This is a genomic window from Exercitatus varius (assembly GCF_029577735.1).
GTDB lineage: Bacteria > Pseudomonadota > Gammaproteobacteria > Enterobacterales > Pasteurellaceae > Exercitatus > Exercitatus varius.
On record NZ_JARQTO010000012.1, the window covers coordinates 1 to 114,923 of the forward strand.

119 protein-coding genes, 3 tRNA genes, 1 other RNA gene, 2 pseudogenes and 1 other annotated feature (1 of these 126 running past the window's edge) are annotated in these 114,923 nt (G+C 47.3%); of the genes and pseudogenes, 57 read left to right on the forward strand and 68 right to left on the reverse strand.

Features of this window, described 5'->3' with window-relative positions; genetic code table 11:
- Positions 1-209 precede the first annotated feature (209 nt).
- The 6 genes from P7M01_RS08440 to P7M01_RS08465 all read right to left on the reverse strand — a co-directional run bounded on the left by P7M01_RS08440 (position 210) and on the right by P7M01_RS08465 (position 3,103).
- Positions 210-286 (reverse strand) — tRNA-Arg (locus P7M01_RS08440).
- 61 nt (positions 287-347) lie between these two features.
- Positions 348-424, reverse strand: a tRNA-Arg gene (locus P7M01_RS08445).
- Positions 425-466: 42 nt separating this feature from the next.
- Positions 467-560, reverse strand: a tRNA-Ser gene (locus P7M01_RS08450).
- An 86-nt stretch (positions 561-646) separates the two neighbouring features.
- Positions 647-2,674 (reverse strand): DNA helicase Rep, encoded by a 2,028-nt coding sequence (gene rep, locus P7M01_RS08455; RefSeq protein ID WP_317483280.1) that lies wholly within the window; start codon positions 2,672-2,674, stop codon positions 647-649.
- Complete coding sequence (locus tag P7M01_RS08460; RefSeq protein WP_317475967.1) at positions 2,671-2,889, reverse strand: YceK/YidQ family lipoprotein; 219 nt, start codon at positions 2,887-2,889, stop codon at positions 2,671-2,673. Before P7M01_RS08460 ends, rep begins: the two co-directional genes overlap by 4 nt.
- Before the next feature lies 1 nt (position 2,890).
- A complete protein-coding gene (locus P7M01_RS08465; RefSeq protein ID WP_202936096.1) occupies positions 2,891-3,103 on the reverse strand; it encodes a SlyX family protein in 213 nt (70 codons plus the stop codon).
- Between the two features lie 94 nt (positions 3,104-3,197).
- Here P7M01_RS08465 and fkpA point away from each other — a divergent pair, with 94 nt between their 5' ends.
- The gene (gene fkpA / locus P7M01_RS08470; RefSeq protein WP_317475968.1) at positions 3,198-3,986 is read left to right on the forward strand and encodes an FKBP-type peptidyl-prolyl cis-trans isomerase; all 789 of its coding nucleotides are present in this window, start codon (positions 3,198-3,200) and stop codon (positions 3,984-3,986) included.
- Between the two features lie 53 nt (positions 3,987-4,039).
- On the opposite strand, the gene P7M01_RS08475 is transcribed toward fkpA, so the two are convergent.
- Positions 4,040-4,474 carry a GNAT family N-acetyltransferase gene (locus tag P7M01_RS08475; RefSeq protein ID WP_202936098.1) on the reverse strand — a complete coding sequence of 145 codons (435 nt, stop codon included), beginning with the start codon at positions 4,472-4,474 and terminating at the stop codon, positions 4,040-4,042.
- 180 nt (positions 4,475-4,654) lie between these two features.
- Between P7M01_RS08475 and tpiA the strand changes: the two genes are divergently transcribed.
- The 3 genes from tpiA (at position 4,655) to coaD (ending at position 7,274) form a co-directional block, all read left to right on the forward strand.
- On the forward strand, positions 4,655-5,425 hold the full coding sequence (gene tpiA / locus P7M01_RS08480; protein WP_317475969.1) for a triose-phosphate isomerase: 771 nt from the start codon (positions 4,655-4,657) through the stop codon (positions 5,423-5,425).
- Positions 5,426-5,515: 90 nt separating this feature from the next.
- Positions 5,516-6,787, forward strand: a complete 1,272-nt coding sequence (gene waaA / locus P7M01_RS08485; protein ID WP_317483303.1) for a lipid IV(A) 3-deoxy-D-manno-octulosonic acid transferase — start codon at positions 5,516-5,518, stop codon at positions 6,785-6,787.
- A gap of 1 nt (position 6,788) precedes the next feature.
- A complete protein-coding gene (coaD, locus tag P7M01_RS08490) occupies positions 6,789-7,274 on the forward strand; it encodes a pantetheine-phosphate adenylyltransferase (protein WP_202936100.1) in 486 nt (161 codons plus the stop codon).
- Between the two features lie 82 nt (positions 7,275-7,356).
- On the opposite strand, the gene P7M01_RS08495 is transcribed toward coaD, so the two are convergent.
- The 3 genes from P7M01_RS08495 to rsuA are packed head-to-tail and all read right to left on the reverse strand — an operon-like array spanning position 7,357 to position 9,488.
- Positions 7,357-7,587, reverse strand: a complete 231-nt coding sequence (locus P7M01_RS08495; RefSeq protein WP_317483281.1) for a zinc ribbon domain-containing protein — start codon at positions 7,585-7,587, stop codon at positions 7,357-7,359.
- A 15-nt stretch (positions 7,588-7,602) separates the two neighbouring features.
- Complete coding sequence (locus P7M01_RS08500) at positions 7,603-8,796, reverse strand: Bcr/CflA family multidrug efflux MFS transporter (RefSeq protein ID WP_202936102.1); 1,194 nt, start codon at positions 8,794-8,796, stop codon at positions 7,603-7,605.
- On the reverse strand, positions 8,793-9,488 hold the full coding sequence (gene rsuA / locus P7M01_RS08505) for a 16S rRNA pseudouridine(516) synthase RsuA (protein ID WP_317482218.1): 696 nt from the start codon (positions 9,486-9,488) through the stop codon (positions 8,793-8,795). The genes P7M01_RS08500 and rsuA overlap by 4 nt, the downstream gene beginning before the upstream one ends.
- Positions 9,489-9,628: 140 nt before the next feature.
- On the opposite strand from rsuA, the pseudogene P7M01_RS08510 reads away from it, so the two are divergent.
- A pseudogene (locus P7M01_RS08510) lies at positions 9,629-10,897 on the forward strand (malic enzyme-like NAD(P)-binding protein); the annotation flags it as partial.
- A gap of 155 nt (positions 10,898-11,052) precedes the next feature.
- Entirely contained in the window at positions 11,053-11,694 is a 642-nt protein-coding gene (gene sodA, locus P7M01_RS08515) for a superoxide dismutase [Mn] (protein ID WP_317475973.1), read from the forward strand.
- A gap of 118 nt (positions 11,695-11,812) precedes the next feature.
- Here the strand turns inward: sodA and hemB are convergent, their stop codons facing one another.
- The 4 genes from hemB to tatA all read right to left on the reverse strand — a co-directional run bounded on the left by hemB (position 11,813) and on the right by tatA (position 14,454).
- Positions 11,813-12,835: a porphobilinogen synthase gene (hemB, locus tag P7M01_RS08520; RefSeq protein ID WP_317475974.1), complete on the reverse strand. Its 1,023-nt coding sequence runs from the start codon at positions 12,833-12,835 to the stop codon at positions 11,813-11,815.
- 66 nt (positions 12,836-12,901) lie between these two features.
- The gene (gene tatC, locus P7M01_RS08525) at positions 12,902-13,657 is read right to left on the reverse strand and encodes a twin-arginine translocase subunit TatC (protein ID WP_317476963.1); all 756 of its coding nucleotides are present in this window, start codon (positions 13,655-13,657) and stop codon (positions 12,902-12,904) included.
- Positions 13,654-14,223 (reverse strand): Sec-independent protein translocase protein TatB, encoded by a 570-nt coding sequence (gene tatB / locus P7M01_RS08530; RefSeq protein ID WP_317475976.1) that lies wholly within the window; start codon positions 14,221-14,223, stop codon positions 13,654-13,656. Before tatB ends, tatC begins: the two co-directional genes overlap by 4 nt.
- A gap of 3 nt (positions 14,224-14,226) precedes the next feature.
- A complete protein-coding gene (tatA, locus tag P7M01_RS08535) occupies positions 14,227-14,454 on the reverse strand; it encodes a Sec-independent protein translocase subunit TatA (protein ID WP_317475977.1) in 228 nt (75 codons plus the stop codon).
- A 192-nt stretch (positions 14,455-14,646) separates the two neighbouring features.
- On the opposite strand from tatA, the gene P7M01_RS08540 reads away from it, so the two are divergent.
- Complete coding sequence (locus P7M01_RS08540; protein ID WP_012072416.1) at positions 14,647-14,937, forward strand: co-chaperone GroES; 291 nt, start codon at positions 14,647-14,649, stop codon at positions 14,935-14,937.
- Between the two features lie 86 nt (positions 14,938-15,023).
- On the forward strand, positions 15,024-16,667 hold the full coding sequence (gene groL, locus P7M01_RS08545) for a chaperonin GroEL (RefSeq protein ID WP_317483282.1): 1,644 nt from the start codon (positions 15,024-15,026) through the stop codon (positions 16,665-16,667).
- Positions 16,668-16,796: 129 nt separating this feature from the next.
- Here groL and pepP read toward each other — a convergent pair whose 3' ends face one another.
- Both pepP and P7M01_RS08555 read right to left on the reverse strand, forming a co-directional pair.
- On the reverse strand, positions 16,797-18,122 hold the full coding sequence (pepP, locus tag P7M01_RS08550) for a Xaa-Pro aminopeptidase (RefSeq protein ID WP_317483304.1): 1,326 nt from the start codon (positions 18,120-18,122) through the stop codon (positions 16,797-16,799).
- Positions 18,123-18,142: 20 nt separating this feature from the next.
- The gene (locus P7M01_RS08555; protein WP_317475978.1) at positions 18,143-18,676 is read right to left on the reverse strand and encodes a UPF0149 family protein; all 534 of its coding nucleotides are present in this window, start codon (positions 18,674-18,676) and stop codon (positions 18,143-18,145) included.
- Positions 18,677-18,782: 106 nt separating this feature from the next.
- Here P7M01_RS08555 and P7M01_RS08560 point away from each other — a divergent pair, with 106 nt between their 5' ends.
- From P7M01_RS08560 to P7M01_RS08570, 3 genes are all read left to right on the forward strand, one after another.
- A complete protein-coding gene (locus P7M01_RS08560; RefSeq protein ID WP_202936113.1) occupies positions 18,783-19,106 on the forward strand; it encodes a cell division protein ZapA in 324 nt (107 codons plus the stop codon).
- A gap of 64 nt (positions 19,107-19,170) precedes the next feature.
- A non-coding RNA gene (gene ssrS / locus P7M01_RS08565) (6S RNA) lies at positions 19,171-19,355 on the forward strand.
- A gap of 7 nt (positions 19,356-19,362) precedes the next feature.
- Positions 19,363-19,932 (forward strand): 5-formyltetrahydrofolate cyclo-ligase, encoded by a 570-nt coding sequence (locus P7M01_RS08570; RefSeq protein WP_317475979.1) that lies wholly within the window; start codon positions 19,363-19,365, stop codon positions 19,930-19,932.
- Positions 19,933-20,014: 82 nt separating this feature from the next.
- Here the strand turns inward: P7M01_RS08570 and ispC are convergent, their stop codons facing one another.
- From ispC to pyrH, 3 genes are all read right to left on the reverse strand, one after another.
- A complete protein-coding gene (gene ispC, locus P7M01_RS08575) occupies positions 20,015-21,202 on the reverse strand; it encodes a 1-deoxy-D-xylulose-5-phosphate reductoisomerase (RefSeq protein ID WP_317483283.1) in 1,188 nt (395 codons plus the stop codon).
- A gap of 104 nt (positions 21,203-21,306) precedes the next feature.
- Positions 21,307-21,864 carry a ribosome recycling factor gene (frr, locus tag P7M01_RS08580; protein ID WP_202936116.1) on the reverse strand — a complete coding sequence of 186 codons (558 nt, stop codon included), beginning with the start codon at positions 21,862-21,864 and terminating at the stop codon, positions 21,307-21,309.
- 30 nt (positions 21,865-21,894) lie between these two features.
- Complete coding sequence (pyrH, locus tag P7M01_RS08585) at positions 21,895-22,608, reverse strand: UMP kinase (RefSeq protein WP_202936117.1); 714 nt, start codon at positions 22,606-22,608, stop codon at positions 21,895-21,897.
- 132 nt (positions 22,609-22,740) lie between these two features.
- Here pyrH and P7M01_RS08590 point away from each other — a divergent pair, with 132 nt between their 5' ends.
- The 5 genes from P7M01_RS08590 (at position 22,741) to menC (ending at position 27,830) form a co-directional block, all read left to right on the forward strand.
- On the forward strand, positions 22,741-24,327 hold the full coding sequence (locus P7M01_RS08590) for a phosphoethanolamine transferase (protein WP_317483284.1): 1,587 nt from the start codon (positions 22,741-22,743) through the stop codon (positions 24,325-24,327).
- The gene (gene menH, locus P7M01_RS08595; RefSeq protein ID WP_317483285.1) at positions 24,324-25,064 is read left to right on the forward strand and encodes a 2-succinyl-6-hydroxy-2,4-cyclohexadiene-1-carboxylate synthase; all 741 of its coding nucleotides are present in this window, start codon (positions 24,324-24,326) and stop codon (positions 25,062-25,064) included. The genes P7M01_RS08590 and menH overlap by 4 nt, the downstream gene beginning before the upstream one ends.
- Positions 25,065-25,139: 75 nt before the next feature.
- The gene (locus tag P7M01_RS08600; RefSeq protein ID WP_202936119.1) at positions 25,140-25,685 is read left to right on the forward strand and encodes a carboxymuconolactone decarboxylase family protein; all 546 of its coding nucleotides are present in this window, start codon (positions 25,140-25,142) and stop codon (positions 25,683-25,685) included.
- A gap of 133 nt (positions 25,686-25,818) precedes the next feature.
- Positions 25,819-26,676, forward strand: a complete 858-nt coding sequence (menB, locus tag P7M01_RS08605) for a 1,4-dihydroxy-2-naphthoyl-CoA synthase (RefSeq protein WP_317475983.1) — start codon at positions 25,819-25,821, stop codon at positions 26,674-26,676.
- 161 nt (positions 26,677-26,837) lie between these two features.
- A complete protein-coding gene (gene menC / locus P7M01_RS08610) occupies positions 26,838-27,830 on the forward strand; it encodes an o-succinylbenzoate synthase (RefSeq protein WP_317483286.1) in 993 nt (330 codons plus the stop codon).
- An 81-nt stretch (positions 27,831-27,911) separates the two neighbouring features.
- Here menC and fis read toward each other — a convergent pair whose 3' ends face one another.
- The 13 genes from fis to hisC form a co-directional block, all read right to left on the reverse strand.
- Positions 27,912-28,211, reverse strand: a complete 300-nt coding sequence (gene fis, locus P7M01_RS08615) for a DNA-binding transcriptional regulator Fis (protein ID WP_012072401.1) — start codon at positions 28,209-28,211, stop codon at positions 27,912-27,914.
- On the reverse strand, positions 28,192-29,187 hold the full coding sequence (dusB, locus tag P7M01_RS08620) for a tRNA dihydrouridine synthase DusB (RefSeq protein WP_317483287.1): 996 nt from the start codon (positions 29,185-29,187) through the stop codon (positions 28,192-28,194). Before dusB ends, fis begins: the two co-directional genes overlap by 20 nt.
- A gap of 190 nt (positions 29,188-29,377) precedes the next feature.
- Positions 29,378-30,259: a 50S ribosomal protein L11 methyltransferase gene (gene prmA / locus P7M01_RS08625; RefSeq protein ID WP_317483288.1), complete on the reverse strand. Its 882-nt coding sequence runs from the start codon at positions 30,257-30,259 to the stop codon at positions 29,378-29,380.
- Between the two features lie 183 nt (positions 30,260-30,442).
- Positions 30,443-31,921 (reverse strand): sodium/pantothenate symporter, encoded by a 1,479-nt coding sequence (gene panF / locus P7M01_RS08630; protein ID WP_317483289.1) that lies wholly within the window; start codon positions 31,919-31,921, stop codon positions 30,443-30,445.
- Positions 31,918-32,229: a YhdT family protein gene (locus tag P7M01_RS08635; RefSeq protein WP_317483305.1), complete on the reverse strand. Its 312-nt coding sequence runs from the start codon at positions 32,227-32,229 to the stop codon at positions 31,918-31,920. Before P7M01_RS08635 ends, panF begins: the two co-directional genes overlap by 4 nt.
- 51 nt (positions 32,230-32,280) lie before the next feature.
- Positions 32,281-33,627 carry an acetyl-CoA carboxylase biotin carboxylase subunit gene (gene accC / locus P7M01_RS08640; protein WP_202936125.1) on the reverse strand — a complete coding sequence of 449 codons (1,347 nt, stop codon included), beginning with the start codon at positions 33,625-33,627 and terminating at the stop codon, positions 32,281-32,283.
- A gap of 64 nt (positions 33,628-33,691) precedes the next feature.
- Positions 33,692-34,153, reverse strand: a complete 462-nt coding sequence (accB, locus tag P7M01_RS08645) for an acetyl-CoA carboxylase biotin carboxyl carrier protein (RefSeq protein WP_317480835.1) — start codon at positions 34,151-34,153, stop codon at positions 33,692-33,694.
- 171 nt (positions 34,154-34,324) lie between these two features.
- Positions 34,325-34,774 carry a type II 3-dehydroquinate dehydratase gene (gene aroQ / locus P7M01_RS08650; protein WP_317483290.1) on the reverse strand — a complete coding sequence of 150 codons (450 nt, stop codon included), beginning with the start codon at positions 34,772-34,774 and terminating at the stop codon, positions 34,325-34,327.
- Between the two features lie 60 nt (positions 34,775-34,834).
- A complete protein-coding gene (gene nadE, locus P7M01_RS08655) occupies positions 34,835-35,584 on the reverse strand; it encodes an NAD(+) synthase (protein ID WP_317483291.1) in 750 nt (249 codons plus the stop codon).
- A complete protein-coding gene (locus tag P7M01_RS08660) occupies positions 35,581-37,020 on the reverse strand; it encodes a nicotinate phosphoribosyltransferase (protein WP_317483292.1) in 1,440 nt (479 codons plus the stop codon). The genes nadE and P7M01_RS08660 overlap by 4 nt, the downstream gene beginning before the upstream one ends.
- Before the next feature lie 193 nt (positions 37,021-37,213).
- Positions 37,214-38,053 (reverse strand): hypothetical protein, encoded by an 840-nt coding sequence (locus tag P7M01_RS08665; protein WP_202936129.1) that lies wholly within the window; start codon positions 38,051-38,053, stop codon positions 37,214-37,216.
- Positions 38,054-38,208: 155 nt separating this feature from the next.
- The gene (gene hisB / locus P7M01_RS08670; RefSeq protein WP_317476290.1) at positions 38,209-39,306 is read right to left on the reverse strand and encodes a bifunctional histidinol-phosphatase/imidazoleglycerol-phosphate dehydratase HisB; all 1,098 of its coding nucleotides are present in this window, start codon (positions 39,304-39,306) and stop codon (positions 38,209-38,211) included.
- Positions 39,307-39,482: 176 nt separating this feature from the next.
- Entirely contained in the window at positions 39,483-40,535 is a 1,053-nt protein-coding gene (hisC, locus tag P7M01_RS08675; protein ID WP_317483293.1) for a histidinol-phosphate transaminase, read from the reverse strand.
- Here hisC and P7M01_RS08680 point away from each other — a divergent pair.
- Entirely contained in the window at positions 40,528-40,782 is a 255-nt protein-coding gene (locus P7M01_RS08680) for a hypothetical protein (protein WP_317486338.1), read from the forward strand. The genes hisC and P7M01_RS08680 overlap by 8 nt on opposite strands.
- Positions 40,783-40,790: 8 nt before the next feature.
- Here the strand turns inward: P7M01_RS08680 and hisD are convergent, their stop codons facing one another.
- From hisD to yczE, 6 genes are all read right to left on the reverse strand, one after another.
- Positions 40,791-42,077, reverse strand: a complete 1,287-nt coding sequence (gene hisD, locus P7M01_RS08685) for a histidinol dehydrogenase (RefSeq protein WP_317483294.1) — start codon at positions 42,075-42,077, stop codon at positions 40,791-40,793.
- Between the two features lie 277 nt (positions 42,078-42,354).
- Positions 42,355-43,014 (reverse strand): LysE family translocator, encoded by a 660-nt coding sequence (locus tag P7M01_RS08690; RefSeq protein WP_317482233.1) that lies wholly within the window; start codon positions 43,012-43,014, stop codon positions 42,355-42,357.
- An 83-nt stretch (positions 43,015-43,097) separates the two neighbouring features.
- Positions 43,098-44,000 carry an ATP phosphoribosyltransferase gene (gene hisG, locus P7M01_RS08695; RefSeq protein WP_202936136.1) on the reverse strand — a complete coding sequence of 301 codons (903 nt, stop codon included), beginning with the start codon at positions 43,998-44,000 and terminating at the stop codon, positions 43,098-43,100.
- Positions 44,001-44,033: 33 nt separating this feature from the next.
- Positions 44,034-44,165, reverse strand: a sequence feature (His leader region).
- A gap of 72 nt (positions 44,166-44,237) precedes the next feature.
- Positions 44,238-45,026: a class I SAM-dependent methyltransferase gene (locus tag P7M01_RS08700; protein ID WP_317483306.1), complete on the reverse strand. Its 789-nt coding sequence runs from the start codon at positions 45,024-45,026 to the stop codon at positions 44,238-44,240.
- Positions 45,027-45,039: 13 nt separating this feature from the next.
- A complete protein-coding gene (locus P7M01_RS08705) occupies positions 45,040-46,293 on the reverse strand; it encodes an aromatic amino acid transporter (protein WP_317483295.1) in 1,254 nt (417 codons plus the stop codon).
- 192 nt (positions 46,294-46,485) lie between these two features.
- Positions 46,486-47,124 (reverse strand): membrane protein YczE, encoded by a 639-nt coding sequence (gene yczE, locus P7M01_RS08710; protein WP_317483296.1) that lies wholly within the window; start codon positions 47,122-47,124, stop codon positions 46,486-46,488.
- A gap of 139 nt (positions 47,125-47,263) precedes the next feature.
- Here yczE and P7M01_RS08715 point away from each other — a divergent pair, with 139 nt between their 5' ends.
- The 12 genes from P7M01_RS08715 (at position 47,264) to P7M01_RS08770 (ending at position 57,692) form a co-directional block, all read left to right on the forward strand.
- Complete coding sequence (locus tag P7M01_RS08715; RefSeq protein WP_317480735.1) at positions 47,264-48,529, forward strand: NupC/NupG family nucleoside CNT transporter; 1,266 nt, start codon at positions 47,264-47,266, stop codon at positions 48,527-48,529.
- A 149-nt stretch (positions 48,530-48,678) separates the two neighbouring features.
- The gene (locus P7M01_RS08720; protein WP_317480734.1) at positions 48,679-49,866 is read left to right on the forward strand and encodes a phosphopentomutase; all 1,188 of its coding nucleotides are present in this window, start codon (positions 48,679-48,681) and stop codon (positions 49,864-49,866) included.
- 54 nt (positions 49,867-49,920) lie between these two features.
- On the forward strand, positions 49,921-50,637 hold the full coding sequence (deoD, locus tag P7M01_RS08725; protein WP_202936142.1) for a purine-nucleoside phosphorylase: 717 nt from the start codon (positions 49,921-49,923) through the stop codon (positions 50,635-50,637).
- A 202-nt stretch (positions 50,638-50,839) separates the two neighbouring features.
- Positions 50,840-51,724 carry a co-chaperone DjlA gene (djlA, locus tag P7M01_RS08730; RefSeq protein WP_202936143.1) on the forward strand — a complete coding sequence of 295 codons (885 nt, stop codon included), beginning with the start codon at positions 50,840-50,842 and terminating at the stop codon, positions 51,722-51,724.
- 11 nt (positions 51,725-51,735) lie between these two features.
- A complete protein-coding gene (locus tag P7M01_RS08735; protein WP_394853439.1) occupies positions 51,736-52,338 on the forward strand; it encodes a DUF2238 domain-containing protein in 603 nt (200 codons plus the stop codon).
- Complete coding sequence (gene dusC / locus P7M01_RS08740; RefSeq protein WP_317483297.1) at positions 52,338-53,285, forward strand: tRNA dihydrouridine(16) synthase DusC; 948 nt, start codon at positions 52,338-52,340, stop codon at positions 53,283-53,285. Before P7M01_RS08735 ends, dusC begins: the two co-directional genes overlap by 1 nt.
- 141 nt (positions 53,286-53,426) lie before the next feature.
- Entirely contained in the window at positions 53,427-54,161 is a 735-nt protein-coding gene (gene artP / locus P7M01_RS08745; RefSeq protein ID WP_317476936.1) for an arginine ABC transporter ATP-binding protein ArtP, read from the forward strand.
- A gap of 8 nt (positions 54,162-54,169) precedes the next feature.
- The gene (locus P7M01_RS08750) at positions 54,170-54,892 is read left to right on the forward strand and encodes a lysine/arginine/ornithine ABC transporter substrate-binding protein (RefSeq protein ID WP_317480732.1); all 723 of its coding nucleotides are present in this window, start codon (positions 54,170-54,172) and stop codon (positions 54,890-54,892) included.
- A gap of 3 nt (positions 54,893-54,895) precedes the next feature.
- The gene (artQ, locus tag P7M01_RS08755) at positions 54,896-55,567 is read left to right on the forward strand and encodes an arginine ABC transporter permease ArtQ (protein WP_202936147.1); all 672 of its coding nucleotides are present in this window, start codon (positions 54,896-54,898) and stop codon (positions 55,565-55,567) included.
- Complete coding sequence (gene artM / locus P7M01_RS08760; RefSeq protein ID WP_317483298.1) at positions 55,567-56,253, forward strand: arginine ABC transporter permease ArtM; 687 nt, start codon at positions 55,567-55,569, stop codon at positions 56,251-56,253. The genes artQ and artM overlap by 1 nt, the downstream gene beginning before the upstream one ends.
- A gap of 222 nt (positions 56,254-56,475) precedes the next feature.
- A complete protein-coding gene (locus P7M01_RS08765; protein ID WP_202936149.1) occupies positions 56,476-57,126 on the forward strand; it encodes an HAD family hydrolase in 651 nt (216 codons plus the stop codon).
- Between the two features lie 107 nt (positions 57,127-57,233).
- Positions 57,234-57,692, forward strand: coding sequence for a surface-adhesin E family protein (locus P7M01_RS08770; RefSeq protein WP_317476931.1), 459 nt, complete (start codon positions 57,234-57,236; stop codon positions 57,690-57,692).
- Positions 57,693-57,752: 60 nt separating this feature from the next.
- On the opposite strand, the gene ampD is transcribed toward P7M01_RS08770, so the two are convergent.
- Positions 57,753-58,310 carry a 1,6-anhydro-N-acetylmuramyl-L-alanine amidase AmpD gene (gene ampD / locus P7M01_RS08775; RefSeq protein WP_317475646.1) on the reverse strand — a complete coding sequence of 186 codons (558 nt, stop codon included), beginning with the start codon at positions 58,308-58,310 and terminating at the stop codon, positions 57,753-57,755.
- A gap of 114 nt (positions 58,311-58,424) precedes the next feature.
- Between ampD and ppdD the strand changes: the two genes are divergently transcribed.
- The 7 genes from ppdD to P7M01_RS08810 are packed head-to-tail and all read left to right on the forward strand — an operon-like array spanning position 58,425 to position 63,349.
- Positions 58,425-58,880: a prepilin peptidase-dependent pilin gene (gene ppdD, locus P7M01_RS08780; protein WP_202936152.1), complete on the forward strand. Its 456-nt coding sequence runs from the start codon at positions 58,425-58,427 to the stop codon at positions 58,878-58,880.
- Positions 58,881-58,890: 10 nt separating this feature from the next.
- A complete protein-coding gene (locus P7M01_RS08785; protein ID WP_317483087.1) occupies positions 58,891-60,333 on the forward strand; it encodes a GspE/PulE family protein in 1,443 nt (480 codons plus the stop codon).
- A complete protein-coding gene (locus P7M01_RS08790; protein WP_317483088.1) occupies positions 60,323-61,534 on the forward strand; it encodes a type II secretion system F family protein in 1,212 nt (403 codons plus the stop codon). Before P7M01_RS08785 ends, P7M01_RS08790 begins: the two co-directional genes overlap by 11 nt.
- Positions 61,531-62,223 carry a prepilin peptidase gene (locus P7M01_RS08795; RefSeq protein ID WP_317483089.1) on the forward strand — a complete coding sequence of 231 codons (693 nt, stop codon included), beginning with the start codon at positions 61,531-61,533 and terminating at the stop codon, positions 62,221-62,223. Before P7M01_RS08790 ends, P7M01_RS08795 begins: the two co-directional genes overlap by 4 nt.
- A gap of 30 nt (positions 62,224-62,253) precedes the next feature.
- Positions 62,254-62,886 (forward strand): dephospho-CoA kinase, encoded by a 633-nt coding sequence (coaE, locus tag P7M01_RS08800; protein WP_317483090.1) that lies wholly within the window; start codon positions 62,254-62,256, stop codon positions 62,884-62,886.
- Positions 62,867-63,073: a DNA gyrase inhibitor YacG gene (yacG, locus tag P7M01_RS08805; RefSeq protein WP_317475741.1), complete on the forward strand. Its 207-nt coding sequence runs from the start codon at positions 62,867-62,869 to the stop codon at positions 63,071-63,073. Before coaE ends, yacG begins: the two co-directional genes overlap by 20 nt.
- Positions 63,074-63,082: 9 nt before the next feature.
- On the forward strand, positions 63,083-63,349 hold the full coding sequence (locus P7M01_RS08810; protein ID WP_317475651.1) for a GNAT family N-acetyltransferase: 267 nt from the start codon (positions 63,083-63,085) through the stop codon (positions 63,347-63,349).
- A 50-nt stretch (positions 63,350-63,399) separates the two neighbouring features.
- Here the strand turns inward: P7M01_RS08810 and mnmA are convergent, their stop codons facing one another.
- The 10 genes from mnmA to P7M01_RS08860 form a co-directional block, all read right to left on the reverse strand.
- A complete protein-coding gene (gene mnmA / locus P7M01_RS08815) occupies positions 63,400-64,569 on the reverse strand; it encodes a tRNA 2-thiouridine(34) synthase MnmA (RefSeq protein ID WP_317476923.1) in 1,170 nt (389 codons plus the stop codon).
- Between the two features lie 87 nt (positions 64,570-64,656).
- Positions 64,657-64,902 (reverse strand): (Na+)-NQR maturation NqrM, encoded by a 246-nt coding sequence (gene nqrM, locus P7M01_RS08820; RefSeq protein WP_202936160.1) that lies wholly within the window; start codon positions 64,900-64,902, stop codon positions 64,657-64,659.
- 8 nt (positions 64,903-64,910) lie between these two features.
- Positions 64,911-65,960 carry an FAD:protein FMN transferase gene (locus P7M01_RS08825; protein ID WP_317486339.1) on the reverse strand — a complete coding sequence of 350 codons (1,050 nt, stop codon included), beginning with the start codon at positions 65,958-65,960 and terminating at the stop codon, positions 64,911-64,913.
- 224 nt (positions 65,961-66,184) lie between these two features.
- Positions 66,185-67,414 carry an NADH:ubiquinone reductase (Na(+)-transporting) subunit F gene (gene nqrF / locus P7M01_RS08830; protein ID WP_202936162.1) on the reverse strand — a complete coding sequence of 410 codons (1,230 nt, stop codon included), beginning with the start codon at positions 67,412-67,414 and terminating at the stop codon, positions 66,185-66,187.
- A gap of 10 nt (positions 67,415-67,424) precedes the next feature.
- The gene (nqrE, locus tag P7M01_RS08835) at positions 67,425-68,021 is read right to left on the reverse strand and encodes an NADH:ubiquinone reductase (Na(+)-transporting) subunit E (protein ID WP_317483092.1); all 597 of its coding nucleotides are present in this window, start codon (positions 68,019-68,021) and stop codon (positions 67,425-67,427) included.
- Between the two features lie 3 nt (positions 68,022-68,024).
- On the reverse strand, positions 68,025-68,648 hold the full coding sequence (locus P7M01_RS08840; RefSeq protein ID WP_202936164.1) for an NADH:ubiquinone reductase (Na(+)-transporting) subunit D: 624 nt from the start codon (positions 68,646-68,648) through the stop codon (positions 68,025-68,027).
- Complete coding sequence (locus P7M01_RS08845) at positions 68,648-69,418, reverse strand: Na(+)-translocating NADH-quinone reductase subunit C (protein WP_202936165.1); 771 nt, start codon at positions 69,416-69,418, stop codon at positions 68,648-68,650. The genes P7M01_RS08840 and P7M01_RS08845 overlap by 1 nt, the downstream gene beginning before the upstream one ends.
- On the reverse strand, positions 69,411-70,640 hold the full coding sequence (locus tag P7M01_RS08850) for an NADH:ubiquinone reductase (Na(+)-transporting) subunit B (protein ID WP_202936166.1): 1,230 nt from the start codon (positions 70,638-70,640) through the stop codon (positions 69,411-69,413). Before P7M01_RS08850 ends, P7M01_RS08845 begins: the two co-directional genes overlap by 8 nt.
- Before the next feature lie 2 nt (positions 70,641-70,642).
- The gene (locus P7M01_RS08855; protein WP_202936167.1) at positions 70,643-71,974 is read right to left on the reverse strand and encodes a Na(+)-translocating NADH-quinone reductase subunit A; all 1,332 of its coding nucleotides are present in this window, start codon (positions 71,972-71,974) and stop codon (positions 70,643-70,645) included.
- A 262-nt stretch (positions 71,975-72,236) separates the two neighbouring features.
- Entirely contained in the window at positions 72,237-72,548 is a 312-nt protein-coding gene (locus P7M01_RS08860; RefSeq protein WP_317483093.1) for a BolA family protein, read from the reverse strand.
- Positions 72,549-72,656: 108 nt separating this feature from the next.
- On the opposite strand from P7M01_RS08860, the gene P7M01_RS08865 reads away from it, so the two are divergent.
- A complete protein-coding gene (locus P7M01_RS08865) occupies positions 72,657-73,250 on the forward strand; it encodes a YajG family lipoprotein (RefSeq protein ID WP_317475654.1) in 594 nt (197 codons plus the stop codon).
- A gap of 35 nt (positions 73,251-73,285) precedes the next feature.
- On the opposite strand, the gene P7M01_RS08870 is transcribed toward P7M01_RS08865, so the two are convergent.
- Together P7M01_RS08870 and P7M01_RS08875 are read right to left on the reverse strand one after the other, a co-directional pair.
- The gene (locus tag P7M01_RS08870; RefSeq protein WP_202936170.1) at positions 73,286-73,615 is read right to left on the reverse strand and encodes a DMT family transporter; all 330 of its coding nucleotides are present in this window, start codon (positions 73,613-73,615) and stop codon (positions 73,286-73,288) included.
- A gap of 27 nt (positions 73,616-73,642) precedes the next feature.
- Positions 73,643-75,574 (reverse strand): ABC transporter ATP-binding protein, encoded by a 1,932-nt coding sequence (locus tag P7M01_RS08875; protein WP_317475656.1) that lies wholly within the window; start codon positions 75,572-75,574, stop codon positions 73,643-73,645.
- A 60-nt stretch (positions 75,575-75,634) separates the two neighbouring features.
- Between P7M01_RS08875 and P7M01_RS08880 the strand changes: the two genes are divergently transcribed.
- From P7M01_RS08880 to adhE, 4 genes are all read left to right on the forward strand, one after another.
- Positions 75,635-76,255, forward strand: coding sequence for a MarC family protein (locus tag P7M01_RS08880; protein ID WP_317475657.1), 621 nt, complete (start codon positions 75,635-75,637; stop codon positions 76,253-76,255).
- A gap of 207 nt (positions 76,256-76,462) precedes the next feature.
- Positions 76,463-77,908 carry a glycerol-3-phosphate transporter gene (gene glpT / locus P7M01_RS08885; RefSeq protein WP_317483094.1) on the forward strand — a complete coding sequence of 482 codons (1,446 nt, stop codon included), beginning with the start codon at positions 76,463-76,465 and terminating at the stop codon, positions 77,906-77,908.
- Positions 77,909-78,043: 135 nt separating this feature from the next.
- The gene (gene glpQ, locus P7M01_RS08890; protein WP_202936174.1) at positions 78,044-79,129 is read left to right on the forward strand and encodes a glycerophosphodiester phosphodiesterase; all 1,086 of its coding nucleotides are present in this window, start codon (positions 78,044-78,046) and stop codon (positions 79,127-79,129) included.
- A 228-nt stretch (positions 79,130-79,357) separates the two neighbouring features.
- A complete protein-coding gene (gene adhE, locus P7M01_RS08895; protein ID WP_317483095.1) occupies positions 79,358-81,982 on the forward strand; it encodes a bifunctional acetaldehyde-CoA/alcohol dehydrogenase in 2,625 nt (874 codons plus the stop codon).
- Between the two features lie 104 nt (positions 81,983-82,086).
- Here adhE and P7M01_RS08900 read toward each other — a convergent pair whose 3' ends face one another.
- The gene (locus P7M01_RS08900; protein WP_317483096.1) at positions 82,087-83,415 is read right to left on the reverse strand and encodes a cation:proton antiporter; all 1,329 of its coding nucleotides are present in this window, start codon (positions 83,413-83,415) and stop codon (positions 82,087-82,089) included.
- Positions 83,415-85,647 (reverse strand): annotated as a pseudogene (locus P7M01_RS08905) (Tex family protein). Before P7M01_RS08905 ends, P7M01_RS08900 begins: the two are co-directional and overlap by 1 nt.
- 173 nt (positions 85,648-85,820) lie before the next feature.
- Between P7M01_RS08905 and tal the strand changes: the two are divergent.
- Entirely contained in the window at positions 85,821-86,774 is a 954-nt protein-coding gene (tal, locus tag P7M01_RS08910; protein WP_202936178.1) for a transaldolase, read from the forward strand.
- A gap of 203 nt (positions 86,775-86,977) precedes the next feature.
- On the opposite strand, the gene era is transcribed toward tal, so the two are convergent.
- From era to grcA, 5 genes are all read right to left on the reverse strand, one after another.
- Positions 86,978-87,907, reverse strand: coding sequence for a GTPase Era (gene era / locus P7M01_RS08915; RefSeq protein ID WP_317476912.1), 930 nt, complete (start codon positions 87,905-87,907; stop codon positions 86,978-86,980).
- Positions 87,904-88,578, reverse strand: a complete 675-nt coding sequence (gene rnc / locus P7M01_RS08920; RefSeq protein ID WP_317476911.1) for a ribonuclease III — start codon at positions 88,576-88,578, stop codon at positions 87,904-87,906. Before rnc ends, era begins: the two co-directional genes overlap by 4 nt.
- 5 nt (positions 88,579-88,583) lie before the next feature.
- Positions 88,584-89,606 carry a signal peptidase I gene (gene lepB, locus P7M01_RS08925; protein ID WP_317482255.1) on the reverse strand — a complete coding sequence of 341 codons (1,023 nt, stop codon included), beginning with the start codon at positions 89,604-89,606 and terminating at the stop codon, positions 88,584-88,586.
- A gap of 8 nt (positions 89,607-89,614) precedes the next feature.
- Positions 89,615-91,408 carry a translation elongation factor 4 gene (gene lepA / locus P7M01_RS08930; RefSeq protein WP_202936182.1) on the reverse strand — a complete coding sequence of 598 codons (1,794 nt, stop codon included), beginning with the start codon at positions 91,406-91,408 and terminating at the stop codon, positions 89,615-89,617.
- Positions 91,409-91,573: 165 nt separating this feature from the next.
- Complete coding sequence (gene grcA / locus P7M01_RS08935; protein WP_202936183.1) at positions 91,574-91,957, reverse strand: autonomous glycyl radical cofactor GrcA; 384 nt, start codon at positions 91,955-91,957, stop codon at positions 91,574-91,576.
- Positions 91,958-92,220: 263 nt separating this feature from the next.
- Between grcA and ung the strand changes: the two genes are divergently transcribed.
- From ung to P7M01_RS08950, 3 genes are read left to right on the forward strand one after another with little or no spacing between them, the layout of a single operon-like run.
- Positions 92,221-92,889, forward strand: a complete 669-nt coding sequence (gene ung, locus P7M01_RS08940; protein ID WP_317482256.1) for a uracil-DNA glycosylase — start codon at positions 92,221-92,223, stop codon at positions 92,887-92,889.
- 6 nt (positions 92,890-92,895) lie between these two features.
- Positions 92,896-93,672, forward strand: coding sequence for a peroxide stress protein YaaA (gene yaaA / locus P7M01_RS08945; RefSeq protein WP_202936185.1), 777 nt, complete (start codon positions 92,896-92,898; stop codon positions 93,670-93,672).
- A gap of 3 nt (positions 93,673-93,675) precedes the next feature.
- Entirely contained in the window at positions 93,676-94,266 is a 591-nt protein-coding gene (locus P7M01_RS08950; RefSeq protein ID WP_202936186.1) for a 6-phosphofructokinase, read from the forward strand.
- A gap of 72 nt (positions 94,267-94,338) precedes the next feature.
- On the opposite strand, the gene psiE is transcribed toward P7M01_RS08950, so the two are convergent.
- From psiE to P7M01_RS08965, 3 genes are all read right to left on the reverse strand, one after another.
- Positions 94,339-94,749 carry a phosphate-starvation-inducible protein PsiE gene (gene psiE, locus P7M01_RS08955; protein ID WP_202936187.1) on the reverse strand — a complete coding sequence of 137 codons (411 nt, stop codon included), beginning with the start codon at positions 94,747-94,749 and terminating at the stop codon, positions 94,339-94,341.
- A gap of 16 nt (positions 94,750-94,765) precedes the next feature.
- Positions 94,766-95,812 (reverse strand): lipopolysaccharide heptosyltransferase II, encoded by a 1,047-nt coding sequence (waaF, locus tag P7M01_RS08960; protein WP_317476909.1) that lies wholly within the window; start codon positions 95,810-95,812, stop codon positions 94,766-94,768.
- A gap of 107 nt (positions 95,813-95,919) precedes the next feature.
- A complete protein-coding gene (locus P7M01_RS08965; RefSeq protein ID WP_317475673.1) occupies positions 95,920-96,603 on the reverse strand; it encodes a 2,3-diphosphoglycerate-dependent phosphoglycerate mutase in 684 nt (227 codons plus the stop codon).
- A 153-nt stretch (positions 96,604-96,756) separates the two neighbouring features.
- Between P7M01_RS08965 and envC the strand changes: the two genes are divergently transcribed.
- The 3 genes from envC to P7M01_RS08980 are packed head-to-tail and all read left to right on the forward strand — an operon-like array spanning position 96,757 to position 99,397.
- Complete coding sequence (gene envC, locus P7M01_RS08970) at positions 96,757-97,977, forward strand: murein hydrolase activator EnvC (protein ID WP_317476908.1); 1,221 nt, start codon at positions 96,757-96,759, stop codon at positions 97,975-97,977.
- The gene (locus tag P7M01_RS08975; RefSeq protein ID WP_394853438.1) at positions 97,977-98,861 is read left to right on the forward strand and encodes a divergent polysaccharide deacetylase family protein; all 885 of its coding nucleotides are present in this window, start codon (positions 97,977-97,979) and stop codon (positions 98,859-98,861) included. The genes envC and P7M01_RS08975 overlap by 1 nt, the downstream gene beginning before the upstream one ends.
- A 29-nt stretch (positions 98,862-98,890) precedes the next feature.
- A complete protein-coding gene (locus P7M01_RS08980; protein WP_317483098.1) occupies positions 98,891-99,397 on the forward strand; it encodes a DUF2301 domain-containing membrane protein in 507 nt (168 codons plus the stop codon).
- A gap of 90 nt (positions 99,398-99,487) precedes the next feature.
- On the opposite strand, the gene P7M01_RS08985 is transcribed toward P7M01_RS08980, so the two are convergent.
- From P7M01_RS08985 to gloA2, 5 genes are all read right to left on the reverse strand, one after another.
- Entirely contained in the window at positions 99,488-100,117 is a 630-nt protein-coding gene (locus P7M01_RS08985; RefSeq protein WP_317483099.1) for a tellurite resistance TerB family protein, read from the reverse strand.
- 205 nt (positions 100,118-100,322) lie between these two features.
- Entirely contained in the window at positions 100,323-101,060 is a 738-nt protein-coding gene (gene pflA / locus P7M01_RS08990) for a pyruvate formate lyase 1-activating protein (RefSeq protein ID WP_317476904.1), read from the reverse strand.
- 78 nt (positions 101,061-101,138) lie between these two features.
- Entirely contained in the window at positions 101,139-102,269 is a 1,131-nt protein-coding gene (gene dprA / locus P7M01_RS08995; RefSeq protein WP_317483100.1) for a DNA-processing protein DprA, read from the reverse strand.
- 122 nt (positions 102,270-102,391) lie between these two features.
- The gene (ilvY, locus tag P7M01_RS09000) at positions 102,392-103,273 is read right to left on the reverse strand and encodes an HTH-type transcriptional activator IlvY (RefSeq protein ID WP_317476902.1); all 882 of its coding nucleotides are present in this window, start codon (positions 103,271-103,273) and stop codon (positions 102,392-102,394) included.
- Positions 103,274-103,282: 9 nt separating this feature from the next.
- Complete coding sequence (gloA2, locus tag P7M01_RS09005) at positions 103,283-103,675, reverse strand: SMU1112c/YaeR family gloxylase I-like metalloprotein (RefSeq protein WP_317483101.1); 393 nt, start codon at positions 103,673-103,675, stop codon at positions 103,283-103,285.
- A 117-nt stretch (positions 103,676-103,792) separates the two neighbouring features.
- On the opposite strand from gloA2, the gene ilvC reads away from it, so the two are divergent.
- The 5 genes from ilvC (at position 103,793) to P7M01_RS09030 (ending at position 108,213) form a co-directional block, all read left to right on the forward strand.
- Positions 103,793-105,274 (forward strand): ketol-acid reductoisomerase, encoded by a 1,482-nt coding sequence (gene ilvC / locus P7M01_RS09010; protein WP_202936196.1) that lies wholly within the window; start codon positions 103,793-103,795, stop codon positions 105,272-105,274.
- A gap of 96 nt (positions 105,275-105,370) precedes the next feature.
- Positions 105,371-106,111: a 5'/3'-nucleotidase SurE gene (gene surE, locus P7M01_RS09015; protein ID WP_202936197.1), complete on the forward strand. Its 741-nt coding sequence runs from the start codon at positions 105,371-105,373 to the stop codon at positions 106,109-106,111.
- A 35-nt stretch (positions 106,112-106,146) separates the two neighbouring features.
- Positions 106,147-106,722, forward strand: a complete 576-nt coding sequence (locus tag P7M01_RS09020; protein WP_317482263.1) for a YqaA family protein — start codon at positions 106,147-106,149, stop codon at positions 106,720-106,722.
- A gap of 10 nt (positions 106,723-106,732) precedes the next feature.
- Positions 106,733-106,921 (forward strand): membrane lipoprotein lipid attachment site-containing protein, encoded by a 189-nt coding sequence (locus tag P7M01_RS09025; protein ID WP_202936199.1) that lies wholly within the window; start codon positions 106,733-106,735, stop codon positions 106,919-106,921.
- A 17-nt stretch (positions 106,922-106,938) separates the two neighbouring features.
- Positions 106,939-108,213: a peptidoglycan DD-metalloendopeptidase family protein gene (locus tag P7M01_RS09030; protein WP_317483102.1), complete on the forward strand. Its 1,275-nt coding sequence runs from the start codon at positions 106,939-106,941 to the stop codon at positions 108,211-108,213.
- Between the two features lie 121 nt (positions 108,214-108,334).
- On the opposite strand, the gene P7M01_RS09035 is transcribed toward P7M01_RS09030, so the two are convergent.
- Positions 108,335-110,371 carry a BCCT family transporter gene (locus P7M01_RS09035; RefSeq protein ID WP_317479865.1) on the reverse strand — a complete coding sequence of 679 codons (2,037 nt, stop codon included), beginning with the start codon at positions 110,369-110,371 and terminating at the stop codon, positions 108,335-108,337.
- 431 nt (positions 110,372-110,802) lie between these two features.
- Between P7M01_RS09035 and P7M01_RS09040 the strand changes: the two genes are divergently transcribed.
- The gene (locus P7M01_RS09040; RefSeq protein ID WP_317483103.1) at positions 110,803-111,843 is read left to right on the forward strand and encodes a Gfo/Idh/MocA family oxidoreductase; all 1,041 of its coding nucleotides are present in this window, start codon (positions 110,803-110,805) and stop codon (positions 111,841-111,843) included.
- Positions 111,844-111,958: 115 nt separating this feature from the next.
- Here the strand turns inward: P7M01_RS09040 and P7M01_RS09045 are convergent, their stop codons facing one another.
- Positions 111,959-112,861 (reverse strand): urea transporter, encoded by a 903-nt coding sequence (locus P7M01_RS09045; RefSeq protein WP_317483104.1) that lies wholly within the window; start codon positions 112,859-112,861, stop codon positions 111,959-111,961.
- Between the two features lie 242 nt (positions 112,862-113,103).
- Here P7M01_RS09045 and ureA point away from each other — a divergent pair, with 242 nt between their 5' ends.
- The 3 genes from ureA to ureC all read left to right on the forward strand — a co-directional run.
- Positions 113,104-113,406, forward strand: coding sequence for an urease subunit gamma (gene ureA / locus P7M01_RS09050; protein WP_202936204.1), 303 nt, complete (start codon positions 113,104-113,106; stop codon positions 113,404-113,406).
- Positions 113,407-113,503: 97 nt separating this feature from the next.
- Positions 113,504-113,809: an urease subunit beta gene (gene ureB / locus P7M01_RS09055; protein ID WP_317483105.1), complete on the forward strand. Its 306-nt coding sequence runs from the start codon at positions 113,504-113,506 to the stop codon at positions 113,807-113,809.
- Positions 113,810-113,821: 12 nt separating this feature from the next.
- Positions 113,822-114,923, forward strand: partial view of an urease subunit alpha gene (gene ureC / locus P7M01_RS09060; protein ID WP_317483106.1) — the 5' portion only. The gene runs 617 nt beyond the window's last position; the window shows 1,102 of its 1,719 coding nt (coding positions 1-1,102); its start codon is at positions 113,822-113,824; the stop codon falls past the right edge of the window.

Genomic DNA, 114,923 nt, shown 5'->3' on the forward strand with positions numbered 1-114,923 from the left:
TTTGAACGTTGGCTTTGCCAACGGTGGCGAAGCCATAAGTAATCGCACCGGCGATTACGCATAAAAAACGTGATATTTTTTCAACCCTGAAAATGACCTACAAACAACACGTTCAATTATAAGGCATAATTTTGCTATGCAGGCTAAAAATTTGCAAACAAGCGGAATAAAAATGAATTGAGAAAGGAAGTTCAGATGAAAAATTAAGATGGCGCACCCGAAAGGATTCGAACCTTTGACCGCTCGGTTCGTAGCCGAGTACTCTATCCAGCTGAGCTACGGGTGCGTATGGATTTTAATTCGTTATTTTAAATTCTCGACCATTTAACTTATAGAGTAAAGCTAAATGGCGCACCCGAGAGGATTCGAACCTCTGACCGCTCGGTTCGTAGCCGAGTACTCTATCCAGCTGAGCTACGGGTGCAGAATCAAATTAATCAAATTAAATCGTAACAGACAAACAAAATGGCGGTGAAAGAGGGATTCGAACCCTCGATGGAGTTTTTGACCCCATACTCCCTTAGCAGGGGAGCGCCTTCAGCCAGCTCGGCCATCTCACCGCAATCGGTTTGTGGGCCGTATGATACGGATTTCTGAGATGAAGTCAAACGCTTTTTACAAAAAAATACCCGTTTGACTAAATCCTCTACAATTTCGCTTTGGATTGCGCCAGGATAGCGCGCAGATTGGCAATATTGGCGGATGCCTTTTGCTGCTTTTGCTGTTCCGTCATCGGCGGTTTATCCCTTTCCCACAATACGTCGTCCTGCGGCAACTCCAGCAAGAAACGGCTAGGTTCGGGTTTAATCAGTTCGCCGTATTGACGACGTTCTTTGCATAAAGTAAAACGCAACGTCCGTTGCGCGCGGGTAATGCCTACATATGCCAAACGACGTTCTTCCTCGATATTATCTTCATCAATGCTGGTTTGGTGCGGCAGCAATCCTTCCTCCATGCCGACTAAAAACACGTGGGGAAATTCCAAACCTTTAGACGCATGCAAAGTCATCAACTGGACCTGATCGCTTTCGTCTTCATCTTCAGCGCGTTCCAGCATATCGCGTAAGGTCAGACGCGTTACCACCTGATCCAGCGTCATCGGCTCATTATTATCGTCGCCTTGCAGCATGCCGCTCACCCATTCGAACAGCGTGGCGACGTTTTTACTTTGCATTTCCGCCGCTTTCGGGCTAACGGCATTTTCATACAAATATTCTTCGTAATGAATTTGCGTCAGCATGCGTTTTACCGCCCGTTCGGGTTCGGAACGCAGTAATTCGTCATTCAATTCCACCATCCAGCGGGCAAAATTCTGCAACGCATTATAAGCCTTCGGCGTCACACGATGAATTAAATCAAAGTCAAAAACGGCTTCAAACAGGCTGATATGCTTCTCATGCGCCAACATACCCAGTTTTTCCAGTGTCGCCGTGCCGATTTCCCGTTTCGGCGTATTGATAATGCGAAGCAGCGCCGCATCGTCGTCCTGATTCACCAATACGCGCAAATACGCCATCATATCTTTAATTTCCGTACGGCTGAAAAAAGACGTTCCGCCGGAAATTCTATAAGGAATGCGGTTTTGTATCAGTACTTTTTCCAGCAAACGGGATTGATGGTTACCGCGATACAAAACGGCATAATCCTTATATTTGGTTTTATGAGAAAAACGGTGGGCAATCAGTTCCGCCGCCACGCGTTCCGCTTCGTGCTCTTCATTGTTCGCTTCAATAACCTGCAGCGGCTCGCCTTCACCCAGATTCGAGAACAATTTCTTCTCGAACACATGAACGTTATTATCAATCAGAATGTTGGCGCAATGCAAAATCCGTTGCGTAGAGCGATAATTCTGTTCTAATTTGATCACCTTCAAATCGGGGAAATCATCGCGCAGACGCACCATATTCTGCGGTCGCGCTCCGCGCCAGGAATAAATGGACTGATCGTCATCCCCTACCACGGTAAAATGTGCCCGCTTACCCACCAGCAGTTTGATCAATTCGTACTGGCTGGTGTTTGTGTCCTGATATTCGTCCACCAGCAAATATTTAATTTTCGTTTGCCATTTCGACCGCACTTCTTCGTTTTGTTTAAACAATAACGTAGGCAACATGATTAAATCGTCAAAATCCAAAGCGTTATAAGCGCGAATCTGATTGGCATAACGGGCATAACAACGGGCAAAAACCTGCTGTTTTTGATCTTTCGCCAACGCCTGCGCCTGTTCCGGCAGAATCAAATCGTTTTTCCAATTGGAAATTTGCATCGTCAGTTCGCGCAGCAAATCTTTGTCTTCCTGCAAATAATCGGCGGTCAGCTCTTTTAACAACGCCGTTTGATCCTGTTCGTCAAGTAGCGTCATATTGGCTTTAAAGCCCAAATGTTTATACTCGCGTTTAATGATATCGAAACCTAAGGTGTGAAACGTAGAAACGATCAAACCTTTGGTTTGCGCTTTACCGATGGAATGTGCGACCCGTTCTTTCATTTCCCGCGCCGCTTTATTGGTGAACGTCACGGCGGCGATTTGGCGCGGCAAATAACCGCACTTGCCGATAAGATAAGAGATTTTATTAATAATCACGCGGGTTTTGCCGGAACCCGCGCCCGCCAGCACTAAACAAGGTCCGGAAGTGAATTCAACGGCGGTTTGTTGTTGAGGATTTAATTTCATTCTTGTTGCGACCAAACGTAAGGTAACAAAGCGGTATCCAGTAAAAACGACAAAGGCAAATCCAAAATCGGCAAGCCCCATTTCTGCGCCTGCCGCCAATCGTACCGCGTGCCGTCATAAGCTTCGTATTTATCGGCAGGATTCATCAACTGTACGATTGTGCCACACCCGTTCAGCATGAAAAGTGCGGTAAAAAAAAGCAACGTTTTTTTCATATCAATAATGAGGCGGCGGGGTTTCTTCCGCCTGACTGGCAATATTCGAAGGCTGCATATCGTTCAGCTTCGTCGCCACATGGCGCAATTGCACCTGCATGCGATCAATCACAAATTGTTGTTGAACTAATGCGTGGTTTAGTTCCTCTAATAAATTGTCTTGAAATGTAATTTTCATTTCCAGTTCGGCGATTCGTTCTTCAAGATTTTGCATAATATTTTAAATAAAAGGTTGTGCATTGAGGGATAAAGCTTTACTCTAATTCAGTATTCTACCCTAATACAGAGGAAAACACAGAGGAAAAACAATGGCAAAAATTCAAAAACTCTCAGCGGTTGCATTATTAGTCGGCGCCGTTTTTATGACGACGGCCTGTAACGAAAAAGACAAAACTGCCGCGCCTGCTGCGGAAACCCAAGCCGCATCGACGGCAAATGCGGATTTGGTAAAAGATCCTTCTTACGCCGTGGGCGTGTTACTGGGTTCGGATCTGAAAGGTCTGGTAGATTCCCAAAAAGAAGTGATGAATTACGATCAGGATAAACTCGTTTCAGGCGTGAAAGATGCTCTTGCGGGGAAAGTGGATTTAACTAAAAACCAGGAATTGCAAAAAACTCTCACCGATTTAAACGAAAAACTCAGCAAAGCAACGGAAGCAAAAGCCAAAGAAGATGCGGCGAAAGCGGCCGAAGCCGCCAAACAGGCGCAAGCTGACGGCGAAAAATTCGCGGCCGAATTCAAAAAACAGGAAGGCGTGAAAGAAACCCCATCCGGTCTTTTATACCGCATTCAAACGCCGGGTGAAGGCGAAACTATCAAACCGGAAGACAGCGTAAAAGTTCACTATACCGGTAAATTACCGAACGGCACCGTATTCGACAGTTCGGTAGAACGCGGCCAACCGGCCGAATTTGCGTTAAACCAAGTTATTCCGGGTTGGACTGAAGGTCTTCAGTTAGTGAAAAAAGGCGGCAAAATCGAATTGGTCATTCCGCCGAAACTGGCTTATGGCGATCAGGATTTAGGCACCATCCCGGCAAATTCAACCTTACATTTTGATGTTGAAGTGCTTGACGTCACGCCGGCTAAAAAATAAAAAAACATAACAAAAAATGACCGCACTTTTACGGCGGTCATTTTATTTTGCACTTATAAAACCAATTCAAACACCGATTTCCGGGGATTCAATTTAAATCCTTCCATTTCCAGAATATTACGCTGTTGCTGATCCTGTTCCACCGTCAGAATATTCGACTGGGTAAAACTGACAAACTCTTTTGCCTTTTCAATCAATGCCTTATAAATATCGTTTTTATGTTTGCCGTCTTTCACGAAAATATCCGTCAACTGCCAGTAACGCTGTAATTGCAGCGAAGACAAACGCGGATAAAGCTGAATAAACCCAACGGCTTTTTCATGTTCGTTAACGGCGATAAAAAAAATGCTTTCACTGAAACGGATACGATTATTCAGAAAAGTTAAGGTACGATCGGGATTTTCCGACATGCCGTGAGCTAACCGGTATTCTTCAAATAACGGCAGAAGCAGCGCCAGATTCCATTGTTCGGCTTTGAAAATACGCATAACGGGTTCACTTAGTACAAAAATTGATTAAAAAAATATCAAAAATATGCGCCGAATTCTACCCGCTAAAGCAAAAATAATCACCAATTAGATCAAAAAATTGTAAAAAAAGCCGAAATGCCTAATAAAAATTTGGTATATTAAACGCGTTTATTTTTATTAACACGGAGATTAAAAAATATGGCATCTCGTAAACCATTAGTTATGGGTAACTGGAAATTAAACGGCAGCAAAGCGTTTACCAAAGAATTAATTGAAGGCTTAAAAACCGAATTGGCCGGCGTGGAAGGCTGCGACGTAGCCATCGCACCGCCGGTGATGTATTTGGCGGAAGCGGAAGCCGCGCTTGTCGGCAGCAAAATCGCCTTAGGTTCGCAAAACGTGGACGTAAACGTAAAAGGCGCATTTACCGGCGACATTTCCACTGAAATGTTAAAAGATTTCGGCGCGAAATACATCATCATCGGCCACTCCGAACGCCGTACTTATCACAAAGAAAGCGACGAATTCATCGCAAAAAAATTCGGTGCGTTGAAAGAAGCGGGTTTAGTTCCGGTTTTATGTATCGGTGAAACCGAAGCGGAAAACGAAGCGGGTAAAACGGAAGAAGTGGTTTCCCGCCAGATCGACGCCGTCATCAACGCCTTGGGCGTGGAAGCGTTTAACGGCGCGGTGATCGCTTACGAACCGATTTGGGCAATCGGCACCGGCAAATCCGCGACACCAGCGCAGGCACAGGCGGTGCACGCATTCATTCGCGCTCATATTGCGGCGAAATCTCAAGCGGTGGCGGATCAAGTAATCATCCAATACGGCGGTTCCGTAAACGATTCGAACGCCGCCGAGTTATTCACTCAACCGGATATCGACGGCGCATTGGTGGGCGGCGCGTCATTAAAAGCGCCGGCATTTGCAGTAATCGTGAAAGCGGCGGCAGCGGCAAAAGCTTAATGCCGGCTTAAAATCCTCTCAAAGTGCGGTGAAATTTGACCGCACTTTTTTTATCTTTATACTATCGGTAAGTTTTCCCGATTTCAGATAATCATGCGCCATTTTTACACATTCTTAATGTATCTGCTGCAGCCTTTTGTGCTGTTATTTATGCTGATTCGCAGCCTGAAAGCGCCTCAATACCGCCGGCGTTTCGGCGAACGTTACGGTTTTTACCGCAACCTTACCGCGCCGCAAGCACAAGGCGTGCTGATACATGCGGCATCGGTGGGCGAAGTGATCGCCGCGACGCCGTTAATCCGTCGCATTCAAACGGATTATCCCGAACTCGCCGTCACCGTTACCACCATGACGCCGACGGGTTCCGAGCGCGTCAAAGCCGCATTCGGCAACAGCGTCACCCACGTTTATTTGCCTTACGACTTACCTGATACCGTTGCCCGCTTCATCCGCTTCATTCGACCAAAACTTTGCATCGTCATTGAAACCGAATTATGGCCGAATCTGATCCACGGACTGCACCTTCATCAAATTCCGTTCATTATCGCCAACGCACGGCTTTCCGCCCGTTCCGCCCGCCGTTATGTCAAATTTAAAGGCGCGCTGCGGGAAATGTTAAGCGAAATCGAACTCATCGCCCCGCAGGATGAATTCAGCGAAAAACGCTATCGGGAAATCGGCTATCGGGGCAGAATCAGCCTAACCGGTAATATTAAATATGATTTGCACATCGGCGATGAATTACTCAATAAAATCAAGGAATTGAAAGCCAAAATCGGCAAGCGTCCGGTTTGGATTGCCGCCAGCACCCATCAAGGCGAAGAAGAAATCATCTTAAAATCGTACCGCACTTTGTTGCAAAAATACCCGAATTTATTGCTCGTTCTGGTGCCGCGCCATCCCGAACAGTTTAACGCGGTGGCGGAAATGATCGAAAAAGCCGGCTTTACTTACGCCCGCCGTTCCACAAACGGAACGCCTAACGCCGATACCCGGATTTTTCTGGGCGATACCATGGGTGAGCTGATGTTGCTATATGGCACGGCCGATTTGGCGTTTGTGGGCGGCAGCCTGATAAAACGGGGCGGGCATAATCCGTTGGAGCCGCTGGCGTTTAAATGTCCGGTCATCAGCGGCAAATATACCTTTAATTTTCCTGAAGTTTTTGCCAAATTAAAGCAAGTAGGCGGCGTTATTGAAATCGAGGAAAACGATGCCGTACTTTCGCAAGCGGTAACCGATCTATTAGATAATAAAACACTGCGCGAACGGCTCGCTAATGCGGGTTACACCGTGTTAACGGAAAACCGTGGCGCGTTACAACGGTTATTGGATTTATTGAAACCCTATTTAGAGAAATAATATGAAAACTGTGATTTACCCCGGCACATTTGACCCAATCACCAACGGGCATTTGGATATTATCGAACGCACGGCGGTGCTGTTTCCGCAAGTGATTGTGGCGGTGGCGGCCAGCCCGACCAAAAAACCGTTATTCGACCTGCAAGATCGCGTACGGTTAGCGGAAGAAAGCGTGGCGCATTTGCCGAATGTGCGCGTTATCGGTTTTTCCGGTTTGCTGGCGGATGCGGTGAAAGAACACGACATCACCGCCATTATTCGCGGCATGCGCACCACGATGGATTTTGAATACGAATTGCAATTAGCCCACTTAAACCGCGTACTTTCGCAGGGCGTGGAAAGCTTGTTCCTGCCGTCCACCGAGCAATGGTCTTACGTTTCGTCCACCATTGTACGGGAAATTTATCTACACAACGGCAACGTGGATCAATTCGTCCCGCCGCCGGTATTAAACGCATTAAACCGGCGCAGAAAAGCCGATGCTTAACTCACCGCGAACAAAAAGTGCGGGCAAAAATTCTTTCGTTTTTTTGACCGCACTTTACGTGATTCCATTTCTCCCTTCGGTATTAATTCCGCCACCAGGCGGCAAGCCCGATGACTGCGGCAAAAATCAGCAGCCAAACCAACTGAACTCTGGCATTTTGCTTATTTAACTCCCGATTGTGCAAACGGCGCTGTTCCAGTTTTTGTTTGTAAATTTCAAGATCCGTTGCTTTGAAAGAAAAACCGCAATGAGGACAAATTTCCGCACTTTCGCTGATTTTTCGCCGACATTCGGGGCATTTTCGTAACGCCATATTCGATTCCTTCCGTTATTTTCCGCTCGCATGGCGATAAGTTAAAAAGTAATAGCAGCTTATGGCGAGAATCGTGCAGGTTCCCATAGTCAGCAGCATCGGTTTGGCGGTATCCATTTTCATCAACGCCACCAAAGAGCCCACCGTCGCGCCCAAACCGAATCGCGTACTGCCGGCAATGGAATTCGCCGTGCCCGCCATATGGGGAAATTTTTCCAGAATCGAGGCCATGGCATTAGACGAAATCAACGGATTCGGCCCCACAAACAGCGCCACGCCTAAGGCCATCGGCCAAAACCCTAAATCAAACCACGCCACGCTAATCAAAAACAAACCGGCGCAACATTGAACGACCAAACCTATGCGCAGCATCCGCTCCGCCCCGACTTTCTGCACAAAGCGTCCGTTCGCCATAGAGGAAATCGTCATCATGGCGATATTCAGCATAAAGAAATAACCGAATTGATCCACGGGAACGCCGTACAACCCGATATACACAATGGAACCGGCGGTAAGAAAAGCGAAAATGCCGCCGAAACCTAAGCCCGAGGAAAGCATATAACCCAGCACTTCTTTTTGCTGCCACAAGGTGACAAAATTACGCGCCACAATATTCAATCGCAAAGGAATGCGGTTTTCTCGGCGATGGGTTTCCGGAATAACCAGCAGCACCAATAACGCACTCAGCAAACCCATCATACAAATCACATAAAAAATCATGTGCCAATGGAAAAATTTCACGATATAGCCGCCGATAATCGGGGCAAGCAACGGCGCAATCATGAAAATTAACGTAATAATCGACATCATTTTCGATAATTCGTTTTTGTCGAATAAATCTCGTAATAAAGCGCCGACCAACACCACCGGCGCAGAACCGAAAAAGCCCTGAGTAAAGCGAAGTGCGGTGAAATTTTGAATAGAATTTACGCCGGTTAAAATGAACGCAACCACCGCCGCCACCAGCACGCCTAATAAAATAATCGGTTTGCGTCCGTAGCTGTCTCCTACCGGCCCCCAGAATAACTGCCCGGCCGCCATGCCGAAAGTGAAGAACGTTAGCGTGTGCTGAACCTGTTCCGCATTCACCTGAAGATCCCGCGCGATATTCAGAAACGACGGCAAATACATGTCGACGCCAAGCGGTGGCAACATGGACAAAATACCGAGCGTAATAATAAACACTAAGCTCACTTTTCGTTCGCTCATAACAATGCCTCGATTTCCTGTCGGGTTAAAGGGCGAAATTCGCCTTCTGCCAGGCGGTCGTCCAGCAGCACCGGTCCGACGCGCCAGCGATGCAACGCCGCCACTTTGTTGCCTAGCGCCGCAAACATGCGTTTCACCTGATGATAACGTCCTTCGCTAATCGTTAAATTCACGTTGTAATCGTCGATAATTTCCAGCTTCGCCGGCTTTGTCGGTTCCTTTTCACCGCGCAATAAAATGCCCTGTTCGCAAGCCGCCTGATAATTGCTTTCCACCGGATCCGCCAATGTTACCAGGTAAGTTTTCTCGCAATGATGTTTCGGCGAAGTCACGCGGTGCGACCACTGTCCGTCGTCCGTTAACAGCACTAAGCCGGTCGTGTCCGCATCCAACCGCCCGGCTGTATGCAGTTTACCCGCCAGCGGATAATCAAAAAACTGATAAACCGTCGGGTAATCGCCGTCATCATGAGAGCACACGTAACCCTGCGGTTTATTCAACATGAAATACTGGAAACCCTCCAGCCATTGCAGCGGCTCGCCGTCAAACAGAATTTCATCCTGCGCCGAAACTTTCCGCGCCCCGCTTTTTTCCGCTTCCCCGTTTACCGTTACGGCGCCTTGACGAAGCGCTCTAGCGGACTGAGAACGGGTTAGGCCCGTTTGTTCCGCAATAAATTTATCCAATCTCATGATGAGCCTTTATTTTATTAACTAATTTTAGATATTTTACGCTAAAGTGCGGTGAAATTTTGTAAAATTTTTGTAAAGTGATCTATAATTCGGACGCTCAATTAATATTAACCACTCCCCCACAATCCATAAGAGGACCAATCATGTCAGATTTACGTCAACAAGCACTCGATTTCCATGAATTTCCCGTTCCGGGCAAAATTTCCGTTACGCCGACAAAACCCTTGGAAAGCCAGGGCGATTTAGCTCTCGCTTACTCTCCCGGCGTTGCCGAGCCTTGCTTAGCCATCCAACAGGATCCGGAAAAATCTTATCGTTACACGGCGCGCGGCAATTTAGTGGGTGTAATTTCCAACGGTTCCGCCGTGTTGGGATTAGGCAACATCGGCGCATTAGCGGGTAAACCGGTCATGGAAGGCAAAGGCGTTTTATTCAAAAAATTTGCCGGCGTTGACGTATTTGATATCGAAATTGACGAAAGCAATCCGGAAAAATTTGTTGAAATCGTTGCGGCGTTAGAGCCGACCTTCGGCGGTATCAATCTTGAAGACATCAAAGCGCCCGAATGTTTCTATATCGAAAAAGCGTTACGCAAACGCATGGGTATTCCGGTGTTCCACGACGACCAACACGGAACCGCCATCATCAGTTCCGCCGCCGTATTAAACGGTTTACGTCTGCAAAATAAAAAAATCGAAGACGTCAAACTGGTCGCGTCCGGCGCCGGCGCCGCCTCCATCGCATGCCTGAATTTATTAATTTCATTAGGCGTAAAACGCGAAAATATCACCGTATGCGACTCAAAAGGGGTAATCTTTGAAGGTCGCGACAACAACATGGACGAAACCAAAAAAGCCTTCACTCAAAAAGACACGGGCGCCCGCACCTTAGCGGACGCTATTCCGAATGCGGATATATTCTTAGGTTGTTCCGCCGCCGGCACATTAACGCCGGAAATGGTGAAAGCCATGGCGCCTAATCCTTTGATTCTGGCATTGGCCAACCCTAACCCGGAAATCACACCGCCGGAAGCTCAGGCCGCACGCAAAGACGCCATCGTGTGTACCGGTCGCTCGGACTATCCGAACCAGGTAAACAACGTGCTTTGCTTCCCGTTCATTTTCCGCGGCGCATTAGATGTGGGCGCAACCGAAATTAACGAAGAAATGAAAATGGCCACCGTTCGCGCTATCGCCGATTTGGCGTTGGAACAACCGACGCCGGAAGTGCTGGCGGCTTACGGTAATAAAGCGATGTCTTTCGGTCCGGAATATATCATTCCGACGGCGTTCGATTCCCGTTTAATCACCCGCATTGCACCGGCGGTTGCCAAAGCGGCGATGGACAGCGGCGTGGCAACCCGTCCGATTACGGATTGGGACGATTACGCGGCGCAACTTAAAGCATATAATCGTCGCTTAAAATAAATTTGCAAATAAACGCAATGCTCCGTTTTCACGGAGCATTTTTTTGGCAAAAATCTACATTTTTAATGATCTAAATCAATTTTGCTGTTAAAATGACCTCAATTCTTATACACACACTGAAAAAATAAGGAAACTTTATGGCTTACACATTACCTGAATTAGGCTATGCCTACGACGCTTTAGAACCTCATTTTGATGCGTTAACCATGGAAATTCACCATACTAAACATCATCAAACTTACGTCAACAACGCCAACGCGGTATTGGAATCGTCACCGGAAGCCGCAGAATTAGCGGCACAAGGCTGCCCGGGTTCCGTATTAAAAAATTTAAACAAAATCCCGGCGGACAAATTTACTGCGGCGCGTAACAACATCGGCGGTCACGCCAACCATACTTTCTTCTGGAAAAACCTGAAAAAAGGCACAACGTTACAAGGCGCCTTAAAAGACGCGATTATCCGCGATTTCGGTTCTTTCGAAGCGTTCCAGTCCGAATTCGAAAAAGCGGCGGCCGGTCGTTTCGGTTCCGGTTGGGCATGGTTAGTCTTACAGGAAAACGGCAAATTAGCGGTGGTTTCAACCGCGAACCAGGATTCTCCGTTAATGGGCAAAGAAATTGCCGGTTGCGAAGGTTATCCGATTATCGGTTTGGACGTTTGGGAACACGCTTATTATTTGAAATTCCAAAACCGTCGTCCGGACTACATTAAAGAATTCTGGAACGTGGTGAACTGGGACTTCGCAAGCGAACGTTTCGAGAAAGCAATCGCAGGCTAATCTCAAACGGCGTAAAAAACTTAACAAATTTCGACCGCACTTTTGCGGTCGGATTTCAACATAAGCAAAAGGGAGTTTAAAACTCCCTTTCTTTTATCCGCATGCCGACAAAGCCGAATTATTTATTTTTGCCTTCTTCGTATAACCATTGGGCGACCTGTTTGGCGAAATAAGTCAAAATGCCGTCCGCACCGGCGCGTTTAAAGCAAAGCAATCCTTCCATAATGCATTCTTTTTCTTTTAACCAGCCGTTTTGAATGGCGGCGCAATGCATGGCATATTCGCCGGATACCTGATACGCAAAAGTCGGCACGCCGAACGCCTCTTTTACGCGATAAACCATGTCCAGATACGGCATGCCCGGTTTTACCATCACCATATCCGCGCCTTCTGCAATATCTAACGCCACTTCCTGCAGACCTTCGTTGCCGTTGGCGGGATCCACCTGATAAGTTTTTTTGTCACCGCCTTTCAGATTGGCGGAAGAACCGACCGCGTCGCGGAACGGACCGTAATAATTCGAGGCATATTTGGCGGCGTAGGCCATAATCAGCGTATTGATGTAACCTTTTTCTTCCAACATGGCACGGATTTTGCCGATACGTCCGTCCATCATATCGCTTGGTGCGACAATATCCGCGCCGGCTTCCGCGTGAGATAACGCTTGTTTCACCAAAACCTCGCTGGTGACTTCATTCAGCACATAACCGGTTTCGTCGATAATGCCGTCCTGCCCGTGCAGCGTGTAAGGATCCAGCGCCACATCCGTTAACACGCCGAGTTCAGGATAAGCGGCCTTCAACGCGCGCACCGCACGTTGTACCAAACCGTTCGGATTGTAAGCTTCTTCCGCCATCAGCGATTTTTTCTCCTGACCGACCACCGGAAATAACGCGATAACCGGCACGCCGTATTTCACCAATAAACCGGCTTCCGCCAACAATTGATCAATGGTCAGACGTTCCACATTCGGCATAGAAGGCACCGGCTCGCGCTGATTTTCCCCTTCCATAATAAACACCGGATAAATTAAATCATCCGCGGTTAATTTGTTTTCCGCCATTAAACGACGGCTAAAATCATTTTTACGCATACGGCGTAAACGACGGCTTGGATAGCCGGTAAAATATTGCTGAGCCATATCATCATTCCTTTTTTATAAACAAATAGTGGGCACATTTGCCCACTTCAACGAATAAAAATCTTGTTAATTTTCTCCCGCACTTTTGGGTTCATCCTCATCTTTCGGACGATAAAATCTTGCGCAAATCACACCGACTTCAAACAGCAAACACATCGGAACCGCCAATAAAGTTTGAGAAAACACATCCGGCGGCGTCAACAGCATGCCTATCACGAATGCGGAAACAATAATATACGGGCGTTTTGCTTTTAAATCTTCCGGTGTCGTCACGCCGCTCCAACACAGTAAAATAATAGCAACCGGCACCTCAAAACAAATGCCGAAGGCCAGGAATAACGTTAGCACAAAATCCAGATAGTTGCTGATATCCGTTGCCATCGCCACACCTTCCGGCGTCGTGCTGGTCAGAAAACTGAAGACTAAAGGAAACACCACGTAATACGCAAAAGCTACGCCGAGATAAAATAAAAGCGTGCTGGAAATCAACAACGGATAAACCAGACGTTTTTCATGCTGATACAGCGCGGGCGCCACAAACGCCCAAATCTGATAAAGCAAAAACGGGACGGACAGAAAAATCGCCGTGATGCCCGTCAGTTTAATCGGCGTGAAAAACGGCGCCGCCACATTGGTGGCGATCATGGTCGAACCCTTCGGCATGGCCTCCAGCAAGGGCGTGGCGATAAGATGATAAATATCATTGGAAAAATAAACCAGCGCACAAAAAACCGCTAAAATGCAAAGCACGCAACGCAATAAGCGATTACGCAATTCCATAAGATGGGAAATAAGCGGTTGAGTTTCTTCCACCTGACTCATACGTTTTTCTCTGAAGAAGATTGGGGTTGGACATCCTCGCCGGGATGATATTGATCAATGTATTTCGCTAACTGTTCGTCCAGCGAAGGGGAATCTAAGGTCGTCGCTTCGGCATTCTCCGCGATTTCCGTCGCGGTTTGCAAGGTTTCGCTTTCAAGTGCGGTCAAATTTTGCGACGTTTTTTCTAACGTTTCCGTATTCGATTTATTCCAATTGGCTTCGCGCACATCCTTAATCTGTTCTTCAAGGGTTTTGTTCACGTCCGACGCCTGTTTGTCCAAATCCGCTTTCATTTTTTCCGCCGAAGCTTTCAGTTCGTCCACGGTTTTTGCCAAATCCGGCGAAAGGGTTTTCAGATTAAGGTTTTCCGCTTTTTTAATACTTTCCTGCAATTCCTGCAATTTCAGTTCCTGCGAAAGCTCATTTTGCACATTGGCGGCCAGCCCGCGGATGGTCCGCACCCATTTCATCACCGTGCGAACGGCCACAGGCATACGTTGCGGCCCCAGCACCACCAGCCCCACAATAAAAACTAAAAGTAATTCAGAAAAACCGATATCAAACACGGATTATGCCTGTTCTTTCTCTTTTTCTTCTTTAGTTTGAGTTTGCGCCGTTTTTTCCGCTTTATCTAAAGATTTGAATTCGGCATCTTTCGGCTCGTCCGCCATCGCTTTTTTGAACCCTTTTACGGATTCGCCCAAATCCGAACCCAAGGTACGCAATTTTTTAGTTCCGAATAATAAGACGACGATTGCCACAATAATCAGCAGTTGCCAAATACTAATACCACCCATAACGATATCCTTCAATAATTTAGTGAAAAAAGAAGTCTGCGTGAATATACCCTTTTTGAAACTCTTGAACAATAGCTCACCCGGATTATTTTAAATTTTTAAAAAATTTTCCGCTCCCCCCTTGAAAGCCGTTTTTTTCCGCCTTATATAGAGAAAGCATGAAATCAATTCAATTTTCATAGGAGTATAAAAATGGCAATTCGTCCTTTACATGATCGTGTAATTATTAAACGTGAAGAAGTAGAAACCCTTTCCGCCGGCGGTATCGTATTAACCGGTTCCGCAGCAACAAAATCAACCCGCGCGAAAGTGCTGGCGGTGGGCAAAGGCCGCGTGCTTGAAAACGGTACAGTACAGCCTTTGGACGTGAAAGTCGGCGACACCGTTATTTTCAACGACGGTTACGGCGTGAAAGCGGAAAAAATTGACGGCGAAGAAGTGTTAATCATTTCTGAAAACGACATTTTGGCGATTGTCGAATAATAAAAGTGCGGTCGATTTTGACCGAGTTTTAAGAGTTTCGTAGAGCGTAAAACATAGGCTCATCATCAAATAAAAGGAATATAAAAATGGCAGCAAAAGACGTTAAATTCAGTAATGACGCGCGCGTAAAAATGTTAGCGGGTGTAAACGTATTGGCAGATGCGGTAAAAGTCACTTTAGGTCCTAAGGGTCGCAACGTAATTTTAGACAAATCTTTCGGCGCACCGACCATCACCAAAGACGGCGTTTCCGTTGCGCGTGAAATCGAATTGGAAGATAAATTCGAAAACATGGGCGCACAAATGGTGAAAGAAGTGGCCTCCAAAGCAAACGATGCGGCGGGCGACGGCACCACAACCGCAACCGTTCTTGCACAAGCTATCGTAAACGAAGGCTTAAAAGCAGTGGCGGCGGGCATGAACCCAATGGATTTAAAACGCGGTATCGACAAAGCGGTAGCGGCGGTTGTGGCTGAGTTAAAAGCGCTTTCCAAACCTTGCGAAACCTCTAAAGAAATCGAACAAGTGGGCACTATTTCCGCTAACTCCGACAGCATTGTGGGTCAATTAATCGCACAAGCTATGGAAAAAGTGGGCAAAGAAGGCGTTATCACCGTTGAAGACGGCACGGGTTTAGAAGACGAATTAGACGTAGTTGAAGGTATGCAATTCGACCGCGGTTATTTATCACCATATTTTATCAACAAGCCGGAAACCGCCACCGTTGAATTGGATAACCCTTACATTTTATTGGTAGACAAAAAAATCTCTAACATCCGCGAATTATTGCCGGTATTGGAAGCGGTAGCCAAAGCGGGTAAACCGTTATTAATCATCGCGGAAGACGTGGAAGGCGAAGCGCTGGCGACATTAGTGGTGAACACCATGCGCGGTATCGTAAAAGTAGCCGCCGTGAAAGCGCCGGGCTTCGGCGACCGTCGTAAAGCCATGTTGCAAGACATCGCGATTTTAACCGCCGGTACCGTGATTTCCGAAGAAATCGGTATGGAACTGGAAAAAGCGACGTTAGAAGATTTAGGTCAGGCCAAACGTGTGGTGATCAACAAAGATAACACCACCATTATCGACGGCGTGGGCGATGAAGCGCAAATCAAAGGTCGTGTGGCGCAAATTCGTCAACAAATCGAAGAATCCACTTCGGATTACGACAAAGAAAAACTGCAGGAACGCGTGGCGAAACTTGCCGGCGGCGTAGCGGTAATTAAAGTCGGTGCTGCAACGGAAGTGGAAATGAAAGAGAAAAAAGACCGCGTAGAAGATGCGTTACACGCCACTCGTGCGGCGGTTGAAGAAGGAATTGTCGCCGGCGGCGGCGTGGCCTTAATTCGTGCCGCCACCAAAGCGGCCGCCGAATTGAAAGGCGATAACGAAGAACAAAACGTCGGTATCAAATTGGCTTTACGTGCAATGGAAGCGCCGCTTCGTCAAATCGTGGCGAATGCCGGCGAGGAAGCGTCCGTGGTTGCCAGCGCAGTGAAAAACGGCGAAGGAAACTACGGTTACAATGCCGGTACCGAAGAATACGGCGATATGATCGCAATGGGTATTCTGGATCCGACGAAAGTTACCCGTTCCGCATTGCAATTCGCGGCGTCTATCGCAGGTTTAATGATCACCACCGAAGCGATGGTCACCGAATTGCCGAAAGACGATAAATTAGACGCCGCTGCGGCCATGGGCGGCATGGGAGGAATGGGCGGCATGATGTAATCGCCCGATTTCACTGACAAAAAAGCCGCCGAGCAAGTTTCGGCGGCTTTTTTATACCTTCAATTTTCATAAAATCAAAACAAAAGTGCGGTCGAAAAAATCAACGTTTTTTTGACCGCACTTTTATGGTTATCGATTTGCCATCAACGCTTCAATATCGTCAATTTCCTTCGGTGCCGCGGCGGTCAGGATTTTATTGCCGTATTCCGTGATTAACACATTATCTTCAATCCGCACGCCGATGCCTTTATATTGTTCCGGCGCATGGGATTTCGGCGAAATATAAAGCCCCGGCTCTACAGTTAACACCATGCCGATTTCCAAAGTGCGGTCGCGTTTTTTCGAGTTTCTGTCGCCGTTTTCATCCGCATTGCTGTAACTGCCCACATCATGCACGTCCAGCCCCAGCCAATGCCCTAAACCGTGCATATAAAATGCGCGATGAGCGTCGGCGGCAATCAATTCGTCCACATCGCCCTGCAAAATACCGAGTTTCACCAAGCCTTCGACTTTAATCCGCACCACTTCATCATTGGCCTGTTGAATGGAATTGCCCGCCACCAATAATTCAATGGCGCGTTTTTGCGCTTTTAAAACGAGTTGATAAATGTCTCGCTGCGGTTGGCTGAACTTGCCGTTTACCGGAAAAGTGCGCGTAATGTCGCCGGCATACATGGCGAATTCGCAGCCGGCGTCAATCAGCACTAAATCGCCGTCTTTCAGCGCCTGATCGTTTTCGCTGTAATGCAAAATACAGGCGTTTTCGCCGCCCGCAACAATCGTGTTATAAGCAGGAAATCTTGCGCCGAAGCGATTAAATTCATGCAGAATTTCGCTTTCAATTTCATATTCGAGCCGATTCGGACGGGTTTCTTTCATGGCGCGAAGATGTCCCAGCGCAGAAATTTGTCCCGCCTGCTGCATTAAACGGATTTCATTTTGCGACTTGAACAGGCGCATTTCGTCCAGCATGGGGCGCCAGCTCAAAACTTCGCTAAAATCGCCCGCACTTTTCTCCAGCAACGCGTCGCCCCAGGTTTGAACGCCTGCGGCGTAATAGAGTTTATCCGTATTTTCCGTCATTTCGGTGAAACGGGAAGTCAACTCATCAATCGCATAAGCCTGATCCGTCATCAGCGCATTCGGCGCATTTTGTACGCCTAAACGACGTCCGTTCCAGGTTTCCAGCAACGGATCATTCGGACGCAGGAAAAGTGCGGTCAGATTTTGCTGATTTTTTTTCACCAGCAACAAGGCCGCATCGGGCTCGTTAAAACCGGTGAGATACCAAAAATAGCTGTCCTGACGAAACGGATAAGTGCAGTCATTATTACGGATTTGTTCGCGTGCGGAAAAAATAACCGCTGCGGAATTATCCGCCATTTTCGCAAACAATTTGGCCCGGCGCGCCGCAAACTCCTCTTTCGGCAACGCCGCCATATAAGCTAAATCCATCATCGCTCCTTATTATCGGCTTAATCCATTTCGTGTACGCTCTTGAAATGGCTGTGGAATAAATAAGCGATTCCGCGCAGATAGGCAACGATGTCTTCCAAAGAATCCAGCAACTCCGCTTCGTCATCGTCTTCATCGTAGCCCAATTGACAGATTTTGTGTAAATCCGCAATCGTATCGCCAATAACTCCGCGCATTTTGCTGATTTTCGGACGCGCCAGCCCGACACCGAGCAAGAAATGATTCGCCCAATCGCACACGGCTTCCGCTCTCACATCCAGCTTATATTCTTCCGGCAACAATAATTGGAATTTAAACGCATCGCTGTCCCGCAGTTTGCCGCGGAAATCCGCATACATGGCATCCAGTTCTTCCATTAATTCCGCCGGATAAGCGTGGTTGTCGTTGGTAATTTGATAAAGTAAAGCATGCCATTTTTGCCGATCACGTATGCCGCCGGCAAACAAACCGGTCAGAAAGCCGTGTAATTCGGTGGGTGAAACGGCGATCCCCGCCGCTTTAAGTTTTTGATTTAAAATTGAATATTCCGCCATATGAAACGTCCTGTTATGATAGTCTGCGTCATTCTAACAGATAATTTATGACGAAAATATTTCTCTGTGGCATAATAACGAAAAATTTCAACCCTATGGTGAAAATATGGCATTAAAACCAATTGAATTGAACTTTTTAGGTCAGGTTGTGCGCTTAAACGCACCGGAAGAGCAGCATAACGATTTGCGCGAAGCGGCAAAAGAACTGGACAAACGGGTTTCGGAAATGAAAGATCGGATGCAAACCGTGCAGGTTGAGCGCGCGGTGCACGTCGTGGCATTAAACCTTTGTTTCGAGTTGCTTTCGGAGAAACGTAAAACCCAATCCACCGAGCAAATTCTGCAAAATCAGATTCGACAATTGAGCCATTCATTGGAAAATATTGCGGCGCGCTCAACAAATCAGCAACCGACTTACGAAATCCAATAAATTGGGTTAAATTTACAATTTGAACTGGTCAATTTTAGATTTTTCAGTTACTATTATTTTCAAAGATTACCTGAGATGTTCGCCAGCGGGTTACGTCCCTGAGCCGATACTTACATACTTCGAGTTGGTTCTCTATATTGTTGGTGCGCAGGCTTAGTTTTACTAAGAAGCCTAAAAACGATTACAACCGACTCCCTTGAACCGTCGGGTTCAAGGACCGACCACCCACAACGGCATCTCGGGACCTAAACACAATATGAAATCCATTTCCGAACGCCGTTCTCAACTTCGTCAGCAAATCAGAAAAACTCGACAAAATCTGACCGCACTTGATCAAATCCGCGCGGCCCAGACCGTGACGCAAAAAGCCTTAAACTTGGTTGCCGAGCGCCATGCCGAGCATATTGCCGTTTATCTTTCCTTTGACGGCGAAATTAACACCCGACCGTTAACCGAAGCCCTTTGGGCGCAGCATAAAAATGTCTATTTACCGGTATTACATCCGTTTTGCAAAGGGCATATGCTATTCCTGCATTACACGCCGGAAACGGAGCTGATTCCCAATGAATTCGGTATTCCGGAACCGCCTTTGAATGTGAAAAATATTTTACCGATTCACCGCTTAGATATTATTTTCACCCCGTTAGTGGCATTCGACAAGCAAGGAAACCGCCTTGGAATGGGCGGCGGTTTTTACGATCGTACTCTGCAGGATTGGCATTATCAGCATTTCATTCCCGTAGGATTGGCACATCAATGTCAGCAAGTGGATAAACTGCCGACCGAAAGCTGGGATATTCCATTATTTGATATTTTAGTCGGGTGAACATGGAAACGGACGTTACGCCCGTCTTTTCCCGATAGCGTTTATGATCGGAGACAGAAATAATCCCTGTCTCCGCCGCAAATTACAGCAAGGATTTCGCTAATTCGCGCGCCCGGCGATCCACTTCCAACACATCGTCCACACAGGAAATCCGTTGCGGCGGCATCGCTTCCACCGCTTTAGCATTCACTTTCGCGATATCGGTAAACTTAATCCGACGATGCAAAAATGCGTCCACCGCAATTTCGTTCGCCGCATTCATTGCCGTGGTGGCATATTGGCCGGCGGCAAAAGCGTCCATCGCCAGCTTCAGATTAGGATAGCGATTAAAATCCGGCTGCAGGAAAGTTAAACCGTTTAATTGATAAAAATCCAGCGACGCCACGCCGGAAACAATCCGGTTTGGATAAGCCATGGTTTCCGCAATCGGGGTTCGCATATCGGGATTGCCCATCTGCGCGACCACCGAACCGTCAATGTAACGCACCATGGAATGAATGATGGACTGCGGATGAATAATCACCTCCATCTCGTCCGCACCGGCATTAAACAGCCAACGCGCCTCGATATATTCCAGCCCTTTGTTCATCATGGTGGCGCTGTCCACGGAAATTTTTTTGCCCATGGACCAATTCGGATGGGCTACCGCCTGTTCCGGCGTGATGCCGTCGAACTCTCTTAAATCCGTATAACGAAACGGACCGCCGGAACCGGTCAGCACAATTTTGCTGACGCCCAATTCGGACAACGGGCAAAATCCGATTTTCTGCTGCGCTTGCGGCGGTAAAGACTGGAAAATCGCATTATGTTCGCTGTCCACCGGCAATAATTGCGCACCGTGTTTTTTCACCGCATCGATAAAAATCTGTCCGCACGTCACCAGACTTTCCTTATTCGCCAACAACACACGCTTACCCGCCTGCACTGCCGAAAGGGTCGGTAACAGCCCGGCAGCGCCGACAATCGCCGCCATGACTTGATCCGCTTCAGGATGCGCCGCCAGTTCGCAAACGGCTTTTTGCCCGCTTAACACTTGCGTTTTACAACCAAGTGCGGTCAATTTTTGGCGTAAATTTTTAGCCGCGTTTTCATCGTCTAACGCCGCAAATTCCGGTTGAAATTTTACGCACTGCTCAGCCATTAAATCCGCATTGCGTCCGCCGGCTAAGGCGAACGCGCGATATTTTTCGGGATTACGTTCGATGACGGAAAGAGTGCTGGTGCCGATAGAACCGGTTGAACCCAAGATGACCAAGTTTTGTTTTTTCATAACCAATCCGTAGGGTTTGCTAACCCGCCGTTTTTATACAAAAAAACGCAGAAAACTCTGCGTCTGTTTCGGTGGACTCAAACCGCCCACCGCCAATATTCGGATTAGAAATCCATCAATTCTTTTTCTTTATCCGCCAGCACTTCATCCACTTTTTTCACGAAGCTGTCGGTCAGTTTTTGAATTTCTTCTTCCGCTTTACGCTGTTCGTTTTCGCTGATTTCTTTGTCTTTCAACAGCGCTTTGATTTTCTCGTTGGCATCGCGGCGCACATTACGAACCGCCACTTTACCCTGTTCGCCTTCGCCTTTGACCAATTTGATTAAATCACGGCGGCGTTCTTCCGTTAACGGCGGAAGCGGCACGCGAATGGTCGTTCCCGCAGACGACGGATTCAAACCCAAATCGGAAGTTAAAATCGCTTTTTCCACGGCGCTGATTAATGAACGGTCAAATACGGTCACCGCTAACGTACGAGCGTCTTCCGCCACCACGTTGGCCAATTGACGCAACGGTGTCGCCGCACCGTAATAATCCACCTGAATAGCGTCCAATAAAGACGGTTGCGCGCGTCCCGTACGGATTTTAGAGATATGACCTTTTAAAGCTTCTAGACTTTTTTCCATGCGCTCCTGCGCGTCTTTTTTAATTTCGTTGATCATGGTTTTTCCTTTATCTGTGAAATTCATCAATTAAGAAATAATGGTGCCTTCGGTTAAGCCGGTCACCACTTCGCGCAATGCGCCCGGTTTGCCCATATTGAACACGCGAATCGGCATATTGTGGTCGCGCGCTAACGTAAACGCCGCTAAATCCATCACTTTCAATTCATGTTCAATCACGTCCGCATAACTTAATGTGTTGAACAATTTCGCATTCGGGTTCTTCGCCGGATCGCAATCATAAACGCCGTCCACTTTAGTGGCTTTCAGCACCACATCCGCTTCGATTTCAATTCCGCGCAGACAAGCGGCGGAATCCGTGGTGAAAAACGGGCTGCCGGTACCGCCGGAGAAAATCACCACGCGCTTTTCCCGTAACATTTTGATCGCTTCCGACCAGTTGTAAGTGTCGCAAATTCCGTTTAACTGGAACGCCGACATCAATTTCGCATTAACATCCGCACGGTGCAAAGCGTCGCGCATCGCCAGGCCGTTCATCACGGTTGCCAGCATCCCCATGTGGTCGCCCACTACGCGGTTCATGCCGGCTTTTGCCAATTTCGCGCCGCGGAACAGGTTGCCGCCGCCTAAAACAACGCCCACTTCCACGCCCATGGCGATTAACTCTTTAATTTCCAATGCCATTCTGTCCAAGATGGAAGGATCGATACCAAACCCTTCGGCGCCCTGCAGTGCTTCACCGCTTAATTTTAAAAGAATTCGTTTGTAAATCGGATTGCTCATTTTCTTACTCCGGCTAGAATATTGGACATAAAATTGCCGTCATTATAATGTAACTTCACGCAACAACCAATAGAACGAATCAGAAAAATTCGGTAAAATCTGACCGCACTTTTAGCAAAGAAGGAATATTTTGTGCTAACCCGATTAATTAATAGATACGTTTCGAAACCATTAGCCAAGCAAATTTTAGCGGCGATATTAGCCTTGGTTTGCATCATTTTTGCCAGCCGTTTAATGTTAATCGGCTCCGGTTTTTTCGTCCGCCCGACCGTGAAACAAACGCTGTTAATGGCGGTTTTGTTCATTATTTTTAACGCCTCGAAAAAACTGTTTTGGTTCGTCGCATTTCCCTTTGCTTTGCTGCACGCTTTATATGCGCCGATCGGTTTAACCTTCGGACCGCCGTCTTATCAATATATCGCATCGGTATTCGCCACGGATTTACTGGAAAGCAAAGAATTTCTGTCGCAACTGCCGTTGGTTAATTTCACTTATCCGGTGGCAATTGTTGCGCTGTTATGGCTGTTTCGTTCGCTCACCCAAACGTTTCATCTGCATTTTTACAAAAACAAAATGTTTCTTGCCGCGGTCGCCGTTTTTTTAATCTGGGGCTCCGCGCCGTTAAAATTTGTGACCGAAACCTATGATGCGGGCGTGAAAGTTCAGGACGAATTAACCCGTCTGAACGGTTTGGCGATTGAAAGCAAATGGGGAAAATCCGATCTATCTGACGCGAAATACGACGATTATGTATTGATTATCGGCGAAAGTGCGCGAAAAGACTATCTTCACGCCTATGGCTATCCGGTCAATAATACGCCGTTTATGAGCACCGCCAAAGGCACGCTTATCGACGGCTTCACCGCCGGCGGCACCAACACCATTGCGTCGCTCAAATTAATGTTAACCAAGCCCGACACCAAAAACTGGGAAGGCAATTATTCCCTCAACCTGATTGATTTAATCAAATCCGCCGGCGTGAAAACTTATTGGATTTCCAATCAAGGCTATTTGGGCGAATTCGACACCCCGATTTCCGCCATCGCCAATAAAAGCGACGTCAAAATTTTCCTGAAATCCGGCGACAGCTTAAATTCCAACACCAGCGATTTCGATCTGTTACCGAAATTCGCACAGGTTATCGAACAACCGGCGGCGGGAAAACGCTTCATCGTGCTGCATTTATACGGCTCGCACCCGATTACTTGCGACCGCCTCAGCGATTACGAAAAAATTTATAACGATTACCAAATCGACGAAAAATATTACAACGTCAACTGCTACGTTTCTTCGATGAAGAAAACCGACGAAGTGCTGAAACGCGTTTACGGCGAACTGGTAAAAAACTATGAAAAATCTCACCGCACTTTTTCGATGATTTACTTCTCCGATCATGGTTTGGCGCAGCATGAAACGGAAACCGGCGTGGACATTCACAACAGCGCGGGCAAAAGCAAACGTCATTACGACATTCCGCTGTTCAAAATTTCCAGTGACGACACCCAACGCCATGTGTACAAGGTGTTCAAATCCGGTTTGAATTTCACCGACGACATCGCCAAATGGATGGGAATCAGCAACCCGCAGCTTAATCCGAACGCGGATTTATTCTCCGATCGAGCGGATCCCGACGATTACGGCTTAAAAGCGGAAATCGAAAAAATTACGGCGCCGGATGATCCCGCCATTGTGATTCCAGAAAAAAAGACGACCGAATGAATTTCATCTTTCTGCACGGCTTGCTCGGCACCAAAAACGATTGGCAAGCCGTGATCGACAGACTGCCGAACCAACGTTGCCTCGCGTTGGATTTACCGTTTCACGGTGAAGCCAAAGGGGTTTCCGTGCAAAATTTCGAAGAAACCTGCGCATATTTGTCGCAGCAAATCCGAAGTGCGGTCAAAAACGAGCCGTTTTTTCTGGCGGGTTATTCCCTCGGCGGTCGTATCGCGTTGTATTACGCGCTGCAATATCAAGGCATGAAAGGCAATTTACAGGGTTTGATTTTAGAAGGCGCGAATCTCGGTTTAACCGATGAAAAGGAAAAAGCCGACCGTTGGCTGAATGATGAAAAATGGGCGACAAAATTTCGTCTTGAGCCGCCTGAAATCGTGCTCAACGATTGGTACCGGCAACCGGTTTTCGCGCACTTAACCGACGCCGAACGCGACGCGTTAATTCAAAAACGCGCGCCGAATTGCGGCGAAAATATCGCTAACATGCTACTTGCCACATCCCTTGCCAAACAGCCTTATTTCGGTGATAAAGTGCGGGCAAAAAATTCGACGTTTTTTTATTTTGCGGGCGAACGCGATACCAAATTCCGGCAAATCGCAGCGGCGCATCAACTCAATGTTCGCCTGATTCCCCAAGCCGGCCATAATGCGCATTCAGAAAATCCCGCCGAATTTGCAATGCGGTTATATGATATTCGGAATTTATCTAAAAAAGCGTAAAAATCCGGTCGTCAAAACAATAAAATTTCATTATGATTTGGCGGAAATTTTATCGTTTTTAAAAGGAAAGTTATTATGTCTCAATTTCAAATTCATACTATCGAAAGCGCGCCGGAAGCCTCTAAAAATGCTCTCGAAGCCGTAAAAAACGCCAACGGTTTTATTCCCAACTTAATCGGCGTATTGGCAAACTCGCCCGTCGCACTGGAAACTTATCGGACCGTCGGTGCGATCAACGGTCGCAACAGTTTAACGCCAGAAGAACGCGAAGTGGTACAAATTACGGCCGCGGTGGTGAACGGTTGCGGATTTTGCGTGGCGGGGCACAGTAAAATCGCGTTAAAACTGCTGAAAATGCCGCAGGAAACGGTGAATGCCATCCGTGCTACGGCGCGTATCGACGCGGACAATAAATTGGACACTTTAGCGCGCTTCACCATGACCGTTATTGTGCAAAAAGCCAAATTATCGCCCGCGCAATTAGCGGAATTTTTCGCCGCCGGTTATAACCGACAAAACGCCATCGACGTTATTTTAGGGGTGAGCCTTGCCACGTTGTGTAACTATGTGAACAATATCGCCGAAACGCCGATTAACCCTGAATTGCAGGATTTCGCCTAATTCTATCCGTATTCACACCACAAACGGCATATTCCGAAATCGGAAATATGCCGTTTTCTTCAGCGTCGCGCTTTAGCCCCGCCAAAACTTCCGCTATAATGACCGCACTTTTCATTAACTCAAAGGACTTACCATGTTATATCCAAGCGAAGAATTTCTATACGCGCCGGTGGAATGGGTCGACCATAGCGACGGTTACAGCGACATTCGTTATCACAAATCCAAAGACGGTATTGCCAAAATCACCATTAACCGCCCGCAAGTGCGTAATGCGTTCCGCCCGCAAACCGTAAAAGAAATGATTCACGCCTTCTCCGACGCTCGTTTCGACGAAAAAATCGGTGTTATTGTGTTAACCGGTGAAGGCGAATACGCATTCTGCGCCGGCGGCGATCAAAAAATCCGCGGCGACTACGGCGGCTACAAAGACGACAGCGGCGTTCACCACTTAAACGTGCTGGATTTTCAACGCGATATCCGCACCTGTCCGAAACCGGTTGTGGCCATGGTGGCCGGTTATGCGGTGGGCGGCGGCCATGTTTTACACATGATGTGCGATTTAACCATCGCGGCGGATAACGCCAAATTCGGGCAAACCGGCCCGAAAGTGGGTTCATTCGACGGCGGCTGGGGCGCCAGCTATATGGCGCGGATCGTGGGGCAGAAAAAAGCCCGCGAAATCTGGTTCTTATGCCGCATGTACGACGCCCAAGAAGCCCTGGATATGGGCTTGGTCAACACCGTGGTGCCTTACGCGGATTTAGAAAAAGAAACCGTACGCTGGTGCCGCGAAATGTTGCAAAACAGCCCGATTGCTTTGCGCTGCCTGAAAGCCGCATTGAACGCGGACTGCGACGGTCAGGCCGGCTTGCAGGAATTAGCGGGCAACGCCACCATGTTGTTCTACATGACGGAAGAAGGCCAGGAAGGACGCAACGCCTTCAACCAGAAACGCGAACCGGATTTCAGCAAATTCCGTCGCAATCCTTAATCGTTCTGCCAAAGTGCGGTCAAAAAACGTCGAGAATTTTATACGTAATCGCCGGTGCGATTACTTATGGCTTCGCCACCGTTGACAAAGCCAACGTTCAAAAAACGTTGCTTTTTTTGACCGCACTTTTTCTGTTTTTAACTCCATTGTGAGCAGAAATTATGACTATTCGAGAATATCATCTTTATCGCTACGCCATTCCCGTCGACAGCCAACTGATTTTGCGCAACCGCTTTTTAAAACGGCGGGAAGGGTTGCTGGTACAAATTAAATGCAAAGAAAACGAAGGCTGGGGCGAAATCGCGCCGCTGCCCGAATACAGCCGGGAAACGCTGGAACAGGCGCAGCAACAGGCGACGCAATGGCTAAAAGATTGGGACGCCGCGCGCAGCCGCAATGAAAAACTCGCCTTTGACGGCTTATATCCGTCGGTGGCATTCGGTTTAAGCTGTGCGTTGGCGGAAATGAAAGGCGCATTGCAAGCGGAAGGCAATTATCAAGCGGCTCCGTTGTGTTACGGCGATCCCGACGAGCTTTACGAACCCTTGGATCAAATGCAAGGCGAAAAGGTCGCCAAAATTAAAGTGGGCATGTACGAAGCCAACCGCGACGGCATGATCGCCGACATGCTATTGGAAGCCATTCCCGATCTTCACTTGCGCTTAGACGCCAACCGCAGCTGGACGCCGGCAAAAGCGGCCATGTTCGCCAAATACGTTAAACCGGAACACCGCCCGCGCATTCAGTTTTTGGAAGAACCCTGCAAAACCCGCGAAGAAAGCCGCCGGTTTGCCGCCGAAACGGGCATCAATATCGCCTGGGACGAATCGGTGCGCGAACCGGATTTCGATGTGATTGCCGAGCCGCATGTCAGCGCCATTGTGATTAAGCCGACGTTGATAGGTTCTCTGGAAAAATGCGTGTCGCTCATTGAAAAAGCGCAAAGTTTCGGCATGAAAGCGGTGATCAGTTCTTCGCTCGAAAGCAGTTTCGGCTTAACTCAGCTTGCCCGCATTGCGCGCCAATATACGCCGGATGTCACGCCGGGCCTGGATACGCTGGATTTAATGGAATATCAAGTGGTGCGCCCATGGCAGGGTTCGGATTTACCGTTAATCGGTCTGGACTCCGAATTCGTCACTCAAATTTTCTAGCGAATTTTACCTTTCACAAAACAAAAGTGCGGTGAAATTTCACCGCACTTTTATCGTTTCATCCGTAATTTTGCCGTTTTATCAGCTCATTCCGTATTTTTTCAGCTTTTTACGCAATGTACCGCGATTCACGCCTAACATTAACGCGGCGCGCGTTTGATTGCCGCGGGTATATTGCATAACCATATCCAACATCGGGTGTTCGACTTCCGATAACACTAATTCGTAAAGATCCGTCGCGTCTTCACCGTCTAATTGGGCGAAATAATTTTTTAACGCCTGCTTAACCGATTCACGCAGCGGCTTGTTAGTGACTTGTGATTGAGAATTTAGCACTGAAACAATTAATGCTTCAGCCGGATTACGCTGTTGTTCTAACATTCTGGTTTCCTTTGCGAACTAAATTAAAAAATTTTTCGAGTGCGATTAACTGTTCTTTGGCGTCAGTAATCGCATTGAAAGTTTGTCTAAAATCGGAATTATATTGAATTCCCTGTAAATACCAAGCGACATGTTTGCGAGCGATGCGATAACCTTTTTGTTCGCCATAAAACCGATGCAATTCAGAAATATGACGCAAAATTTGACCGCACTTTTCGTCTATGCCCGGTTCCGCAACGGTCGAACCGTTTTCGATTAAGCCCGCCACAGATCGGAAAATCCAGGGCCGACCCAATGCGCCGCGGCCGATCATAACGGCATCCGCTCCCGTGTACGCCAAAACCCATCCCGCTTTTTCCGCGGATATAATATCGCCGTTGGCAATCACGGGAATGGATACCCGCTCTTTTACCGCCTTAATGTTGTCATATTCGGCTTCGCCTTCAAACAGACATTCGCGCGTCCGACCGTGAACGGTTAACGCCTGAATTCCGCACTGTTCGGCAATTTTGGCAATCTCTAAGCAATTGCGGTGCGCCCGATCCCAGCCCGTACGAATCTTTAATGTAACGGGCACTTCCACGGCATTCACCACCGCGCTTAGAATATCACGAATCAGATCGGGAAACCGTAACAGGGCGGACCCCGCCAGTTTTCTGTTCACCTTCTTCGCCGGACAACCCATATTGATATCAATAATCTGAGCGCCGTATTCCACATTGATGCGCGCCGCCTGCGCCATTTCCTGCGGATCAGAGCCCGCAATCTGCACGGCCTTAATTCCCGCCTCTTCATGGTGCGCCAAACGCAGTTTTGATTTTTCCGTATGCCACAGTTGCGGGTTGGTCGACATCATTTCCGAAAAAGTTAAACCGGCGCCGTATTCTGCGCACAGTTTACGAAAAGGTTGATCGGTAATGCCTGCCATCGGTGCCAATAAAACACGATTTTTAAGCTGATAATCGCCTATTCGCATGCTTTATGACCTCCGCGATTCCCCTACAATGATACAGAAAAAAGAAACCGAACATTTTGCAATGTCCGGCTATCACAACCGATAAGGGCGTGTATCATACGCATTTTTTGCCCCTTTGAAAAGAGTAAAAATTAAACAAAACTGACAAAATATGACATTTTTATCATTGACATTTTCGTTTCAATCGGTATCACGCCAGTTTGCCGGTGATTCGACACCATTCTTCGCGGACCGCAACCGGTTGCAGCTCGAATGTTTGCGCATAAGCTTCGCAAACCGACGTCGCCTGCGTTTCCAGAATGCCGGACAAACCGAGATCGCCGTTCGGTTTCACCAACCGGCTGATGACGGGATACAGATCTTTCAACGGACCGGCAAGAATATTGGCCACCACCACATCCGCCTGCAAATCCGCCGGTTTTTCGTCGGATAAAAATAACTGCAGGCGATCCGCCACGCCGTTGGCTTCCGCATTATTTCGGCTGGCAAGAATCGCTTGCGGGTCGATATCGATACCGACGGCATGTTTGGCGCCCAATTTCAGTGCGGCAATCGCCAAAATACCGGAACCGCAGCCAAAATCGATCACCGTTTTACCGGTTAAATCCAGCCCGTCCAACCATTCCAGACACAACGCGGTAGTCGGATGGGTGCCGGTGCCGAAAGCCAAACCGGGATCCAGCATCACATTCACCGCTTTGGGATCCGGAATGTCGCGCCAGCTCGGACAAATCCACAAGCGCTTGCCGAACCGCATCGGGTGAAAATTATCCATCCATTCCCGCTCCCAGTCCTTATCTTCGATTTGCTCTATTTTGTAAGCAAAACCGTCCTCTAACAAACCGCTTTGCCGAAGTGCGGTCAAAATCGGCTGCATTTCTGTTTCCGCATCGAACAGCGCAATCACGTCCGTATTGCCCCACAAGCGCGTTTCGCCGGGCAGCGGCTCGAAAATCGGCGTGTCCTGGCTGTCCATGAAGGTGACGGAAACCGAACCGAGCGCCTCCAAAAGATCACTGATTGCTTCGGCTTGTTCGTTAGTACTGTTAAGGCGGATTTGAATCCAGGCCATGTTATTTATCCTTTTGTTTTTCCTTCAAAGTGCGGTCACAAAAAGCAGCGCTTTTTGAACGTTGGCTTTNNGATTACGCATAAAATTTTAGCACAGTTTTTGGCATATTGCCTGTGAAACCGCCCGAACACCGCAACGGGATATTCCGCCGAAAAAATACAGTCAAATTTGACCGCACTTTTCTTACCGGGTTTTACGCCCTAATCGATTTCCGATTAAGAATGCGATTAAGCCCCACACCAAGGACGGCACAATTTCATGGAATTTGCCGAATAATTTGACGCTTTCCGTCAAATACCGGAACGACGGGTTTAAGGCGGTTAAATCCACGCCTTTCATTTGAGTCAGAAAAATGTAAACGCCTAAACCGACGATCATGGAACTGAGCGCGCCGGCGGCGTTGGCTTTGTCCCAGTAAATGCCGAGCACAATCACCCACAAAAATGCGGCTTCCAGCCCGCCGAAAGCGAATAAATTCAGCCAGATAATCATATCCGGCGGATTTAATGCCGCCCAAATCAATAAAACGGTGATGGTTAACGTAATCAGCGAGGAAAACCGACTAATCCGCTTCTGATTGGTGGCCGCTTCGGGTTTCGCCGATAAATACAGATCTTTCACGAAAATCGCCGAAGATTGAATCAGTTGCGCATCAATGGTGGACATAATCGCCGACATGGGAGCGGCAAGGAAAATTCCCGCCACCAGGGGCGAAAGCACTTGCAGCATTAACGACGGAATCACTTGATCGGGAACCGTTAAATCCGGTACCACGGCACGCCCCAATGCGCCCGCAAGATGCATGCCGAGCATAATTACGGTTAATATCACCGTACCGATCAGCATGCCGCCGTGCAAGGCTTTGCTGTCTTTGAACGCCATGCAACGCACGGCGGTGTGCGGCAGGCCCACTACGCCGAAGCACACCAATACCCAAAAGGACGCCATAAACTGAAATCCCAGCATGTCGTTCGGTCCGTAAGGACTGACTAAGTACGGATCGATTTCCGTCAGTTTTGCGATCGCACTTTCTACGCCGCCCGCCGCATAAATCACGGCGCCAAGCAACACCAGCGTACCCAAAATCATCACCGTGCCCTGAATGGTATCCGTCAACACGACCGCACGAAAACCGCCGATAAAAGTGTAAATTCCCACGGTGGCGGCGAAAATCAATAAAGCCTGCGTGTAAGAAATGCCGATAGTGGTTTCCAACAAGCGCGCGCCGCCGATAAATTGCGCCATCATCGCGGCGAAAAAAGCGATTAACAGCGCAATACTGGCAATCCATACCAGCCAGCGGCTTTTGTAGCGATAAAACAATAAATCGCTGATCGTCAACGCGTTGGTTTCCCGGGAAAGCAGCGCGAATTTTTTTCCCAACGCGCCCAAAGCCAGCCACACCGCCGGCACCTGAATCATGGAAAGCAACACCCAGCCCAGGCCGTATTTGTAAGCGGCGCCCGGTCCGCCCACAAAGGAACTGGCACTGGCGTAAGTGGAAGCCGTGGTCATAGCGAGCACCAAGCCGGTCATCGAACGGTTGCCTACATAATATTCCGTTAAAAAATCGCCTTTCGACCGTTTAATGTAAGCATACAATGCCGCACCGAATACAAAAACGAGGTAAATGATCAAAGGAAGAATAATGCCCAAATTCATTTTTCAGTTTTCTCCGCAGATTCCGTCGCCGAATGCGCTAAAGTGCGGGCGATTTTTGCCGAGTTTTTCGGTTCGATTTCAAGATCCATATCCTGATAAACAATCTTCACCAACCAATAAGCCATCACCAAAAATAAGACGGGCAAATAAATACAGGACAACTCAAACCATAGCGGAAAACCGAGCGGACCGCTTCCACCTTCCGGCAAATAGGCACACAAACACCAACCGATTAAATACAGCACGGTCAACAGCAATGCCCAGCGGGCTTCCTTGGCGGCTTGTCCGTAACGTTGTTGCAAATTCATTTTCATTTTTCACCTTCACACAAAAAATGGAGCATAAGCTCCATTTTGTCATTAATCGGCAAGGCCCAGTTTCTTCTCAAGATAATGAATATTGGTGCCGCCTTTCTGGAAATTTTTATCTTCCATAATCAGATTGTGCAGCGGAATATTGGTTTTAAGCCCTTCGATAATGGTTTCCGACAACGCATTCTGCATGCGACGGATGGCGCTTTCGCGGGTATCGCCGTATGTAATCAGTTTCGCAATCATCGAATCATAATGCGGTGGCACGGTGTAACCGCCGTAAATGTGGGAATCCCAACGCACGCCCAGACCGCCCGGCGCGTGTAAATGCACCACTTTACCCGGCGACGGCAGGAAGGTTTTCGGATCTTCCGCATTAATACGGCATTCAATGGCGTGGCCTTTCACTTTAATGTCTTCCTGTTTAAAAGACAACGGCAAGCCCGACGCTACGCGTAACTGTTCTTTCACCAAATCCACACCGGTGATCATTTCCGTCACCGGATGTTCAACCTGAATACGGGTATTCATTTCAATAAAATAGAATTCGCCGTTTTCATACAGAAATTCGAAGGTACCGGCGCCGCGATAACCGATTTCCACGCAAGCCTTCGCGCAACGGGAACCGATGTCGCGACGGACTTCTTCCGTAATACCCGGTGCCGGCGCTTCTTCCACCACTTTTTGGTGACGACGCTGCATCGAACAGTCGCGTTCCGCCAAATACACCGCATTACCGTGCGTATCGGCAATCACCTGAATTTCCACATGACGCGGGTTTTCCAGGTATTTTTCCATGTAAACCATGTCGTTGTTGAACGCCGCTTTCGCTTCCGCTTTGGTCATGGCAATGCTTTCTTCCAGACTGTCCGCATCCCGTACCACGCGCATACCGCGACCGCCACCGCCGCCGGAAGCTTTAATGATCACCGGAAAGCCGATACGTTTGGCGATTTCTTTATTTTTCGCCATATCCGTCCCTAAAGGACCATCGGAACCCGGTACGCAAGGCACGCCGGCTTTCTTCATAGCATTAATGGCAGACACTTTGTCGCCCATTAAACGAATCACGTCCGCCGTCGGTCCGATGAAGGTAAAGCCGGAACGTTCGACCTGTTCGGCAAAATCCGCATTTTCGGATAAAAAACCGTAACCCGGGTGAATGGCATCCGCGCCGGTCACTTCCGCCGCCGCAATAATCGCCGGCACATTTAAATAGCTTTTTACCGATGGTGCAGGGCCGATACAAACGGTTTCATCCGCCAGCAACACGTGTTTCAAATCACGGTCCGCCGTGGAATGCACGGCAACGGTTTTAATACCCATTTCTTTACATGCACGCAAAATACGCAATGCAATTTCACCACGGTTGGCAATAACCACTTTTTCTAACATAAGATTATTCCAATTCGAAAATTTATGAGATAAAAATAGTGGGCAAGTCTGCCCACCCTACAAATTATTCAATAACGATTAACGGCTCGTCGAATTCTACCGCATCGCCATCGTTAACTAAAATCGCTTTCACCACGCCCGCTTTATCGGCTTCAATGCGGTTCATCATTTTCATCGCTTCGACAATGCAAAGCGCGTCGCCGACTTTCACGGATTGTCCGACTTCAACGAAGGCTTTCGCTTCCGGGCTCGGACTGCGGTAGAAGGTTCCCACCATCGGAGAACGAATCACGTGTCCGGATAATTCCGGCGCAGCGGCAGGCGCAACAGCAGCCGGTGCGGAAGCGGCGGCAACAGGCGCCGCTACGGGAGCCGGTGCGGCGGCCGGAACGGTGTATTGAACGGAACTTGGTGCGGCGGAACCACGACTGATGCGAACCGATTCTTCGCCTTCGGAAATTTCCAATTCCATAATGCCTGATTCTTCAACTAATTCGATTAATTTTTTAATTTTACGAATATCCATTGCCATAATTTGTTTTCCTGGTTGAGAGATAAAAAGATCCCGCACTTTCGGCGCGCTTTTCAAGCCGAAAGTGCGGTCAAAATAAATTCTGTTTTTTTACGCCCGCAAGATTACCTTAAAATAATTCGTTTTGCGACTATTTTCTACAAATTTGTCGATATTTAACGAAATTCACGCGTTTTTCGCTAAAAATTCGGCGGCGAATATCAAGGCGCATTCATAACCTTTTGCCCCCAATCCGCAAATCACGCCTTCCGCCGCATCGCTGAAATAAGAATGGTGACGGAACGGCTCGCGTTTATGAATATTCGACAAATGCACTTCGACGAAAGGAATCGACACCGCCAATAATGCGTCGCGCAACGCAACGCTGGTGTGCGTAAAGGCGGCGGGATTGATGATAATGAAATCGACTTTTTGGAAGCTGTCGTGAATTTTGTCAATAAGTTTTTCTTCGCTGTTGCTTTGAAAACATTCCAAATTCAGACCGCACTTTTCCGCCAACGCCCGGGCATTGGCTTCGATTGCCGCTAACGAAAGCGAACCGTAATGTTTTGGTTCGCGCGCCCCCAACATGTTCAGATTGGGGCCGTTTAATAATAAAACTTTAGGTGATGACATATGGGCTCCTTTTAACGGCAACGGATTATAACGTATTTCATGCAACGGGTGGTTGTACCTTTAATCGATTTCATCCGGCGATTTCGGCTTCGGCGGCAGCATGCGTTTGTGGTGAGAACGGTTATGCCAGAATCGAATCCGTTCTAATGCCTGCGGGCTGACGGTTTCACCGCGCAAATAGGCATCGATTTCCGCATAAGTGACGCCCATTTCGCCTTCGTCCGTTTGTCCCGCCCACAAACCGGCGCTCGGTTTTTTCGCCAGCACGGTTTGCGGTACGCCGAGATAACGCCCGAGTTCAAACACCTGTTCTTTGCGCAATCCCGCTAAAGGCAATACGTCCGCCGCGCCGTCGCCGAATTTAGTGAAGTAACCCGTCAATATTTCGGCGGCATTATCCGTGCCTAACACGATGGAACGATGACTTTGCGCGGCGGTAAACAGCGCGATCATTCGTAAACGCGCCATCAGATTGCCTCTTAACACATTAACGCGTTCGGGTTCCGCATGTAACGCGGGGGAAAGTTGCTGCATGATTAAATCGTACCAAGGCGCGATGGAAATGATTTGCCCGCTGATTCCTGCGCTTTCCAGCGTGGCTTGAGCGTCCGCCACATCGATCGGGTCGGTCACTTCTGCGGGCAAAATTAAAGCCTGCACGGGAGCGCCGGTCCGCGCCAACAAATGCGCACAAACGGCACTGTCAATGCCGCCGCTGACCCCCAGGGTATAACCGTCCATACCGTAAAGTTCGGTGCGCTGAGTTTCCAGCCATTGAATTAAATAATCCGCATATGCTGCCGTTTTCATGATTTTTTCCCCGAATGCCGTTCAATCAGATGTTGTTTTAAGGTCCATAAATTCTGCGACAAATCCACATAATAACCGTGCGGTTTTTCCAGACGGCGCACTTCATTCCATAAAGATTCCAGTTCCCGCCGGCAATAAGCGCGGCTTTCCGCTAAGCTTGGCGCGGGACGCCGTCTTTCGCCCTGTTCGAACCATTGCTGCAATTTCTGTTCCGCTACAAAATCCGTCACCCATTTGGTTTTCCAGGTATACTCAGGATCAAACAGCATGTAAGGTTTACCGTTATCAATAATTTCATCATGCAAAGTAATCACGTCGGCAATGGCTTTGCGGTTTTGATCATATAACCGCCACAAATTTTTAAATCCCGGTGTGGTGGTTTTCTGCAGGGTTTCACTGAGTTTAATTTTCGGAATAAGTCGCCCGTCTTTTTCCAATGCTACAATTTTGTACACGCCGCCGAAAACCGGTTCGCTTTTGGCTGTAATCAAACGTTCTCCTACGCCGAAACTGTCAATCTTCGCCCCTTGCAACAGCAAATCTTTAATCAGATATTCATCCAAGGAATTGGAAACAGTGATTTTGGTTTCCGTGAGCCCCGCCGCATCCAACATTTCCCGGGCCCGAATACTCAAATACGCTAAGTCTCCGCTATCAATACGGATACCTTTTAATTTGTAGCCCCGAGGCGCCAGATATTCTTGATGCACTCGGATTGCGTTAGGAATACCCTGATGCAGCGTATCGTAAGTATCCACCAGCAACACTGTGTTATCGGGATAAGTTTCGGCATATTGCAGAAAAGCCTCGTATTCGCTATCGAAACTTTGTACGTAAGCATGGGCCATGGTGCCCAATGCGGGAATCCCGCAAGTAAAATCGCTATACACATTGGAAGTGCCGTCCACACCCGCGATATAAGCCGCCCGCGCGCCAAAATGCGCCGCATCCGCGCCATGCGCCCGACGCGCGCCAAATTCCAACACACCGCGCCCCTGCGCGACACTCACTATACGTGCCGCTTTGGTGGCAATCAGCGTTTGATGATTCAGCGTCAGTAACAAAAACGCTTCAATCAGGGTGCAATCAATAATCGGCGCCCGCACAATCAGCAACGGCTCGTTCGGAAATACAACGCTTCCCTCTTGCACCGCCCACACATCGCCGCGAAAATGAAAACGGCGCAAATAATCCAGAAAACCGGCGGAAAAAATATGTTTTTGTTGCAAAAATTCAATTTCTCGCTCGGAAAAATGCAGATTCTCAAGATAATCCAGCACCTGTTCCAATCCGGCAAACACCGCATAACCGCCCTCGTCCGGAACTTTCCGGAAAAAATAGTCAAAATAGGCAATTTCATCTTGTCTGCCCTGTTCAAAATAACTGTTTGCCATAGTCAGAGCATAAAAATCCATCAATAACGCGCTGTTTTGCATAATGCCTCCCGATTCGATGAGCAACACATTTCTCGTGTTGCATACAGGCTACATTAAACGCCTTTACAGTGAGTTATTCAAGTTATTTTGTAGCAAATAGATAAAATAAAAAACTTTACAAATTTTGACCGCACTTTTGCGCATTGTTATAAAAACAGGCGCGTACAATCTGTGTTGATAAGGAAACGTTTAGTTATTTGAATAATTCTATTAAACTTAAAAGACCAATAATAATCCCAATAATAGTAAATCTGGTATTCAATTTATCCTGCTTGGCTTGATACCGATTATCTAATTCGGCTTTTTCCTTCTCAGCTTCCAAGTTCAAAATGTAATGTACATTAGATAATTGCCCTAATAATTCATTGGATGAAACATTAACATCGAGCGCTTTATCAATACATTTCCATGTCTCGGTTAAACTTGTATTTTTACTTAAAACAGGTTGATGAAAGAAAAACATAGAATTAAATTTAGCCGCTTCAATATATAACTCGTTTAATTCATCAATATTACAATCATGGCAATTTATTTTTTCCGCCAATTTATTGGCTATAAATTCAATAGCGCCTAAATAAGCATATGCTAAAGATTGTAAAATAATATGTCGTTCAAACTGTTCTCGTTGCCCGTCCAATTTACTGAAAAAGGATATTCCTTTGCCGTCAATGTGACTGTAGTGAGAAGGATATTCCGTAAAATCCGTAATCTTTAAAGATTTATTCTCTCGTACTGAACTTGAAAGAATTTCTGCATCGTTATTATTAAAATCATCTTTTCCAATTATCAAACTCGATGTTGATAAACATAACTCTCTACGAAATAAATTCTTACTGATTAAAAATGACTGTTCGTAGTTTTTCCCTACAAAAAACTTAAGTATCCAATCATTATTTACATCCCGTTTGAATTGGCAATTATTTAGTAGAATCTCTCGCAGAAATTTTATTTTTCCGCCAATTATCAAGTCGTCCAATTCATTTGTAGACGGATTGGTTTCTAATTTATAAATTTTATAAATAATATGAGTCATATTTCCCTAAAAACTTCACAAATTCTATACGTAATAATCGCCAATGCGATCACTTATGGCTTCGCCACCATTGGCAAAACCAACGTTCAAAAAACGTTGCAAATTTTAACCGCACTTTTAGCATTTCGGGCGGGGATAAACCCCGCCCCTACGTATTATAATACGCCTTTCGAACTTGGCATTGCATCCCCTTCTACACGAATCGCTTGTCTTAAGGTTCTGCCGAAAACTTTAAACAGGCTCTCGATTTTGTGGTGATCGTTGTCGCCGGTGGCTTTTAGATGCAGCGTGGCAAGCATGCTGAACGCCAGCGATTGGAAGAAATGCTCGGTCAATTCGGTGCTGAAATCGCCTACTTTGTCACGTTTGAACTTGGCGTTGAATTTGATCCACGGTCTGCCCGATAAGTCCAACGCACATTCGGCGCGGCATTCGTCCATCGGTAAGACAAAGCCGAAACGTTGGATGCCACGTTTATCGCCGACGGCCTGTTTTAACGCCGTGCCTAAGGCCAAGGCGGTGTCTTCCACCGTATGATGTTCGTCGATCCACAAATCGCCTTTACATTGCACGTTCATGCGGAAACCGCCGTGAGTGGCGATTTGATCCAGCATATGGTTGAAAAAACCCACGCCCGTGTCGATTTCGTTCATGCCGGCTTCATCCAGCCACAGTTCCACTTTGATGTCCGTTTCTTTGGTTTTGCGTTCCACAACCGCGTGACGGGGCGCCCGATCCGCCGCCGGATTCGCCACCGCTTCATTCAATAACTTTTCTGCAATCAAATCCCAACCTAATGATTCCGGATTGTATTGCAATGCGCGAATGCCTAAATTCTGTGCGAGCTGCACGTCCGTCGGGCGGTCGCCGATCACAAAGCTGGTTTGAGGATCAAACAGTTTTTTGTCGATATATTTTTTCAGCAATTTGGTTTTCGGTTTGCGACATTGGCAGTTGTCTTCCGGCTTGTGCGGACAAATCAAAATATCATCAAATTCAATACCTTGCGAACGAAACACATCCAACATCGCATTGTGCGGTTTGTCAAAATTTTCCTTTGGGAACGAGCTTGTGCCCAATCCGTCCTGATTCGACACCATCACAAAGCGGAATTTGTTCTTCAATTTGAGCAACGCCGGAATCACGTTGCGTTCAAATTTAAGTTTTTCCAGGCTATCGATTTGAAAATCGGTTTTCGGCTCGTCAATCAGCGTGCCGTCGCGGTCGATGAATAAAATTGGTTGTTGTGTCATGTTGTGTCCTTGTAAAACGGGCTCTCCGGCCATTATCAACGAATGTAAAGTGCGGTCACAAAAAGCAACGCTTTTTGAACGTTGGCTTTGCCAACGGTGGCGAAGCCATAAGTAATCGCACCGGCGATTACGCATAAAATTTTTAAATGTTTTGGGCGAGCAAGCCCGCTTTATGCTTATACGGCTTTAATCGCTTCTATGGTTTTCTCCAGCTCGGCTTGGGTGCCGATAGTTATCCGAATACAATTCTGCAATCCCAACGCTTTGTGCTGATCGCGTAGAATAATGCCTTTTCCCCACAAAGCCTTAAAGACTTTTTCGCCGTCTTGGAATTTCACCAATACGTAATTGGATTCGCTTTCGAACACTTTTTCTACAATTTCGATAGCGTTTAATTGCGCAATCAGCCAAGCGCGGTCGGTTAAAACGGAATCAACCCGTTGCCGCATTTGCGCTAATCCCTGCGGCTGTAAGGCTTGAGCGGCGATGTCGGAAACCGGTGTCGGCAGCGGATATGGGGCGATGACTTTTTGCAACACGGCAATTAATTCGGGATTGGCAAGGGTGAAACCGCACCGCAAACCCGCCAGCGCAAACGCCTTGGAAAGAGTGCGAATAACCGCTAAGTGCGGGTAATTTTTCAGTTGTTTTACTATCGAGCTTGCCGGGCAAAATTCAATGTAAGCTTCGTCCACCACCACAATGGCTTTGTTTGCCGTCATCTCTAATAAACGTTGTAAATCCGCCGGATTTAACACATTTCCCGTCGGATTATTCGGGCTGCAAACAAACACCACTTTCACGCCCGTTAAATTTTTCTCGATTTCGGGCAAATCCAATTGAAATTCCGCGGTTAACGGCACGATTTTAGCGGTGATGCCTAAGGTTTCCGCGCTTACCGCGTACATGCCGTAAGTGGGCGGGCAATAAAGAACGCTGTCATCGGATTCGCAGAACGCTTTAATCAGCAATTCAATGCTTTCGTCGCCGCCGCGGGTCACAATCACGTTTTCAGGTTGCACGCCGGCGTAAGCTGCGTATCCTTTCACCACGGCTTCGGGTTGCGGTTCGGGATAACGGTTAAAAATGCGCTCGGAAAGGTTAAAATCCGGCGAAACCGGGTATTCGTTGGCGTTCAGCCACACATCGCCGTTACCGCCCAATCGACGAGCGGATTGATACGGTGTTAAGGCTTGGACGTTTTTTCGGGAAAGTTGTGAAATGGTCATATTTTTTTCCTGTGTTGTCTTCGCAGCAGCGGATTTTATCCGCCGACCGCACAATATCCGTATTTTCGGGCGAACGCATAGCCCGCCTTACATTTCTTTTCTTTATAAGCGATCGAATTGGGTAAAAACTTTGCAAATTTTATGCGTAATCGCCGGTGCGATTACTTATGGCTCCGCCACCGTTGGCAAAGCCAACGTTCAAAAAGCGTTGCTTTTTGTGACCGCACTTTATTCAAAATCTTTGTAGGAACGCCGCTATTTCAATTTTTCAAGGCGAACGCTCACCGCCTGTTTATGCGCATCCAGCCGTTCCGCCGCCGCCATCACTTCCACGGTTTTAGCCAAATCTTTAAAGCCTTGCGGACTGAGTTCCTGTACGGTCATTCGTTTGCTGAAATCCGCCAGACCGAGGCTGGACGAAGTTCGGGTATAGCCGTAAGTCGGCAACACGTGGTTTGTGCCGCTGGCGTAATCGCCCATGCTTTCCGGCGAATAAGCGCCTAAGAAAATGGAACCGGCATTGTCGATATCCGGCAATAAATCACGGGCGTTTTGCACTTGCACCACCAAATGTTCCGGCGCATATTCATTACTGATTTCAACGCATTGACGCAAACTTTCGGCGATAAAAATACGGCTGTGAGATAGCGCTTTTTGCGCGATTTCAGAGCGCGGCAAGGCAGCCAGCTGGCGTTCGAGGGCAAATTCCGTTTCCAGCGCCAATCGTTCGCTTGGCGTCACCAAAATCACTTGGCTGTCGGCGCCGTGCTCCGCCTGAGAAAGCAAATCGCTCGCCACAAAATCCGGATCGGCATTTTCATCGGCAATCACCAACACTTCCGACGGCCCCGCCTGCATATCAATGGCCGCGCCGTTCACCGCCTGGCTTACCTGGCGTTTCGCTTCCGTCACAAAGGCGTTGCCCGGCCCGAAAATTTTATCCACTTTTGGCACGGTTTCCGTGCCGAACGCCATCGCAACGACAGCCTGCGCACCGCCTACCGCATAAACAGTTTCCACTCCGCAGAGTTCCGCCGCATAGAGGATCGCGTCCGCAATCGGCGGCGGCGAACAAAGCACGATTTTTTTACAACCTGCGATTTTAGCGGGAATCGCAAGCATTAATACGGTAGAGAACAAAGGCGCGGAGCCGCCGGGAATATATAATCCCACGCGATTAATCGGACGCGTCAACACCTGGCAACGCACGCCAGCTTGGGTTTCCACATCCACCTCGACGGGAACCTGGGCAAAATGAAAAGCTTCGATATTTTTCTTTGCATTTTGAATGGCTTGTTTGAGTTCCGCCGGTAAGCGTTGAGCCGCCTCCTCAATTTGCTGTTTAGAAATCACCAAACTATTCAATTTTACTCTATCGAATTTTTCCGAAAGCTCGAATAGCGCTTTATCGCCGTTTGCCAGCACATTTTCACGAATGGCATCCACCGCCTCTTTAATATTGCCCGCCGCAGAGATCGCAGGACGAGTAAGCGCTTCCTTTCGCTGCGGTTCGGTTAAATCTTTCCAGATTAAAGTTTGCATATTTTCCTCCGTTATTCTATTTCTATAAAATCGTCTCTTTACGAAAGCGAAACCTTTTCTTCATTCGCTTCTTTTGTAAGAGGGCAAGGGGAGATTTTACCGTTCTTTCACCCAACACTATTTCCTGCAAACATCCGAACGCCGTCGGAGCGATTCCTTTCGAGGCTAACAGCGATCGTTTTTCAGTTTTTGTGAATGGCATATTTTCCCGCTCGCTTTTTAGAATTGATCGTTTTTCAAATAAATTTCAAAAAATTATTAAAAATCCGACCGCACTTTACGCGATTTCCTTCGCCGCCGTTTGTAGCAATTTGTAACCCACAAAGCCAAGTAGCAAACCTGCGATCTTATCGATATAAAAAGCAATTTTACTGAAAGTTTGACGTACGCGTTTTTGGGAAAGAACGAAAATAATCATCGTATCCCATACAAATACCAGTAATGTCATCCATATACCCAATCCGACCGATAACATCATTCCCGATTCGGGCGTGAGTACCACGGAGAACAGGCTCAAATAAAAGATGATGTTTTTCGGGTTGGATAAGCCTGACCCCATTCCTAACCAAAACTCCTTCCAAAAAGAAGGTGCATTTTGCAGGCGGCTTTCATCTTGATTTTGAATTAAAAAAGCGTAGTCATGTCGGCGTGCTTTGAGTGCGTGGTAGGCAATGTAGAGTAAAAAGCAACCGCCGATAATTTTAAGCGTAACCATCAACCATAAGGAATGAGCGATAGCCGAGCCGACACCGATAACGCAGAGTACGATATAAATACCATTAGCAAGTGCAATGCCAAGAGAGACTCCGACAGCACGACGACGCGTATTACGTAACGCGCTGCGCACTACCATCAAAAAATCAGGACCCGGACTGATTAATGCGAGAAAATGTGCTATCACTACCGTGGAAATAATCGGAAATAAATCTGAAAACATATTTCACCTCTCTGATTATATTGATAAAAATAACATAAAATCCGACCGAACTTTTCCTTTTTGCAAAGCAAAAATGAGAGATTTCACGCTAACATTTTCTCAATCGGCAATACCAGCACCGAACTGGCGCCCATTTCTTTCAGTTGCTCCATGGTTTCCCAGAATAATGTTTCCTGGCTGACCACATGCATTGCCACTTTGCTGTCGTCGTGGGCGAGCGGGAGAATGGTCGGATTCTCTACGCCTGGTAAAAGTGCGGTGATTTCTTCGAGTTTTTCTTTCGGCGCGTGCAGCATAATGTATTTGGATTCGGCTGCCTGTTGCACGCCCTGAATGCGGGTGAGAAGTTTATCCACAAGTTGTTGTTTATCGCCGTCCAGCGGTTCGGCACGTTGAATCAGACAGGCTTTGGATTGGTAAATCACTTCCACTTCTTTTAAGCCGTTGGCTTCCAGTGTGGCGCCGGAGGAAACCAAATCACAGATTGCGTGCGCAATGCCCGCGCTGGGCGCAACTTCGACCGAGCCGTTAAGCAGAATACTTTTAAACGGCACGCCTTGTTCTTTCATATAGCGTTTCAGCAAATTCGGGTAAGATGTGGCAATCAGAGCGTTATTAAAATCCTGCACGCCGTGATAGGGTTGGTCGCGATCAATGGCCAGTGACAAACGGCAGCCGCCGAAATCCAGGGTGCGCAGTTTTTTGTATTCCACTTTTTCGCCGCCGGCAATGCGTCCGAGTTCTTCCTCTTCCAACACGTTTTCGCCGATAATGCCGAGATCCACCACGCCGTCGAATACCAATCCCGGAATATCGTCATCACGCACGCGCAGAATTTCAATCGGCAGATTCTCCGAATAGGCAATCAGCCGCTGCTCGTTCCAGGTAATTTTCACACCGCATTGTTTGAGCAGTTCGTTACAGTCTTTGCTTAAACGTCCTTTTTTCTGCAACGCGATACGTAAACGGTTATTGCTGTTTGTCATATTGTTTTCCTTTTTGTCTTAATTTTGGGGTAAAAAAAAAATCTCTCGAAAGTAGAAAATCACTTCCGAGAGATTGAAAATTGAGGAACTCACACTTGCTCGGAAGTTTTCTTCCGAACACCACATTATGCCCGAAAGAATGTTCAGGAAGAATGATGGTGATGATGCAAAGTGTTGTTAAAGTTCATAATCAATCCTATGTTAGGTTCGTAGCCATTAAAATACGGAAAAAATTTTCTACTTGCAAGCGGTTTTCTTAAATTTTTTAAAATCTGAAACGTTTTTTCTCGCTTTTACAAAAAGCAGCACGGGGCGATGTTGCAGATCCTTAAATTCCGCCTGCCATTCCGGACGGTCGGCAAGCATGGGTTCCTGCACGTTTTCGATAACAAATCCCGCTTTAATCAGATTATTCATAATAGTCGCCGTGGTGCGATGATAAGTTTTAAACGGCTGTTTAAACCAACTTCGGTTGCGTTCGCCTTCATCGCGATAAAAATTCAAACGGTACGCCAGCTGTTCTTTTTGTGCATTTTTCTCCCAGCGTTCACCGCCTTTGTAAGCGGTCACAATGGGATGTTCCTGCGAAAAAATCAACGTTCCCTGCGGTTTCAGCTTCGCCGCGACGGTATTGAGCAATCCCGGGAAATCCTGCACGTAATGGAAGGCAAAAGAACTGGTTATTAGGTCAAATTCGGATTCCGCCAATTGTGACAAACATTCCATCGGCGCCCGATATAACGCAAAGTGCGGTCGAAAATCCGCAAGTTTTTTTTCCGCTTGCCGCAGCATGGCGGCGGATAAATCCACGCCCGCTACGAAACCGGCGCCGCGCTCCAGATATAAACGTAAATGTTCACCGCTGCCGCAGCCTAAATCCAGTAATTTTTTCCCCGTTAAATCAGGCAGTAAAGACAACATGGTCGGCTTTTCCACAATGTTGTTCAGACTGACGGGATTCGCCCGTAACTTTTGATACGACTCAAAAAAGTTTTCCGTATCGTAAACGGATTGCCGTTCTGCCATCATCGCCCGCTCATTAACCTTTAAACACCGGCAACCAGCCGAATTGCGCCGCCAGTTGCGACAAAATATTCAACAGACCGAAGAAAATGACGAAATAAACCATCAGATTACCGCCGAAAACGGTGTATTGGCGCTGCGGAAATTTCGTGCGGCTGGCTTTGGCGAGCAGCGCCGGCACGATGGCCGCCCAAATCGTCGCAGCCAACCCCGCATAACCGATGGCAATCACAAATCCGTAAGGAAATTTCAAACTGAGCAGCAACGGCGGCAGAAATGTTACCAACGCGGTTTTGGTTCGGCCCGCGCGGCTATCGTCAAACCCGCACAAATCGGCAATATAATCGAATAACCCTAAAGTTACGCCCAAAAACGAGCTGGCAATCGCCATGTAAGCAAAGAAATTTAACGCAACGCCGATATAATCCGTCCGAATGTATCGCCCCAACACATTCAATAACGCCGCAATATCGCCGCCTTTCTCGATAACCGGCGCGAATTCGGCGCGCGGTAAATTGCCCTGAATCGCCAACTGCCACAGCACATAAATCAGCAATGCAAGAAAGGTGCCGATAAATACGGATTTCGCCACTTTTCCCGCATTTCGGTCGTAATATTTGACCAGGCTCGGAACATTCTGATGAAAGCCGAAAGACACTAAACACACGGGCAACGCCACAAATGCGTAAGACACATAGTGCGGATCCGAACGAACCGCGGAATCAAACAGTAATTCGCCGTGAGAAGACGCGACCAGCCCCGATACCGACAGGAAAAAAGAAATCACCATGCCCGCAATCAATACCGTACTGAAACGATCCACCGCCTTGGTGGAAAACCACACGAACGCCGCTAATACAAAGGTGAAAACCAACGCGCCGGCGGTTCGTCCGATTTCCACCGGGTTCTGTTCGGTGCTCAGCAGTTGATTGGCCATTTCTTCCGTAATTCCGCCGCCGGAAGTGATATAGGCGTAAGTCAGAATATACAACACGAATGCCAGCGATAAGCCGTTCAGCACGTTCCAACCGTTGCCCAGCAAGTCTTTCACAATCGTATCGAAACTGGCGCCGGTGGGATAATGCAAATTGGCTTCCAACAACATTAAGCCCGAAGACATCATGCAAAACCAAGTATAAATCAGAATTAACAGCGAGCCCGTAAACCAAACGCCCGCAGTTGAAATCGGATTAGCCAGCATTCCAGCGCCAATGGTGCCGCCCGCAATAATCATTATGCCGCCCAGTAAAGGAGGTTGTTTGTTTGTCATAAAATTGTTCCGTGAAATAAATTTTGCACTATTATAGTAGTACAAAAAAGACAAAACAAGTTAAAAGTGCGGTCAAAAAAAGCAACGTTTTTTGAACCTTGGCTTTGCCAACGGTGGCGAAGCCATAAGTAATCGCACCGGCGATTACGCATAAAATTTGAATTGTTTTTTAGAAAGACGGAATACGCCGAATCAACGGGGAAAACGCGCCACCTGCGCCAGAGTGAATTGCACAGTCCAACCGATGGACAAGGCAAAAATCAACGTGCCGACGCCCACGGTTCCGCCCAGGCAGAAACCAAGAAAACAAACCGTGACTTCAATACAGGTGCGAACGATTCCCACTTTCCAGTGAAATCGCTGGCAAAGCCCGACCATCAGCCCGTCGCGTGGGCCGGCGCCTTGATGACAAGTCAGATAAATGGCGGAACCGACACCGAAACAGAAAATGCCGAACAAGACATAGGCAAAACGGCTCCAAAGTGAAACGGGAAGGGGCGCGGTTTTCACCGTAACGCCCAAAAAAATTGCGATAACCACAATATTCAGAATGGTGCCGAGCCCCATATGCAGTTTCAGCGGAAACCAGAACAGCATGACGATAACGCTGATAAAAAAAGACGCCCAGCCGACGCTGATACCGCATTGTAATGAAATGCCTTGAGACAGAATGGTCCAGGGGGCGGATCCCAAATCCGACAGAAGTAGCAAGCCTTCGCCGATTCCCACAATGGTGAGCGACATGCACAACATCGCCAACGAGCGCCATTCCAACGACCAAAGCGACATGGCGGTCCAAGGGGTTTGCGGCAAGACTTTGAATTTCGACATAAAAACCTGTTAACAATGAATTCCGCCTAATAATAAAGAAAGTGCGGTCAAAATTAAACAAAAATCTGGTGATAACTTATAGCTAAATCGCCTAAAAAACGCTAAAATTCAACAGTTTTATCATCTTGGGAGACTCATAATGTCTGCACTAATCAGCCTCTTAGGCATGGTCGTACTGCTTGCCATCGCCTTCCTGCTTTCCAATAATCGCAAAGCCATTAATTACCGCACGGTACTCGGCGCACTCGCCATTCAAGTGCTGTTCGGCGCGTTAATTCTTTATGTTCCGGTCGGCCGCCATGCATTGCAATGGGTGTCGGACGGCGTACAGAGCGTCATAAATTACGGCTTTGAAGGCGTGAAATTCGTATTCGGCGGTCTTGCCGGCGACAAGATCTTTGAAGTGCTGGGCGGCGACGGCTTTATTTTTGCCGTGCGCGTATTACCGAATATTATTTTCTTCTCCGCGTTAATTTCAGTGCTCTACTATATCGGTATTATGCAATGGGTTATCAAAATTATCGGCGGCGCATTGAAGAAATTGCTCGGGACCTCAAAATCCGAGTCCATGTCTGCGGCGGCGAATATTTTCGTCGGTCAAACCGAAGCGCCGCTTATCGTTAAGCCTTACATCAGCAAAATGACGCAATCGGAATTATTTGCCGTTATGTGCGGCGGTTTAGCCTCCATCGCCGGTTCCGTTCTGGCCGGTTATGCGGGCATGGGCGTGCCGTTGACTTACTTAATCGCCGCGTCATTTATGGCGGCGCCGGCAGGATTGTTGTTCGCTAAAATTCTCTATCCGCAAACCGAACAATTCGATGACGATATGACCCACGTGGAATTGGAAAAACCGTCCAACATTTTAGATGCCGCCGCCGGCGGAGCTTCGTCCGGTATGCAGTTGGCCTTAAATGTCGGCGCCATGTTAATCGCTTTCGTAGCCTTGATCGCCTTAATTAACGGAATTCTCGGCGGTGTCGGCGGTTGGTTCGATATGCCGGAATTATCTTTAGGTATGATTTTCGGTTGGGTGTTCAAGCCATTGGCATGGATTATCGGCGTACCTTGGGAAGAAGCCAATATTGCCGGACAAATGATCGGTACCAAACTGGCAATCAACGAATTTGTGGGATACATGGAATTTGCCAAATATCTCAACCCGGAAAGTGCGGTACAATTAGGCGATAAAACCAAAGCCATCATCACATTCGCATTATGCGGTTTTGCCAACTTTAGCTCTATCGCCATTCTTATCGGCGGCTTGGGCGGGATGGCGCCAAACCGTCGCGGAGACATCGCACGGTTGGGAATTAAAGCGGTCATCGCCGGTTCGCTCGCCAACTTAATGAGCGCCACCATCGCTGGCTTATTTATCGGTTTAAGCGGTGTCGCATTAGCGTGATTCCTGCTATACTAAATAAAAGCCGTCGCGCTTAACGGAACACATACAAAACCACAGTTTGGCTGTGGTTTTGTCACATTAGGACCAAGCTAAACGATTGCTTTGTTCGAAATATACAGTTTTCGGGATTGAATATAAGGAGAAAAACCATGAAACGCGTACTGATTATGATGCTGGATTCATTTGGTATCGGCGGCGCAGAAGATGCGGAAAAATTCGGCGATAAAGGTTCAAATACGCTGGGACACATTGCGGAACGGCAAGCATCGTTGAATCTGCCGCACCTGGAAAGCCTCGGTTTAGGGCTGGCGGCGAAAGAATCCTGCGGCGAATTACCAAAACATTTCAAAAATCAACCGCACTTAATCGGCGGTTACGCCTTTGCCCGCGAAATTTCATCGGGTAAAGACACCACCTCGGGACATTGGGAAATCGCCGGTGTACCCGTATTGTTCGATTGGGGCTTATTTCCCGACAAACAAAACAGCTTCCCGAAACCGTTGCTTGATCGCATCGTCGCCAAATCCGGCATTAAAGGCTATCTCGGAAATTGTCATTCTTCCGGCACCGTGATTTTAGATCAACTGGGCGAAGAACATATGAAAACCGGCTTACCGATTTTTTACACTTCCGCCGACTCGGTTTTCCAAATTGCCGCCCACGAAGAAACCTTCGGACTGAATAATTTATACGAACTGTGCGAAATTGTGCGCGCCGAACTGGAAGGCTATAATATCGGACGGGTTATCGCGCGTCCGTTTATCGGCAACAAAGCGGGAGAATTCAAACGCACCGGTAACCGCCGCGACTATTCCGTCGAACCGCCGGCAAAAACCGTACTGCAAAAATTGATCGAAGAAAAAGACGGCACGGTGGTTTCCGTGGGCAAAATCGCCGACATTTACGCTCACACCGGCATCAGCAAAACGGTTAAAGCCACAGGATTGGAAGAGTTGTTCGACAAAACGTTGGAAGAAGTGAAAAGTGCGGGTGATAATACGATAGTTTTTACTAACTTCGTGAATTTCGATGCGGATTTCGGCCATCGCCGCGACGTGGCGGGTTACGCCAAGGGTTTGGAATATTTCGACTGTCGTCTGCCCGAATTACTGCAACTGATGCAAACTGACGACTTGCTGATTATCACCGCCGATCACGGTTGCGACCCGACCTGGACGGGTTCCGACCACACCCGCGAACACATTCCGGTGTTGATGTACGGCACTCAGGTTCCAACCAAATTCTTAGGCGGACGGGATACCTTCGCCGACATCGGTCAAACTATCGCCAAGTATTTGGCACTTTCACCGATGGAATACGGCACGCCGATTATTTAACCGACGTATTTAAGCTTGTTACGGCAAGCGATTCAAATAAATTAAGGAAATTTTATGACTCCACACATTAACGCACCGGCCGGCGCCTTCGCCGATGTCGTATTAATGCCCGGCGATCCGCTGCGGGCCAAATATATCGCGGAAACCTTTTTAGAAAACGCCGAACTCGTCACCGACGTACGCAATATGTTGGGTTACACCGGCAGTTATAAAGGACGTCGCGTTTCCGTTATGGGGCACGGCATGGGCATTCCGTCCTGTTCCATTTACAGCAAAGAACTCATCACCGAATACGGTGTGAAAAAAATCATCCGCGTCGGTTCATGCGGCGCAGTCCGTCACGACGTTCACGTCCGGGACGTCGTTATCGGCCTGGGCGCCTGTACCGACAGCAAAGTCAATCGCATCCGCTTCAAAGACAACGACTTTGCCGCCATCGCCGATTTCGACATGGCGCAGGCGGCGGTTTTAGCGGCGAAAAATAAGGGAATCAACGTACGCGTCGGCAATTTGTTCTCCGCCGATTTATTCTATACGCCCGATGTGGAAATGTTCGACGTAATGGAAAAATACGGCGTTCTCGGCGTGGAAATGGAAGCCGCCGGCATTTACGGCGTCGCGGCGGAATTCGGCGCCAAAGCGCTCACCATCTGTACCGTATCGGATCACATCCGAACCGGCGAACAAACCAGCCCGGAAGAGCGTCAGCTCACTTTTAACGAGATGATCGAAATCGCGCTGGAATCCGTTTTATTGGGTGACAACGATTAATTTTCAACCAAAGTGCGGGCAAAAATTTCAACATTTTTTATGTCCGATACGGTTTGGATATGATGTAAAAATTCCACCGTTTCCGACCAAAAATAAAGAAAAATTTGTCAATTTTTGACCGCACTTGCTTGAACTTCCCCTTTTTCAACCTTATCTAATCCGCTAAACTAACAAAAATTTTCCGAATGAACTGGAGTATTAAATGAATTTTATCGGCAAAGTGATCGGTTTTTTCCTGGGCTATCGCTACGGCGGGCTGTTCGGCGGAATTGCGGGCGCCATTTTAGGCCATTTGGCGGACAAAAAACTTTACGAACTCGGCAGTGTGAATTCGTCCTTTTTTGACAAAAAACTGACGCGTCAATCTCTGTTTATGCAGACAACGTTTGCCGTGCTGGGCAATCTGAGTAAAGCAAAAGGCCGCGTGACGGAAAACGACATTGCGCTGGCAAACAATCTGATGCAACAACTTAATTTGGATGAAGCGAACCGCAAACTCGCACAGGACGCCTTCACCCGCGGAAAAGAAACGGATTTTCCGTTGCGTCAGATTATTCGCGAATTCCGAATCGGTTGCGGCCAGCGCGCCGATTTATTACGCATGTTTTTAAGCGTGCAAGTGCAGGCGGCCTTTGCAGACGATCATTTACACGATAACGAATTGGCGATTTTACGCACTATTGCCGAAGAACTGGGTTTATCCGCATTCCAGTTTGAGCAAATGATCGCGATGGAAATGGCGCGTCGTCAGTTTTCCAACGGCGGTTTTTACGAACAGGCTTACCAACAATATCAGCAATATCAACAAGGCTATTCGCAAAGCGGCTATCAGCAATCGGGTTCTCAAAGCGGTTATCGTCCTCATTCCGGCCCAACGATCCACGATGCTTACAAAGTGCTCGGCGTTTCCGAAAACGACAATCAACAAGCGGTTAAACGCGCCTATCGCCGTTTAATGAACGAAAATCATCCGGATAAACTGGTTTCTAAAGGTTTGCCGCCGGAAATGATGGAAATGGCGAAAGAGAAAGCGCAGCAGATTCAGGCGGCTTACGACTTGATTTGCAAAGCGAAAGGCTGGAAATGATGGGCGGAACGATGCGCCGGCTGCCCGTCATTTTGGCGATTTTTTTGACCGCACTTTCCGTTTGGTCGGGGATTTCCCCTTTTTCGCGAGCGGTCTGGTATGCGGAAGTCACGCCGGTTTTTATCGTGTTTGGCGCGCTGCTCATTACCTATCCCCGCTTTCAGTTCAGCAATACCGCCTATTTTTGTATGTCCTTATGGTTAACTCTGCATTTAATCGGCGCACACTACACATTCGAGCACGTACCGTTTCAATGGGGAAACCGTCTGCTTGCCGGTTGGTTGGACGAGGGGCGAAATCATTTTGACCGCGTCGCTCATTATGCTATCGGCTTTTATAGCTTTCCCATGGCGGAATTTCTATTGCGCCGTCATTTAACCGGCCCTGTGATTGCTGGATTCTTCAGTCTGTTTTTCATTATGTCCGTGGCTGCCGGTTATGAACTTATCGAATGGCAATATGCCGTTATCGCCGGCGGTGAAGAAGGCGCGGCATTTTTAGGTTCTCAGGGAGATATCTGGGATGCGCAAAAAGATATTTTTGCCGACACCTTGGGCGCAGTTACGGCTCTGGTTCTGTTCTATTTAATCCATTCTCGGAAAAGTTTTTCATAATGCGTGTTATTCTGGCGCCGATGCAAGGCGTGCTGGACCCTTTAGTACGACAGCTTCTTACCGAAGTAAACGACTACGATCTGTGTATTTCCGAATTCGTTCGCGTGGTGGATCAACTTTTACCGGAAAAATTGTTTTACCGACTTTGTCCCGAACTGCAAAACCGGGGAAAAACACCATCCGGTACGCCGGTTCGCGTGCAACTGCTCGGGCAATTTCCCCAATGGCTGGCGGAAAATGCCTATCGCGCTATTGAACTGGGTTCTCATGGAATTGATTTCAACTGCGGCTGCCCGTCAAAAACCGTCAACGGCAGTAACGGCGGCGCCAGTTTATTGAAAGATCCCGAATTAATTTACCGCGCCACGCAAGCCATCCGCCAAGCCGTTCCGAAAGGACAGACGGTCAGCGTCAAAGTGCGGTTGGGTTGGGACGATATTTCCCAGGCATTTGAAATTGCCGATGCCGTACAACAGGGCGGCGCCGATGAAATCGCCATTCACGGACGCACCAAAACCGACGGTTATCGCGCCGATCGCATTAATTGGCGACAAATCGGCGAAGTGCGCTCAACATTGCGGATTCCCGTCATCGCCAACGGTGAAATCCGGTGTTGGGAAGACGCTGTAAAATGCCGACAAATAACAGGTTGCGAAGATTTAATGGTAGGACGCGGCGCGCTGAATATTCCTAATTTAAGCCGGGTGATAAAATTTAATGCGCCGAAGATAGCATGGCGCGATATTATTCCCATTCTGCAAAAATATGCACAAATGGAAAATATTCACGACACCGGTTTTTACCACGTGGCACGAATCAAACAATGGCTGCATTATCTGAACAAAGAATACGAACAAGCCCATGTTCTGTTTGAACGCATCAAAACCTGCCATGATGCCGACGATCTGCGTATTCGTCTCACTCGTCAGGGCAAGTTAACCGACTAGGCATTTATCCGAATTTCACTTTTATGTACCGTTAAAAAAACCGGCGATAATTTTTATTAACGCCCCCTTTATATTGCATATTTATGCAGAAAATATTAATATTATTGCAGTTTTACAAAAGGATAGAGAACAAATCACACAATGGCTCTTAGCGTTAAAAACTTGAACTTTTTTTATGGCTCAAACCAGGCCTTATTTGACATTAATTTAACGGCGGAGGCGGGCGACATCCTGGTTCTGCTCGGCCCGAGCGGCGCAGGGAAAAGCACCCTGATTCGCACCTTGAATTTACTGGAAGTACCAAAATCCGGGCTGTTGGACATCGCCAACAGCCGCTTTGATTTATCAGAAAATACCGATCCGAAAAAAATCCGCGAACTGCGTCAAAACGTAGGTATGGTTTTTCAACAATACAATTTATGGCCGCACTTCACCGTGATGGAAAACCTGATCGAAGCACCGATGAAGATTCTGGGACTGGATGAAAACGGCGCAAAAACGCAAGCATTGGAATTATTAACCCGCTTACGCTTGAAAGAACATGCGGAACGTTTCCCGTTACAACTTTCAGGCGGTCAACAGCAACGGGTCGCCATTGCCCGCGCCTTAATGATGAAACCGCAGGTTTTATTGTTTGACGAACCGACCGCCGCACTGGATCCGGAAATTACGGCGCAAATCGTGTCCATTATTCAGGAATTACAGCAAACGGGCATTATTCAGGTGATCGTAACTCATGAAGTCAGCGTTGCCCGCAAGGTGGCGACAAAAGTCATCTACATGGAACAGGGCCGCATTATCGAAAGCGGCGACGCCGATTGTTTCGAACAACCTAAAACCGAGCAGTTTAAACAGTATTTATCTCATTCAGAATAGGACTTATTATGAAAAAATTAGTTATAGCCGCTTTATTGGCCAGCACAACATTCGCAACTCAAGCGCGGGAAATCCGCTTCGCAATGGAACCAAGCTATCCGCCGTTCGAATTAACCAATGAAAAAAATGAAATTATCGGTTTTGACGTGGATCTTGCCAACGCTATTTGTAAAGAAATTCAGGCTAGCTGCACGTTCTCCAGTCAAGCCTTTGACGGCTTAATACAGGCGGTAAAACAAAAACGCATCGACGCCGCCATCTCCGCCATGGATATCACCGAAGCGCGCGCAAAACAAGTTTTATTCACCGACCCGTATTATGATAGTTCCGCCAGTTTTATCGCCGTAAAAGGTAAAGCGGATTTAAACAGCGCAAAAAATATCGGTGTGCAAAACGGCACGACATTCCAGCAATATGTAGTGGCTGAAGCCAAACAATATGCACCGAAATCCTACGCTTCTTTACAGGATGCGATTCTGGACTTAAAAAACGGACGTATCGACATTATCTTCGGTGACACCGCCGTGTTGGCGGATATGCTTTCCAAAGAGAAAGATCTGACGTTCGTCGGCGATAAAGTAACCAACAAAAAATATTTCGGTAACGGATTGGGCATTGCCGTAAATAAATCCGATAAAGAACTTGCCGCCGACTTGAATAAAGGACTGGCTGCCGTAAAAGCAAACGGCGAATACCAAAAAATCTACGACAAATGGATGACGGCTAAATAAGCAATGTTCTTTGATTTTCTTCCTTTAATGTATTCCGCCGCGCTAATGACGTTAGCGCTGGCGGTTTCGTCGTTAATTGTCGGACTGATCCTAGCGATGATCTTCGTGATGCTGGAAACCAACAAATTTGTGTGTATCCGCAAACCGGTTTCTATCGCCATCACGTTATTGCGCGGTTTACCTGAAATTATTGTGGTATTGCTGATCTATTTCGGTTCCACCGAAGTAGTGGAAAAACTCACCGGCGAATATGTGGAATTCAGCGCTTTCGGTTGCGGCGTTACCGCGTTGTCCTTAATTTTTGCCGCCTACGCTTCGCAATCTTTACGCGGCGCCATTCAAGCCATTTCCCTCGGACAGTGGGAAAGCGGGGCGGCGCTGGGGCTAAGCCGTCGCTACACGTTCATGCACATTATTCTGCCGCAAATGTGGCGCCACGCCTTGCCGGGATTAAGTAACCAATGGCTGGTTTTGCTAAAAGATACCGCTCTGGTGTCGTTGATTGGCGTGAATGACATCATGCGTCAAACCGAATTGATCAATACCAATACCCATCAACCGTTCACCTGGTACAGTTTTGCCGCCTTAATTTATTTGGTCATCACCTTGGTCAGCCAGGTTTTTATCCGTCGCTTGGAACAACGTTTTACCCGCTTTGAACGAGGGGGAAAATAATGGCTTACGATTACTTTAAAATTATCGCCCAAGGCATTCCGACCAGCCTGATTTTAACCGCAGTGGCGTTGCTCATCGCGTTCTTTCTGGCGTTACTTTGCACGTTCCTGCTGTCAATGAACAACAAAATCGCCAAAAGTGCGGTCAAAATTTTCATTACTTTATTCACCGGCACTCCGTTATTGGTGCAGTTTTTCCTGATTTACGCCGGACCGGGCCAATTCCAATGGATTGTTGACAGCCCCATGTGGTCGCTGTTATCCAACGCCTGGTTTTGCGCTATGCTGGCATTGGCGCTCAACAGCGCGGCATATTCCACTCAACTGTTCCACGGCGCCGTCAAAGCCATTCCGAAAGGACAATGGGAAAGTTGTGCCGCCTTAGGATTAAACCGCCTGCAAACCCTGAAAATTCTGATTCCTTACGCCTTAAAACGCGCCTTGCCTTCATACAGCAACGAAATCATTCTGGTGTTTAAAGGCACCTCGCTGGCCTCCACCATCACGATTCTGGACATTATGGGCTATGCCCGCCAGCTTTACGGCACCGAATACGACGCTTTAACCATTTACGGCATTGCCGGCGCGATTTATCTGGTGATTACCGGCATCGCCACATTGTTACTGCGTAAATTGGAAAAACGCGTACTCGCTTTTGAACGCCTGGAAGTGGAAAACGCCGCTTAATCAAAGCCGTTCGGTCAAACGAACGGCTTTCCCGCTGAAATAAGCCGGGATCCGCAAATTTTTCACGTGCAATCCCTAAAAAGTGCGGTCACAAAAAGCAACGCTTTTTGAACGTTGGCTTTGCCAACGGTGAAGCCATAAGTAATCGCATCTGCGATTACGCATAAAAAAACGAACGTTTTTCTGAACCCTATTTTCCGCAGCCCAAACAAAGGATTTTTTATGACAATTAAGTACGTAATTTTTGATATGGACGGTGTGTTAGTCGACAGCGAACCGCTCTGGGCGGAATCGCAAATCGAAACGCTGGCCCAATACGGCGCCGTCATTACCGAACCCGATTGCGAAAAATATACCCGCGGTTTGCGGGTGGACGAACTTGCCGTCGTCTGGATAAAGAAATTTCATTTAAATATCGAACCGACGCTGTTACGCGACGAAATCGTAGACCTCGTTTGCCGGAAAATCGCGGAAAAAGCCGTGCCGATGGACGGAATCTATCCATTACTCGACTTTTTAAAAACGAAAAAAATTCCGACCGCACTTGCCACTTCATCCAACCGGAAAGTGATTAAAACCGTTTTTGATAAGCTGAAATTATGGGATTACTTCCCGATTCAATGCTCCGCCGCCGAAGAAGAACTGGCAAAACCTCATCCTGCCGTCTATCTTTCCGCGATCAAAGCCCTTGGCGCAACGCCTGCGGATTGCCTGATTATCGAAGACAGCGTCACCGGTTTAATTGCAGCCAAAGCGGCAAACGTACGCACCTTTATCGTCAATCCTAAATTTGCCGATGAACGCTTCGCCATTGCCGACGAACGCTTACCAAGCCTGCACGAGGTGCTGAACATTTTACGACAGGAATTATAAATAAGCGGCGAATCACCGTTCGCGCCGAATTAAAGGTTTATCCCGGGCGTAAATTGTGCCAAAATAAGATCGACCTCGAACTGATGTGATGGTTTAAGGAGCCTATTATGAAAAAATTCATTCCTGTCATTCTTGCAATCTTATTATCGGCATGTACGTCGGTTGAACAAACCAAACGTCCGCCGGTAGCGCTTTCGCCGCCGGAAGAAACAGCGCCCGAATTCTTCAGAATGTCTCCCGCCCTCCATTACTATGTAGATATGAGTTCCATTTTGGCTGAGCCCGAACAAAAACATATTGTGCATTTTGATACGGTAATCAACCTGCACAAAGGCGGCTACCTTTTTCCTGATCCGACGGTTTTCGTCCGTTCGATTCGGCAATCCAAAGTGTTGAACTGCCAAAATCATCAGCTGAAACAGTTAAAAACTAATTATTACAGCGAATTCTGGGGCGCCGGACAACATACTCCCGCTAAAAAACAACGGGAATACATTATAAAACTCCGTCCGGGCTCATCACTTTATACTTTAAGCGAAGTGATTTGCGTCAACGTTATGCGTTAATTGACGAAAATCAACGAAAGTGCGGTGAAAAATCTTCATGATTTTCACCGCACTTTTTTCTTATAACCCGCTAAAATATCGCTTCCAATCAAAATACCGACCAGGATCGATTTTGCGCCCGGGAGAAATGTCGCAATGCCCCACAATACGATTTTGACGAATCAACGGATAACAACGCTGAATTTCCCGGGTTAATGAAATTAACGCCGCATATTGCGCGGCGGTAAACGGTTGTTCGTTACTGCCTTCCAGCTCAATACCGATGGCAAAATCATTGCATTTTTCGCGTCCTTCAAAGCAGGACAAACCCGCATGCCAGGCCCGGTCGTTAAAATTGACATATTGCGTCACGCGCCCGTTTCGTTCAATCAGACAATGAGCAGAAACGCGAACCCGATAGATTTCTTCAAAATAAGGATGACGGCTCGGATCCAGCTTGCCCTGGAAAAAATCGTCAATAAAGCCGCCGCCGAATTGTTCGGGCGGCAAGCTGATGTAATGAATCACCAACAACGAAATATCCTGCGGATCCGGGCGGGCGTCGAAATGCGGCGACGGAATTTTTCGGCTGTTTTCCAGCCAGCCGTCAGCGATTTTAAAAACGGTCTTTTGTGTCATAACGCGTGATTTTTGCGATCCTGATTCCAAAACAAGGACAACTATTTTGACAGGATTTTAGCTTTATTTCAAAGTGCCGTTATCCGATTCCAACCACTTAAAAGGAAAAACATCATGAAAATCGCCCGCACTTTTCATCGCGCTTCGCTTTCCGTTTCCGTTCAAAAAGGGTTTACCTTAATCGAATTGATGATTGTGATTGCGATTGTCGCGATTTTAGCCACCATCGCTATTCCGTCCTATCAAAATTACACCAAAAAAGCCGCCGTTTCGGAACTGTTACAGGCATCGGCGCCCTATCGCTCCGAAGTGGAGCTGTGCATATACAACACCGGCGAAACCAAAAACTGTACGGCGGGCTCAAACGGCATTCAGGCCGACAATACCGGTTTCGGCAAATATGTGGCAAGCGTGAAAGTCTCGGGCGGCGTCATCAGCGTAACGGGCAAAGGCAGTTTAAGCGACACCAGTTACACATTAACCGCCGCCGGAGACGCCGCTAAAGGCGTCACCTGGACTACCGCCTGCAAACCGAACGCCGGCGTTTTTCCGCCAGGGTTTTGCAATTAAGGAAACTCACATGTCAGGCGACATCAAAATCGTCACCACAAGTGCGGGAGAAACCATAGAAATTTCGCCCCATTTGTGGGCGAAAAATCAGGAACAACAAGCCCTGCTCGTGCGTTTTCTTGCATTACCTTTGCGGGAAGACGACAGCATGCTTTGGCTCGGTTTAGACAGTTTAAGCAATTTATCCGCTTGCGAAACCTTTGCATTTTTAACGGGCAAAATCATTGAACCGGTGTTATTGACCAATCAGGAGTTAAAACATTGGCTGCAGGCGTTATCGCCGCAACCCCTGCAAGTGGAAGAAAATCCGGTTTTTTATATAGAGGATGTTACCGCCGTTGAACAAAAACCGGATGATACCGTAATTCAACTGCTGGATCAGATTTTTGAAAACGCCCTTCATCAACAGGCTTCGGATATCCACTTGGAACCGCGTACGGATTGTTTACAAGTGCGTTTCCGCATTGACGGCGTGCTGCAAAATCAAACGCCGATTTCGTCGGTATTCGCTAATCGCGTGATTTCCCGCCTGAAACTGTTGGCTAAACTGGACATCAGTGAAATGCGCCTGCCGCAGGACGGGCGATTCCATTTTAAAACCACCTTTTCCGACGTGCTTGATTTGCGGCTTTCCACTCTTCCCACCAATCTGGGCGAAAAAGCCGTACTGCGGGTACAACAAAATAAACCCGTCACTCTGGCGTTTTCCGATTTGGGAATGAATGACAATCAACAGCGTATCTTCCGACATGCTCTCAGCCAGCCGCAAGGGCTTATTCTGGTAACCGGTCCCACCGGCAGCGGAAAAAGTATTACGCTTTACACCGCACTTTCCTCGCTGAATTGCGTCGAAAAACATATTATGACGGCGGAAGATCCTATAGAAATAGAACTGGAAGGAATCATTCAGACCCAAATCAACCCGTCCGTCGGCCTGGATTTCAGCCGCCTGCTGCGTACTTTTCTGCGTCAGGATCCCGATATCATCATGCTGGGCGAAATCCGTGACGAAGAAAGCGCCGCCATGGCGTTGCGCGCCGCCCAAACCGGTCATCTGGTGCTTTCCACTCTGCACACCAATGACGCTCCGTCGGCGATTTCCCGTTTACGCCAACTCGGTATCCGGCAACATGAAATCGACGGCAGCCTGTTACTGGTTATCGCACAACGGCTGGTTAGAAAATGCTGTCCGAAATGCGTGGGAAAGCCGTCGAAAAATTATCCTGACACAGAAAAGTGCGGGCAAAAATCCGTTAGTTTTTGCGATTGTCATCAAGGTTATAAAGGTCGTGTAGGAATTTATCAGTTATTACAACCCGATTTTCGTGACAATCAAGCGCAATATCGGCTGGATTTTCCCGATCTTTATCAGGCGGGACTGGAAAAAATCAAGGCAGGAATCAGCGATATTGCCGAAATCCAGCGGGTGCTGGGAGTTAAAGATGAAGCTTAATATGTATCGCTGGCAAGCGACGAATCGTTTCGGGCAAAAACAACGGGGCGTGCTGGTGGCGGAAGATGAAAACCAAGCCAAACGAATTCTGTTCTCACGTCAGTTGCAAAACATCAGATTACAACGGAACTGGCAATTTTCCTACGCGCCGAAAAACGCAGAAATCTGCGACTTGCTGCAACAACTCGCCACTTTACTGGAAGCCTCGGTTACCCTCAAAAACAGCCTGCAAATTCTGCTGTCCAACTGCACGAACATTCCGTTATACCAATGGCTGCAGCACTTATTAAGCGATCTGGAAAGCGGACTGGCGTTTTCCCAGGCGTTAAACCGGCAACCCAAATTTCTCACGCATCAGGAACGTCAGCTTATCCGGGTAAGCGAAATGACCGGGCAGCTGGCGAAAGTTTGCCGGCAGATTGCGTTGTCCAAACAGCAAAGCCTGGCATTGCAGAGAAAAATCCAGAAAATTCTGCTTTATCCCATGATGATTCTGACTATTTCACTTATTTTGACCGCACTTCTGTTGATTTTTATTGTGCCGCAATTTGCCGAAATGTACGGCGGAGAAACAACGCAATTGCCATTATTCACCCGGATTTTGCTGTACCTTTCACAAGGTCTGCAGCAATATTTTATGCCGTTTTTCGTCCTGTTAACGGCAATCGCTTTTTTTCTTAAACGCCGACTTCAACATTCGTTGCGGTTGAATCGACAGAAAAATAAGCTGATTGCCGCCACGCCGGTATTAGGGCAAATTGTGGCACTTTCCCGCTTGATTCGTTTTTGTCGCAGTTTGCATTTAATGTTGCACGCCGGCGTACCGCTCAATCAGGCGTTGCAATCATTTCTGCCGACGGACAAACCCAACGCCGCGATTCGTCACGATGTCGCGTTGACTCAAGAAGTGCAATACATCCTGCAAGGCATTCAAAGAGGTTTTACGTTTTCCGCCTGCGTAGGAGTTACGCTGTTTCCCATGCAGGCCCAACAAATGATTCAAGTAGGCGAACAGGCGGGCAAACTGCCTCTTATGCTGCAACATATCGCGGACAATTATCAGCGGCAGCTGGATCATAAAATCGATTTGTTATCGCAAATGCTGGAACCGTTGTTAATGCTGATTATCGGCGGCATTATCGGTTTGATTATGTTGGGAATGTATTTACCGATTTTTAATATGGGATCGCTTATCCAATGATCATCGCATTTTTTCTGGCGGGCGGGTTGTGCGGCATAGCCGTCCGTTATTACTGCCGCCATTTCGCTTTTTGGGTTATGCATGAAATTCATGCGTCCTACTGCGAAATGTTTTCCCAGGAAATAGCTTGCGACGCTCATCAGGCGGCGCTTAAGCCGTTAAAGTGCGGTCATTTTTTGTGGTATTTTTTCTTTGGCGGAACGCTATTTACGCTCTGTTTTCTTTGCTTGGGCGAAGCGTCCGTCAGTTTCTATTTTGCTTGCTTAAGCGCATTACTTTATCTCATCGCTAAAATCGATTGGCACTATCGCTTGATTCCGCCCGATTTATGTCAGTTAGTCGGCGCATTCGGCATTGGCGGTAGCATCTTTCATCTGCAACCTCAATCGCTCGAAAATGCGATCCAAAGCCTGTTTATCGGATTTGGCGTATTTTGGGCTGTTTTTCATCTCGCCCGGTTTATCTACCGACAAGAAGCTTTCGGACGCGGCGATTATTGGTTAATCGGTGCGCTTTCCGTTTTTTTGCCCTGGCAACAACTGGCGCCGTTTATTTTTATTGCCTGCGTTTGCGCGTTGATTTTTGTGGTCATCATGCAGGCTCGCGGCAAGAAGATAACCGTGATTCCGTTCGCGCCGTTTCTGATTATCGGCGGCGTGTCGACATTTATATGGAATGTGCTAGGATAAGCACATGGCTTTACATCACGGGAAAACGCTATGACTTACGTCGTGGGATTAACCGGCGGCATCGGCAGCGGGAAATCCACCATTGCTAATTTATTCGCCGAACTTAACGTACCGATTATCGACGCGGATGTTGTCGCACGCCAAATAGTAAAAAAAGGTTCGCCTTTGTTAGCCCGAATCGTCGATCATTTCGGTCCCGCCGTGTTAACCCCGGAAGGCGAGCTTAACCGTCCTTTTCTGCGTCGCCTGATATTTCAGAACGACGCGGAGAAAAACTGGCTGAATCAACTGCTACATCCGGCAATCCGCGAAGAAATGAACGCACAACTGAATGCGCAAACCGCACCTTATACCTTGTTTGTGGTGCCGCTGTTAATTGAAAATAAGCTCACCGAACTGTGCGATCGCATTCTGGTGATCGACGTTCAACCTGAAACCCAGTTAACCCGCGCCAGCCGACGGGATCACAGCCAACGTGCGCTGATTCGGAAAATTATGGATTCGCAGGTAAGTCGGGAAACCCGTTTAAGCTTTGCCGACGATGTCATCAATAATGACGGCGAACTGGCCGACCATCACCACGAACTGCGTCAAAACGTGTTAAAATTACACCGCACTTATTTGGATTTAGCGGAGAGAAAAAATCATGAACGACACCTTTAGCGTCGCATGCCCGATTTGTAAAAAACCGGTAATTTGGTCGCCCCAAAGCCCTTATCGACCGTTTTGCAGCAAACGCTGCCAGCTAATCGATTTGGGCGAATGGGCGGACGAGGAGAAAGCCATTCCGTGCGAAACGGCGGATTTCGCCGTAAATCCGGAATTTTCCGACGAATGGACCGCACGATAGGAATAAATCATGAAAATTCATCACCAAAACAATGAGCATGACGGCGAGTTTTTTGTGCTCAATGACAACGGCGAAAAAGTTGCCGAACTCACCTATTTTTACGAGGACGAGAAAACCGTTAACGCTCATCATACTTATGTGTCCGACAGTCTGCGCGGTCAAGGTGTGGCGGATAAACTTTATCAGGCATTAATCGCGTTTATCACAGAGAATGCGCTGAATTTGCATCCCACTTGCAGCTATATAGCGCGCAAATGGGAACGGGATAATCGTTAGACAAAAAAGTGCGGGCAAAAAACATTGTATTTTTTGCCCGCACTTTTACCTCATTTAATCGGCATTTCAATCACACCGCCGCCCAGGCATTCTTCTCCTTGATAAAAGACCGCCGATTGCCCCGGCGTCACCGCGATTTGCGGCGCGTCAAAACGCACTTCCGCCGTATCCTCATCCACCGGCACCACAACGCAAGGAATATCCGTCTGACGATAACGGGTTTTCACCGTGCAACGTAATGTTTCCCGCAGCGGCTGTTCCGACACCCAGGTCAACTGTTTGGCGATCAGCCCGGATGATTGCAAGGCGGAATTATCATGCCCTTGCGCAACCACTAACACATTGTTTTTCAAATCTTTTTCCACCACGTACCAGGCATTTTCATCTTTGCCTTTAATGCCGCCAATGCCTAAACCTTTACGTTGTCCCAGCGTGTGATACATCAAACCCTGGTGACGGCCGATTACCTCGCCTTCGGTGGTTTTAATCTCACCCGGTTGCGCCGGTAAAAAACGGGCCAAAAAATCCTTGAATTTACGTTCGCCGATAAAACAAATACCGGTGGAATCTTTTTTCTTCGCCGTAATCAAGCCCAATTCTTCCGCAATAGCGCGCACCACTGGTTTTTCAACCTCGCCCACCGGGAAAAGGCTTTGCCCCACTTGCTTTTTGGTTAACGCATGCAAAAAATAGCTTTGATCCTTATTGTTATCTAGGCCGCGCAGAAGACGAGCGTCGTCATCCGGACCGGCACGACGCACATAATGTCCGGTGGCGATATAGTTCGCGCCGAGATCTTCCGCCGCATATTCCAGAAACGCTTTAAATTTGATTTCCTTGTTACACAGAATATCGGGATTCGGCGTGCGACCCGCTTTGTATTCGTTGAGAAAATGTTCAAAAACATTATCCCAATACTCCGCGGCAAAATTAATTTTATGTAAGTGAATACCCAGTTTGTCGCAAACCGCCTGCGCATCGGCTAAATCCGCCGCCGCCGTGCAGTAATCCGAATCATCGTCTTCTTCCCAGTTTTTCATAAACAGGCCTTCCACCCGATAGCCCTGTTGCTGCAGAATAAAAGCGGAAACCGAAGAATCGACGCCGCCGGACATGCCGACGATCACCTTGATTTTGCCGTTTTCGGCAAGTTGTTCCGATGTAAGTTTCGGAAAATGTCGGTCGTAAGTTTTTGAGCCGAGTATTGTTGAGTTAGTCATATTTCTCCCGTAACTTCGGTTAAGGCGAAGCACATTTGGTTTATATGTTGATAAAGAATAACGCGTAAGCCTTACGGTTACGCTTGATTATTTTACTTCGTAGAATTGCGGTTTTTTATTGAATCGGTCTAATGCCGACGCGTCCGCTTCACCTTTGGCCACTTTGTCTTTTAAGTTATCGCAGGGCTCTTCGCAATCGCACATTTTTTTCATGCCGAGAGCCGTAATACCGCCGCAGCTGCCTTTAATGGATTTTTTATTAAGAATATAACCGACGGACATGCCGAAAATAACCAGAATAAAAATTCCGAATGTCGCTAAAAATACTGGCATAGTTGTTCCTATTTTTCCTGTTCCGCCAAAAGTGCGGTAAATTTTGATGACATTTTTGTTTCAAAACCCTTATCGGTTTTGATGATGAGATATACGGCAAGATTATGCTGTTCCGCCACCCGTAACGCTTCTTCTTCGCCAAGCACAAACAGGCCAGTAGACAAACCGTCCGCAGTCATTGAACTCGGATGCAGCACCGTAATGGAGGCCAGATGGTGCTGAATCGGATAACCCGTTTTCGGATCGATTTCATGGGAAAAACGTTTGCCCTGATCTTCAAAATAAATGCGGTAATTACCCGACGTCGCCATGGCTAAATCCTGCAGACCAATCACCTGCTCCACCGAACGGGAACCGTCGAAATTCGGTTTTTCAATCGCGATTTGCCAGTATTTACCTTCGATATTTTTGCCTTTGGCACGAATTTCACCGCCGATTTCCACCATATAATTCCGTACCCCGAATTGCTCAAGGACGTCTGCCGCCTGATCCACGCCGAAACCTTTGGCGATGGAAGAAAGATCGATATAAAGTTGCGGCACGGTTTTTTCAAGCGTGAATCCGCCCGATGTTTGGTTCAGCTTCAATTTATCCGCCCCTACCCATTGTTGGCGTTCCGCCAATTGTTGCGCCGAAGGTTGGCGTTCGGGGCGTTTTTCCGGACCGAATCCCCATAAATTCACAACCGGACCGACAGTCACATCCAGTGCGCCTTCGGTAATCCGATTCAAACGCAAGGCTTCCTGCAACACCGTCCCGAACTCCGCGGAAATCGGCACCGGCGTATTGATTTCCCGCGATTGATTGAAACGGCTTAATTCCGAATTCGGATCATAAGTAGACATTTTGGCATTCACATCTTTCAGAATTTCTTCAATCCGCGCATGCACTTGTTCCGCATTTTGGCTCAGACTGCCGTCATCAATATATTTGATGTGATAAGTGGTGCCCATGGTTTTGCCCACAAGCGAAATAATTTCAGGATCTTTTCCGCAACCGCTTAATGTCGTTAACACAAAAAGTGCGGTCAAAAAAAACGATGTTTTTTTCACGCGGATTTTTCTGTCTTTATCCCCAATAAACAACCGCTTAATTGCAGTCCGTAAAATTAAAATCATTCGGTTCATATTTTTGCCAGAGCGTCTCGCAACGCCCGATTTCCGGTTAGCTTTCGGGCGCATTCGATACGCCCCGATAAATCATTTTCACGAATAAGCGTAAACGGTCAAATTCACAAAACCTTTGCAAATTTGACCGCACTTTTAATTGACGCAGATTAAAATCAACCGCCGAAATCATCTAACAGGATATTTTCATGCTCGACGCCTAAATCTTCCAGCATTTTGATTACCGCCGCATTCATGACCGGAGGTCCGCACATGTAGTATTCGCAGTCTTCCGGCGCTTCATGATTTTTCAGATAGTTTTCATAAAGCACATTGTGAATAAAGCCGGTGTAACCGTCCCAATTATCTTCCGGAAGCGGATCGGAAAGCGCAACGTGCCATGTAAAGTTCGGATTTTCAGCTTGCAGCTGATCGAAATCGTCCACATAGAACATTTCACGTTTGGAACGCGCACCGTACCAGAATGAAATTTTGCGTTTGCTGTGCAAGCGTTTTAATTGGTCGAAAATATGCGAACGCATTGGCGCCATACCCGCACCGCCGCCGATAAACACCATTTCTGCGTCGGTATCTTTCGCAAAGAATTCACCGAACGGACCGGAAATCGTCACTTTATCACCCGGTTTTAATGACCAAATATATGAAGACATTTGACCCGGCGGCACGTCCGGATTACGCGGAGGCGGCGTTGCAATACGCACGTTCAGCATAATAATGCCTTTTTCTTCCGGATATGAAGCCATGGAGTAAGCGCGAACGATATGTTCGTCGACTTTCGACACATAACGCCACAGGTTATATTTATCCCAGTCTTCATGATATTCTTCCGGAATATCGAAGTCTTTATAGTTAACCACATGCGGTTCGGCTTCGATTTGAATATAACCGCCCGCGCGGAACGGCACTTCTTCGCCTTCGGGAATGGCAAGTTTAAGTTCTTTAATGAACGTCGCCTTATTATCGTTGGAAATAACGGTACATTCCCATTTTTTCACGCCGAAGACTTCTTCCGGCAATTCCACGTCCATTGAAGATTTTACGTTCACCTGACAAGACAAACGCCAGCCTTCTTTCGCTTCTTTCTTCGAAATATGCGATAGCTCGGTCGGTAAAATTTCACCGCCGCCCGATTTCACTTTTACGCGACATTGACCGCAAGAACCGCCGCCGCCGCAAGCGGATGACACGAAGATCCCTTTGCTCGCCAATGCGCCGAGCAATTTGCCGCCGGCCGGTAACGTAATGGCTTTTGACGGGTCATCATTAATGGAAATGGTGATGTCGCCGGAATCCACTAATTTGGATTTAGCGATCAAAATCACCACCGCAAGCACCAATACAATGGCAGTAAACGCACCAATACCGAAAATAAAATTACTATCCACGAGATGCTCCTTATAATTGAATGCCTGAGAATGACATAAATCCTAATGCCATTAAACCCGCAGTGATGAAGGTGATACCTAAACCGCGTAGGCCTGCCGGTACGTCCGCATATTTCATTTTTTCCGTTAACCCGGCAAGAGCAACAATCGCTAACATCCAACCGGTCCCCGCGCCGATTCCGTATACCATGGATTCCGCGAAGTTGTATTCACGCTGAACCATGAAGGATACGCCACCGAAGATCGCGCAGTTTACGGTAATTAACGGTAAGAAGATACCCAATGCGCTGTAGAGAGACGGCACGAATTTATCCAGAAACATTTCCAGGATTTGCACTAATGCCGCGATAACGCCGATAAAAGTAATAAAGTTTAAGAAACTTAAATCGACGCCCTCGACTAATGCGCTGTCTTTTAAAACGTGCACATAAACTAATTGGTTTACCGGCACGGAAATACCTAAAACAACGATTACCGCGATCCCTAGACCAAAAGCGGTGGATACTTTCTTAGACACCGCAAGGAATGTACACATACCGAGGAAGAAAGCAAGCGCCATGTTTTCAATAAACACGGACTTCACAAACAGACTAATGTAATGTTCCATTGGTTATTTCTCCTGTTGTGCCGGTTTCCAGGTTCTTAATCCCCAGATAACAAAGCCGATGATGAAGAACGCACTTGGTGCCAATAGGAATAAACCGTTCGCCTGATACCAGCCGCCATCCTGAATCGTTTGGAAAACCGTTACGCCGAAAAGCTTGCCGGAGCCGATCAGTTCCCGCAGGAATGCAACGATAACCAGTATCACACCGTAACCCAGCCCGTTACCGATACCGTCCACAAAACTTTCGATAGGACCGGATTTCATCGCAAAAGCTTCCGCTCGCCCCATTACAATACAGTTAGTAATGATAAGGCCTACGAACACGGAAAGTTGTTTGGATAAATCATAAGCGTAGGCACGTAAAATTTGGTCAACCAAAATTACCAATGAGGCGATGATTGCCATTTGTACGATAATACGAATACTGTTTGGAATATAATTGCGAATACAAGAAATAAAGAAACTTGAAAACGCCGTAACCAAACTCACCGCTATCGCCATTACTACCGCAGTCTGTAACTGAGTCGTTACCGCTAATGCGGAACAAATTCCGAGAATTTGTAATGCAATCGGGTTGTTATCGGCAATTGGCGATAACAATAATTTTTTAAGATTGCTGCCAGCCATTAGTTAGCCCCCTCCGCTTTGAATTTCGCTAAATATGGACCGAAACCGTTTGGACCGAACCAATATTTAAATGAACCGTCGACACCGTTTGAGGTTAAAGTCGCACCAGATAATGCGTCCACCCCGTGTTCTTTATCCGACGAAGCATTTTTGCCTACGCGTAATGCCACTTCATTCGTGTCATTAAACAATTTTTTGCCGACAAAGTATTTTTGCCAGTTAGGATTGGCGATTTCGCCGCCCAAACCGGCGGTTTCACCTTGCTCATAGTAAGTAATACCGTTAATCGTGTTCGCGTCAGTCTGAACTGCGACTAAGCCGTACATAATCGACCACAAACCGTTACCGTACATCGGCAATACAACCTGAGTCACTTTGCCCGCCTCATCTCTTACGAGATAAACCTCTGCAAATTTTGACCGCACTTTTATGCCCGCTTTATCATCTTCGGCGGCAATCGCGACACTCGTTGCGGGATTTTTCGCCGATGCTTTCGCATCAAAGTTCTTCATGCCGTCAACATAATCGCCGGTTGCCAAATCAACGATTTTCGGTTCAATGAATTTCGCGTAAGTTTCCTGAACGTTCGTATTTTTTTGCAATAACCCTGCTGCCTGCAGAATGTTTTTTTGTTTATCAAGTTGCTTTTGAATCTCTTGTGCCGGTTTTAACAACACCGCAGCACCGGCTACGATAAGAGAACAAACTAAACTTAACAGAACAACGACGGTTAATGTTCCGCCAACGCTATCTTTATTAAACTTAGACATTGCGAGCTCTCCGACGTTTGATATTTGCTTGAACGACGACATAGTCGAAAATTGGTGCGAATAAGTTGGCAAATAAAATTGCTAACATCATACCTTCCGGATATGCCGGATTAACAACGCGGATAATCACCGCCATCGTACCGATAAGTGCGCCGTACCACCATTTACCGGTGTTCGTGAATGACGCAGAAACAGGATCCGTCGCCATAAAGAACATCCCTAACGCAAAACCGCCTAATACAAGATGCCAGTGCCACGGCATAGAAAACATCGGATTTGTTTCGGAACCAATCAGGTTAAACAGGGTTGAAGTGATCACCATGCCGACAAACACACCGGCAATAATTCGCCAGGACGCAATACGCGCGAAAACGATAATTGCCGCGCCGACAATGAGGGCTAACGTAGAAACTTCGCCAATTGACCCCGGAATGTTGCCTAAAAACGCATCCATCCAAGTAATCGGTTGACCTGTAGCCACATGTTTTAACGCCGCTTCACCGCCCTGAGACCATTGTGAAAGTGCCGTCGCACCGGAAAAGCCGTCCGCTGCGGTCCAAACTAAATCACCGGAAATTTGGCCGGGATAAGCAAAGAACAAGAATGCACGTCCTGCAAGCGCCGGGTTCATGAAGTTTTTGCCCACTCCGCCAAACACTTCTTTTGCCATCACCAAACCGAATGAAATACCCAGTGCGGCTTGCCATAACGGCAATGTCGGAGGAACGATTAATGCGAACAGAATCGTGGTTACGAAGAAACCTTCGTTCACTTCATGGCCGCGAACAATCGCAAATAACAATTCCCAGAACATCCCCACAACGAATGCTACGATGTAAATAGGTAAGAAGAATGTGGCGCCTAACAGCATTTTGCTGCCCCAACCGCCATTCTCAAGGTCAGCACCTAACGCCTGCGCTAAAGAATAATGCCAGTCGTTCGCCACGACATCGGCTAAATTACCTAAACTGGCAACCGCCGCCATCGATTGAGCACCCACGTTATACAAGCCGTAAAACAACGCCGGAAATAATGCCAACCAAACGATGATCATCATACGTTTTGAGTCAATCGCATCACGCACATGTGTGGTTTTCTGCGTTGCCGTACCCGGCGTATAAAGCAATGTGTAAACCGATTCAAACAACGGATACAATTTTGCATATTTGCCACCGGGTAAAAAAGCGGGTTCCATTTTTTCAAAAAGATTTTTCAACCCCATTTTTAACCTTCCTTCTCAATCTTGTCTAATGCCTGACGCAAGAATGAACCGTAATCGGCTTTACCAGGATCCACGAAAGTACAAAGGGCCAAATCTTCTTCATCCAGCTCTAAGCAACCTAAGGATTGTGCCGAATCCGTATCGCCGACTTCCAAATCACGTAGTAATAATGTCGGCAGAATATCCAACGGCATCACGCGTTCATAAGAACCGATCGGTACCATCGCACGGTGACCACCGTTTTCCGCGGTCGTAAAATTAAACAATTTTTTACCGAAATGCCCCAATACCGTACGCGTAATGGAATACTTATTCGGTTGCGGAGAAATCCAGCCTAAAAACTCTTTCTCGGTATCTTCCGCAAGAACGGAAACCTGTAATGCATAACGACCCAGGTAATTATGCGGACCTTCCGCTTTGGCACCGTACAACACGGAACCGGAAACAACGCGATTTTCTCCCGCACTTAGTTCGTTTTCGGTCAATTGAGCAAGATTCGCTCCCGACACAGTACGCACTAAACGCGGATTTTTCACTTGAGGACCGGCTAAAGACACCACGCGTTCCACAAATAATTCACCGCTTGTGAATAATTTACCGATCGCAATAACGTCCTGATAATTCAAGTGCCATACCGTTTTGGTAAGACTCACGGGATCAATAAAATGAATATGAGTTCCCACCAAACCCGCCGGATGTTTACCGCCGAATTCGTGAACTTTAACGGCGCCGACACCGGAAACATTGCTTCCGGCCGCTTTTACCAGATTGACTTTATCGTGTAAACGCGTTAATACCGTTAAACCGTTAGCAAAATCTTCGGCATGTTCGTTAATGATAACCGCCGGATCCGCCGCTAACGGATTAGTGTCCATCGCATTAACAAAGATAGAGGACGGCACTGCATCAATGGCAGGCACTTTACTGAACGGACGGGTACGTAACGCAGTCCACAAGCCAGAAGCCTGCAGGTTTTGACGGACTTGGTCACCCGTTAATTGATTTAATGCGGCGACATCGTATTTTTCAAAAGTAACCTGTTCGTTACCTTCGACACGAATTACCACGGATTGTAATACACGCTTAGCGCCGCGATTAATTGCGGTCACAGTACCGCTTGCAGGTGCGGTGAAAACAACGCCGGGATTCTTTTTATCTTCAAAAAGAACCTGCCCTTTTTTCACCGTATCGCCTTCACGGACCTTCATAGAAGGACGCATGCCCACATACTCTTCACCAAGCATAGCAACTTCAGTCACGGCATTACCGTCACGGATTACTTGTTCCGGCTTCCCGGCAATAGGAAGATCCAAACCTTTTTTAATCGTAATCATGTTTGCACTACTTTTCGTTAGGTTTAAAAATTAAGTCATTCTTACAAAACGCGTAAAAAAATGACCGCACATTGAGTAATGATTCTCTCGAATCATAAAAATAAAAACTCAAATTCGGGAATTTTGCCTGTTTTCTACTTAATTTTGAGTAGTAAAAACTCAGAAAACTGTGCACGAGACAAAAATAAACACTGCATTCTAACTGAAATACCGTATTTTTTCCACTTATTCCGCATGGACATTTAACATTTTTTATACATTCTTAATGCCCGCCGCCCAAACAATTCGTGGACTGAGGAATCTGCCGATCGCGCGCCCGCCATTCCGCCAACGTAAACGTATGCAAAGCCAGCGCATGGAGCCCGTCGGCAAGCTCTTGCGCCACACATTGATATACCAATTTATGGCGCGCCACCCGGCTTAATTCATTGAACTGCTCGCTGACCAGCACCACTTTAAAATGACTTTCGCCGCCGCGATCCGCGCGATGACGGTGACTTTCGTTTTCGATATGAATAAAGTGCGGTAGAAATTTCTGCGATAATTTTTCCGTTAAGGCTTGTTGTTTTGACATAATATTCCCAAATTTCATTTATTTCGTTTTAAGCGAGCAACAAAGGCTATACATTATTGTCGAAGTTTGCAAGAATAAACCGCTTTCAACCATAAGAAGGAAAAATAAATGAAAATGATGAAAACCCTTTCCCTTGCCGCTGTAATAAGTTCTTTATTTTTGGCCGCCTGTACCGCACCAAGCAATACCTTAACCTTTAACCCGACCGCGCCGACCGCCTCAACGGCGTTTAATACCGGCAATCAAAAAGCCATCGTGTCGGTGGTGACCAAAGACGAACGCCGTCAACCGGAAATCTCCGCTTATACTCACGAAGGGCAGCTCCACAAATTGTCTTCGTCACCGGATGTCACCGCGCTGTTTCAACAAATCATTCAGCAGGATTTAAACGCGAAAGGTTTCCGGCTTTCCAATACGCAAGCGAACACTAACCTATTGGTTACGGTAAAAGAATTTTATGCAAAAGTTGATGAAGGCACGATTCGCCACAAAATCACCTCGCGTATCCAATTGGAAATCCATGTTCAGGGCGCCAAAGGCAACTACACCAAAAACATGGGCTCCAGCCGCGTAGACGAAGGCGCGTTGGGCGTGAATAATCAGGATATTCAGAAATCTTTAGACGCCACCTTAAAAGAAGTGGTCAAGGCTTTGTATAACGACCAGGAAATTGCGAACGCGATCCGTCAATACGCCAATTAAAAAACGTGCGAAAATTTGACCGCACTTTTACGTCCTTAACGGGAACCCGCCGAAAACAAATTCAGAACCAATACGCCGGCAAGGATTAACCCGATGCCGGCAAATCCGGCGGCGTCCGGTTTCTGCCCGAAGGCAAAATACGCCACAACGGAAGTTAAAATGATGCCCACGCCGGACCAAACCGCATACACAATGCCGAGCGGCAGGGTTTTCGTGATAACCGACAGCAAATACAGCGAAATCGCAAATGCCGCAACGGCCACCGCCGCCGGCAGCGGTTTGCTGAAGCCGTCGCTGGCTTTAATGCAGTTGGAACCGATCACTTCAATCACAATGGCAATGGCGAGCAGCATCCAGGGATTCATAACATTTCTCCTCGTAAAAACCTTCCGTTATTCGGCCGAAAGCACGCTTTCCAATTGTTCCTGCGCCGCAAGCCAATTGATTTCCGCCTCATCCAGCGCTTTCTTGGTTTGCATCTGTTGCGCTAAAAGTGCGGTCAGTTTTTCTTTATTTTCGGCGCGGTAAAGCTCGCTGTCCGCCAGTTGAGTTTCGATGTCGGCAAGCCGCTGGGTCAGCCCGTCCATTTCCGTTTCAAACTTCGCAAGTTGCTTACGGATCGGCGCGGTTTGCTGTCGCAATTCCGCTTCACGGCGTTTTTGTTGTTTGCGGTTCTGGCTCGAATTTTCATTCTCCGATTGTTTAAAAACTTCGCTATTTTTGACCGCACTTTTCTCCTGCCCATGGCTGTCGTTCAGCCATTTGGCGTAATCCTCCAAATCGCCGTCGAACGCTTCCACCTGTTTATCGTGCACCAGGTAAAATTCCTCCACCGTATTGCGCAATAAATGGCGATCGTGCGACACCACCACCAACGAGCCGCGGTAATCCACCAAAGCTTCCGTTAAAGCTTGCCGCATGTCCAAATCCAGATGGTTGGTGGGTTCGTCCAGTAACAGCAAATTCGGGCGCCGCCACACGATTAAAGCGAGCACCAAACGGGCTTTTTCACCACCGGAAAATTGTTTGACGGGATCGTGAACTTTATCGCCGTGAAAAGCGAAACTGCCGAGGTAGTTACGCAATTCCTGCTCCGTTTGCTGCGGCGCCAGTTGTTGCAAATGCCAAAGCGCGGATTCCTCCGCCCGTAACGTATCCAATTGATGTTGCGCAAAATAGCCCAGCTGTACGCCTTTCGCCGGTTGCACCGTGCCTGAAAGAGCGGTCAGCTCGCCCGCCAAAAGTTTAATCAGCGTGGATTTGCCGGCGCCGTTTTTACCGAGCAAACCAATGCGCGAACCCGGCACCAGATTCAACTTAATTTTACGCAGAATTTCTACCGCACTTTCGCCCTCGCCGTAACCGGCGGAAGCCTTGTCGATCATCACCAACGGATTCGGTAACGCAAGAGGTTCGCGGAATGAAAAAGTAAAAGGATTATCCACATGGGCCGGCGCAATTAACTCCATTCGCTCCAGGGCTTTCACACGGCTTTGCGCCTGTTTCGCCTTGGTGGCTTTGGCTTTGAAACGGTCGATATATTTTTGCAAATGGGCGATTTTATCCTGTTGCCGGCGGTAAAGAGCGGTTTGTTGCGCCAGTTTTGTCGCCCGTTGCAATTCGAAAGACGAATAATCGCCGGTATATTCATTGAGCTGTTGATTTTCCATGTGAATGATTTTATTTACTATCGGATCCAGAAAATCACGGTCGTGAGAAATCAACACCAATGTACCCGAATATTGAGCCAACCAGCGTTCCAGCCAGATGACCGCATCCAAATCCAAGTGGTTGGTAGGTTCGTCCAACAATAATAAATCCGACGGACAGAGCAACGCCTGCGCCAGATTCAGGCGCATCCGCCAGCCGCCCGAAAAGGATTTCACCGAACGCTGCAGTTCTTCCTGACCAAAGCCCAAACCCTGTAATAACGCGGCGGCGCGGGATTGAATCGTCCAGGCGTCGATGATGTCGAGCCGACCGTGAATACGAGCGATAGCATTGCCGTCATTGCGTTCGTTCGCCTGTACCAATTCCTTTTGTAGCCGTGTGTAAGTGCGGTCGCCTTCAATCACATAATCCAATGCGGAAATCTCAAGTGCGGGCGTTTCCTGATTCACCCAGGATACCGCCCAATCAGCCGGATAGCTGATTTCACCGCCTTCGGGTTGATTTTCTTTTTTTAATAAGGAAAAGAGCGAAGATTTGCCGCAACCGTTTTTGCCCACCAAACCGACTTTTTGTTTAGGATTGATTGTGGCGTTAGCGTTTTCCAGTAATAAATTTTGCCCGCGTTTGAGCGATAAATTTGAAAATAAAATCATAAATTTGTGTTAAATTAATCGATAGTTTTAATCATTCCCCTGTTTTTTAGAGGTTTTACAATGCTTGATTCATTACTTGTGCAATTTGTTGTGTTATGGGCCGTGATTGATCCTATCGGTTCCATCCCCGTTTATCTGACTAAAACGGCAAGATTATCCATTGAGGATCGGCGCCAGGTTGCACTTAAATCCGTTTTAATTGCGAGCGGTATTTTATTATTTTTCTTAGTCGTTGTGCAGGCATTATTTGAACTTATGCAAATTCCTCTTTCCGCATTCCAGATTGCAGGCGGCTTGGTTTTATTTATTTTTGCGCTCACCATGATTTTCGGCGAAGGAAAACCCGAACATGAAATGAAAATGCATACCAATTTATCCGAATTGGCCGTCTATCCGCTTGCCGTGCCGTCTATCGCCTCGCCCGGCGCAATGATGGCGATTGTGATGTTAACGGATAACCATCGTTTTAGTTTTATTGATCAATTTATAACGACGCTTATTATGCTGCTGGTTCTCGGCATTACTTATGTATTATTTTTAATGGCGAACCGTATTCAAAATCTTATCGGAAGCACGGGCGCGGCGGTTATTAGCCGGGTAATGGGATTAATTTTGGCGGCGGTGGCGGTCAATAACATTCTGGTGGGGATTAATGATTTTTATATCCAGTCTTTGCGTTAATACAAACGCTATATAAGAAAAAGTGCGGGAGAAATTTGAATAGTTTTTGACCGCGCTTTTCTTTTTCGCGTAAAAAATGAGTGAAAACGCAACATTTACGTGATCCATCTCACAAAATCGAAAGAAATGATTTTGTTCTTTTACCCGTTTAGAGTATCTTTATGGCGCAAACAACTGGTTTGTTTTTTTATTTTTTGGAGAATGATTATGTTTGGTCCGTTTAAACCGGCACCGCATATTGCGGAGCTTCTGGCGGATAAGATTGATTCAACGTACAAACATTTACGTTGGCAGGTTTTCGCGGGAATATTTTTTGGTTATGCCGCATTCTACTTTGTTCGCGCAAACTTCGATTTAGCGCAAAAAGGCTTAATTGAAGCCGGCATGTATACTAAAACAGAATTGGGAATCATCGGTACCGGTGCCGGTTTGGCATACGGTTTGTCAAAATTCATTATGGCGGGGATGTCCGATCGCTCGAATCCGAAAGTGTTCTTACCGTGCGGTTTGTTACTTTCAGGTTTGTGTATGACATTAATGGGATTGATGCCTTGGGCAACCTCCGGCATCGCCATTATGTTCACGTTAATTTTCCTGAACGGTTGGTTCCAGGGTATGGGATGGCCGCCGTGCGGTCGCACCATGGTTCACTGGTGGTCTAAATCGGAACGCGGAACTATCGTTTCAATCTGGAACTGCGCCCATAATGTGGGAGGCATGGTGCCGGGTATGATGGTGTTATTGGCCAGCGCCGTTTATTTCAGCCAACACGGTGTTCAGGCCACGGCGAAAGACGTATGGCAACAGGCGTTATATTATCCGGGCATTGCCGCTATGGTTGCCGCCGTTCCTATCTATTTAATGATGAAAGATACGCCGCAATCCTGCGGTTTACCGCCGATCGAAAAATGGCGTAACGATTATCCGGACGATTACGATGAAAAAACCGCGGAAAAAGATTTGGGCACCAAAGAAATCTTCGTCAATTATGTGCTTAAAAACAAATTATTGTGGTACATCGCCATCGCCAACGTATTTGTGTATTTAATCCGTTACGGCGTGTTGAAATGGTCACCGGTTTACCTCGGCGAAGTGAAACACTTCAACATTAAAGGAACCGCCTGGGCCTATACCATTTACGAGCTTGCAGCGATTCCGGGCACCTTATTGTGCGGTTGGGTTTCCGATAAAATTTTCAGAGGCAAACGCGGCGTAACCGGTTTCGTATTCATGATTTTAACCACCATCGCCGTATTCGCCTTGTGGAAAAACCCGGCAACGCCGGAAGCGGAATTGGCGCAATATGCCGGTCGTCCGTTCTATGAAAATCCGTATCAATTAACCGACTTTATTTTAATGACAACCGTTGGTTTCTTAATTTACGGACCGGTTATGTTAATCGGCTTACACGCCCTTGAACTCGCGCCGAAAAAAGCCGCGGGTACCGCCGCAGGTTTCACCGGTTTATTCGGTTATTTGGGCGGCACGGTTTCCGCCTCGGCCGTAGTCGGCTGGGCCGCCGATAAATTCGGCTGGGACGGCGGTTTCTATGTCATGATCGTCGGCGGTCTACTGGCCGTTCTGCTGATGTTTATCGTGATGATTGCCGAAGGCAAACATAAAGCCCAATTACGCGAGCATTACGGTAAATAGCCTTTAAACGAAAAGGAAGAGCGCAAGTTCTTCCTTTTTTGTTATCCGGCGGAATTTAACCTTATCCGCCTGAAAAACGTTGCATTTTTTGACCGCACTTTTACGTACTTATCTGCAAAACCTAAAGGAGGTTTTATGAAACTTAAAATGTTAGCCGCAGCCGTTGCCATGGCGACGTTAACGGCATGTTCTTCCCAATCGTCCACATCTCAACAAACCGTGAAAAATCAGGATAAAATCGTTATCGCCCACCGCGGTGCAAGCGGATATCTGCCGGAACACACGCTGGAAAGCAAAGCCTTGGCGTTCGGACAAAAAGCCGATTATCTGGAACAGGATTTAGCCATGACCAAAGACAACCGCCTGATTGTGATTCACGATCACTTCCTCGACGGTTTAACCGATGTGGCGAAAAAATTCCCGAACCGCAAACGCGCCGACGGACGTTATTATGTGATCGACTTCACCCTGAAAGAAATCCAAAGTCTTGAAATGACGGAAAATTTCAAAACCGAAAACGGCAAGCAGGTACAAGTTTATCCGAACCGGTTCCCGTTATGGAAATCCCATTTCCGCATTCACACTTTTGAAGACGAATTGGAATTCATTCAGGGATTAGAAAAATCCAGCGGTAAAAAAATCGGTATTTACCCTGAAATCAAAGCCCCTTGGTTACACCACAAAGAGGGCAAAGATATCGCCAAAGCCACGCTGGAAGTGTTGAAAAAATACGGTTACACCAAAAAATCCGATACGGTTTATCTGCAAACCTTCGATTTCAACGAACTTAAACGGATAAAAACCCAACTGCTACCGCAAATGGGTATGGATTTGAAATTAGTACAGCTCATTGCTTATTCCGACTGGCATGAAACGGAAGAAAAAAATGCCGACGGCAAATGGGTGAATTACGATTATGACTGGATGTTTAAAGACGGCGCAATGGCGGAAGTGGCGAAATATGCCGACGGCGTCGGTCCCGGCTGGTATATGCTGGTGGATGAAAAACAATCCAAAGCCGGCAACATCGTGTACACGCCGTTGGTTAACGAACTGAAAAAATACCGCATGGAACTGCATCCGTACACCGTGCGCAAAGACGCGTTGCCGCCATTCTTCAGCGATGTAAACCAAATGTACGATGCGTTGCTGAACAAAGCGGGCGCCACCGGCGTATTCACCGATTTCCCGGACACCGCCGTGGAATTTCTGAAAAAATAGCGGTGTCACGCTCAATATTAAAAAGTGCGGTCAAAAAATTAAACGTTTTTTGCCCGCACTTTTCTATATATTCATCCAGCTGAAAGGCTTCAATTCAAACAATAATCTTTTATTAAAAAAGCATTTTTGTGATCTAGATCACATTTATAGCTAAAAAATATATTTATATACCTCGAAAGAAGTACAATCTCCTCAGTTTAATATTTAACAACTTTAGGAGAAATCGTTATGAGTAACACTGTTGAAAAGACGGTAAGCCCGGCGCAAGCCGAAGTGAACTCACTGGTTGAAAAAGGTTTGGTTGCACTGGAGAAATTCAGGGAACTGAATCAGCAACAAGTGGATTACATCGTTGCCAAAGCCTCGGTAGCCGCACTGGATCAACACGGCGTATTAGCGCTACATGCCTTGCAGGAAACGGGGCGCGGCGTATTCGAGGATAAAGCCACCAAAAATCTGTTTGCCTGCGAACACGTGGTAAACAAAATGCGGCACTGGAAAACCGCCGGAATTATCAGCGACGATGATGTCACCGGTATTACGGAAATTGCCGATCCGGTGGGTGTCGTCTGCGGTATCACGCCGACCACCAACCCGACTTCCACCGCTATTTTCAAATCACTGATTGCTTTAAAAACCCGCAATCCTATTATTTTTGCTTTCCACCCTTCCGCTCAACAATCTTCCGCTCATGCCGCGCAAATCGTACGTGACGCCGCGGTAGCCGCCGGTGCGCCGGAAAATTGTATTCAATGGATCGAACACCCGTCTATGGAAGGAACCAACGCGTTGATGAACCATCCGGGCATTGCCACTATTCTGGCGACCGGCGGTAACGCCATGGTGCAGGCGGCGTATTCCTGCGGTAAACCGGCGCTGGGCGTCGGCGCCGGAAACGTGCCCGCTTACGTGGAAAAATCCGCCGATATTAAACAGGCCGCTCACGATATCGTGATGTCGAAATCTTTCGATAACGGCATGGTATGCGCTTCGGAACAAGCCGCTATTATCGATGCGGAAATTTATGACGAATTCATCAACGAACTAAAATCTTACGGCGTGTATTTCGTCAATAAAAAAGAAAAAGCTTTACTGGAAGCGTTTATGTTCGGCGTAAAAGCCAACAGTGCAAACTGCGCCGGTGCGAAACTGAACGCCGACGTAGTGGGTAAATCCGCATACTGGATTGCACAACAGGCGGGCTTTGAAGTACCTGAAAAAACCAACATTCTCGCCGCAGAATGCAAAGAAGTCAGCCCGAAAGAACCTTTAACCCGGGAAAAATTATCGCCGGTACTCGCTATTCTGAAATCCAATTCTACGGAACAAGGTCTGGCGCTTTCCGAGGCGATGGTGGAATTTAACGGCTTGGGACATTCCGCGGCAATTCATACCAAAGACGCCAACCTGGCTAAACAATTCGGCGAACGGGTTAAAGCCATTCGCGTTATCTGGAATTCGCCTTCTACTTTCGGCGGTATCGGCGACGTTTATAACGCCTTCCTGCCTTCATTAACCCTGGGCTGCGGTTCTTACGGTAAAAACTCCGTCAGTAACAATGTCAGCGCCATGAACTTAGTGAACATCAAACGCGTAGGAAGACGGAGAAATAACATGCAATGGTTTAAAGTACCGTCAAAAATCTATTTTGAACGGGATTCAATTCAATATTTACAATCTGTACCGGATATGCAACGCGTAGTTATCGTCACCGACCGTACTATGGTGGATCTGGGATTCGTACAAAAAATCGCTCATCAGTTGGAATCCCGCCGCGATCCGGTATCTTATCAACTGTTTGCCGATGTCGAGCCGGATCCGAGCATCCAAACCGTACGTCGCGGCGTAGATTTAATCCGTAATTTCAAACCGGACACAATTATCGCGCTCGGCGGCGGTTCGTCCATGGATGCGGCAAAAGTCATGTGGTTATTCTACGAACAACCGGAAGTGGATTTCCGCGATTTAGTTCAGAAATTTATGGATATCCGCAAACGCGCCTTTAAATTCCCGTCGTTAGGTAAAAAAGCTCGTTATATCGGCATTCCGACCACATCCGGTACGGGTTCGGAAGTCACGCCGTTTGCGGTGATTACCGAAGGTAACAAAAAATATCCGATTGCGGATTATTCCTTAACTCCGACAATCGCTCTGGTGGATCCGGCGTTAGTGATGACGGTGCCGGCTCATGTGGCGGCGGATACCGGATTGGATGTATTAACCCATGCGACCGAAGCTTATGTTTCCGTACTTGCCAACGATTATACCGACGGTCTGGCTTTACAAGCGATTAAACTGGTGTTCCAGTATTTGGAAAAATCCGTGAAAGAAACCGATCCGGAAGCCAGAGAAAAAATGCACAATGCCTCCACTATCGCAGGTATGGCGTTTGCCAACGCATTTTTAGGCATGAATCACTCGCTAGCCCACAAAATCGGCGGTTATTTCCATACGCCGCACGGTCGTACCAATGCGATACTGATGCCGCACGTGATTCGTTACAACGGCACGAAACCGACGAAAACTGCCACATGGCCGAAATATAATTATTACAAAGCGGATGAAAAATATCAGGATATCGCCCGTTTGTTAGGCTTACCGGCGGCGACACCGGAAGAAGGCGTGAAGTCTTATGCCAAAGCGGTTTACGATTTAGCGGTGCGCTGCGGCATTAAAATGTCTTTCAAAGAACAAGGTCTGGAAGAAAAAGCCTGGATGGATGCTCGTCATGAAGTAGCCTTACTCGCTTATGAAGACCAATGTTCGCCGGCCAACCCGCGTTTGCCGATTGTGGCGGATATGGAAGACATTCTGACCAAGGCTTATTATGGCTATGACGAAAGTCAATATTAATTAAAAAAACTCGTAAAAAATCGACCGCACTTTATCCCCGAAAACCGGCCAGAACGCCGTTGAGTAAAGAGATAAAGTGCGGTTTTTTATATTATTTATCGAGGTTAAATATCTTTCACGTCTTTTGCGCCGAGTTTCACATAAGCTTCGTGAACGGGATCCACATATTTAGATTTCTTAATCATGCCTTCTATGGTCGTGCCTTGAATCAGAATAGAAAAAGTCACCACCGTATAAGTCATTAAAATAATCACATCGCGCACGTCAAGTTTCATCCCGTCACCGATAACGAAACCTACGCCGGACGGAATGGAAAGCGCCATCGCCAGGGCAAGCCCGCCGCGCAGCCCGCCCCATGTCAAAATGCGCAGCGTGTACGGGTTATAAAGGCGATAACGCGACATAATTTGATAAGGAATCCATACACTTAAATAACGCGCGCCCAAACAAATCGGAATGGAAAACAACATCAAAAGAGAGCTCTCGAAATTAAAATCCACCAACAAAAGCACCAGTCCAATCAGTAGAAACAGCAGCGAATTAAGCGAATGGTCGATCATTTCCCAGAAATTATCCAGATACAAACGGCTTTGTTGGGAAAAACCATGGCGACGTGTCCAGTTACCAATCATAATCCCCGCCACCACCATGGTGAGCGCACCGGAAACATGAAGCAAATTCGCCATACTGTAACCTACGGTCGGAACGGTTAAGGTGATAAGAATTTCCAAGCTGCCGTCATCCGTGGCGGAAATAAAGCTATGCGCCACAAAACCGGTCAGCAAACCGAATAAAATCCCGCCTACGGCTTCCTGCAGGAATAAACCCAATACCCCGCCGACAGTCGGCGATTGCCCTTCAAAAGCGACGGCAAAAATCGTGGTGAAAATCACCAATCCGATTCCGTCGTTAAACAACGATTCGCCTTCCACCTGCATTGACATTCGTTTCGGCGCTTTCAGATTTTTGATAATCGCCAGCACGGCAATGGGGTCGGTGGGAGAAATCAACGAACCGAATAACAGGCAGTAAATAAAATCGATATTCAGCTCTAACAGAATCGCCACGCCGTAGAGTAAAAAACCAATAATGAACGTCGACGCAAGGGTGGAAAACAACGCATAAACCGCAATTTCCCGGCGTTGTTCCTTCATTAACGGCAATTTAATGCCGAGCGAACCGGCAAACAACAGAAATCCGAGCATGCCGTCCAGCAAAAAATGCTGGAAATCGAGTTTCTCTATGATGGAAATCGCCAATCGGTCCAACTTAAACCAGCCGAACGAACTGAACGCCCAAAGCAACAGCGAACCGACCATGGCGGAAGCCGTGATAACGATGGTGGATTGAAGATTTTCATTGATTTTCAGCGTGAAAAAATTAATGAACATCGCCAGCCCGAACAAAAAGCAAATATAAGAATAAATTTCCATTATTTTTTCCACCCTTTCAACGCATCGGCGAAGGCATTATTTGCAAATTGATTACGCGAAGGGCGGTCGTTCCGTTCCTGACGGGATTTTGCCGATAAAGTGCGGTCAGATTTTTCATTGTTTTTCAGCGGAGTTTCGTCCAATCGCATGGTCAGTGAAATGCGTTTGCGCGCCACATCCACGTCCAACACTTTAACTTTTACCACATCACCGGTTTTCACCACCTGATGAGGATTTTCCACGAATTTGTCCGATAACCCGGAAATGTGCACCAAGCCGTCCTGATGAACGCCAATGTCCACGAAAGCGCCGAAATTGGTGACATTGGTAACGGTGCCCTCCAAAATCATACCCGGTTTTAAATCCGCAATTTCTTCCACGCCGTCCATAAAAGCGGCGGTTTTAAATTCGCCGCGCGGATCGCGTCCCGGTTTTTCCAGTTCTTTGAAGATATCCATTACCGTCGGCAGACCGAACTGCTCGTCGGTGAATTGCTTGGCGTCCAGCTGACGAATCGCCGCGCTGTTGCCCATTAAATCCTGAACGGATTGCGTCGTCGCCTGCAGAATTTTTTCCACCACGGAATAACTTTCCGGGTGCACGCCGGAAGCATCCAGCGGATTTTTTCCGTTGATAATCCGCATAAATCCGGCGCACTGTTCAAAAGCTTTCGGCCCCAAACGCGGCACTTTTTTCAATTCGGCGCGGCTGTTAAAACGTCCGTTTTCATCGCGATACGCCACAATATTCTGCGCCAGCGTTTTGCTCATGCCCGCAACCCGCGCCAACAACGGCACGGACGCCATATTTAAATCCACGCCTACGGCATTTACGCAGTCTTCCACCACCGCGTCCAACTTGCGGGCCAGCTGAATTTGGTTGACGTCATGCTGATATTGTCCGACGCCGATAGCTTTCGGGTCGATTTTCACCAATTCCGCCAACGGATCCTGCAAACGACGCGCAATAGAAACCGCGCCGCGCAGCGATACGTCCAACTCCGGAAATTCCGCCGCCGCCAATTCGGAAGCGGAATAAACGGAGGCGCCCGCTTCACTCACAACCACGGTCTGCGGCTTGTGATCCTTCATTTCTTTAATTACTTCTTTAGCGAACCGTTCGGTTTCGCGGGACGCCGTGCCGTTTCCGATAGCAATCAATTCCACATTGTGTTTTTTAATCAGTTTGTAAGCGGCGACCATGGCTTCGTCCATACGTCCCGTATGGGGATAAATAGTGGCGGTTTCCAGTAATTTACCGGTGTTATCCNNCCATTAAAAGTGCGGTCAGATTTCGGGCAAAAACGTCAATGGCTTCGTCTTCCGCTTTTTCGCGCAAAACGCCCATCAATTCGGTTTCCAAATGCAACGCCACTTTAATTTTCCAGGTCCAGGCAATAACCTGTTCCCGCCATTTATCGGCAGGCTGGCCGCTGAAACGAACATCCAAATGGCGGCGGATAATTTCTTCACAATAACTGGAGCGACTGCCTTCTTCCGCGTCGGGATCCGCATTCAGACTTAACTGCAAAATGCCTTCGTTGCGCCCGCGGAACATTGCCAATGCGCGATGAGACGGTACTTTGTTAAAGGGTTCCTGATGATCGAAATAATCCTGAAACTTCGCGCCTTCCGCTTCTTTACCTTCAAAAACTTTAGAAATAATGACCGCACTTTGGGTTAAATACTGACGGACTTTTGCCAATAATTCGGCATCTTCGGCAAAGCGTTCCATCAAAATGTAACGCGCGCCGTCCAATGCGGCTTTGCTGTCGGCAACGCCTTTATTCGCATCCACAAATTGCTGTGCCGTCGTTTCCGGATCACGGTTTGGTTCCGTCCACAACAAGTCTGCCAGCGGTTCCAGCCCCGCTTCCACGGCAATCTGTCCTTTGGTGCGGCGTTTCGGTTTGTACGGCAGATACAAATCTTCCAGTTCCGTTTTGCTTTGGGTGAGCAGAATTTTATCCCGCAATTCGTCGGTTAATTTTCCCTGATCGCCAATGGATTTCAAAATGGTCTGGCGGCGTTCTTCCAATTCGCGTAAATAAAGCAGGCGGGTTTCGAAATGACGCAGTTGACTGTCGTCCAGCCCGCCGGTGGCTTCTTTGCGATAACGGGCGATAAAGGGAATGGTGTTGCCGTCGTCCAGTAATTGCATGGCGGCGAGAATTTGTTGCGGTCGAACCTGAAGCTCCGCGGCGATAATTTGGCTGATTTGTTGATTTAACATGATTTTCTCTTAAATAAAAAAATGGAGATAGCATACTGGTTTTAGCGCTTGGGCTCAACCGCTAATCATCGACATAATATTTATGATCCCTATCACAAAAATCAGAATTATCGCTAGACAGAACCGGCGCTGATGTTTAATAATCAAATAAATTTTCACCATAAGGATATATTATGACAACACAATTAGATGCATTAAAACAAATGACCGTCGTAGTGGCGGATACCGGCGATATTGAAGCAATGAAAATTTACCAACCGCAAGACGCCACAACCAATCCGTCTTTAATCTTAAGCGCATCCGCACTGCCGCAATACGCGCCGTTAATCGACGATGCCGTCGCTTACGCCAAAGCCAAAAGCGCGGATAAAGCGCAACAATTAATTGATGCGGAAGACAAATTAGCGGTCAATATCGGCTTAGAAATTCTAAAACTCGTTCCGGGACGCATTTCGACCGAAGTGGATGCCCGTCTTTCTTACGACACTCAAGGAACGATTGAAAAAGCCCGTAAAATCATTGCGTTATATAACGAAGCCGGAGTCGCAAACGATCGTATTCTGATTAAAATCGCCTCAACCTGGCAAGGTATCCGTGCGGCGGAAGTGCTTGAAAAAGAAGGCATTAACTGCAACTTAACGTTATTGTTCTCTCAAGCGCAAGCCCGTGCCTGTGCGGAAGCCGGCGTTTATTTAATCTCTCCGTTCGTCGGTCGTATTCTCGACTGGTATAAAGCTAACGGCGACAAACAGGAGTATGCGCCGGCGGAAGATCCGGGCGTGATTTCCGTCACACAAATCTACAACTACTACAAACAGTACGGTTATAAGACCGTCGTCATGGGCGCAAGTTTCCGTAATATCGGCGAAATTACCGAATTAGCCGGTTGCGACCGTTTAACCATCGCGCCGCCGCTGTTAAAACAGTTGCAGGAAAGCACAGCGCCGTTGGCCCGCAAATTAGAATACAAAGGCGAAGTGCAAGCCCGTCCGGCACCGATGACGGAAGCGGAATTCTATTGGGAACACAATGCGGATCCAATGGCCGTCGATAAATTAGCGGAAGGAATTCGCAAATTCGCCGCCGATATTGAAAAATTAGAAGCGATGCTTGCGGCAAAACTTTAATTTCTCAACCGAACGGCTCCAAAGTGCGGTCAAAAAAACGCAAGTTTTTTTCCGCACTGTAAACAAAAGGCATAACAGACAAAAGAGTTGGTAAAAAAACCGACTCTTTTTTTTTGCTTAAAAAATCCACTATGGCGATAAAAAAGTGCGGTGAAAAATTTTAATGTTTTTCACCGCACTTTTCTATTTGAGGATTGCTCGGACTAATAATCTTCCATGTAACCTAAACTGCGTAACGCCCGTTCGTCGTCCGCCCAGCCGGATTTCACTTTCACCCATAATTCCAGGTGAACTTTGTTGTCAAACAGACGTTCCATATCCTGGCGGGCTTCGGTGCCGATAACTTTGATTTTTTGTCCGCCTTGTCCGATGACCATTTTTTTCTGACCGTCGCGTTCGACCAGAATCAAGCCGTTAATTTCATAAACGCCGCGCTCGTTTAATTTGAACTGTTCGATTTCTACGGTGACGGAATAAGGCAATTCTTCACCCATGAAGCGCATTAATTTTTCACGGATAATTTCCGACGCCATAAACCGCTGCGAACGGTCGGTTACGTAATCTTCCGGGAAATGGTGGATGCCCGGTTTTAATGAGCGGCGCACGATTTCCTGTAATTTATGGACATTATTGCCCCGTTGCGCGGAAATCGGGACAATATCGGTGAAATTAAATTTCCCGCTTAATTCGGTAATAAAGGGTAACAATTCGTCTTTATTTTTTACGTTGTCGATTTTGTTGATCGCCAATACCACCGGCGCTTTTGCCTGTCGCAATTTATTCAGCACCATCTCGTCGTCTTCGTTCCAGTGGGTGCCGTCCACCACGAAAATAATCAGATCCACATCACCGATCGCGCTGCTTGCCGCACGATTCATTAAGCGATTAATGGCACGCTTTTCTTCGATATGTAATCCCGGCGTGTCCACATAAACGGCCTGATACGGACCTTCCGTATGAATACCCACGATACGATGGCGAGTCGTCTGCGCCTTGCGGGAAGTGATGGAAATTTTTTGTCCTAAGATTTTGTTTAATAAGGTGGATTTGCCCACATTCGGGCGACCGACGATAGCAATAAAACCGCAATAGGTTTCGGCATTTTCGGTTGGAGTTAAGTTTTTATCCGTCATTTTATATCCAATACTTTTAAAATTTGTTCCGCCGCCGCTTGTTCCGCTTTGCGACGACTGCTTGCCACACCGATAAAAGTGCGGTCTAAATTTTCTACGTGACATTCTACGGTAAAGGTCTGGCAATGGGCTTCGCCCTGAATATCCGTCACATTATAGGCCGGTAATGCCAAGCGTTTCCCTTGTAAATATTCCTGCAGCCGGGTTTTCGGATCTTTCTGATTTTCTCCCGGTTGAATATTCTGCAGCAATGTTTCATACCAAGTACGCACGACTTTCATTGCTTTCGGCAAATCGCTGTCCATCGATATCGCACCGATGATCGCTTCCACGCAGTCGGCCAGAATGGACGCCCGCCGGAAACCGCCGCTTTTCAGTTCGCCGGCGCCCAATGCCATATAGTCACCTAAATCGAATTCATGCGCCAGTTCCGCCAGAGTTTTTTCCCGAACCAACGTGGCGCGCATACGGCTTAATTCGCCTTCATTACAGCGGGGAAATTGTAAATACAACGCTTCTCCGATGGTTAAGTTCAAAATGGCGTCACCAAGAAATTCGAGACGTTCGTTATGAACCTTTGCCGCGCTACGGTGCGTCAATGCCTGTTTTAATAAGCTAAGATCGGAAAATTCGTAGCCGATTCTGCGCTGTAATTTATCCAAATGTTTCATGTCGATTATTGAATTTTAGTAAATAAGCGTTCCGTACGAATGCCCGTCGGCCATTGATTCGGTTCTTTATCCAAACTTAACCAAATGTAAGTGGCTTTCCCAACAATATTTTTTTCCGGTACAAATCCCCAGAAACGGCTGTCTTCACTCATATTGCGATTGTCGCCCATCACGAAATACTGGCCTTGCGGCACTACCCATTCCGTAATGTAATATTCCTGTTTGTCATATTGTTGATAACGGAACCCTTCCGAAATCGGTTCCGGAAACCAATGAATCTTATGGGTGACGTCTCCGGTTTCCGTCAGTTCCAGCATGCTTGGGCCATAAATCAGGGAGCCGTCGGGATTTTTACCTAAAATCGCCTTAAAGGCGTCATTCGGCACCGCTTCGCTGTATTCAAATTCTTTGCTCTGGCAGTTTTCTTCGCAAGGTTTTCCGTTTTGTCCGTAAACGATGGTCAATTTGCGTTCGATTTCGTTATACATTACGCGATCGCCGCCAATGCCGATAACCCGTTTAATGTAATCGATATTAGGCTGAGTCGGCGCTTTGAACACAATCACATCGCCGCGTTTTACATTACCGGTTTCGATTAACGTGTTTTGGAACACGGGATCTTTAATGCCGTAGGCATATTTTTCCACCACAATAAAGTCTCCGACCCGTAAAGTCGGCTCCATGGATTGCGACGGAATTTGAAAGGGTTCGAACAGGAAAGAACGTAAAATTAATACGAACGCCAAAACCGGGAATAATGATGCGATGAATTCTTCTCCTTCGCCAATCGGTTCAATTTTGGCTTTTTCTTCATCCGTCAGCAGCTGTCCGCTACGTTGTTCCGCTCGGGCAATTTGGCGTTTTCGGCGGGGAATCACGGAAAATCGGTGATAACACCATAAAATACCGGAAAGTGCGGTCAATAAAATCAACAAAATTGAGAAGGTGTTGGGTAACTGCAGAGAATCCAACACTTTCCAAACCGCGAAGCCGACAACTAATAAAATCGGGAGAAAGAGCTTTGACATAATTTTCCTTAATCCTTACCTACGTGTAAAATGGCTAAGAACGCTTCCTGCGGCACTTCTACGTTGCCCAGTTGTTTCATACGTTTCTTCCCTTCTTTCTGTTTCTGCAACAGTTTTTTCTTACGGCTCACATCGCCGCCGTAGCATTTTGCCAAGACGTTTTTGCGCAATTGTTTTACGGTCGAACGGGCAATGATTTGATTACCGATCGCCGCTTGGATGGCAATGTCGAATTGTTGACGCGGAATCAATTCTTTCATTTTTTCCACTAATTCGCGTCCGCGATATGTCGCGTTTTCTCTATGCACAATTAATGCCAGGGCATCGACACGATCGCCGTTGATCATAATATCTACCCGTACCATATTGGCGGATTGGAAACGTTTAAAACCGTAATCCAATGAGGCGTAACCGCGTGAAGTGGATTTCAGACGATCGAAGAAATCCAGCACCACTTCGCCCATCGGAATTTCATAGGTCAGCGCAATCTGGTTACCATGATAAACCATATTGGTTTGTACGCCGCGTTTTTCTACACAAAGCGTAATCACATTCCCCAAATATTCCTGCGGTACTAACATATTGCATTCCGCAATCGGTTCGCGGATATCGGCGATATTGTTTAGCGGCGGTAGTTTTGACGGGCTATCTACATAGACCACCTCGCCGTTAGTGAGTTCTACTTCATACACTACCGTCGGCGCCGTGGTGATTAAATCCAGGTCATATTCCCGTTCCAAACGTTCCTGAATGATCTCCATGTGCAGTAACCCAAGGAAACCGCAACGAAAACCGAATCCTAATGCGCTGGAGGTTTCCGGTTCATAAAACAGCGAAGCGTCATTCAGACTCAATTTGGCCAGGGCATCACGGAAGGCCTCATAATCGTCCGAACTGACAGGGAATAATCCCGCGTAAACTTGCGGTTTTACTTTCTTAAAGCCCGGTAACGCTTTCATTGCCGGATCATGCTGATGGGTTAATGTATCTCCCACCGGCGCGCCCAGAATATCTTTAATGGCGCAAACAACCCAGCCTACTTCGCCGGTAGTCAGCTCGGTTTTATCCACCTGTTTCGGGGTGAAAATTCCTAAACGATCCACATTATAGGTTTGTCCGGTGGACATCACCTTAATTTTATCGCCTTTTTTCAGCGAACCGTTTTTTACGCGGACAAGCGATACCACTCCCAAGTAATTGTCAAACCAGGAATCGATAATTAAGGCTTGCAACGGCGCATTAGGATCGCCTTCCGGCGCGGGAATTTTATGCACGATTTCTTCCAGCACCTCTTCGATACCGACGCCGGTTTTAGCGGAACAACGCACCGCTTCCATTGCGTCAATGCCCACGATGTCTTCAATTTCTTCCGCCACGCGTTCCGGATCCGCCGCCGGCAAATCGATTTTGTTTAAGATCGGCACCACTTCCAAATTCATTTCAATGGCGGTGTAGCAATTCGCCAGCGTTTGCGCTTCCACGCCCTGTCCGGCGTCCACCACTAACAGCGCGCCTTCACAAGCGGCAAGAGAGCGCGATACTTCGTAAGAAAAGTCCACATGTCCCGGCGTATCGATAAAGTTCAACTGGTAAGTTTCGCCGTCTTTGGCTAGATAATTGAGCGTAACGCTTTGCGCTTTAATAGTGATTCCGCGTTCCCGTTCGAGATCCATCGAATCCAGCACTTGCGCTTCCATTTCACGATCAGACAATCCGCCGCAGGTTTGAATTAAACGATCGGAAAGCGTGGATTTACCGTGGTCGATATGGGCGATAATGGAAAAGTTACGAATGTTTTTCATAAATAAACAGTTAAAAATCAATAATAGAATGTAAAAAATTAATCGATGAATTGTACCTGAAAGTCAGTGAAACGGCTAGAAGTGCGGTAGGAAATTGGAAGATTTTTGTAAAAAAACAGCCCCAAAGTCACCTTTGGGGCCAAATTCATAAAGTTCGCGAATCAATTATAGCGATTCAGTGAAAGTACGAGTGATTACATCGCGTTGTTGTTCCGGAGTTAATGAGTTAAAACGTACTGCATAACCGGAAACACGGATTGTTAATTGCGGATAGTTTTCAGGATGTTTCACCGCGTCTTCTAAGGTTTCGCGGCGTAATACGTTAACGTTTAAGTGTTGACCGCCTTCTACTTTTACGGAAGGTTGAACGTCAACCGGTAATTCGCGGTATTCGAATTGACCTAATTCGCTTACTGCCACGACCTGGTCTTCTGCGAAACCTGATTTAGCCGCTAAACAACGGGCTTCACCTTTATCGCTGTCTAATAACCAGAATGAATTTAATAAGCTGTCATTTGCCGCTTGAGTAATTTGGATACCTTTAATCATAAGTGCCTCCATTTGGCTGTTGGGAATTAAAATCTTCAAAAGTTGCCGTAAATTTTATCAAAAAATTTGAGTAGATCAACTATTTTTTGACCAAAATCAAATTTATTTTTAATTTAAAATAGTAAAGAATTTGATGTAAATCAATCATATAAGTTTAAAAGGCTTATTTTTCATAGGGTTATAGAGAATTCGAAGATAAAACACTATCTAATCCGACCGCACTTCTTTATAATTTAGCCATGATTAACGGCAAAGGATAAAACATGAAAACCTGGAAAGACGTCATCGGCAAGGAAAAAACGCAACCTTATTTTCAACATATTCTTGCACAGGTACATCAGGCGCGCGCCGCCGGAAAAGTGGTTTATCCGCCCCAGGCAGACATTTTTAACGCTTTTAAATTAACCGAATTCGAACAGGTAAAAGTCGTGTTGTTAGGCCAGGATCCCTATCACGGCCCCAATCAGGCGCACGGTCTGGCGTTTTCCGTGAAACCGCCGGTCGCGCCGCCGCCGTCACTGGTGAATATGTATAAAGAGCTATCGGACGAATATCCCGATTTCCGGATACCGAATCACGGTTCCCTGGTACAATGGGCGCAACAGGGCGTATTACTGCTTAACACGGTTTTAACCGTGGAGCAGGGGCAAGCGCATTCCCACGCCAATTTCGGTTGGGAAACCTTTACCGATCGCGTTATTCACGCCTTAAACGAGCAGCGGGAGCATCTGGTTTTTTTGCTTTGGGGCAGTCACGCGCAGAAAAAAGGGCAATTTATCGATCGCACAAAACATTGCGTATTGACGGCGCCGCATCCTTCGCCGTTATCCGCTCATCGCGGCTTTTTCGGCTGCGGGCATTTTTCTCGGACGAACGATTACTTACGTCGTTACCACATTCCTGAAATTAACTGGCAATTAGACAATATTTAAATTTTTATGTTAGCAATTATTTCACCTGCAAAAACGTTGGATTATCAACGCGCGCTACCAAAACTCGCATTTACTCAACCGCAATTAACGGATTACAGCCGGCAATTGGTTGATGTCTGCCGTCAACTGACGCCGGCGCAAATCGGCTCCCTAATGTCCGTCAGTGATAAACTGGCCGGTCTGAACGCCGCCCGTTTCGCCGACTGGCAAAAAGTTCATAACGAACAAAACGCTCGCGCCGCCGTTTACGCTTTTCGCGGTGACGTTTATAGCGGTTTAGACGCGGACAGTTTAACGGCTGAAGATATTCAATTCGCGCAAGCCCATTTACGCATGCTATCGGGGTTATACGGTTTATTGCGTCCGCTGGATTTAATGCAACCGTACCGGCTCGAAATGGGCACCAAACTGGTCACGGCAAAAGGCAACGATTTGTATCGGTTCTGGGGCGATATTATCACCGAAGCCCTGCAACAGGCTTTGGACGAACAAGGCGACGACGTTCTCGTTAATCTCGCTTCCGACGAATATTACAAAGCCGTCAAGCCGGGCAAATTGCAGGCTCGCATTATTAAGCCCGTCTTTTTAGATCGCAAAAACGGAAAATACAAAGTGATCAGTTTCTATGCGAAAAAAGCCCGCGGTTTGATGAGCCGTTATCTAATCACCCGACGTCTTGATCGAATCGAACAGCTAAAAGACTTTAATCTGGGCGGTTACGGGTTCGACGAAGCGGCGTCCACGGAACGGGAATGGGTCTTTAAACGCGATGTAAGTGAGTAATTTATGAATAAAATTTTAATGATTTTTTTGACCGCACTTTTAACCGGTTGTGTCACCTCAACCTCGAATAAAGCGGAAAACGAACAACCTGCGGTACGACTTCTTGCGCCTAACACATTGAAACATAACGGGAAAATATATTATTTGAAAAAACAGGTTGATCTCGGCCCTGTCGCGCGTTATGTGTATTTCAGTAAAAACGAAAGTGCCAAAAACTGGAGCAGTTTAATTGAAGTCTTTTTCGACAAAGACGAAAGCAGAACGTTTGAAGAACGCATAAAATTACGCGAAAAAAGTTTCGAGACCAGTGGCATTAAGCATTTTAATTTAACGGAAAAAGCGCCTTATTTATATTCTTTCGTGATTCATTCGCCGTCCGAAAAATTCAATAATTGGCAAATTAACGTGGCAAAAGGCAAAAACGTAGAAGACTGCGGTTTCGTGCAATATCAATATTCACAAATTATGCCCAAAAGCCGGAAGTTAGCGAAGATGAGCAAAGTAAAACTCATCGGTTATCTGAAAAAATATGCCGTCGATAAGGAAATGGCTTATCTGACCACGCAGGATTGGGACTGGAAATGCACGAAATAGCTTTTCGTCCGTAAAAAATGCGCGTTATTCACGCGCATTTTTCGTTTTTTGCTTTTCCGGGCAAAAGTGCGGTCAAAAATTCTTGAGTTTATCGGAATACAACACCAAACAGAGCGCAATCACCATAATCAGAATCGCGCCTGCGAATAAAATCGTGTTCAGCGCACTTTCGTGATCCACGATAATCAAACGCAGCATCGCCGTAATCCCGGTATAAATAAAATAACGCAACGGAAAATGGTAGCCGCTTTTAAAATACTGAGAAATCAAGCCCAAAAAACCGAAATACAGAAAAAACATCACGATCTGTTCCGCCAAATAATAAGGCACCGCAAGGCTGTCCGTAAACACAATGGCGCACAATCCAAGAGTGATTTTTATCAGCGCAATCACTAAAATCAAGGCTAAAATGATCAATGACGAACTTAATGTAGTGCGCAGGATTTTCGTCACCATATCCGGCACTTTGTCTAATACTTCCATGATAATTCTTATTCCTTTATTCTTTAGCCAGCAAGGTTTCCAGTTTCTCCATCACCATTGCCGGCGTGATATCAATCAGACTCTGATGATAACCTTCCGCGCTGTCCGATCCTTTACGGATTTTAATTAAACCACCTTCAATCAAACGGATGATGACCGCTTTATCCGATAAAGGCGGCGTATATTGCGGGCTGGTCGGGCCGTAAACCGCCACCAGCGGTCTGTTTACCGCTGCGGAAATATGCATTAACCCGCTGTCGTTGGTAACCATAGCCGTGCAATCGCGGATTAAATCCACCGCTTCGTTTAACTGGGTTTGTCCCGCCAGATTGATGCAATAGCGACGCAATGTTTCAGGCAGGCTCGAACGAATTTGTTCCCCGGCGTCCGTATCTTTGGCAGAACCGAACAACCGAATGCTGTAGCCTTTTTCAATCAGCATTTCCGCCAGTTTGGCATAATGATAATGCGGCCAGCGTTTGGCCGGTCCGAATTCGGCGCCGGGACAAAAACCGATAGCCGGACGATTTTCCGCCAATTCAAACTGCGTGGAGAATTTTTCTTTGTTTTTTTCTACCGCACTTTGTTGAACGGTTAAGTAAGGCGTCGGAATCGGCAATTTATCCGCCGCCGGAATGGCGCCTTTTTCATAGGCCAAGGCCACGTAACGTTGCACCATCATCGGATAATCGTTTTTGTTGGCGCGTAAATCGTTCAGGAAAAAATAGCGGGATTCGCCTTTCCAACCGCGTCGCACGGCAATTTTGGCGAAAAACGGAATAAATGCGGATTTCAGCGAATTCGGCAGTACAATCGCCATATCATATTGATTACGCAGAGATTTTCCGATTCGATAACGTTCCCTTAAATTAAACGCGCCGTGTCCGATCGGCATGGTAAGCGATTTGCGCACCTCAGGCATGCGATCCAACAAAGGTTTACTCCAATTCGGCGCCAATACGTCAATTTGGCAATCGGGATATTGGGTTTTCAGGGCTTGATACAAACTGTGCGACATCATCATGTCGCCGACCCACGACGGGGCGATAATCAGAATATTCATAATATTAAAAGTGCGGGTAAAATTTCGCTTATTTTACCCGCACTTTTGCCATTTCAAAAGCGATAAAAAACGCCGCAGTAAATGCAGCGTTTTTTATTCGGACGAAATTAAAGATAACGTTTGCTGATGACTTTCAGGTTATCGTCCAATTCGTATACTAACGGTTGACCGGTCGGGATTTCCAAGCCCATGATGTCTTCGTCGGAAATGCCTTCGATGTGTTTTGCCAATGCGCGTAACGAGTTACCGTGCGCCGCCACTAACACGCGTTTGCCCGCTTTGATCGCCGGTGCGATTTGGTCTTCCCAGAACGGCAAAACGCGATCCAACGTTACTTTCAGGTTTTCGCAATCCGGAACCACATCCGCCGGCAGATGGGCGTAACGACGGTCGTTATGCGCGGAGTGCGGATCTTTCGGATCCAACACCGGCGGCAATACGTCGTATGAACGGCGCCAGATACGGACTTGCTCGTCGCCGTGTTCAGCCGCCGCTTCCGCTTTGTTCAGGCCTTGTAAACCGCCGTAGTGACGTTCGTTTAAACGCCAGGTTTTGATTTGCGGCACCCATAATTGGTCGGATTCTTCCAACACTAGATTACAGGTTTTAATCGCACGGGTTAATACGGAAGTGAATGCGATGTCGAATTCAAAACCAGCGGCTTTTAATTTGCGGCCCGCTTCTTTGGCTTCTTCCACACCTTTTTCGCTTAAGTTAACGTCTCTCCAGCCGGTGAAAAGGTTTAACGCATTCCATTCGCTTAAACCGTGACGAATAAATACTAATTGCATGAGGAACTCCTATTAAGTTAATGAATCTGTTATTTGTCGTACGTTATAGCAAAAAACGGGTGGATTTAAAAGTGAAAAGCGAATGTTTTCTGATCTTTCGCAAAAATAATGGTATATTTATGCGCACGTTATTATTCATAGGAATTTGTTTGAATGTTGTGCTTTTTGCCGTTTAAAAAAACTGTCAAAAATTTGACCGCACTTTTCTGCGGCGGCATGCTTTTGTCATTTTCCGCGCAGGCGGCGGATTTAAACCAAATTCAAAGCCAAATCAAACAGCAGGAACAGAAAATCGCCACGCAAAAACGCGAACAAAACAAACTGCAATCCAGCTTAAAAACTCAGGAAAATCAGATTAACGATATTGTGGGATCGCTGCGCGAAACGGAAGCCGATCTGAAAGAAACCAATAAAATCATTGCGGATACCAATAAACAAATCAAACTGCTGGAACAACAGGAGCGCCAGCAAAAACTTAAGTTAGCCAAACAACTGGATGCGGTTTACCGTTCCGGCAATCCGAATTCCGTTATTGAACACTTGCTGTCCGACGACGCAAAAAACAACGATCGCATGATGGTATATTCCAAACATGTGAATAAAACCCGGCTGGCGTTAATCGACAAACTTAAAGCGACGCGCGCTCAGCTGGACGAACAAAAAAATTATCTGGCGCAACAGCAAGCCGATCAACAGCAGCAGTTATCCGAACAAAAAAAGCAACAGCAGGCGTTACAAAAAGCCCGTAACGAACGCCAAAGCACCTTGACGCAGTTAAATAAAACCCTGGAGCGCGATCAAAACAAACTGGAAACGCTGAAAGCGAACGAAAATGCCTTGCGGGCGGAAATCAACCGCGCGGCGCTGGCGGCTCAGCAACAGGAAAAACAGGAACGGGAGCAGCTGGCGCAGAAAAAACAGGCGGAAGAAAAGCGCACCAATAAAACCTATCAGCCAACGGCGCAGGAAAAACAACTTATGCGTTCCGGCGCCGGTTTAAGCGGCAAATATCCGTTCCCGGTGGCAGGCAAAATTTTGCATCAATTCGGTTCGACTCAGGCGGGCGAAGTCAAGTGGAAAGGGATCGTTATCGCCGCCGGTACGGGAGCTGCGGTCAGAGCCATTGCCGGCGGGCGCGTTATTTTAGCCAACTGGCTGGCGGGTTACGGTCAGGTGGTGGTAATCGACCACGGCAAAGGCGATATGTCGTTGTACGGTTACAATCAGGCGGTTTTCGTGCGTTCCGGTTCGCTGGTTAATGCCGGACAACAAATCGCCGAAGTAGGCAACAGCGGCGGACAAGGGCGTTCGTCACTGTATTTTGAAATCCGCCGCCAAGGTAACGCGGTGAATCCGATGAACTGGTTGCGTTGATGAACCGTTTTCCGCAGAGCGAATGCTGTAAAAGTGCGGTCAAAAAAATGATCGTTTTTTTGACCGCACTTTTATCCTTGCCGGCTCCGGCGCAATCGGAGCAGTTTACCGCCGCACAGCCGAATAAGCTTGCCATCGTGATTGATGACATGGGTTATCGTCCGCAAGAGGATGCTCAAATTCTCGCCATGCCGAAAGCGGTTTCGGTGGCGATTATTCCCGCTGCGCCCTATGCGGCTCAGCGTAACCGACAGGCGCAGCAGCAGGGACGGGATATTTTAATTCACATGCCGATGCAATCCGTCAGTAATATGAAAATTGAAGAAGGCGGATTGTCCCTCGGCATGTCGAAACAAGAAGTGGAACAACGGCTGCAGCAAGCCGAACAGATTGTCAGCCACGCTATCGGAATGAATAATCATATGGGCAGCGCCGCCACCGCCGATACGCCTTTAATGACTCATTTAATGCGCGTTTTACATCAGCGGGGCTTGTTTTTTCTGGACAGTCGTACCATCGGCAAAAGCGTTGCCGCTAAAATCGGCAGACAGGAAGGCGTGAGCGTTCTGGAACGCCACGTTTTTCTGGACGACAGTGATAATTTCGGCGATATCCAGCATCAATTTCAATTGGCGCTACAACATGCCCGTAAGCACGGAGTGGCTATTGTCATCGGTCATCCGCGTAAAAATACCATTGCGGTGTTACAGGCCGGATTACGGCATTTACCGGCGGATATCCAATTGGTCGGTATGGGACAATTGTGGCGTCACGAAAAAATCACGCCGCCGAAACCGTATATTTTGCTGTTCAGCGATTTACCGGCGCCTACTTCGCACGCTCCGTTTAAATACGAGCCTTTGTTACGCGGCGTGCCGGAATAATTAACGCAATAAGCGGAAAAGGAGGAAAAATGGCTGATCCGCACATTCAATCTCCCATGGATTTTCTGGATAAACTCACGGTTTGTCTTTATCGCTCGGGGTTTATCGTAGCGGCTTGCGCCGTTGGTCTGTTGCCGTATTCACCGCAAGTGGGTTATTTCGGTTTATTGGTCGCCGCCACATTGTGCGCGTCGTCATTACATATTTATCTCAAACCCTTCCGTCTGCTGTTACAAATGGCGACCTGGATCGCGTTGTTGTGCCACGCTTTCGGACAGCCGGAACTGGCGCTCGGCGGCGTTTTACTTACTCTTGGTGGCTTAGCGTTTAAAGAATATTTTTGCTTTCGGGTTTGGGCGTTAAATTTTATGCCGTTTTTTGCGGCGTTGCTTTGGCTGTGCACCGTGGTATCGTTTCCGCTGCCGCAAAAAATACTCAGTGCGGTCTGCGCGCTGTTATTTGCCGTTTTATTTGTACAAAAAATCAAAATGCCGCTGCATTTTGATGTCGGCGATAAAAGCAAATATCAGGTTTAAAAAGGACTAAAAAACTTGATGAATAAAGGCCGAATCCCGTGTTGAACAGGATTCGGCCCTTTTCGTTAATTTGCACGTTTAGCGGCGGAATTAAAAACCTGCACGTTTTTCCAATTCTTCCACCAACTGATCATCTAAACCGAGAGCTTGCGCCAGTTTGGACAAAAACACGATTTCTTTGCGATCCAATTCCTTGCACACAACGCGCGCCGCCAAATAAACCTGTGCGGCCAATGCGGCGTCATTGCCCACTTGCGCGGCAATTTGTTCCGGCGTTGCCGGCGAATTGATCGCCTGTTCCAGCCATTGTTGCACGTCAGCATCATTATTGGCTTCATTTAAAATCGCCTGTTTTTCTTCTTCGCTAATCGCGCCGTCCGCCGCGGCCGCCGCAATCATTGCCTGTAAAATGACCTGGCCGGCATCGGAACTTTTTGCGCTTTCGGCGAAATTGGTTTCTTCAACCTGCGGCGCTTGCCCTTGTTTGGCCTGGTAAGATTGATAAGCCTGATAAGCCAGGCTGCCTAATGCGGCGAGCGATCCCAATTTGGTTAAACTTGCGCCGCCGCTGCGACCTAAAATCATGGACAAAATTCCGATAGCCGCCGCGCCGCCGCCCGCTTTGGTAATTTTATCCATCGTGCTGTTACCGCTCATGGTTTTGCTGACTTGCTGTTGAGCGGTAGTAAAAACTTGATTCAGAATTTTGTTGAAATCCATAGGGTTCTCCAATAAATAGCTAGTTAACGATTGCCAAATTTAGACCGTTTGATCGCGGCTTGGTTCAATATGCCGCCGTATGTTTTATCATTTTGGGGACTTCCAATCGCCGGCGGGAAGAATAATTCAAAAAGTGCGGGCAAAAAAGGGAACGTTTTTTTGTTCCCTTTCATGCGAAATGTCGTTTGTGACGACATCGGAAAATTTAGTATTTTACTTCGTGTCCGTAACTTTCAAGCAAGGCTTTGATATGTTCCATGGATTCTTTTGTCGGCGGTTTCACTTCTTCAAGTTGATATTTATCGCCCAACACCGCCCATTTGTGGGCGCCCAAACGGTGATAAGGCAATAATTCGATTTTTTCGACATTTTTCATGTTTTGGGTAAATTTCCCCAAAAGGTGCAAATCTTCGTCATTATCCGTGTAACCCGGCACGACAACATGGCGGATCCAGGTGCGCTGGTTGCGCTTTTCCAGATATTTGGCAAAATCCAGCACCCGTTTGTTCGGCACGCCGATCAGGCTTTGATGCACGCGGTCGTTCATTTCTTTCAAATCGAGCAATACCAAATCGGTTACGTCTAACAAATCGTCGATAAATTCATAATGACGCACGAATCCGTTGGTATCCAGACAGGTGTCGATGCCTTCCTTTTTGCAGGCGCGGAACCATTCGAGCACGAATTCCGGCTGCAAAATCGCCTCTCCGCCCGACGCCGTGACGCCGCCGCCGGATGCGCGCATGAAAGGTTTATAAGTCACGACTTCTTTCATCAGTTCTTCCACGCTGATTTCCTTTCCGCCGTGCAAATCCCAGGTATCGCGATTGTGGCAGTATTGACAGCGCATCAAACAGCCCTGTAAAAATAAGATAAAACGGATACCGGGCCCGTCCACCGTGCCGCAGGATTCAAATGAATGATATCTTCCTAAAACAGACATAAATAAGCGTTCCTTTCTGACTAAATAGCCGTGATATTGTATCAGAAAGTGCGGGCGATTTTTTCATAATTTTTATTTTTACCATTGGCGGCGATATCCGCCGTCTTCGCATAAAATCAAATCCTGCAATTCGAGATCCAACAGCTGAATCAGCAGTTCGTCCACATTTAATCCAGTTCGGGTCGCCAATTCGTCCACACTGATTAAATTATGACCGATCAAATTGAATAAATCGGGGTGTCGCGGATCCGCATAACGGGCGGAAGGCGGGCGCGGATTCGGGCAAGGCACGGTCGCTTTCAGGACGTCTTTCACATCCTGAATTTGCATATTGGTAAAACCGTAATAGGGAATGTTTTCAATAACGTCTTTGGCGTTTTCCACCAGCATTGCCCCTTGCTTGATTAATTTGTGGCAACCTGTGCTGAAATCGTTGTTGAGATTCCCCGGAATGGCGAACACTTCGCGGTTTTGTTCCAGCGCGAAACGGGCCGTAATCAGCGAACCGCTGCGCTCGGAAGCCTCCACTACCAACGTGGCAAGAGAAAGCCCGCTGATGATTCGATTACGACGGGGAAAATTGGCGGGAACCGGCGGTTGATCGGGAATAAATTCCGTCACCAAGGTGCCGCCGGTTGCCAGAATGGCTTGAGCCAGCGATCGATTTACGGCGGGATAAATCTGGTTCAAGCCGTTTCCTAACACCGCGATGGTTTTGCCTTGCACATCCACCGCCGCCCGATGACTGTGCGCGTCAATGCCTTTCGCCAGTCCGCTGGTTACGGCGAAACCGGCGGTACAAAATTCCGTGGCAAAGTATTTCGCCCAATAACTGCCGTAATCGCTGCAATAACGACTGCCCACGATGGCGATTTGAGGATGCGCCAGCAAATCCGCATTACCCTGCACAAACAGCACGGGCGGCGAACTTTCGATTTGTTTTAACAAATAAGGGTAATCCAGATGGAAACAGTGAATAATCTGATTACCGCTTTTTTGCCCCCATTCCAGCGCGGGGTCGATATATTTGCGTTCCGGTTTAAACCAACGTTTAATCTGATGCATCGTCCAGCCGATGGCGTAAAAGGCGTCGGCATCGTAAGACAGCAGCGTGTTTAAATCGATGGCGGTAAGAATCTGACTGACGGTGCTGGCGCCCAGTCGGGGCACTTGAAGTAAGCGCAATAAGGTTTCCGCATATTTATCCATAAAATTGCCCGCACTTTTTGCTGATATGAAATGATAATGTGAATTTTGGCTGCGAAGAGTATGAAAGTGCGGGAGATTTTCGCCAAGTTTTTGCGATGGAATCCGGAATGCGGATCACAAAATTAATCTGGCAAACATTGCCAGAAGGCGCGGATCAGCGGGAGTTCGAGACTTTTTTTCTGTACGCAAACGCCCAATTCAAAGGGCGCGACGGGCGTATCGAAGGTTAACGAAGAAATTTGGGTATTCATCGGGCTGTTTTTAATCACTACGTCCGGCAACAGCGCCAAGCCGCAGCCCAGCGCGACCATCGGCACGATGCCTTCGTGGCCGGAAACCGTCGCATAAATTTTCGGATGTTTGATTTTTTTCCGGCGGAACCATTGATCAATCCGTTGTCGCACCGGCCCTTCTACCGGCAGAATAAACGGCATTTCCTGCCAGTTTACCGGTTCTTGCTGCAATAATTGCGTCGCCGGGCAGGCAACCCGGGGCGCAATCAGCGAAAGGGAAACCTGATCAATCGGGTGAAAAACCACGGCATTCGGCAGGTTTAAAGGTTTCCCCGCCAAAGCGAGATCCGCTTGCTGGCTCTGCACCAACTGAATGGCGGAGGCGGCGTCGCCGGTGGTGAGCTGAATTTCCACTTTCGGATAACGCAGCCGAAAATTTTTCAGTACTTGCGGCAAGTGACTATAAGCCGCGGTGACCGAACAGAACAATTTGAGTTCGCCCGATAATTCCGCCGAATTTGATCGCAGCTGACTTTGGAAGTTCTGCCAATCCGCCCGGCTCCTTTTGGCAAATTGCGCGAATTGCTCGCCTAATTCCGTCAGCTGCACCTGGCGATTATCACGCAAAAACAAAACGCCGCCCAATTCTTCCTCCATTCGCTGAATCTGACGGGACAGCGTGGAAGGCGACATATGACTTTGCATGGCCGTTTTGCTGAAATTGCGGGTTTCCAGCAGTTGTAAGAACAGGGAAAGATCGTTGAAATTCATGGATATTTCCTAGATTTGGTAGAGTTCTAACGGTAATTCGTCGGGATCTTTAAAAAACGTAAATTGTTTACCGGTTAATTCGTCAATCCGAATCGGTTCGCATTCCAGCTGATTTTCTTGCAAAAAATCTACCGCACTTTGTACGTTTTGCACGCGAAACGCCAGATGGCGCAATCCGCAGGCTTCCGGCCGATTCAGACGAGCGGGCGCGGCGGGAAAACTGAACAGTTCGATCTGCGAACCGTCGGCGAAAGCGAGATCCAGTTTGTAACTTTGACGCGCTTCGCGATAAGTTTCGGCCAATATTCGGGCGCCGAGAATTTGCGTATAAAACCGTTTGGACGTTTCATAATCGGAAACAATAATGGCGACATGGTGAAAACCAAGAATCGATGCGGACATAACAGCCTCTTTTGGTTGCGTGAATTGCAATAATAGATTCCAATAATATCAATTTACGCAATATAAAAAAAGCGTATAATCCTTTGCATACTTAGTCCAGCACAAAAGGAAAACACAATGTCTAATTACTTTAACACTTTAAATTTACGCGAAAAGCTTGATCAACTGGGGCGTTGCCGTTTTATGGAACGCAGCGAATTTTCTGACGGTTGCAATTTCTTAAAAGGTAAAAAAATCGTGATTGTCGGCTGTGGCGCACAAGGCTTAAACCAAGGTTTAAATATGCGCGATTCCGGTCTGGACATCAGCTATGCCTTGCGTAAAGCAGCGATCGAAGAAAAACGCGCTTCATTCCAACGCGCGACGGAAAACGGTTTTAAAGTGGGAACATACGAAGAATTAATCCCGACCGCCGATTTGGTCATCAACTTAACGCCGGATAAACAACATTCAAAAGTTGTGGCCGATGTGATGCCGTTAATGAAACAAGGCGCGGCATTCGGTTATTCTCACGGTTTCAACATCGTTGAAGTGGGAGAACAAATCCGTGAAGATATTACCGTTGTAATGTCCGCACCGAAATGCCCGGGTACCGAAGTGCGTGAAGAATACAAACGCGGTTTCGGCGTACCTACATTAATCGCCGTTCACCCGGCGAATGACCCGAAAGGCGAAGGCATGGCGATTGCAAAAGCTTGGGCTTCCGCAACCGGCGGCGATCGTGCGGGCGTGTTGGAATCTTCATTCGTTGCGGAAGTGAAATCCGATTTAATGGGCGAACAAACCATTCTTTGTGGCATGTTGCAAGCGGGTTCGATCGTGTGCTACGACAAATTGATCGCAGACGGTAAAGATCCGGCTTACGCGGGTAAATTAATTCAATACGGTTGGGAAACCATTACGGAAGCCTTAAAACAAGGCGGTATCACTTTAATGATGGATCGTCTTTCCAATGCGGCGAAACTGCGCGCGTTCGAACTTTCAGAACAGATTAAAGAAAAATTGGGCTTCTTATACCTGAAACACATGGACGACATCATCAGCGGCGAATTCTCCCGCGTGATGATGGAAGACTGGGCAAACGGCGATAAAGACTTATTAGCGTGGCGTGAAGCGACCGGTAAAACCGCTTTCGAAAACGCACCGAAAGCCGACGGTATTAAAATCTCCGAACAGGAATATTTCGATAACGGCGTGTTAATGGTAGCAATGGTGAAAGCCGGCGTAGAAATGGCGTTCGACGCTATGGTGGCAAGCGGTATTTATGAAGAATCCGCCTATTACGAATCTTTGCACGAATTACCGTTAATCGCGAATACCATCGCCCGTAAACGTTTATATGAAATGAACGTGGTAATTTCCGATACGGCGGAATACGGCAACTACTTGTTCTCCAATGTTGCTACTCCGATTCTGGCTAAAGAAATTATCCCGACTTTACAAAAAGGTGACTTGGGCGAACCGACTCCGGCGGTAGAAATCGATAACGTGACTTTACGCGACGTTAACGATGAAATCCGTAATCATCCGGTTGAATTAATCGGTTTGGAATTACGCGGCTATATGACGGATATGAAACGCATTTCATCTCAAGGTTAATTGCCGTTAATCGGAATCATATGCTAAAACCCGGCGAAAGCCGGGTTTTTTATTGTTATAATAATGCGGTGATTAATAAGGAAAAGGATTACCTGAATGAATATCTTACTTTCAAACGACGATGGTTACCATGCGGAAGGCATTCAAATATTGGCCGCTTATTTGCGTAAATTTGCCAACGTTGTCATTGTGGCGCCGGATCGCAACCGTAGCGCGGCATCAAGTTCGCTCACGCTGGTAGAACCGTTGCGTCCCCGCCAACTGGATAATGACGATTATTGTATTAACGGCACTCCCGCCGATTGCGTACATTTGGCGTTGAACGGTTTTTTATCGGGACGGATTGATTTGGTGGTGTCCGGGATTAATGCTGGCGTAAATTTGGGAGACGATACCCTTTATTCCGGCACGGTGGCCGCCGCCTTGGAAGGACGCCATTTAGGTCTACCGGCTATTGCGGTGTCATTGGACGGGCGCCGGCACTACGAAAGTGCGGCGAAAATTGTGTGCGATTTAATTCCTAAATTACACGGGCAACTGCTAAAAAGTCGTGAAATTTTGAATATTAACGTCCCGGATTTGCCTTATGAAGAAATCAAAGGCGTGAAAGTTTGTCGCTTGGGCCATCGCGCTTCCGCCGCCGAAGTGATTAAACAGACGGATCCGCGCGGTGAAGCCATTTATTGGATTGGTCTGGCCGGGCTGGCGGAGGATGAAGATGAGGGAACGGACTTCCATGCGGTGCAACACGGTTATGTGTCGATTACGCCGATTCAGCCGGATATGACGGCGCACCATTCACTTCAAGCTTTACAAACTTGGTTAGAACAGGAATAATACAACATTTATTTTTATGACTGAAAGGAAAGCTTATGAATTTTTTTGGGGCAATGTACGATAAAACCATGGAATGGTCTAAGCATCGTCTGGCGGCGTATTGGTTAGCGTTCGTAAGTTTTATCGAAGCGATTTTCTTCCCTATTCCGCCGGATGTCATGTTGATTCCAATGGCAATGACTAAGCCCCAAAGTGCGGTCAGATTTGCGTTAATTTGTACCGCGGCCTCGGTTATCGGCGGGATGGTCGGCTATTCCATCGGTTATTATGCTTTTGATTTAGTTCAACAATATATCGTGAAATGGGGTTATCAGACTCAATGGGATAAGGCGATTTCATGGTTTAAGGAATGGGGCGTTCTGGTTGTTTTTGTCGCCGGTTTTTCACCGATTCCCTATAAAGTTTTCACTATCGCCGCCGGCGTAATGCAAATGGCGTTTATCCCTTTTGTTCTCACGGCAGCGGTTTCCCGTGCCGCCCGTTTCGTATTGATTGCAAAATTAGCGGCGTGGGGCGGAACTAAATTCGCAGATAAATTGCGCCGTTCGATTGAAGTGATCGGCTGGTCGGTGGTAGCCTTAGCCGTCATTGCCTATTTAGTTTTAAAATAAAGGAAATAAAATGAAAAAAATCATTTTTTTGTTGTCTATGATGGCAGCTTTAACGGCTTGTTCATCTGAAGCGCCCAACGACGATCCTAATGCATTGCCTGACGGTATTATGCAACCGGTGGCGGGAACGGGGGCGATGGACGGCGGTGGTTTTATGCCGGTAGTTGAACAAAGTAATATGCCTGATAATATGAAATAATTCCCAAGGAAAGCGAAATGAAGAAATCCTTTTTATTGTTACCTCTTGCCGCTGCCGTATTGGCGGGATGTTCCTCGTCTACGCCGGCGCCGGTGGATAGTGTGGACGGTACGTTATCTCCGTCAATCCCACAACCGGTCGACGGTTCCTCAAACAGCACGTGGGAACCGCAAGTTCAACAAAGTACCATGCCTGAAAATATGAATAATCCGGTTGCGACTCAACCGGTGGCGAATCAAACGGGGACGTTGTCGACGGCCTCTAGCGCACCGGCCGCTACAACAACCGCGGTTCAACCGACCTTCCAACAAACGCAGTCGCAACCTGCAATGACGACTAAAACCGTGTGTAAAACCGTTGAAGTGCCGGCGGCCGGCAGTAAAGCGACCAATCAAAGTCAAACCGTAGAAATTCCGCGTAACGCCACAACCAACGCGCCGGATTATAGTAAAATCAATAAAGGTTTCTACAAAGCAACGGAATATACAGTGAAAAAAGGCGACACCATGTTTTTGATCGCTTATATTGCCGGTATTGACGTGAAGGAGCTGGCGGCATTAAACGGAATGTCGGAACCTTATAATCTGAAAGTCGGACAAACCTTAAAAGTGTCTAACGGTAGCGCGGCAGCCGCGACGACCACTCAACAGCAATGTACCGAAGTTCAGGTACCGGCTGAACCGAAAGTGTCTTATACCGCAGGACCGAACGGTACTCAATATGGTTCGGACGGCACGATAACCGGTCCGGTTAAAGCTTCGACAGGTACGGTTGCACCGACGACAGGTGCGGCGAGTACGGGCGGAACGAGTGGCGGAGTGATTGCCGGCGTCGGCACCGCGGGAGCGACAACAGGCGGCATCGTGGCGGGAACCGGCACATCAGGTTATTCTTCGGGCGCAACCGTTGCCCCGGCTTCAAATCTGAAATGGCAATGGCCGACTACCGGTAGAATTACACAAGGCTTCTCAGCCGGTGACGGCGGAAACAAAGGTATCGATATCGGCGGCTCGAAAGGACAGGCCGTTTACGCCGCAGCACCGGGACGTGTCGTTTACGCCGGTAACGCTTTGCGCGGTTACGGTAACCTGATTATCATCAAACACGACGATGATTTCTTAAGCGCTTACGCCCATAATGATAGCATTTCCGTTAGCGACCAGCAGGAAGTTAAAGCCGGTCAGCAAATTGCAACAATGGGGAACAGCGGAACCAACAGCGTAAAACTCCACTTTGAAATTCGTTACAAAGGTAAATCGGTGGATCCGACGCGTTATTTGCCGCGTCGTTAAATGCGAAGGCTGTAAGATCAAAAGTGCGGTGAAAAACATTAAAATTTTTCACCGCACTTTATTTATCCCCCACATAAAACCGTTGGTTTTATTTCGGTTAAAGTAAACGATTCGGCGCGATTTATTGCCCAGAACCCGTTGATTCGCCTATGTTTTCTACGTCTGCCGTCATAAGATCGTGGCTGTCGTCCATGGCAAGATTCATGAAGCGTTCATATTGTTTTAATACGTCGGCGATTAACTCGTCTTTGGTCATATATTGCACGTCATAACCCTGGCGGCCGTCAAAGAAATAAGTAATCGGTTCGTAAATTTTGCTTTCTTCTATATTCGGTACGTTGCTGTCTTCCACCACTAAATCGGATAATTCGCGGGATTGACATTCGATACCGTAGAGGAAGTTACGCAGGTTTTCTTTGATCACTTCAAATTCGATTTTCGGATTTTTGCCGTTAATAAAATTCATCTGTGCCGTTAAGCCGTGACTTTCAAATTCTTCCACCAGTTCGTTAAACGCCGGACGGGCAATTTTGGTGAGGAAACGGCGAATATCTTTACGATTGGTCGGGTTAACAATTTTTTCCAGCCGCGTTTTCCAGTCTCCGCTGGTCCAGGAGGCGCTTCCTTGCGAAAACGTTTTACTGGAATATTGGCTGTCTACCATTAAGCCTTTCCATAAGCCGAAACACAAGGCGATCATAATTGCCATGAACGGTAACGCGATAATTAACGTCATCGTTTGCAGCGAAGCCAGACCGCCGGAATACAATAAAGACAGACCCAATACCGCCAGCAAAATCCCCCATAATATGGTTTGCCATTTCGGCGCTTTTTCTTCGCCTTGTGAGGCGATACAGTTCAAGACGAAAATTCCCGAATCCGCCGACGTCACAAAGAAAATGGAAATCACCATGAGCGCAACCACGGAAGCGACAATACTGAACGGCAATTGGTCGAAAAAGCCGAATAATAGCGCTTCGGTATTGTTGCTGATGGCGGCTAAAGCGCCGTTTGTTTGCTGATCTATCCAGATTGCGGATTCGCCGAAGCTGGTCATCCACAAAATATTGAATAAAGATGGCACAAACAATACGCCTAAAATAAATTCACGAATAGTTCTGCCTTTAGAAATTTTGGCGATGAACATGCCGACAAACGGCGCCCAGGATGCCCACCATGACCAGTACAGAATCGTCCAATTACTCAACCAGCCTTGGTTTTCCGGTTCGTAGGCAAAGGTGCGGAAACTGAGTTCTAATAATGAACTGAAGTAATAGCCCAAATTTTCCGTTAGGCCCGAGAACAATAACAGCGTCGGTCCCGCGATAATCACGAAAACCAATAACAAACCGGCGAGTAACAGATTGATTTCACTAAGTATTTTTACGCCTCTGCCGACGCCGGAAATGGCGGAAGTGATGGCTAACGCCATGGCGACACTCACGATCATTATTAATACGCCAAAGCTATTGCTGTCCAACAAACCAAGGTTGTTAAAGCCTGCTTTGACCTGCATGGCGCCATAACCTAAGGTGGTGGTTAAACCGAAAATAGTACTGCATAACGCCACCACATCAATCGCATGCCCTCCAAAGCCGGAAATGCGATTCTTCATTAAAGGATAAAATCCCGAACGCACGGTTAACGGCAATTTATAACGGAAACCGAAATAGGCCAGTGCCAGAGCAATCACGGCATAAATGGCCCACGCATGGATCCCCCAATGATAAAAAGTCATCATCATCGCGTCTTTCATGCGTTCCGCTTCACTAAGCCCTTGTCTCAAGGGTTTTAAATAATGCAATATGGGTTCCGCCACCCCGAAATACATCAAACCGATCCCCATTCCGGCGGCAAATAACATCGCAATCCAGGAGGGAAAGGAAAACTCGGGTTCGTCCGTATCGGCGCCCAAACGAATACTGCCTAAACTACTGACACACAAAAACATCAAAAACAGAAAGAATATGGAGCCGGCCAAAATGTAAAACCAGCTAAAATTGGCAAAAACGGACTGCTTAATCGCATTCAATGTGGTTTGCGCCTGTTCGGGAAAAATCGAACAAAAGGTGGCGATTAATATGACAAAAATCACCGTCGGCACAAAAATCGGGGCTTTCAGGGTGGTTGTAGCACGAAGTTGTTGTAATACGCTCACGATATTCTCCAAATATAACAATCATTAGCCATACGGCTAAACAAAATAAAAATCACGTTGTAATGCCAATTAATAAAAAAATCTACGATTTTTTGACCGCACTTTTACGGTTAATTAATCACTTAAAAATCAAGCTGAAAGTTCATGTTAGCGGCACCCTATCAGATAGGGAATTTGATGCGGGATAGCAGGAAGCAACCCATCTAAATTGACAGCGGAAAAGCTGATTGAATAAGCGTTGAGCGCAATTTACCATGTAGCATAAAAGGCATTTTTCAACGCTCAGGTGATAGGCATGCTACATAAAAATCCTTTATCTGTCAAACCGTAATCGTTTTTTGAAAGCCGACTGACATAAAAATACTGTAAGTCGCGTGATTAATGACTATAATCCGATCAAGCCAATAGAAACCAGCCAGAAAGAAATTTCTATGAAAAAACTAAATGTCGCCATTGCCGGCAGCGGTTATTCCGCCCGTTTATTTCACGTACCGTTTTTTAAAGCCGATCCGCGTTTTAATATTAAGAAATTTTTTGAACGCAACACGGAACGCGGCAAAGAATGGGTGGATAATGTAGAAATCGTGCACGATTACGCCCAATTGTTTACGCCCGATATTGACTTGGTCGTTATTACCACGCCGAACCAAACCCATTATGACATGGTGAAAGCCGCACTGACGGCGGGCAAACATGTTCTGGTGGAAAAGCCGTTGGTGGCGACTTCGTCGGAAGCCATGGAATTGGCAAAGCTCGCCCAAAAACAAAAGGTCGTGCTTTATGTTTATCAAAACCGCCGCTGGGACAGCCATATTTTGGCGGCGCAGCGGATTTTATCCGAAGGATTAATTGGGGAGCCGGTAGATTGCGAAATCCGCATTGAACGTTTTTCCAAAACGAAGAATCCGAAAGTCTGGAAAGAAACGGGCGACGCCGGCACCGGTTTGGTATACGATTTAGGCGTGCATTTGATTGATCAGGCCGTTCATTTATTCGGCAAACCGCAAGCGGTTTTTGCGGATATTCGTTATCAACACGAAGGCGCGCTGGTTGACGATAATTTCGACATTCATCTTTATTACGAAGGCGGGTTAAAAGTGTCCGCCATGGCAAGCAAATACGCGCGCGAACCGGCGCCGGCCTTTTCGTTGCACGGAAAACTGGGTTCTTATGTCAAACAGGGCGTCGATATTCAGGAAGCGCAACTTGCCAAAGGTGTTGCGCCGATCGGAGATTGGTATCGGGAAGCGGAAGAATTGTGGGGCGTTTTGCATACCGAAATCGAAGGCGAAATTGTGCGTAAACCTTATCCTAATGTTAAGGGCAGTTATCAGGGGCTGATTGATAATTTATACGATGCCGTCGCAAACGGCGCCGCTTTGGCGGTTACCGCGGAACAAGCCGCTTTTGTTTTGCACATTATTGAAAAAGCCTTCGAAAGCGCCCGCCAAGGCAAAAAAATGACATTATAAGATCATAAATTCCGTCAAAGTGCGGTCAAAAAATCGATAGTTTTTTTAGCTTTGAACGGACATTCGGGCTGATTAGCACGATTCGCCGGAAAATCTCATCAGCCCGGATTTGACTTTACGGATTCATAATTTGATTAAACCGTTTGTTTTCTATGCCCGATTTTTCCACTATGTTTTTAATCAACAGGATAATCCAGCTGGCGACGATAAACCCGATTGTGTAGGCCGCCAGCCCCGTTTGGGCGACGGCGTAATGAACGACCACCGCCAATATTACGCCGCCAATCACATAACAAAAATTCGAGAACTTCGGACCGGCAAAAGCGCAGGCGACCAGAATGGCGGAAAAACTGTAAATGCCGTTAGCGAGCGTATTGAGATCTACATTGAAACACTGATATGCCAGTAACGCGCTAATCGGTGCAACGGCCATGCCCCACATTGCCGCCATCGGCGAACTGACCGCAATAGCGATAAACAGTAAAATTCCGGTCATCAAACTGGAACCGAAATTGATTTCGGCCCAGGCATAAAAGGCTTCACCGATGGAATGAATCGTATCGGTATAATCCATTAACCGCGGCGTCGTCTGACTTAATCCGAAGAGATGAAATTTTGCGACGGCCCAGCAAAAGATCCAGCAAGTCCCCACAAACGGAAAGGTATAAGCGACTTTGCCCGCCTTAATAAATGCGCGCATAATCAACGTAGCGGTTATCGAAGCGACAACGCCCAATCCCCAGACCAGCGGGATTGCGGAATCTACCAGACCAAAAGTAAACAATACGCACATGAAAGCCAGGCTGCCGTTAAAGCCATATAATCCCTGATTAATTTGTTCTTGGGGGAAACCGGCCGATTTCGCGGTTAATGTGCCGATGAGCGCACCCAGAAAACAGCTGACACCCAACGTCCAGTGGCTGAAAAACATCGCGATAATGATAAGCAAGCCCGACAAACCGTTTTCCTGGAGAAAAATTTGTCCGATTCCTACAAAAGTCGTTTTGATTAATTTCATAATATTTTCCTCGTTCATATTTGAACGCATTATAAAAACAATCGTTTGCTTAACACAAACTCGTAAAAAGATTTTATCTAAATAATTCCGATTTTTATAAAATATATCCAATGTTTTTGCGTTATCATGAAAAATATCTAATAATTTTAACATAAAGCTGAATTTTTTCATTTTTGAATTTGCCATTCGGAGGAATTCGTCATAAGATAAGCCCACCTTTTTAATTAGTAAGGAAACTTAATATGCATTTAACCTCAAGAGAACAAGAAAAGCTGATGCTTTTCCTGGCCGGCGAGTTAGCGGCAAAACGCAAAGCCCGCGGCGTAAAACTGAACTATCCGGAAGCGATCGCTTATATTGCCAGTCATTTACAGGAAGCCGCCCGCGACGGCATGAGCGTGGCGGACGTGATGCAATACGGCGCAACGTTATTAACCGCGGCGGATGTCATGGAAGGTGTGCCGGAAATGGTTCACGAAGTACAAATCGAAGCGACTTTCCCGGACGGCACAAAATTAGTAACCGTTCATAACCCGATTCGTTAATGAGCAAACGGACGCCAGGCACGGTGCTCCTGCTGATAAACCATTATCGTAGGGACACGATGCATTGTGTCCGCATCAACATAAAAGGACAAATACAATGATTCCCGGTGAATATCAATTAGCCAGCGGCGACATTCAGGCAAATGCGAACCGCGAAACCGTCAGACTGGATGTTATAAACAAAGGCGATCGCCCGATTCAGGTCGGCTCTCACTATCACTTTTTCGAAACCAATAATGCCCTCGAATTTGACCGCACTTTAGCGCGCGGTATGCGTTTAAACGTGCCGTCAGGCAATGCCGTGCGGTTTGAACCCGGTGAAGCGAAAACCGTGGAACTGGTGGAATTTGGCGGAAACAAAGTGATTTACGGTTTCCATAATGCGATCGACGGAAAATTATAGGGAGAGAACAAAATGGCATTAACCATCCCACGCAGCCAATATGTTGCGACTTACGGACCGACTGTCGGCGATAAAGTACGTTTAGGCGATACCGACCTGTGGGCGACTATCGAACAGGATTTACTCACCAAAGGCGATGAATGTAAATTCGGTGGTGGTAAATCGGTACGCGACGGCATGGCGCAATCGGGCACGGCAACCCGTGAAAATCCGAATGTATTGGATCTCGCGATTACCAACGTAATGATTATCGACGCGAAACTTGGCATTATTAAAGCGGATATCGGTATTCGCGACGGGCGCATTGTCGGCATCGGTCAGGCGGGGAACCCCGATACGATGGATAACGTCACCCCGAATATGATTATCGGCGCAAGCACGGAAGTACATAACGGGGCGCATCTGATTGCAACGGCGGGCGGTATCGATACTCACATTCACTGGATCTGCCCGCAACAGGCGCAGCACGCTATCGAAAACGGTATTACGACCATGATTGGCGGCGGCACGGGCCCGGCGGACGGTACGCATGCGACCACTTGTACTCCGGGCGCGTGGAATATTCAACGAATGTTTCAAGCGTGCGAAGCCTTGCCGGTAAACGTCGGTTTCTTCGGCAAAGGAAACTGCTCCGCCGTCGAACCGTTAAAAGAACAAATTCGTGCGGGAGCATTAGGCTTAAAAATTCACGAAGACTGGGGGGCAACCCATGCGGTAATCGACGCCTCTCTCAAAGTGGCGGATGAAATGGACGTACAAGTGGCGATTCACACCGACACGCTGAACGAATGCGGCTTCTTGGAAGACACGATGAAAGCCATTGACGGACGAGTGATTCATACTTTCCACACCGAAGGCGCGGGCGGCGGTCATGCTCCCGATATCATCAAAGCGGCGATGTATCCGAACGTATTGCCGGCTTCCACCAATCCAACCCGTCCGTTTACCGTTAACACAATTGACGAACACTTGGATATGTTGATGGTTTGCCACCATTTGGATAAATGTGTGCCGGAAGACGTGGCGTTCGCCGACAGCCGTATTCGTCCCGAAACCATTGCGGCGGAAGACATTTTACACGATATCGGCGTGTTCTCGATTATGAGTTCCGACT

Coding starts and splice junctions, on each gene's coding strand:
- accB (WP_317480835.1), bottom strand. CDS start 34,153: ATGGATATTCGTAAAATTAAAAAATTAATCGAATTAGTTGAAGAATCA.
- P7M01_RS08950 (WP_202936186.1), top strand. CDS start 93,676: ATGAATAAAATTTTAATGATTTTTTTGACCGCACTTTTAACCGGTTGT.
- groL (WP_317483282.1), top strand. CDS start 15,024: ATGGCAGCAAAAGACGTTAAATTCAGTAATGACGCGCGCGTAAAAATG.
- rnc (WP_317476911.1), bottom strand. CDS start 88,578: ATGAAACATTTGGATAAATTACAGCGCAGAATCGGCTACGAATTTTCC.
- artQ (WP_202936147.1), top strand. CDS start 54,896: ATGTTCTTTGATTTTCTTCCTTTAATGTATTCCGCCGCGCTAATGACG.
- P7M01_RS08500 (WP_202936102.1), bottom strand. CDS start 8,796: ATGAGCGAACGAAAAGTGAGCTTAGTGTTTATTATTACGCTCGGTATT.
- fkpA (WP_317475968.1), top strand. CDS start 3,198: ATGGCAAAAATTCAAAAACTCTCAGCGGTTGCATTATTAGTCGGCGCC.
- P7M01_RS08680 (WP_317486338.1), top strand. CDS start 40,528: ATGGTCATATTTTTTTCCTGTGTTGTCTTCGCAGCAGCGGATTTTATC.
- tatC (WP_317476963.1), bottom strand. CDS start 13,657: ATGAGTCAGGTGGAAGAAACTCAACCGCTTATTTCCCATCTTATGGAA.
- P7M01_RS08570 (WP_317475979.1), top strand. CDS start 19,363: ATGAAATCCATTTCCGAACGCCGTTCTCAACTTCGTCAGCAAATCAGA.
- fis (WP_012072401.1), bottom strand. CDS start 28,211: ATGTTAGAACAACAGCGTAATCCGGCTGAAGCATTAATTGTTTCAGTG.
- psiE (WP_202936187.1), bottom strand. CDS start 94,749: ATGGAAGTATTAGACAAAGTGCCGGATATGGTGACGAAAATCCTGCGC.
- lepB (WP_317482255.1), bottom strand. CDS start 89,606: ATGTCAAAGCTCTTTCTCCCGATTTTATTAGTTGTCGGCTTCGCGGTT.
- mnmA (WP_317476923.1), bottom strand. CDS start 64,569: ATGACTAACTCAACAATACTCGGCTCAAAAACTTACGACCGACATTTT.
- menH (WP_317483285.1), top strand. CDS start 24,324: ATGAATTTCATCTTTCTGCACGGCTTGCTCGGCACCAAAAACGATTGG.
- rep (WP_317483280.1), bottom strand. CDS start 2,674: ATGAAATTAAATCCTCAACAACAAACCGCCGTTGAATTCACTTCCGGA.
- ilvC (WP_202936196.1), top strand. CDS start 103,793: ATGTCTAATTACTTTAACACTTTAAATTTACGCGAAAAGCTTGATCAA.
- yczE (WP_317483296.1), bottom strand. CDS start 47,124: ATGTCGAAATTCAAAGTCTTGCCGCAAACCCCTTGGACCGCCATGTCG.
- P7M01_RS08715 (WP_317480735.1), top strand. CDS start 47,264: ATGTCTGCACTAATCAGCCTCTTAGGCATGGTCGTACTGCTTGCCATC.
- P7M01_RS08735 (WP_394853439.1), top strand. CDS start 51,736: ATGCGCCGGCTGCCCGTCATTTTGGCGATTTTTTTGACCGCACTTTCC.
- P7M01_RS08465 (WP_202936096.1), bottom strand. CDS start 3,103: ATGCAAAATCTTGAAGAACGAATCGCCGAACTGGAAATGAAAATTACA.
- tal (WP_202936178.1), top strand. CDS start 85,821: ATGACAACACAATTAGATGCATTAAAACAAATGACCGTCGTAGTGGCG.
- P7M01_RS08690 (WP_317482233.1), bottom strand. CDS start 43,014: ATGTTTTCAGATTTATTTCCGATTATTTCCACGGTAGTGATAGCACAT.
- tatA (WP_317475977.1), bottom strand. CDS start 14,454: ATGGGTGGTATTAGTATTTGGCAACTGCTGATTATTGTGGCAATCGTC.
- lepA (WP_202936182.1), bottom strand. CDS start 91,408: ATGAAAAACATTCGTAACTTTTCCATTATCGCCCATATCGACCACGGT.
- P7M01_RS08845 (WP_202936165.1), bottom strand. CDS start 69,418: ATGTCTAAGTTTAATAAAGATAGCGTTGGCGGAACATTAACCGTCGTT.
- nqrE (WP_317483092.1), bottom strand. CDS start 68,021: ATGGAACATTACATTAGTCTGTTTGTGAAGTCCGTGTTTATTGAAAAC.
- glpQ (WP_202936174.1), top strand. CDS start 78,044: ATGAAACTTAAAATGTTAGCCGCAGCCGTTGCCATGGCGACGTTAACG.
- P7M01_RS08705 (WP_317483295.1), bottom strand. CDS start 46,293: ATGACAAACAAACAACCTCCTTTACTGGGCGGCATAATGATTATTGCG.
- ampD (WP_317475646.1), bottom strand. CDS start 58,310: ATGACACAAAAGACCGTTTTTAAAATCGCTGACGGCTGGCTGGAAAAC.
- nadE (WP_317483291.1), bottom strand. CDS start 35,584: ATGAAAACGGCAGCATATGCGGATTATTTAATTCAATGGCTGGAAACT.
- dusB (WP_317483287.1), bottom strand. CDS start 29,187: ATGCGAATAGGCGATTATCAGCTTAAAAATCGTGTTTTATTGGCACCG.
- artP (WP_317476936.1), top strand. CDS start 53,427: ATGGCTCTTAGCGTTAAAAACTTGAACTTTTTTTATGGCTCAAACCAG.
- P7M01_RS08975 (WP_394853438.1), top strand. CDS start 97,977: ATGAACCGTTTTCCGCAGAGCGAATGCTGTAAAAGTGCGGTCAAAAAA.
- deoD (WP_202936142.1), top strand. CDS start 49,921: ATGACTCCACACATTAACGCACCGGCCGGCGCCTTCGCCGATGTCGTA.
- coaD (WP_202936100.1), top strand. CDS start 6,789: ATGAAAACTGTGATTTACCCCGGCACATTTGACCCAATCACCAACGGG.
- P7M01_RS08860 (WP_317483093.1), bottom strand. CDS start 72,548: ATGTCAAAACAACAAGCCTTAACGGAAAAATTATCGCAGAAATTTCTA.
- P7M01_RS08850 (WP_202936166.1), bottom strand. CDS start 70,640: ATGGGGTTGAAAAATCTTTTTGAAAAAATGGAACCCGCTTTTTTACCC.
- panF (WP_317483289.1), bottom strand. CDS start 31,921: ATGAATTTGGGCATTATTCTTCCTTTGATCATTTACCTCGTTTTTGTA.
- P7M01_RS09045 (WP_317483104.1), bottom strand. CDS start 112,861: ATGAAATTAATCAAAACGACTTTTGTAGGAATCGGACAAATTTTTCTC.
- P7M01_RS08810 (WP_317475651.1), top strand. CDS start 63,083: ATGAAAATTCATCACCAAAACAATGAGCATGACGGCGAGTTTTTTGTG.
- dusC (WP_317483297.1), top strand. CDS start 52,338: ATGCGTGTTATTCTGGCGCCGATGCAAGGCGTGCTGGACCCTTTAGTA.
- era (WP_317476912.1), bottom strand. CDS start 87,907: ATGACGGATAAAAACTTAACTCCAACCGAAAATGCCGAAACCTATTGC.
- P7M01_RS08985 (WP_317483099.1), bottom strand. CDS start 100,117: ATGGATTTCAACAAAATTCTGAATCAAGTTTTTACTACCGCTCAACAG.
- P7M01_RS08660 (WP_317483292.1), bottom strand. CDS start 37,020: ATGCAAAACAGCGCGTTATTGATGGATTTTTATGCTCTGACTATGGCA.
- P7M01_RS08750 (WP_317480732.1), top strand. CDS start 54,170: ATGAAAAAATTAGTTATAGCCGCTTTATTGGCCAGCACAACATTCGCA.
- sodA (WP_317475973.1), top strand. CDS start 11,053: ATGGCTTACACATTACCTGAATTAGGCTATGCCTACGACGCTTTAGAA.
- pepP (WP_317483304.1), bottom strand. CDS start 18,122: ATGGATTTAGCTTATATGGCGGCGTTGCCGAAAGAGGAGTTTGCGGCG.
- P7M01_RS08475 (WP_202936098.1), bottom strand. CDS start 4,474: ATGCGTATTTTCAAAGCCGAACAATGGAATCTGGCGCTGCTTCTGCCG.
- aroQ (WP_317483290.1), bottom strand. CDS start 34,774: ATGTCATCACCTAAAGTTTTATTATTAAACGGCCCCAATCTGAACATG.
- artM (WP_317483298.1), top strand. CDS start 55,567: ATGGCTTACGATTACTTTAAAATTATCGCCCAAGGCATTCCGACCAGC.
- ilvY (WP_317476902.1), bottom strand. CDS start 103,273: ATGAATTTCAACGATCTTTCCCTGTTCTTACAACTGCTGGAAACCCGC.
- prmA (WP_317483288.1), bottom strand. CDS start 30,259: ATGGCCTGGATTCAAATCCGCCTTAACAGTACTAACGAACAAGCCGAA.
- envC (WP_317476908.1), top strand. CDS start 96,757: ATGTTGTGCTTTTTGCCGTTTAAAAAAACTGTCAAAAATTTGACCGCA.
- P7M01_RS08560 (WP_202936113.1), top strand. CDS start 18,783: ATGGCATTAAAACCAATTGAATTGAACTTTTTAGGTCAGGTTGTGCGC.
- P7M01_RS08770 (WP_317476931.1), top strand. CDS start 57,234: ATGAAAAAATTCATTCCTGTCATTCTTGCAATCTTATTATCGGCATGT.
- surE (WP_202936197.1), top strand. CDS start 105,371: ATGAATATCTTACTTTCAAACGACGATGGTTACCATGCGGAAGGCATT.
- P7M01_RS09025 (WP_202936199.1), top strand. CDS start 106,733: ATGAAAAAAATCATTTTTTTGTTGTCTATGATGGCAGCTTTAACGGCT.
- ureB (WP_317483105.1), top strand. CDS start 113,504: ATGATTCCCGGTGAATATCAATTAGCCAGCGGCGACATTCAGGCAAAT.
- rsuA (WP_317482218.1), bottom strand. CDS start 9,488: ATGAGATTGGATAAATTTATTGCGGAACAAACGGGCCTAACCCGTTCT.
- pyrH (WP_202936117.1), bottom strand. CDS start 22,608: ATGAGCAATCCGATTTACAAACGAATTCTTTTAAAATTAAGCGGTGAA.
- accC (WP_202936125.1), bottom strand. CDS start 33,627: ATGTTAGAAAAAGTGGTTATTGCCAACCGTGGTGAAATTGCATTGCGT.
- P7M01_RS08795 (WP_317483089.1), top strand. CDS start 61,531: ATGATCATCGCATTTTTTCTGGCGGGCGGGTTGTGCGGCATAGCCGTC.
- glpT (WP_317483094.1), top strand. CDS start 76,463: ATGTTTGGTCCGTTTAAACCGGCACCGCATATTGCGGAGCTTCTGGCG.
- P7M01_RS09030 (WP_317483102.1), top strand. CDS start 106,939: ATGAAGAAATCCTTTTTATTGTTACCTCTTGCCGCTGCCGTATTGGCG.
- coaE (WP_317483090.1), top strand. CDS start 62,254: ATGACTTACGTCGTGGGATTAACCGGCGGCATCGGCAGCGGGAAATCC.
- P7M01_RS08785 (WP_317483087.1), top strand. CDS start 58,891: ATGTCAGGCGACATCAAAATCGTCACCACAAGTGCGGGAGAAACCATA.
- ung (WP_317482256.1), top strand. CDS start 92,221: ATGAAAACCTGGAAAGACGTCATCGGCAAGGAAAAAACGCAACCTTAT.
- P7M01_RS08495 (WP_317483281.1), bottom strand. CDS start 7,587: ATGGCGTTACGAAAATGCCCCGAATGTCGGCGAAAAATCAGCGAAAGT.
- hisB (WP_317476290.1), bottom strand. CDS start 39,306: ATGACACAACAACCAATTTTATTCATCGACCGCGACGGCACGCTGATT.
- P7M01_RS08790 (WP_317483088.1), top strand. CDS start 60,323: ATGAAGCTTAATATGTATCGCTGGCAAGCGACGAATCGTTTCGGGCAA.
- P7M01_RS08855 (WP_202936167.1), bottom strand. CDS start 71,974: ATGATTACGATTAAAAAAGGTTTGGATCTTCCTATTGCCGGGAAGCCG.
- grcA (WP_202936183.1), bottom strand. CDS start 91,957: ATGATTAAAGGTATCCAAATTACTCAAGCGGCAAATGACAGCTTATTA.
- P7M01_RS08765 (WP_202936149.1), top strand. CDS start 56,476: ATGACAATTAAGTACGTAATTTTTGATATGGACGGTGTGTTAGTCGAC.
- hisG (WP_202936136.1), bottom strand. CDS start 44,000: ATGACAAACAGCAATAACCGTTTACGTATCGCGTTGCAGAAAAAAGGA.
- waaF (WP_317476909.1), bottom strand. CDS start 95,812: ATGAATATTCTGATTATCGCCCCGTCGTGGGTCGGCGACATGATGATG.
- hemB (WP_317475974.1), bottom strand. CDS start 12,835: ATGGCTCAGCAATATTTTACCGGCTATCCAAGCCGTCGTTTACGCCGT.
- ureA (WP_202936204.1), top strand. CDS start 113,104: ATGCATTTAACCTCAAGAGAACAAGAAAAGCTGATGCTTTTCCTGGCC.
- gloA2 (WP_317483101.1), bottom strand. CDS start 103,675: ATGTCCGCATCGATTCTTGGTTTTCACCATGTCGCCATTATTGTTTCC.
- P7M01_RS08665 (WP_202936129.1), bottom strand. CDS start 38,053: ATGACTCATATTATTTATAAAATTTATAAATTAGAAACCAATCCGTCT.
- yaaA (WP_202936185.1), top strand. CDS start 92,896: ATGTTAGCAATTATTTCACCTGCAAAAACGTTGGATTATCAACGCGCG.
- P7M01_RS08720 (WP_317480734.1), top strand. CDS start 48,679: ATGAAACGCGTACTGATTATGATGCTGGATTCATTTGGTATCGGCGGC.
- P7M01_RS08900 (WP_317483096.1), bottom strand. CDS start 83,415: ATGGAAATTTATTCTTATATTTGCTTTTTGTTCGGGCTGGCGATGTTC.
- P7M01_RS08875 (WP_317475656.1), bottom strand. CDS start 75,574: ATGATTTTATTTTCAAATTTATCGCTCAAACGCGGGCAAAATTTATTA.
- hisC (WP_317483293.1), bottom strand. CDS start 40,535: ATGACCATTTCACAACTTTCCCGAAAAAACGTCCAAGCCTTAACACCG.
- menB (WP_317475983.1), top strand. CDS start 25,819: ATGTTATATCCAAGCGAAGAATTTCTATACGCGCCGGTGGAATGGGTC.
- djlA (WP_202936143.1), top strand. CDS start 50,840: ATGAATTTTATCGGCAAAGTGATCGGTTTTTTCCTGGGCTATCGCTAC.
- P7M01_RS08980 (WP_317483098.1), top strand. CDS start 98,891: ATGGCTGATCCGCACATTCAATCTCCCATGGATTTTCTGGATAAACTC.
- ppdD (WP_202936152.1), top strand. CDS start 58,425: ATGAAAATCGCCCGCACTTTTCATCGCGCTTCGCTTTCCGTTTCCGTT.
- P7M01_RS08460 (WP_317475967.1), bottom strand. CDS start 2,889: ATGAAAAAAACGTTGCTTTTTTTTACCGCACTTTTCATGCTGAACGGG.
- frr (WP_202936116.1), bottom strand. CDS start 21,864: ATGATCAACGAAATTAAAAAAGACGCGCAGGAGCGCATGGAAAAAAGT.
- dprA (WP_317483100.1), bottom strand. CDS start 102,269: ATGGATAAATATGCGGAAACCTTATTGCGCTTACTTCAAGTGCCCCGA.
- P7M01_RS08965 (WP_317475673.1), bottom strand. CDS start 96,603: ATGCAATTAGTATTTATTCGTCACGGTTTAAGCGAATGGAATGCGTTA.
- adhE (WP_317483095.1), top strand. CDS start 79,358: ATGAGTAACACTGTTGAAAAGACGGTAAGCCCGGCGCAAGCCGAAGTG.
- pflA (WP_317476904.1), bottom strand. CDS start 101,060: ATGTCTGTTTTAGGAAGATATCATTCATTTGAATCCTGCGGCACGGTG.
- nqrM (WP_202936160.1), bottom strand. CDS start 64,902: ATGCCAGTATTTTTAGCGACATTCGGAATTTTTATTCTGGTTATTTTC.
- P7M01_RS08700 (WP_317483306.1), bottom strand. CDS start 45,026: ATGGCAGAACGGCAATCCGTTTACGATACGGAAAACTTTTTTGAGTCG.
- P7M01_RS09040 (WP_317483103.1), top strand. CDS start 110,803: ATGAAAAAACTAAATGTCGCCATTGCCGGCAGCGGTTATTCCGCCCGT.
- menC (WP_317483286.1), top strand. CDS start 26,838: ATGACTATTCGAGAATATCATCTTTATCGCTACGCCATTCCCGTCGAC.
- ispC (WP_317483283.1), bottom strand. CDS start 21,202: ATGAAAAAACAAAACTTGGTCATCTTGGGTTCAACCGGTTCTATCGGC.
- P7M01_RS08880 (WP_317475657.1), top strand. CDS start 75,635: ATGCTTGATTCATTACTTGTGCAATTTGTTGTGTTATGGGCCGTGATT.
- tpiA (WP_317475969.1), top strand. CDS start 4,655: ATGGCATCTCGTAAACCATTAGTTATGGGTAACTGGAAATTAAACGGC.
- P7M01_RS08540 (WP_012072416.1), top strand. CDS start 14,647: ATGGCAATTCGTCCTTTACATGATCGTGTAATTATTAAACGTGAAGAA.
- P7M01_RS08635 (WP_317483305.1), bottom strand. CDS start 32,229: ATGAATTTGCAACAACGTTACGGACAAGCCGCCAAGGAAGCCCGCTGG.
- P7M01_RS09020 (WP_317482263.1), top strand. CDS start 106,147: ATGAATTTTTTTGGGGCAATGTACGATAAAACCATGGAATGGTCTAAG.
- P7M01_RS08555 (WP_317475978.1), bottom strand. CDS start 18,676: ATGGCGGAATATTCAATTTTAAATCAAAAACTTAAAGCGGCGGGGATC.
- P7M01_RS08840 (WP_202936164.1), bottom strand. CDS start 68,648: ATGGCTGGCAGCAATCTTAAAAAATTATTGTTATCGCCAATTGCCGAT.
- hisD (WP_317483294.1), bottom strand. CDS start 42,077: ATGCAAACTTTAATCTGGAAAGATTTAACCGAACCGCAGCGAAAGGAA.
- P7M01_RS08870 (WP_202936170.1), bottom strand. CDS start 73,615: ATGAATCCCTGGATGCTGCTCGCCATTGCCATTGTGATTGAAGTGATC.
- P7M01_RS08600 (WP_202936119.1), top strand. CDS start 25,140: ATGTCTCAATTTCAAATTCATACTATCGAAAGCGCGCCGGAAGCCTCT.
- P7M01_RS08865 (WP_317475654.1), top strand. CDS start 72,657: ATGAAAATGATGAAAACCCTTTCCCTTGCCGCTGTAATAAGTTCTTTA.